Here is a 115,343-nt window from a genome sequence, read left to right as displayed (position 1 = left end):
GAGACCACTTCCCCTTCCAGCACTGGAAGGCGGCATAGCACTTCAAATTTAGCGATCCTATTGAGTTTTATATCAATAATTGGTTGAAAATAGACTTCAATATTCTCTTCAGCCAATACCTTTTTAACGTGAGATTCAATACGTTTCTTTCTCTCTAGCTGCAGATGCACTTCTCTATCGTAGAAAGCAATGCGACGACTTTCACCAGAGTGCAGCTCTAGAATCGCTTGGCATGCATGTGAGACGAGCCGATTTGAAGTTTTGGCATCCGCACCATATACCGACACCCCAAGTAACCCATTTTTTAACGCCTCATAGACAGCCTTATTTGAGTGTTTAAAACAGTGAAAAAACGTCGTCAGGGACTTGGCGATATCTCTAACTCGTTGACTAGGATGAGCCAAAGAAACAGGCAAGCACGCGAGAAAACGCCCGTTGTCCATATAACCTACAAACAAAGCACTGGTTTTGTCTTTCAAATACTTTGAAAACTCTTGTTTAAGCGCTTTGCTATCTTCACTGTCAAAGTTAGGCTGAATAGCGATGACAAGTAGAGTATTGGGTCCATCAATCAGATCGCATTTTCGACTTAGTTCTTCTAAGAATGCATCCGTGGTTGGAAGCTGGGTTAGTAGATCGACACCTCCAGATTCAATATCTTCAATTTGAGCAAGATCAGAAGAAAGATCTGTTCCAAAACCAATAAAATACTCTTGGCCATTGCCTGGCGCAATTTTGTGTATGGTTAAGTTTTGCGGGAAAACGCGGCCATTCGCGTGACGAGAAAGCAAGACGCCGCACCAGTGCCCATTTTGGTTAACTGAATCCCACAAATCATTGTAGTGACTATCATCATGGCTAGATGAATTGAATATATTGGTTTTTAATCCAACTAGTTCATTTCTCAAGTACCCAGTCATTTGTTCGAAATACTGGTTGCAAGCAAGAATGCGAGTTTCAAGATCTGTTACCACCACTCCGTGATGCTTATTTTCGAACACTGAATAGAAAATTTCAGCGGCTTCATGGGCGCTAGGAACAATTAAGCAGGGAGAGATAGTCCCTTTCAAATGGTGTTCATCAATGCGGCTTATTGATAGCTCTACATAAATAAACAAGCTATTCGGCGTTAACAGGCAACAATGAAGAAACTCATCCTCACCAGAAAGTAGCACCTTCTGAAATGCTTCTTTAACTTTCGTTCTTTGCTGAGCCGGCACTAAACGAAGGAGTTTAGTGACAGATAAACTTTGCAACACTTGGCCAAAAATGAACATCTGACCTTGTTCATCACAAGTAAAGGTCTGATTTTTAATGTCCATTTCCCAGTCATATACAACATACTTCGGAAGTTTCAGTGCTGCACTATTCTGAGTATTATCACCAACGGCATCCATAGCAATATTCAACCTGATTAATAAATCATATAGGCTGAATTTAACTTATTTATTAGGGATTAGACGTTACCTCGTTAACAAATCAAACAATTCGTAGCGACCAAAAATAAAGTTCGAAAAAGTCTCATTTACATTCCGACTAAATATGGGCCAATTACCCTAAAAATCTAGGGATATATTGGGCTAGATAGTCCAGCCTCAAGCCGCTATAATTCGCGCTCCCTGGATCCGAGAACAAAATATGTACAGCAATATCACTCCTATTCACGAGCATAAAAAATATTGGGCCGAGTGCTTTGGCACCGCTCGTTTTCTTCCGACTAACCGTAAGGAAATGGAAGCCCTTGGATGGGATAGCTGCGACATTATTATCGTGACAGGTGATGCCTATGTAGATCACCCAAGCTTTGGTATGGCGATTATCGGCCGTTTACTTGAAGCTCAAGGGTTTCGCGTTGGTATCATTGCTCAGCCAGAGTGGAGCAATAAAGACGCATTTATGGCACTTGGTAAGCCAAATCTATTTTTTGGTATTACTGCGGGTAACATGGATTCTATGATTAACCGCTACACTGCGGATCGTAAATTGCGCCATGATGATGCTTACACACCAAATAATGAAGGTGGAAAACGCCCTGATCGCGCGACGTTAGTTTATTCGCAACGATGCCGTGAAGCATACAAGGGTATTCCGATTGTATTGGGTGGTATTGAAGCGAGTCTTCGCCGTTTAGCGCACTATGACTACTGGTCTGATAAAGTTCGCCGCTCTGTACTGTTTGATGCAAAAGCGGATATTTTGCTTTTTGGTAACGCAGAACGTGCACTTGTCGAGGTAGCACACCGCTTAGCAGATGGTGAAGATATCTCAACGCTTACAGATATCCGTGGTACTGCTGTCAACTTACCAGCGGCACCTGAAGGCTATAACGTCATCGATTCATCACGTATTGAAAAGCCACGTAAAGAAGCCTTTGTTCCACCTAACCCATACGTGGTTGAAGAGCAGTGTGACACCAAGGCAAAAGAGCAAGAGACAGAAGCAAAACCAATTACAATTCGCCCTTCTCGTCATGATGCAGCGACAACGGCAGTGCGTATTCCACCGTTTGAAAAGCTTAACAATGACCGAATTCTGTACGCGCACGCAAGCCGTATCATGCACTTGGAAACCAACCCATATTCAGGCCGCGCTCTAATCCAGCGCCATGGTGACCGAGAGCTATGGGTTAACCAAGCGCCAATTCCACTTTCTACGGAAGAGATGGATTATGTGTTTGGTCTACCTTTTGCTCGCGTACCACACCCGATGTATGGTAAAGCAAAAATTCCGGCTTACGATATGATTAAGACTTCGGTTAACATCATGCGTGGCTGTTTTGGCGGCTGTTCATTCTGTTCGATCACGGAACACGAAGGTCGCATCATTCAAAACCGTTCTCAAGAATCAATCCTGAACGAGCTTGAAGAAATTCGAGATAAAGTACCAGGCTTTACCGGTACCATCTCAGATTTAGGTGGCCCAACAGCCAATATGTACCGACTGGGTTGTAGTGATCCAAAAGCAGAAGCAAACTGTCGACGCCCTTCATGTGTCTTCCCAGGGATCTGTAACAAGCTCAATACCGATCACAAACACACGATCGATCTTTATCGCGCTGCGCGTAAAGTAAAAGGTGTGAAGAAGGTAATGATCGCCTCTGGTGTTCGCTACGACTTGGCAATTGAGTCTCCAGAGTACGTTAAAGAGCTTGTAACGCACCATGTGGGTGGCTATCTAAAGATTGCACCAGAGCATACAGAGAAAGGCCCTCTTGATCTGATGATGAAACCAGGTATGGGGACGTATGATCGCTTTAAAGAAATGTTCGAGAAATACAGCGAAGAAGCGGGTAAAAAACAGTATCTGATCCCTTACTTCATTTCTGCTCACCCAGGAACAGAAGATGAAGATATGCTGAACCTCGCCCTATGGCTGAAAAAGAATAACTTTGAGTGTGATCAGGTACAGAACTTCTATCCATCACCAATGTGTAACGCAACCTCAATGTATTACTCAGAGACGAACCCTCTGAAACGCGTAAAATACAAAAAACGCGAAGATGTACCGGTTGCCAAAGGCGAGCGTCAACGTCGCCTTCACAAAGCACTACTGCGTTACCATGATCCAGCGAACTGGCCAATGATTCGTGAAGCACTGATCAACATGGGTAAAAAACATCTAATTGGTGATAAGAGTAACTGTCTAGTTCCAGCCGAAGATCTTGATGCCAAAACACCGGCTCAACGTCGTAAATCAGGTCGTCATGGCTCGCAACGCTTTGCTACCAAACACACTAAGAACCAGCCTGGATTTGAGAAGATGAATGGCGATCAACGTGGTGGACACAATAAAGGTGCAAACGGTAAATCGGGAAGCCGAAATGGCAAGCCAGGCGGAAACACACAAGGCAGTTCAAATGGTCGTAACCAAAATGGACAGAGCAATAAGCCGCATGGTAATAAGCCTCAAAACAATCGTGGTGGAAAACCGGCAGGACAAGGGCCTAAAGGTAATCATTCAGGTGGTAAGCCAACTACAAACCGTAAACCTAAACACCGTTAAGTGAATCATAACGATAATCGCAGTTTTTACTGCGATTATCGTTTATCGGACAACTTGTGTTGAGGCTTTATTCTCAATCTCTTTAATAACATTGCGTAGACATCCCTCCTCCCACTGACTCGATTCTGCTCGTTTAAGAGCCTTAACTGTCACACCGATACTATCTTCTAAATCTTTGTGCTGCTGCGCTAAAGTCTCACTCATCTCTATTAACTGCAGCATCTCTCGATGGGTATCTTTCATATCACGTAACGCCAGTTTCATCTCTTTGGGCGCATTGTCTGGAATTCTCTCCAGCACTTTTCTGCATGCATGTAAGCGCTGTAATTTAGCCAGTAGTTGCTTTATCGTTTGTTGAGCATATTGCTCGCTGGTACTCGCTTGCTGGCCTAGCGCAGGAAAAATCAAAGTAATCAACGAATGGCTCAATTTCTTAAAAACTTGGTTAGTTTCTTTTTCAATAGAGTGCAATGCCCACCAGACTAACGCACAAATCAACCCTGTGCTGACCACCATGGGAAGCGTAAAGCCCAGTAAAAGAATTTGAATTCCTAACACAGCAGCACAAATCGGCATTAGATTTCGAAGCAACATCTCAAAACCCACCCAAAAATATTAACAATAATATTATTAGCGTAGTCCACCAGCCACACTATAGTAACCATCGCTAATAAAAAAGGCTTAGCCCTTTCGAGCTAAGCCTTAATGTTCACTAAGCAGTAATTTAAGCGTTACTAGCTTCGAACTCTTTCATAAAGTTCACCAATGCTTGAACGCCCTGTAGAGACATCGCATTGTAAATAGAAGCACGCATTCCACCAACAGCTCGGTGACCTTTTAACGATACTAGACCTCGCGCTTTAGCTTGCTCTAAGAAGAGTTCATCAAGTTCCGGTTTCGCCAGTTGGAAAGGTACGTTCATTCTAGAACGATTTTCTGGGTGAACGTCATTCTTATAGAAATCAGAGTCATCGATCTGATTGTACAACAGTGCTGCTTTCTCTTTGTTCACTTTCTCCATTGCTGCGACACCGCCTTGCGCTTTCAACCATTTGAAAACAAGACCAGACAAGTACCAAGCGAAAGTTGGAGGAGTATTGAACATAGAGTCTTTCTCTACCAGCGTCTTATAGCTAATAAAGCTTGGCAATAACTCGTTTGCTAAATCCAGAAGATCATCGCGAACAATCGCAATGCAGATACCAGCTGGACCAATATTCTTCTGAGCACCCGCATAAATAACGCCGTATTTAGACACGTCAATCTCGCGCGACAGAATATTTGACGACATATCCGCGACAATTGGCTTATCAGTTACTGGAAGTTCAGAGATCTCTACACCATCAATGGTTTCATTTGGACAAAAATGGACGTAAGCAGACGCTTCATCCACCTTCCATTCACTAGCACTGACAACGGCAAGTTTGCCTTCTTTTTCAGTTTTGGCATTAAAAACATCCACTTCACAATATTTATTTGCTTCTTGGATAGCGCTTTCAGCCCAGTAGCCAGCATCGATATACGTCGCCTTTTTCGCAGTTCCTAGTAAATTGAGAGGGACTGCGGCAAATTGTGCACGAGCGCCGCCCTGACAGAATAGAACTTTGTAGTTATCAGGAATATTCAGCAGATCTCGTAGATCTTGCTCTGAATCTTCAGCAACCTTAATGAACTCTTTACTACGGTGGCTGATCTCCATCACCGAAGTACCTAGCTCATTCCAGTTGATAAACTCTGCTTGCGCCTGCTCCATCACCGCTTTAGGTAGGCCTGCTGGGCCAGCACTAAAGTTATATACATTATCCATTCTGACTTTCCTTGCTCATGCTTAATTTGAGAACTACAGGATTAATAACATTTTTTCTCTATTATAAAAAGCAAGAAAAGAGGTCTTAAGACCTCTTTTCTTGATAAACACTAAAAAAACGTAACTTATGGTTGCATTATTGCAGGTAGGAGCAGCGCCATTAACGGGATTTCTTGACCATTAGGAAACACCAAATTTCCATCTTTTAATTCAGCTTGAATCTCGTAGCCTTTATCAGTTTGCTCAACAAACTCCATCACAATCGCTTCGTCGACACCTTGTTTAATAAACGGATACTGTTCAACCAACTCGTTAGAGAAAAAGGTATCTAAGTTACCAGTTAACGCAGGAAGCACCATAGCTGGATTTTGGGTAATGTTATCCGTTCCTTCAGGAACTGTAATCTTCCACTGACTTTCAAACTCGCCTGCATCACCCAACGTTAAAGCCATTTTGTTCATCGACAAGTAAAAGCCTTTCGAGAACAATGTCTCCACGTATGGAATAGCAGTCTGAATATCTTCCGCAGTTAGCATCGGATTGTTTTGATACAAAGCTATCAAGTGTTCAAAAGAGCCGCTATCCAAATCACCTAACTCTAGGTCCAGAGATAATTTATCAACAGTACCTTCTGACGTAACGAGATCTTCAACGCCAACCACATGCTTGCTGTTCACTCGCTGAGATAGCTCTTCAATCGAAGAAGAAAATTGGTATTGCGCATTCTTCATGCCAAATAATGCGGATTGTGTAGAGTCCATCACTGACACGTCGCCCACACGCACTTCTTGATCTCCTAGCCAGAAGCCATTTTGCTTGCGTCCCTGCCCTGTACCTTTAACTCCAGAAACCAGTAATTTCTCACCAGAGTTAAAATCGACTTCAACCGAAGGTACATCGAGATCATAAGTCATCTCACCAAGAACGGTAACATGACCTTTTAAAACGGATGGCGTAATTGAGACCATAGCCCCATCAGCACCGTCAGTTGTTTGATTCCATGAATCTAACGAGAAGGTATAGTCCGTATTGCCATTTAATTGGGTCACGGTTTCCAATGTAATAGGAAATTCTTCCATATTCTCCAGCACAGAGGTCGCACTTAAGCTAACTAATCCGTGGGAAACCTCACTATTCACAACAAACTGATTTGGTAAACCGTCGAGCGCAAGTTGCTCTATTAATGCTGGATCTAATACAACATAGCGAGTCTGAATTTGAGACGACAAGTAACCACGATCGTAGCTAACAATTTCAGCCGTCATAGAGTCATTATTTATGTGAGCAATGGCGTCAGTTATAACGTTCTGCCCGATTTGTCCTACAGCCAGAGGCCAACATAACGCAAGAGAAATCGCGCCACCAATAGCGCCATATTTTTTTAACTGATGCATATCATCTTCTTCTTAGAATGTTTTATTCAGTGTACACCAAAAAACATTGAGATAAATCAGAGTATTGGCTTTCTTAAAAAATGAGCGAGGAATATAAAACCTAGCTCTCAATAACTTTCTAACAGGGCTGATAGAGTGAAACCACTGTATTCGATTTAAGCGACTGATAGTGAATCAATTTGCCGTACTCTGTTTAGACAATAACCCCATCAGCATAGAACAACTGCGCAAAGAGTTGTCACCATTTGCCGCGAGATTCGACATGCATACTGCCGATACGCTTGAAGATGCGAATGCCGCGCTCGACTATTGCTCTGATAACAAGCAAACAGTCGCCTTAGTCATTGCCAGTCATCATGAAGGATTTAACGGTGCCGATTTTCTTATTCAACTTGATAAGATGCCGCATACCCAGCAAGCACGTAAAGTCCTGATCAGTTGTGGCCAAGATATCCAAGCCATCTTATCTGCCGTCAATGATGGACGCTTAGATCACTGCTTAACCAAGCCTCTCCAAGATCATGTCCTTCGTAAAACGGCGCAAAAAGAACTCACGACCTTTATCATCAAAAATGACACCGAAAACTTGCTCGCCTATAGCCAAATACTCGACCATCAGCGGCTACTTAAAACGCATATCGACTATAAGATGCGTAGCTATCAGGAAGGCTTCATTAGCGAGCATCACCGTTTATCCGATCAAGACTTAACGGCTCAAGTGACCGATGCACTGCTTAACTTCTTTGCAGAAAAAGATGAAAGTAGAGCATGTCGTTGCTATTCGAGTGATCACCTCCTCACCAAAGAAGGAGAAGAAAACCGCTTTCTTTGGTTCATTACTCAAGGTGAGGTTGCACTATATAAGAAAGATGAAATCGGTATGCAACGAGAAGTGGTGCGCCACAAGCCTGGCAATATTGTTGGTGGCATGTCATTTGTAACTGGAGAGCCTTCCTTTTCTACTGCAATCACACTAAAACCAACCGAAGTAATCAAACTCGACAGAGACATCTTTGCGGAAGTAATGCATTCGAATACCGCATTATTGCCACTTTTTACCAATCTGCTTTTAAGACATTTCAACCGCCGTTTACAGCGCAGCATCACGACAAAACTCGAACTGCAAAAGACATTAGAATCTCTCGAGTCAGCGCAAAAGCAATTAGTAGAAAGAGAGAAAATGGCCATGCTTGGTCAACTTGTCGCTGGAGTGGCTCACGAGTTAAATAACCCTGTGGCTGCCATACTCCGCGGAACCGAAACCTTAACAAATAAAATACAGGCACTAATTGACGCGCCACAATCAAAAAACAATGGTTTAGGTATAGAAGTTTTGAACCAAGCACTGCTTTCTAAGCCAAAGTCCACCGCCAATGAACGAGAGATGGTCAAGGTAGTTGACCAACAAGTAAATAACCGAAGAGTGGCTAAGAAGCTCGTCAAACTCGGCCTGAACAATGAAAAAGCTTGGTTAGCAAGAGCAAGCAGCAAAGATACTCATTTACTCGAAGACCTTGAGCAACTTGAAAACTACCACTTGGCCGGTTCCACACTAAGGTCTATCAATGTCTGCGCACTACGTATTGCCGACATGGTAAAAAGTTTAAAAGGCTATGCGCGCTCCGACGACGAAAAGTTCCACGTCGCCGATTTGCACGAAGGAATTGAAGACACATTAGTCATTTTCGAAAACAAACTGAAAATGCACAAATTAGAAAAGCACTACGCAGAAATGCCGCCCACACGCTGCTTACCTATCGCCCTACAACAAGTGTGGACCAATTTAATCTCCAATGCGATCGATGCTTTCCCAACTAAAGGTTGCCTGACGATCAGAACGCAACTCAAAGAGCGCGATGGAAAACAATGGTGCGTGGTCAGTTTTGAAGACAATGGCAGTGGTATTCCCATCGAACTTCAACAACAAATTTTCGAGCTCAACTTTACCACTAAAAAAGAAGGTAATTTTGGCCTTGGTATTGGCTTATCGGTATGCCAACAGATTGTGCATCAGCACAACGGCTTCATACGTGTCGAATCTAAATGTGATCAATATACTCGCATGTCGGTATGGCTGCCTTATCGCCAGTATTAAATTTTGACGAGGAATCAACCATGAATAAATATCTTATCTTATGCGTCGATGACGAACGTGAAGTGCTTGATAGCGTTATCCAAGACCTAGATTGCTTTGAAGAACACTTCTTGCTGGAAGCCGCTGAATCTGTTGACGAAGCAAAACAGATTATCGAGGATGCAGAAAGAGAAGACGTAAAATTGGCGCTTATACTTTGTGATCATATTATGCCTGATCAGACCGGGATCAGCTTTCTTATTGAGTTAAATCAGCAAACGGCGACTCAAGTAACACGCAAAGTATTACTTACGGGACAAGCCGGACTTGAAGATACCGTTGAAGCCATTAATCACTCAAGCTTACATTTCTATATTGCGAAACCGTGGCGTGGCGACGAATTACGTGACATCATCACTCAGCAGCTGACTCAATATATGATTGAAAATGAGCCGCAGCTGATGCCCTGGGCGACAATTCTCGATCCAGAGCGCATTTTCGCAGCGATTGCCAAAAATCGCCTCGAGTTTGGTGAGTAAGTCATCGATTTTGGCATGTCGCTTGCAGGAATGGTTAAAACACGACAAAACAATGACATTTCTATAGTGGCTATTGCCCGGATGCATTATTATGTCCCATTATCGTCATGGCGAGTCGTCGCTAAAGACCAAGGAAATTAACAAGATATAGGTTTATCGTCCTTATGCGTAAAACAATCTTAGCTGCAGCATTAGTGCTAGCATCTGGTCAATCTTTTGCACAAGTTGATCCAAATAGCCCAACAGTAATGAGTAACTTTAGCTACGACTACGTTGAAGCTCGTATCGGTGCAAGCCCTGTTACTTTTGGTGCTGCAATGAGCAAAACCGTACACCCTAATGCTCACGTAATTGGTCGTATTGACTCTGAGTTTGAAGGTGATTTCGACGCAGGCGCGGGTTTTGGTTTTCATGCTCCAATCAACAACTGGGCTGACTTCACCGGCGAAATGCTATTCCGCCTAGTCGACAACTCAAAGTCAAGCGGTACAGATACTGGCTTAGAGCTAAACCTTGGTGTTCGCCAATGGTTAGGTCCGCAGCTAGAGGTTGGTGGTAAAGTAGGTTACACATCAATTGATAGCGAAGAAGATTGGATCGGTTCAGCGTATGCTCGTTTCCACTCAACAGAACTATTCTCTATCGGTGGTGAAGCTCGCATTAATGACACTTACGGTGATCAACTAATGTTCACGACTCGCTTTAAGTTCTAAAGCGCGTTCTTCGCCAGAAAAAACACAAAACCGAGGTGATTAATAATCACCTCGGCTTTTTAATTCTATTTCGTATAACTCAGCAATAGCGCTAGCACTCTAAACTTCAAAAGCTTAGTCGAAATTAAATTAGCAGCTTGCTAGTAACTGACGTTTACGTGGTTCTTGAATAAGCTTCCAGTGAATGCCATCAATCGCTCCAGCAAATTTCCAAAGCAGTTTCACATCGACATCACTACCATAGGCTTGCTTTACTCTTGCAAAAACAGCAGGTGCACCTAATTCAATAAAAGTATCGACATCATCGATACCAGCTTTCTTAACCATTCTCTCTAGCGTCAATTGCATATTCGGCAAGTCACGTAGACGACGATTTGCTGCAGAACGTTTAAATTGACGTTCTGATACGGAGTAATCAATTGATTTCTTTACAAGATCATCAAGTTGATCACCACCTTCAATAAACAACTCAGTAATATCGTAATAGTTTACTGTTGCCGTTGTTTGCTTTTTCACATGGCGGTACTTTTCGCAGCCTAAAGCAGTAAATTCTTTATCCAATTGGTCCCCACCACGGATAAAAATCTTACTCGCACTAAGTAAAGCGAACATGGCATCCTCCCTGAATAACCCTGTCCCACCGAACATAGAACGCTTTTGAAACATACCAAATTTGTTAACGTATTGAATAAATTGTTGCTCTGTCATATCCATTGATCCTTCTAATCATTAAACCCCGATTATTTATGATCACCAGATAGCAGCAGTTTTAAGCGAAAACCTGCGATTAAACTATGGTATTAATAGTTTTATTCGTTTAATCCCAGTAAGTGGATAAATGATAGTTAACGAAACGAAATAAGTCTGTGCATAGGTCACATCCATTAAACTTCGTTCATATTTTAATGAGAGATAAATCACGTAAACTCAGTTTTAATCTAATACTGACGTTCGAAGATTCCAATTATAAATCGTTACGAAAAATATCAATAATGGAGAGCAATTATTTGCTTATTGCCAGTAAGAAACGTTACACTGTAAAAAGTAAATTAACTGTTTGACACTATATGAATCACCTATCTTTTTACTGGCTTCCTGAGAATAAAGAGCACCTTATTAAAGGTATTGAGTCTGAGTTTTCCCAATTAATTGAACACTCAATCTCACATAAAAATATTACTCTACCGCCTATCCCTGATGTTGTTCTCAAAATTCAGCGACTATGCACGCAAGATACGACAACCGTCGCTGATGTGGCCGACAGTTTACTAGAGGATCCTGGTTTAGCGGCGATCGTGATTCGTGTTGCCAATTCGGTGATTTTCAATCGTCGTAACATCACTTGTACTGACTTAGTCACTGCAGTTTCTCGTCTTGGTATTTTACGTGTACGAGATATTGTTACCGCACAAGCTATCGAACAACTTAAGCATTCTGTAAACCTAAGTGCTTCATGTAATAAAGTACTCGTGCAGAGCGCTGCAAATTCCCGCGAACTTGCAGCTACCATGGTATTGGTTGCTCGCGGATTTAGAGAAAGTGGTTCAATTCAGTATAAAAACTTAGAATCGGATAAAGCACTGCTGACTGGTCTGCTTGCCGATATCGGCCTATTTTGTATCGTTAACGAATACCATCAATATCTCGAAGATGGTAACTACCTAAATGAAGATATCGCTTTCCAGATTTTTGACCGCCAATGTGCCAACGCCAGTAAGCTAGTACTTGAGAACTGGGGCTTTGATGACGACTTCTTAGAAGTTGCTTCAAATAACATCCTAACAACCGGCAATGCAGCCGTTAGTTACTTAGATGTTGCCCGAATCGCTAATCACATTCTTATGTTCAGACGTAAGGATGACGATATAGATGAACATCTTGTAGAATTTGACGTCACTGGTGCAGATATACTGTACAAACTCAGCAATTTAAGTGATATTGAATTCAATACACAGATCGATGAATTGATCAGCGCAAGCGGTTTGTAATTTACAGGAAGTAACATGTTCTCAGGGATGATCTTCATATTTGCCCCACTAGTTGTGGGGTATTTGATATCGATTTCAAATAATTCTCGCCTCGATACTATTAACGTCATTACCTCAAACCTTATTTACGTCATTTTAGCGTTAATGGGGTTGAGTTTAGCTGCGCTCGATAATTTGGGGCAAAACCTCCAAGTTATTTTGAAGTTTACCGCAGTCTTTTTTGTTTGTTTGAGTACAGCCAACCTTGCTGTCTTACCTTTTGTGGATAAATTTTTACCTATCAAGACAGACAACACGCAAAAAAAGTTACCCCTTTCTAGCATGGCGCTAGAATCTATGAAGCTTATTCTTGTCGTTGGCAGTGGTTTGGTTCTTGGCCTTGCCCTCCCCTTTGACCTACATTGGGTCGACACAGCCAGTGAATGGATCCTATTTTTACTTCTGTTTTTCATTGGTATTCAACTTAGAAATAGCGGCCTAACGTTACGCCAAATTCTTCTTAACAAACACGGTATGGTCATCGCGCTAGTTATTATTACCAGCTCTATGATCGGCGGAGCTCTTGCTGCCTATATATTAGATATCGATATTTATCGAGGCTTGGCCATGGCGTCTGGTTTTGGTTGGTACTCGCTAGCCGGAATACTAATGGGAGATGCATTTGGGCCAGTCTATGGCGGAGCGTCTTTCATGATAGAACTGCTTAGAGAACTCATTGCACTGGTGCTTATTCCATTGTTTATCCGTACCAAACCTTGTACTGCAATAGGCTATGCAGGCGCTACCGCTATGGACTTTACCTTACCCGTGATTCAAACCACCGGAGGGGTTCGCTGCGTCCCTATTGCCATCGTTAGTGGCTTTATTCTTAGCGTTCTTGTACCAGTAATGATGCTATTCTTTGTCTCTCTTGCAAGCTAGATCGCAGGATTTAAAATTCAAATTAACTATATTAACGTTCAGCCCAAGAGAGTACTTTAGAAAGTACTAATTTAAAGTCACATCCCTCGAGCAAACAGCATCTTGCGTTCCATGCTCAAGTTGGCTGCTTTTATCAAAGAGGGAAAATATAACTATTATTCAAAAGGAATCATTATGAAACGCCTGATCGTTGCACTGCTATTAGGTGCCACCTCTTCCGTGGCAATGGCTGCCAATAACGCTTGTTTGTCTAAAAAATACGATGCCTACATTGATGCTTCACTGCATTGGTATGAAGATTTATCTGCGCTCACTTCGGAACAGTACCCTGAACTTACTGAAGTAAGCGAGTGGTTTTTGCAAGGCCGCAAAAATCATTTCGAACTAAACCGTGCTGCGGTCCACTACTACATTGATAATGACAGTACCAAAGTAGCAACGAACCAACCGGTAGAAGCTTGGTTGCAACTTGAACAAAAAGACATTAAAACTCTCTCTTCACGCAGTGATGAGCTTGGTCAATTAGCGAAAACGACCTTTGACGACCGTCAGTCAAAACCGCATGAAAAAAATTACGAGTTACGCTCTGCATTTGCTGATCTTCTCAGCCACCCAACCAAGATTGACGCTGCACTTAAGCGCTATAACAAGTCAATCAGTGAGTTAGAGTCCATTTCCTGCAACTAAGTAGTTGTCGACATTTCGCTCAATTAACAAGCATATTGACGCAATTAAAACTAAGTTTGCCAAATTTAGACGGGACATTGCTCCCGTTTTCGTTTAGATTGTTGCGCTTGCAAGAAAAATGATTAGAGCAATGTAGCTGTATGGTATCTGAACACAAAACGGCTGATGTGAACTTCGAAAGTCTACTTCGAATTTTCACTGTTCCTGAAGGGCCAGACTCAACGCTAACCAAAATCGACGAAGAGCTTTCACGTAACCTTAATAAGTTTCTGAAAGAACACATTGTCGCTGAGGAAAAACCCCTAAGAGAGATTGAAAAAGATTTCTCTAACGCGTCGATCCCAGAGCAACCTGAATTCGTCTCAGACCATACGCAACATCTTTTAGATACATTGGTATCCCACTCAGTTCATACTTCAGCACCAAGCTTTATCGGTCATATGACATCAGCGCTGCCTTACTTTTTAATGCCGCTGTCCAAGATCATGATCGCACTTAACCAAAACCTAGTTAAGATCGAAACATCAAAAGCTTTCACTCCTCTTGAGCGCCAAGTGTTGGGCATGCTTCATCGCCTTATCTATCACCGTGATGATAAGTTCTATGGAAAGTGGATGCACAGTGCCAATCACTCTCTAGGCGCTTTTTGCTCTGGTGGTACAATTGCCAATATCACAGCGCTATGGGTAGCTCGTAACAACGCTTTAAGAGCAACAGGCTCGTTTAAAGGTGTCGAGAAAGAAGGCCTTTTCAAAGCAATGAAGCATTACGGCTACGAAGGATTAGCAGTATTAGTTTCTGAACGCGGCCACTATTCTTTAAAAAAAGCAGCAGACGTACTTGGTATTGGCCAAGAAGGGCTTGTCGCGATTAAAACCGACTCTAATAACCGCATTTGCCCAAAAGCACTTCAAGAAAAAATCACTGAACTCAAAGCGCAAAACATCAAACCATTTGCAGTCATTGGTGTTGCAGGTACAACAGAAACGGGCAGCATCGACCCATTGACTGAAATTGCTCAAGTCTGCCAGAAAGAGGATTGCCATTTCCATGTTGATGCAGCGTGGGGTGGTGCGACCTTGATGTCCAATAACTATCGTCATCTATTAGACGGTGTAGAACTTGCTGACTCAGTGACTATTGACGCTCACAAGCAACTCTATATCCCGATGGGTGCTGGCATGGTTCTGTTTAAAAACCCTGACGCGATGAAATCAATTGAGCATCACGCGCAATATATTTTACGTAAGGGTTCTAAAGATCTAGGTAGTCATACTTTAGAAGGTTCACGCTCAGGCATGGCAATGCTTGTTTATGCAGCAATGCATATTATCAGCCGCCCAGGTTATGAACTGCTGATTGACCAAAGTATTGAAAAAGCAAAGTACTTTGCTGAGCTCATTGAGCATCAAGAAGATTTCGAATTGGTGTCGCATCCAGAGCTTTGTTTACTCACTTATCGCTTTCTTCCAGCTCACGTTAGAGCATCTCTGTCCAAAGCAAGCGCTGAGCAAAAAGCAGAACTCAACGAATTACTCAATGAGCTGACCAAGTATATTCAAAAGCGCCAACGTGAAACCGGCAAATCCTTTGTTTCGCGTACTCGTTTAAACCCTGAGCACTGGGATCGACTCAATACTATTGTCTTCCGTGTGGTACTCGCAAACCCGCTTACAGGCAAAGATATTTTAACCACCGTACTAGAAGAGCAACGAGATATTGCTAAAACCGCTCCAAAGTTAATGGCTAAAATTGAAACTATCGTTCAAAAGATAAACGCAAGCTGAAAGTTTCTTTCTTTAAAATTGTAATTTCAGCAACAATATAGGCCAAAGACTCCAGAAAACTTCGCTGTTATATGTGATTTGTGTAGTTTTCATAAAATTTAGTTTGAGGCTTGTCATATTATAGCCAATTGAACCCTAGAATTGTTACATTAAACCTACAGCTTAGGTTTATACTGAACCCATGGCGCTGGATAGTCATTACCTATTAGGGAACAGTTTGTTTCCTCTCGATTTTTTCGGTTGGTATATCCAGTGAGTTGTTCTCTTACCCTCGTGAACACTTATGAACACACTAGAAAAAATTCAGAAAAATCTAGAGAACTTTAGCAAATCTGAACGCAAGGTTGCTGAAGTTATCATGGCCTCCCCTCAGACGGCTATTCACTCTAGTATTGCTACACTAGCAAAAATGGCTGATGTAAGTGAGCCAACTGTTAACCGCTTCTGTCGTCGCCTAGATACGAAAGGCTTCCCTGACTTCAAATTACACTTGGCACAAAGCCTTGCTAATGGCACGCCTTATGTAAACCGTAACGTTGAAGAAGATGACGGCCCTGACGCATACTCACATAAGATTTTCGAATCCACTATGGCTTGTCTAGACGTAGCAAAAAATAGCTTAGACTCTATGCAAGTCAATCGTGCGGTCGATTTGTTAACTCAAGCAAAACGAATTTCGTTTTTTGGTCTAGGTGCATCTTCAGCCGTGGCGAAAGATGCTCAAAACAAATTCATTCGTTTCAATATTCCAATTACGTGCTTTGAAGACATCGTGATGCAACGTATGAGCTGCATCAACTGTACCGACAATGATGTAGTCGTGCTGATCTCTCACACTGGCCGTACAAAAAGCCTTGTTGAAATCGCCAATCTTGCCCGTGAAAATGGTGCAACAGTTATCGCGATTACTGCAAAAGATTCTCCACTGGACAAAGCAAGTTCTCTTTCGATCTCGCTTGACGTACCTGAAGACACAGACGTTTACATGCCAATGGCAAGTCGTGTTGTGCAGATGACCGTTATTGACGTGTTAGCTACAGGCTTCACACTAAGACGAGGCTCTGGCTTCCGTGAAAATCTTAAGCGAGTAAAAGACGCACTAAAAGATTCGCGCTACGACAAGCTATCTCAGTTTTAAGTCGATAAAGTGATATAGAAAAGGAGCAGACAATGCTCCTTTTTTAGTTGTTTAACTTAGAAGTATTAGTCGTAACTCTAGGACGGCTACTATGAATCAACTGACTTTCAGCTAAGCCTACGGAAGCTGACGAAGTTTCGCACTCCCCTCGACAATCGCATACCTGCTTTAAGATAAACATCAAACGCTCTTTCGTAAGAGGGATGGGATTTCCTTTAATAGCGACAGACTTAAGAGCATCGTCGACCACTGTATCAAATGATGTTGCACACACACCAAAATCACGCAACTGCGGCAATTCAAGTCGGTTCAACACATTTTCAACCCAAGTGATCCCCACTTCTATTGCTGCTTTGGGATCATCGGATAAGATAGCAGCCATTTTTTGGTAGCGGCTCAATAAATCTTTTCGACCTTGAGATTCAGCAGCCACAACATTTTCTCTCATTACATGTGGGGCTAAGCGTGCGGTAATCACACTATGAGGCGCGTCCAATTTCCCACCTAGAGCTGAAGCTAAACCATGAGCAGCCCCCAACTTCGCATTGGTAATCGCCATTCCACCTAACATAGCGGCAAACGACAGATCTGAACGAGCTTTATAGTCATCTTCCAAGCAGGCAGCGAATAATGAACGATTCAACCGCCTTAGGCCTTCTTCGCAAACCATATCGGTTAGTGGGTTAGGGTCTCCACAGACATACGCTTCCATCAGGTGAGTAAAGGTATCCATCGCACCTCTACCTGAGGTGAGCCGATCAGTTCCATAGGTCAGTGTAGGATCCACAATTGCAACATCTGCAAGCATCTCTGGACTGCGTAAACTCACCTTCACTTGATCTTGCCCAGACCTTAACACTGCATTTTTTGTAACTTCCGCTCCCGAGCTGGCTGTCGTCGGTATAGCAATAAAGGGCAGAGGTTTGGTTTTGATTGGTACACTTCGGCCAACGACTTCAACATAGTCGTAAACATCACCTTGATTTGGGATAATCGCAGCAAGAGCTTTACCCATATCAAGCACGCTCCCTCCACCAATTGCGACAACCATATCTGGTTTAAATTTTCGCCCGACTAACGCCGTTTCTTCCACCATAGTGATATTGGGTTCACCTGCAATAGCAACATGTTGGTATCGCATATTTTGTGCTTTAAGGTATTCGATAACGGGCCGAGCCCTATCCATATTTTGGCCACTAACTAATAGAACACTATAGCCAAATTGGTTAAACACTGAGAGTGAGGATTGCAGTGCACCTTCACCGAAGATGATTCGCGTCGAGGTCATAAATTGAAACATAACCAAAACACTCCTTACTAATCTAAACTCAGTTTAGCATGCCTACCTATCCGCAGAATTAAATTGAACCAGTGCAACTTGTGAGAAATACCCACACAAAATATGTGCAAATCACGAGCAATTTCTCTTTATCGCCTGATGAAAAGGAGAATGGGATTAAAAAATCATCAATAGGTTTTCTCTATCGAAACAAGAGGTAATTGCTTCTTTATTTTCGACACTGATTCGGGCATAGTGCTGTTAACAATCTATAGGAGAAAGACATATGTTCGTAGTTATCTTTGGTCGCCCAGCTTGTCCATTCTGTGTTCGCGCAAAAGAGCACGCTGAAACACTGAAAGCAAAACGTGATGATTTCAACTACCGTTACGTTGACATTCATGCTGAAGGTATTTCAAAAGCAGATCTAGAGAAAACTGTTGGTAAACCTGTTGAGACAGTTCCACAGATCTTTATCGACCAAGACCACATCGGTGGTTGCGATGACTTCGAAGCGTACGCAAAAGAGCACCTAGGTCTTTTCGACGAGTAATTGAATTAGATGTTAAAAAGTCGCCTTGAGCGACTTTTTTTCTGTCTTTTATTCGGTTAATACTGCGCTTTCTCAAATATAAACTGACTAAGTAAAGTAATAGTAAAATATAAAAATTTTCACTATTTATTTTGCGCTATTCAGATACAATTCGCACACTTAACTTATCCCGGCACAGAATCAAGAACTGCCCGTGAACATAAACGTCGTACACTTGCTAGAGCAAAACCCTATCCTCCTTATTTTTGTGGTTCTCGCCATTGGTCTTGCGATTGGAAAAATTCGCTTTGGAAATCTGCAACTTGGTAACTCTATTGGAGTGCTAGTCACCGCTCTGATCATGGGGCACTTAGGTTTCACCTTCAATGCGGACGCTCTTACCATTGGCTTTATGCTGTTTATCTACTGTGTCGGCATAGAAGCAGGGCCTAACTTTTTCGGTATCTTCTTTCGAGACGGTAAACACTACTTCATATTGAGTATGGTTGTGCTCTCTACTGCTCTGTGCATCACCTACTTCGCTAGTCATTATCTTGGGTTAGATTTTGGTTTATCTGCCGGTATGATGGCTGGAGCGTTGACTTCTACCCCCGTCCTTGTAGGCGCACAAGACGCTTTGGGTTCCGGCTTGGCGACTGTTCCTCGCAACATGGATTTCTCCCTAGTACTTGAGAATCTATCCGTAGGTTATGCGATGGCTTACTTGATTGGTTTAATCAGCATGATTATGTTTGCCAAACTTCTGCCAAAACTACAAAAACAAAACCTCTCTGATTCGGCGCAACAAATTGCTCAAGAGCGTGGTTTAGGTAGTACAGGACAACGTAAAGTTTATCTTCCAATCATCCGAGCATACCGTGTAGGTCAAGAGCTAATTGATTGGATTGATGGTAAAAACCTGCGTGAACTGGGTATCTATCGCCAAACTGGCTGTTATATCGAGCGAATTCGCCGCAATGGTATCCTCGCCCACCCAGATGGTGATGCTATCTTGCAGCAAGGTGATGAAATAGCGCTCGTGGGCTTCCCAGATAGCCATGCTCGACTCGATCCTAGCTTCAGAAACGGTAAAGAAGTTTTCGACCGTAACTTACTTGATCTTCGCATCGTAGAAGAAGAGATCGTTGTAAAAAGTGACTCCATAGCCGGTAAACGTCTGTCCGACTTAAACCTGTCTGAGTACGGTTGTTTCCTTAACCGAGTAGTACGAGCGCAAATCGAAATGCCTATGGATTTAGACATCGTCCTAGCAAAAGGCGATGTTCTACAGGTTAGTGGTGAGAAAAGTCGCGTTCATGGTTTAGCGGAGAAAATTGGTTTCATCTCGATTCACAGCCAAATGGCCGATCTACTCGCATTCTGTAGCTTCTTCATTTTGGGCATTATGTTCGGCTTGATTACCATGACATTTGGCCAAGTTTCATTTGGTTTGGGTAACGCTGTTGGTCTTCTTTTATCAGGCATCACTCTTGGCTTTTTACGAGCTAACCACCCAACATTTGGCTATGTACCGCAAGGCGCATTAAATATGGTTAAAGACTTAGGCCTTATGATATTCATGGTCGGCATCGGTTTAAGTGCCGGTGGTAAGATGTTTGAACACTTGTCGCAAGTCGGTGTTCAAGTGATCGGTTTAGCTTTCGTTGTCAGCGTGGTTCCGGTCGTGTTTGCGTACTTAGTCGGTGCCTACATTCTTAAGATGAATCGCGCACTGCTATTTGGTGCCATCATCGGTGCCAGAACCTGTGCACCAGCAATGGACATCGTTAACGACTACGCTAAGTCGACGATTCCTGCTCTGGGCTATGCTGGTACTTATGCGATAGCGAATATTTTAATGACCTTAGCCGGTACCATACTCATCATATTAAGTTGATAAAGAACAACGAATAAAAAGGGAGGCTGCGAGCCTCCCTTTTTATTAATTCATCGGCCAAGCCGTTGTTCCATCGATAGGAATCGGTGAAGTAGCGAACTCATCGACGCAATATCCTGCCTCACTGGACGCAAAATAGGTCAATGGCATCGGAACAAAGCTTTTCGCGATCACCTCTGTTTTGGCCTTATCACTAAAACTAAATCCCCACATATCTAAATATTGGCGCATATCTCTGTCAGTGATGACACTAAATGCAATTAACAGCCAATCGTTGTTAGAGATCGAATTTGCTTCTTCTCGCGAATAGCTATCGAAACCGAGCTTCGAGCGGTTTGCTAACCACAATTCATCGGAAGATTTGAGTCGGTTGAATTCGCGTTCCAGTATATGTAATCGCCCTAATAGGTGCCAGCCATTGCTGATCACACCTTCATTCTGAGCTTGCATCATGATCTGAATAAAGACTCTTGCCCCCCAGCTCCAGTCGGTTTGGTTCTGCTCGGCCATATACGCATTGGGATCAGCTTGCTGCCTGCTTGTCTGTAGCATCTGATACTGGCCTTTAAAGTCTAAACTCTGGCAACTCGAAACCTTACCCGTATCTTGGTAGTAACGAGATTTACTGTAATAGGAATAATAGTTCGTCGTTGAGTGCCCATCCCAACCAGAAAAACGAAAACGACTTTTTTCGAGTCCATGGCCTAACTCATGCAGATCACCATGACCAAGTGGATGAAAAGCCCAGTAAGCATCATATGGATTACCTGAACATCCATAGCCACATGTCGCTTGGTCGGCATTCATATGTTTAACGATATCGATGGTTTCTATCTGCCAATCTTTGTTCGTAGAGTATAGATGTATATCATCAATACTGTCAATTCCAGGGCCTTGGAACCCTGCAAGCGCATGTGGGAGATTGTGCACGTATTGCTCGGTCGCCAGCGCCATATCAACTGGCTCAGCCCAATCATCGGCGCCAATCGACTCAATCATTTTTTTAGATTTAGAGTGAACTTCAAATCCAGGAGTAATCAGCTCAGCCCAATCAAACAAGTCTGCATTGAGCTTCTCAACAAAGCTGACGTTATCATCGCTGCCGCGCCATACAGGATGAAGCGCTACACCCTGAAAAGTTAAATCGACTTGTTCGTTATTGTTATCAAACTGAACTTGAACAGGGCCGCCATAAGGCGAAGTCAGTTGAATAGTTTCGCCAGGTTCAATGGAATACGCGTAAGAGGTAAGGTGCTTCGGTCTTGAATACCCATTATTTGAAAACTCATGGGTAGCACCACTGCGTAAGGTATTAATCACGATTTTAGTGGCGACTGGGGCATTGTCAGTGCGAGTTACGCTGAATGTTTCCCCTGGTAAGGCGTAAACTCCTGCGGCGCGAAAATGACGTTTTGATTCTAAGCTAACAGTTTGCGTAACACGCCCCACCTCTTCGCCAAAATCACTTCGACTGAAATTGCCCATATCCGCTTGACGCTGGTTGACCTTGCGACTGTTGTACTGAACATAATCCGCAAAATAAGAACGCAAAAAGTCGATGCGCTTAGTGCTCTCTTTGTCCATAGGGAATCGAACGTCTTGGCGATAGTGGTCAGCCAATAGAACTAAAGATTTTTCATACGCATAGTCAGCAGTATCAAATAGCTGAATGCCCTGCTCATCCAGATTGCGTAGTTGATCTCGAATACTCTGAGCTGCAGAGTAAAACTCTTGAGCCATGTTTGACTCTGTAGGACAAGATTTGTCGTCGCATAGCGTTAAATCTACGGTAAACGAATCATCATTCAAACGCTTTAACAGAGCTTGTTGCTGCTCTACATGTTCAGGGACCGAGTCAAGCAACTCATTGGCCTGCCAATCCACTACAGCTAACTTTCGCCAATAGTTATCACCAACATAATTTACATGAAATGTGTTAAAAAGTGATTGACCAAGTTCAGTCATTGATCCATCCCAATGCAGATACAAAATTGGGATAGTGAGCTGTTGGGCTCTTTCAATCGCTTGCGAAACGTTTTCCAACTCACTCGTATTTTGCAGGTGCTGGGAAACAATCAGCAGATCAGGCTTACTCTCTACACAACTGAGTAACGCAGTACCATCACATTGATTTGCCGTGTTGTACTGAACAGCGTTGTCAAAGCGATCATCTAGCCATTCACGCGTCGCAACCTCATCAGGGAAATAATATGACTGATCCATTTGCGCAATGACAATGTTGGTATTGCTACCCAATGCTTTACCGTTTAACCAGGCCAATAGATTTTCCATCCATTGATTCATCTCTTCGTTTACTGAATCGGGAAACCGTTTTGCCGTTCTAAACGGATTACTACCAAGCACTGCATAGCGACTAACTGAATTCGCATAGCCCGCCACACCAATAGTCAGATTTTGATCATCATACCCATCTTGGATTGCTTTGTTGGTGACTAAGATAGAATCATTAAAGCCATAGGTCGGTGACAGCATTGCAGCGTCATGAGTTGGATCCCAAATTAGCTGTTGGGTACTGCCGTTTATTGCACGTTTGATCTGATTGAATGTTTGCTTGTAAGTCGAAACAAGCACATCGCTATGTGCAATGAACTCGCTAGGATCTGACACTAGGGTCGCATCACCGGTTTGGATAGCTCTTTCAACATCACTTAACGGCTTAGGAGGTTCAACAGAGCTTCCTCCACTATCGCCACCGCATCCGAAAAGGCTTAAACAAAGAACCGCACACAATCCAATTCGCGAATGTAACTCACTCATATTTATACATCTTTTATATTGATTTTCGCGAGTGTAATTAATGAAAGTTTGAATGTAACTTTAGTATGATAAGTAGGTTAGAATTTTTGAAGCGCGTTAACAGAAAAGAAAACGACACCCTAAGGTGCCGTTATCAAACTAACTTAACGGTCGCAAATAAGCGAGGAATCGCTTCTCTGCCAATTTAAAGCACCAAAGAATAATAAAGGTCAGTGCCATGTAGAACAGACCGGCCGTCAAGAAGGATTCAAATGGCGCGTAATAGCGTGAGTTCACTAATCGAGCTGCACCAGTCAAATCAACGATAGTTACGATACCCGCTACCGCACTGCCATGAAGCATGAAGATGACTTCGTTACTGTAAGCAGGCAGTGCACGACGCAACGCACTTGGCAAAATAATACGGCGATAGGTCATGAAATTGCTCATGCCGTATGCTTTCGCAGCTTCAACCTCGCCTTTTGGCAAACCATTAATCGCACCACGGATGATCTCAGCGGTATAGGCTGAAGTATTCAATACAAAGGCTACCAATGCACAAAACCATGCGTTTTCCCACAAAGTGTCTTTAACTGGGAAAAACTGATCCATTCCGTAATAAATCAGATACAGCTGGACTAAAAGTGGCGTACCGCGGAAAAAGTAAATGAACGCCCAGCTAGGCCCCATAATAAAGTAGTTATGGCTATTTCTTGCAACACCAAGTGGTATCGAAACAAACAAGCCAATTACTAACGCTAAGCTCACCAACCATACAGTGGTCCACAAACCTTCAAGGTAGACTGGTAAACTTTCAATAATCAGAGAAAAATCCATATCCTACCTCGCATGAATACTGAATTTGCGCTCCACCAGCTTAAGTAAACCAGTCGAAACACTCGTGAATAGTAGGAATACCATGGCAACGGCCATGTAGAAGGTAAACGGCATTTTAGTTGAGCCCGCCGCTAGCGCACTGACTCGAACCATATCTTCCAGACCAATGATCGAAACCAGCGCTGTAGTTTTCAGCAATACCAACCAGTTGTTACCAAAACCAGGTAAGGCATGACGAATCATCTGTGGTAGTAAAATGCGACGAAATGACATAACAGAGCTCATACCATACGCTTTACCTGCTTCTAGCTCGCCCTTGTCGACAGCCATAATTGCACCACGGAATGTTTCGGCCATGTATGCGCCAAAGATAAATCCGATAGTTAAAACGCCCGCAACAAAAGGACTTACATCGATATAATCCGGTAGATAAGAGGTCCACTCATGGTTCGGATCGCTAGACGTAAACCATTCATTTAACCACTCATTGATCGAATAAAGACTGTTATTTAGTAAGATCTGTCCGCCGAAAAATATCAGCATCATTAAAACCAAATCGGGAATACCGCGAATGACGGTGGTATAGAGCGTAGCAATCGCTCTTGCCCAGCGATAAGGTGCCATTTTTGCAAGCGCACCAAGCATGCCTAATATCATTGCTAGCAGTAATGAGAGTAGTGCCACCTCAATGGTCACTATGGCCCCTTTAAATATAGAGGCTTCGTATCCTTGTAGATCTAGCATAGGTGAGTTCCTGATCCCTAGACTGAAATAGAACTAGGCCGCTGACTACTCCTAGGAACATAAATCAGCGGCTGTATCCGACGAATTACTGACCGTAAACGTCGTAGTTGAAGTATTTAGCTGCGATATCTTGGTAGACACCTTTCTCACGTAGAGAAAGAATTGCTGCATCTAGCTTCTTGGTTAGGTCTTTATCTTGCTTACGAACCGCAATACCAAAACCGTCACCGAACCATTTTGGATCAGTGAGTGAAGGACCTACGAATTCATAAGCTTCGCCACCCGCTTTATTTAGAACGCCCTCTTCTAGCGCCGATGCATCACCAAGAACCGCTGCAACACGACCGTTTGCTAGATCTAGGTAAGCTTCATCGAAAGAACCGTAACGAACGATATCGACTTTTTTACCGTAGTTATCTGTTAGGTATTTGTCGTGTGTCGTCGCACGCTGAACGGCGATCTTTTGACCTTCAAGGTTGTCGAAGTTAAGACCTGCACCTTTCTTCGCGATAAATTTATTTGGGATAAGCGCGTATTTGCCAGTGAAGTCCACTTTCTTCTTACGCTCTTCGGTAATAGACATTGCAGCGATGATTGCATCGTATTTACGAGCTAATAGAGAAGGAATAATGCCATCCCAATCTTGAGCAACGATCTTACATTTCACTTGCATCTCTTCACACAAAGCGTTAGCCATATCCACATCAAAGCCTTTTAGAGAGCCGTCAGCTTCAGTCCAGCTAAATGGAGGGTATGCACCTTCAATACCAAAGCGAACCGTTTTCCATTCTTTCGCTTGCGCTACGCCAGTTACTGCAGTTGCTGCCAGTGTTGCAGCTAATAACCACTTTTTCATTTCCATACTCCTGTGATTTTTCTTTTAAATTGGTGTGTTGTGTTTGCCGCTTCTAACCGCGACTAATAAATAGAAGATACGAATTGCTTGAGGCGCTCCGAATCTGGGTTGGTAAATAGTTTGTCTGGGTGACCTTGTTCTTCGACTAGACCTTGATGCAAGAACATAACGTGATTCGATACATCACGAGCAAATGCCATTTCATGAGTTACAACCAACATGGTTCGGCCTTCTTCCGCAAGATCTCGCATAACACCAAGTACCTCACCGACCAACTCAGGATCGAGGGCTGACGTCGGCTCATCAAACAACATAACTTCAGGGTCAACGGCCAATGCACGAGCGATCGCCGCACGCTGTTGCTGTCCACCTGATAAGTGACCTGGGTAATAATCTTTACGTTCATAAAGCCCTACTTTTTTAAGTAGCACTTCTGCATTTTCAATTGCCTGCGCTTTAGGTACTCCTAACACGTGAACAGGCGCCTCGATTACGTTTTCAAGAACAGTAAGATGAGACCAAAGGTTAAACCCTTGAAATACCATGGCTAAACGCGAACGGATGCGTTGGACTTGTTTTTCATTCGCTGGAACGGCTTCACCTTGGCGATTGTTTTTCATCTGGATCAGTTCACCGTTAACCCAGATTTCACCTTGAGTCGGTGTTTCAAGAAGATTAATACATCTAAGAAAGGTACTTTTACCGGAACCTGAAGATCCAATAATTGAAATGACGTCACCTTTGTGAGCTTCTAATGAGATACCTTTTAGTACTTCATTTTGACCAAAGGTTTTGTGTAATTCTTTTATATCTAGCGCTGGTACATCTTTCATGCGCCTAACTCCCTGTTATTATTTTTCCTCACCTCGAACGTATAGGTAAGGTTAACGTGACTCTCTGTCCACATTGCGATACAAACTAGCATTAGACCCAAAAACATGCAACAAATTATTAACCTAGGACATAGGGATATCTAGCCACAATATATGATTAAACATTCAGCTTTTAGTTAAATACACTTTATTTATCGCATAAATCAAACCAAGCAACACATTTGCCAACGCAACAAGATATTAACAAATTTATAAAAGTACGATCTATCTCAACTCCTTTATCGACGCTTATGAACTTAGATTCACCTTATAAAACTTGTCTTATAAACCTTACATTGTGAAATTTAATTTCAGAGATAATTAACGCCATATAAACTTCCCTGTATAACTGTGTAGTTTTCTTTCACATACTGTCATAAAGTGATCTAAATCAATCACTCTTAAGGGTTAGCACGTTAAACTCGCCACAAAGATAAAAGCCTCAATAAGCAAATTTTTGTCTTTTCTATCGTCTATGCTTAAGCACGCTAGTTTTGAGCTACAGAAGATAGAGGAAGAAACTAAATGCAGGAAGCTAAGCAAGTTTAACTAGATCGCCAAATGACAATAATTACTGGCGACTCTTCCAAGAATCATTAACTTTTTAAAATATGAGGAATCTATGTCAGACGCAGTCAATAAACCGCACTCTGATTCGGATATCGAAAACAAGAGCTATCAAGAGCTGCACCGTCCAGCTTCTGAATTTGAAAGCCGTAGCGATTATCTAGACCACGAATTGCAGATCATGAAGCCACGTCGCTTTGGTCTGAACCTTCCTGGTCGTGACTTCCGTTTCGAATTAGAAGATTTGGTACCAGCACTTGCAGGTACGATTGGTATTATCGCAATGTACTCTGCGGTAATGATGTCTTGGGCAGAAGGTTTAACCGCAGCATGGGACCACGTCAACTTAGGTAAAGATTTTGCTATCGAAGTCGCACGTGTAGAAATGTTAATCCCAGCATTACTCTTCTGTGTACTTGCTTCAGGCTTCATTAACCCGAAAGCAAACTTAGCCGGTAACCACGGCCCAATGATCCCCCTTATCGGCACTATCGCTTTAGCAGGTGCTCACCCTCTTGCATTGGCAATCCTAATTGGTGTATTTGGTCTTATTCTGAGTCTGCTAAAAGGTGGCTCTAAACTGGTTAACCTAACCTCTCAAGGTACTGCGGGTGGTTTGCTTATCTTCCTTGGCCTAACCGGTACAATGAGCCAAATCAACTCAATCCAATCTTGGGCTGTTGGTCTACAATCTGACACTGTAGCTGCTGGCAGTATGGGATACATTGGCCTAATTGTTCTTGCGGTAACCATTGGTCTTTATGCATTCCTTGCTAAAGTGAACAAGCGTTGGTTAGCCATCCCTGTATGTGCTTTCACAGGTCTCGCTATTGCTCTTGTACTTGGCGCTGGTTTTGATATCAAATTTGTGACTGAGACAGGTCTACCAAACCTAAACCCTGTTTACTGGTGGGGTAGTACTGAAGAAGGCTGGATGCTTGGTCTACCAAATGTGCAACATTTCATCGCATCTCTGCCATTCGCTATCTTAGCCGTTGCTATGTGGTCACCAGACTTCCTTGGTCACCGTATTTTCCAAGAGCTGAACTACCCTAAAAAGTCAGAAAAAGTCCTAATGGATGTCGATGACACCATGACTATGTGTTCAGTTCGTCAGATGGTAGGTACAGCAGTTGGTGGTGGTAACATCACATCATCTTGGGGTACTTACATGATCCCAGCAGCCATTGCTAAACGCCCTATTCCAGGTGGTGCGATTCTACTAGGTTCACTATGTATCATCGTTGCGATTCTTGGTTTCCCAATGGATATCGCTGTATGGCCACCAGTAATGCGTGTTGCTCTTCTTGTAGGTGTATCTCTACCACTACTTGAAGCAGGTATGCAGATGGTTAAAGACTCAAAAGATTCACAAGCTGCAGGTATCTGTATCTTTGGCTCTGCAGTCGTGAACCCTGTTCTGGCTTGGGCATTAACAATGCTACTAGATAACAACGGTTTAATTGGTGACAAAGAGCGTGCAGCTCGCCTGTCTTTCGTCGATAAAATTGTTATCCCAGTAGGCGTACTTGTTATCTGTCTAGTTGCAATGCTAGCAGTTGGTATGCTAGAAGGTCAGTACGGAATCCCTGCGTTCCTATAGAAAATGATGTTGAGAGCCTTTTTGGCTCTCAACTTTTTTTGAGTATCAAGGTTTAGTTTTAAATTTTTTTTAGTAACTCTGCGTTTTATTGATTTAGTTTAAGGTTTGCAATTTTTTTTTAGTCTATCCTTGAAAACAAGTTAGTAAGACACCATTTAAAAAGTAGTGACAATATTTATAGTTTTATGACCACTTTCGGTTCTTAGAATTAGAGACTATACATATTGTTATTCATAAGAGTGTACCGCCCCAGTGATGGGAGTCTAACTGGCTCAATAGTTAGATAGGTACGTGTTTTTTCTACTAAAAAGGTAGGTATGTCATGGCAGAGCAATTTGCTAAAGCTTGGGAAGGTTTTGCTGAAGGTGATTGGCAAAACGAAGTAAACGTTCGTGATTTCATTCAAAAGAACTATGCGCCGTATGAAGGCGACGAATCTTTCCTAGTTTCTGAAGGTACTGAAGCAACTAACGTTCTTTGGGCTAAGGTAATGGAAGGTATCAAACAGGAAAACGCGACTAAAGCACCTGTAGATTTCGATACTGACGTTATCTCTACCATCACTGCTCACGATGCAGGCTACATCGAAAAAGATCTAGAAACTATCGTTGGTCTTCAAACTGAGAAACCACTTAAGCGCGCTATCATCCCTAACGGTGGTATCCGTATGGTTGAAGGTTCATGCAAAGCGTACGATCGCGAACTTGATCCAGCAATCTCTAAAATCTACTCTGAGTACCGCAAAACACACAACGCTGGTGTTTTCGATATCTACACTCCTGATATCCTAAAATGTCGTAAGTCTGGTGTTCTAACTGGTCTTCCTGATGCATACGGTCGTGGTCGTATCATCGGTGACTACCGTCGCGTTGCTCTATACGGTATCGACTTCCTAATGAAGGACAAGCTAGCTCAATTCGCTTCTCTACAAGAGCGTTTTGAAAACGGTGAAGACCTTCAAATGACAATGCAGCTTCGTGAAGAGATCGCTGAGCAACACCGTGCTCTAGGTCAAATCAAAGTTATGGCTGCTAAATACGGTTACGACATCTCTGAGCCAGCTCAAACTGCTCAAGAAGCTATCCAGTGGACTTACTTCGCATACCTAGCGGCAGTTAAGTCTCAAAACGGTGCAGCTATGTCTCTAGGCCGTACTTCAACTTTCCTAGATATCTTCATCGAGCGCGATATCGCTGCTGGTAAGATCACAGAAGTTGAAGCACAAGAAATGATTGACCACTTCGTAATGAAGCTACGTATGGTTCGTTTCCTACGTACTCCAGAATACGATGAGCTATTCTCAGGCGACCCTATCTGGGCAACTGAGTCAATGGGTGGTATGGGTATCGACGGTCGTACACTAGTTACACGTACTAACTTCCGTTTCCTAAACAGCCTGTACACTATGGGTCCTTCTCCAGAGCCAAACATCACTGTTCTTTGGTCTGAGCAGCTACCTGTAGGCTTCAAGAAGTTCTGTGCGAAAGTATCTATCGATACTTCTTCTATCCAGTACGAAAACGACGACCTAATGCGTCCTGACCTAGCATCTGACGACTACGCAATCGCATGTTGTGTATCTCCAATGATTGTTGGTAAGCAAATGCAGTTCTTCGGTGCTCGTGCTAACCTTGCTAAGACTATGCTTTACGCAATCAACGGCGGTGTCGATGAGAAGCTGAAGATGCAAGTTGGTCCTGTTGGCGAGAAGATCACTGACGAAGTACTAAACTACGATGACGTTATGGCTCGCCTAGATACGTTCATGGATTGGCTAGCTAAGCAGTACGTAACTGCACTAAACAGCATCCACTTCATGCACGACAAGTACAGCTACGAAGCGTCTCTAATGGCTCTACACGACCGTGACGTTCGTCGTACTATGGCTTGTGGTATCGCTGGTCTTTCTGTTGCAGCTGACTCTCTGTCTGCAATCAAGTACGCAACAGTTAAACCTGTACGTGACGAAGACGGCATTGCAATCGACTTTAACGTTGAAGGCGACTACCCTAAATTTGGTAACAACGACGCTCGCGTTGATGACATCGCATGTGAACTTGTTTCTACGTTTATGGGCAAAATCCGTAAGCTTAAGATGTACCGTGATGCAATCCCAACTCAGTCTATCCTAACTATTACTTCAAACGTGGTATACGGTAAGAAGACTGGTAACACGCCTGACGGTCGTCAAGCTGGTGCTCCTTTCGCTCCTGGTGCTAACCCAATGCACGGTCGCGATGAGAAAGGTGCTGTAGCGTCACTTACTTCTGTAGGTAAACTACCGTTCGCTGATGCACAAGATGGTATCTCTTACACATTCTCTATCGTGCCAAATGCACTAGGTAAAGAAGAAGATAGCCAACGTGCTAACCTTGCAGGCCTAATGGATGGTTACTTCCACCACGAAGCTGGCATTGAAGGTGGTCAACACCTAAACGTGAACGTTCTTAACCGCGGTACTCTAGAAGACGCAGTTAAGCACCCTGAGAAATACCCTCAGCTAACAATTCGCGTATCTGGTTACGCTGTTCGCTTTAACTCTCTAACTGCAGAGCAACAAGCTGACGTAATCGCACGTACTTTCACTGAGTCTCTATAATTCTCAGCTGAATGAATGTTTGAAGCCCCGCTTAGTTTAAGCGGGGCTTTTTTTATCTAAAGTCACTCACTTACCTCCAACTCTCCGTCAAAATATCCACGGCATAAAAATTGCTTTAACTATCAATACACTTTAGTTTAGCTTCAGGTTAACCTTCTTCTCTCAACATGTCGTACTGGTAGAATGAATATTAAAAAAACATCGCTTATCTCTTTGCTACTCATTTCATTAGGCGCTCATGCTTCTGAGCGCTCAACCGTCACTTTTGCCTTAGATAACGATGGCTTGTTTGGCGTAGACCAAGACTACACGAACGGACTTTTCTTGACCTACACATCTCGTGCCATTAATCCTCATTGGTTGTTCACGCCACTCAGTCTTTCAATGTGGGGAGCCGCATCACTCGATAAAGTCGAGTTTTCAATCGGCCACAAAATGTACACACCAAGTAATATCTCTGCCGATTACCCTCTCCAAAACGAACGACCTTACGCCGGGTATTTACATACTGAATTCAATTACATCAGCCTTCACCCTCAGCAAGCACAACGATTTAACCTAACTATCGGTACAACCGGTGAAAGCTCGCTAGCAGACAGAGCACAAAGTATCGTGCATAGTTTGACAGGATCTAAAGAGCCGAATGGTTGGGAGTATCAAATCGAAGATGCGCGAGTCGGTAGTATTGGTTACTTATCGCACTTTAATATGATGCGCGCACGCTCAATCGCCAACACGGATTTTGAAATATCTAATGTAACGGAAGGCAATTTTGGTAACTTTCGTTCAGATATATCGACAGGTTTTATGTTCCGATGGGGGACAGATCTTGCCGGAAGCATGGGCGCGGCACATATAGACAATGAATACACCTTTAGACCAGGGATGCTTGGCGGTTCCAAATCTGGTTGGTTCATTTTTGCTGGTGTAGAGGGGCGTTATCGATTTAATGACTTTACAGTAGAAGGTTATCGCCCAGGTATTGAAGAAGACCCAAATATTACCAATCCAGATCTGTATGATGTAACTCTGGAGAATATCCAAGCTACAGCGGTTGCTGGTATTGCTTGGTATGGCAGTGGCTTTGGTGCCACACTCAGCTCAGCCGCTAAAACTCCCGATTACAAAGAAGCTTCCGATGCCTTATATGGTAACGGAAGCCTTTCTCTTTACGCTTTCTTCTAAATGTTAAATCTCTGGCAGTCTTGATTTAGACTGCCAGAGCGACTGAGAACCGCATTGCTAATACCACGCAACTGCTCGTTGTTTTGTTCTAACTCTTTCATCGCTCCGGAAATCTGAGTCATACTATCCGCCATAGATTGGCTAGTTGTTGCCAATTCTTTAATCGAGCTAAATATAACCTCAGTTTGATGAGAAGCTTCATCCGTCGTTTCTGTAATCGTTTTCAATGCTTCCATCGCTTCATGCCCACGCTCGCGACCTGTCGTCATTGATGATTCAGACTTACCGATATATTGAATTACCTCTGCACTCTCTTTCTTCATGGTATCAATCGTTTCAGATATTTCAGACACCGCATCGACAGTACGCACTGCTAGACTACGCACTTCATCGGCAACTACAGCAAAACCGCGACCTTGCTCCCCTGCTCGCGCTGCTTCAATCGCCGCATTTAGTGCTAACAAGTTTGTCTGCTCTGCGATCCCATTAATGATTTCCATTACCGAATCAACTTTAGACGATGCCTCTTCAAGCTGCTGGATATGCCCAGCCGCGGATGTAAGGATCGCCCCAACCTCTTCTAACGAACCAATCGCCGCACCGATAACTTTGGCTCCTTCTTCAGCAGAGTGAGTTGAAGAACGGCTGATATCAGCAACGAATTCAAGTGAATTAGACACCTCTTGCGTTGTCACACTCACTTCTTCCGTTGCCGATGCGAGTAGCTGAGTTTGACCTAATATCTCACTTTGGTGATGAGCAAGCATATCAAAACCTTGGTTTAACTCAGCTGCATTACCCGATAGCACTTGGCTACTTTCTTGAACATCGTGAACTAAGCCACCCAAGTTTTCACAACTTTCATTAATACTGCTCGCAAGTTGATTAAACTCATCATTAGGATTACGACTCATTGCCATCCGTTTTGATAAATCCCCCTGGGAAACACTGTTGAGTACTTCGCGCGTTTTCGTCAAAGAGCGCGACAACGATGTACTTTGCATAATAAAAATAGCGATAGTCAGTATCGCTAAAATTACACAGGCAACCAAAACCGACCACAAAGTTTGCTCTGAAACACTTTCCGCTGAAGTTTGATATTGGTTAGAGATATCACCTAACTCATTGGTTATCGAACCGATCAACTGAGTTAACGTGGATTTGGTTGAAAGAAGTTGTTGTTCAACGGAACCAAGTTCTTGAGATAACTCACTGACTCTGGTAAACGTCGCCTTATATTGTTCAATCTCTTTTTCATAAAGGTCCAACATTGCATAAACATTGGACATACTTTCAAAACCAGCCATTGCTCGATTAAACAACTTAAGGTTTTTTTCATTCGGTTGAAGTAGGTAGTTTTGCTGTGATTTAACCATTGCTTGGAAATCTGAGTTGAGCGTTACCATCCCTGTTTCTTCGATCTTTTTCTCGATGATGGTCGCGAGCTGCTTTAACTCACCCAGTTTACCTTCATCAATACTAAATCCGAGTTCTTGCTTTAAGTCCAGCCAAGGGTTAGCCGCGGACTCAAAGTTACTCACCGTACTCTTTAACGTATTCGATTGATTGGAAAGGTCAAGCTGCGCTAAGAACTCTGCATTCACTTTTACTGCGTCAACAATTGCAGTAATGTCTTGTTTCGCTTGCTGAACTTGCGAGCCATTGAGGTTATCTAATTCGCTACTCAGAGTAAGGATTTGACTCTGCGTTTGATAAATGGACATAGAGCCTACCGCAATATCACTACTCGCATGATATTGCTCGCTCATTTGCGTTAACCGAGATGCTGAGAACCACGCTAAAAGGACAAACCCAAGCGTCAGTATGACTAAGAACAACATCACTTTTTGTTTTTGTGATAGCGCAAGCATATTCATAAATATTCCTTAAACATCAATAGGATGTAAAAACACGCGCCTAGCCATAATGTTGTAATTTTTATTAATATCATTATCTTTTATAACATTTTTATAACATACATTTTAGCCCAAGTATGTTTTTTTTTCTTATTTAGCAAAATGTTGTCGATAACGTTCCCAAGCCCTATTTAAACCCCACTTTTTGTAATAAAATAACGCACAAATAACTTATTAGAGATGAGCTCATGTCAACAACCGGTCGTATTCATTCTTTCGAGTCTTGCGGAACTGTAGATGGACCTGGAATCCGTTTTATCGTGTTTATGCAAGGCTGCTTAATGCGCTGTATGTATTGTCACAATAGAGACACTTGGGACACACATGGCGGTAAAGAAGTGACGGTTGAAGAGATCATTAATGAGGCAAAAAGCTACCGCCACTTTATGAACGCCTCTGGCGGCGGCGTTACATGTTCTGGTGGTGAGGCAATGCTGCAACCAGAGTTTATTCGCGATTTCTTCCGCGCAGCTCAAGCGGAAGGTATACACACTTGTCTTGATACAAACGGTTATATCCGTAAACATACGGACGTGGTTGATGAAGTTCTTGAAGCCACTGACTTGGTGATGCTTGACCTCAAGCACATGAAAGATGAAATCCACCATGACTTCATCGGTGTATCAAATAAACGTACGCTCGACTTTGCACGCTACCTTCATAAGCTTGGCCAAAAAACTTGGATTCGTTATGTTGTTGTGCCTGGGTATACGGATGATGAAGAAGCGGCCCACATGCTAGGTGACTTTATCAAGGATATGGACAATATCGAGAAAATCGAGCTTCTGCCTTACCACAAGTTAGGCGCTCACAAATGGGAAGCTTTAGGCCATGATTACCCTCTAGATGGTGTTAACCCTCCATCAAAAGAGACAATGGATAAAATAGTATCAATTCTTGAGCAATATCACTCAAACGTAAAATACTAATACCATACTCCGCCCTTTTCATAAAAAATACCAACCTAATTAGGTTGGTATTTTTTTGAGGTCAATATGTTATTAAACGAGTTGTTTGCGTTAATCATCATACTGCTCTTTGTACCACTAGTCTGGCGAGATGTGACGAGTGTATTTTGGCCTAAATTCATCCATGAGCGTAATTTTCAGCATCTTACTTTTGCTGTTATTATCCTTTTTACACTACTTTGGTCCGCCCAAGCCGGAGTTAAAGCAGGACTTTCCATCCACTTTTTAGCACTGACCACTCTTACGTTAATGTACGGCTGGCGAGTCGCCATTGTATTGTCTGTCATCATTGGCTTTCTACTAACAACGACTACTGAGCTCTCACTATTCCAGCTTCCCGAATACATCTTGCTATCCTGCTTAATTCCGATTGCAACTAGCTACGCTGTTTTCCTATTCAGTTATCATTTTTTACCAAGAAACATTTTTGTCTTTATTTTTGTCGCGGGGTTTTTAAATGGAGCCCTAACGGGAACACTGCATCTTCTTTCGAGTGGCGCCTATTTATTCTTCCTTGACGCGTACGATTGGACAACCATTGTCGACAATTATCTAATATTCGTACCACTATTGGCTTTTCCTGAAGGCCTCATTAATGGGATGGCTCTGACCATGTTCTGTGTCTTTAAGCCTGAGTGGCTAAGAGTCTTTTCTGACCGCGATTACATCTATAATCATTACCATAAAAAATGACACACTTTTCTGACTGTTCTTTGTACTTTTCATATTAAATATGTGTTGAGATCATGTTTCATAATTCTTTGAACAGATAACCTAAGCACATTAAAAATGTATTAGATTATTATAGTGAGGCCAACATGGAAATGACCAACGCTCAACGCTTGATTCTTTCAAACCAATACTCTCTGATGTCACAGATGGACCCTGAAAATGCAGCAAAATATAAACGTCTGCAGACCATCGTGGAACGCGGATACGAGCTACAAATGAGTGAACTGAACAAAGACTTTGGACGCTTAAGTGAGGCTGAATGTCGTGAAGTCATTGACACGATGGAAATGTATCACGCGATGCAAGAATCAAACAAAATGCTAACTGAAGAAGAACGTAAAGATGTCGACCAGCGTCGTCTAATCTTCTTAGGCTTTGATGCCGCTTCTGAAGCTCAGTTAGTTAATTACGTACGTTTCCTGACGGACTCTGAAGGTTTGTACTCTCAGTTTGAAAAAGCTGAACACAACTTCAATTCTCAAATGCCAATGCAAGAGAAATACCGCCGTATGCTAACTACTTGGCGTAATTGCCCACGCCAATACCATTTATGTGCCAACGAACTTAAGCAAATCTTCAATGCTTAACTAGTTAGCTAGTGTATGGCACATATAAAGCCATTCAAAAAAGGGACCTTTCGGTCCCTTTTTAACACCCCTAAGATAACTTGAAGGTAGCTACTTTTGCACTTAACTCTTGCGCCTGGTTCTTAACTTGTATCGATTCTTCTGAGCTGTCATTCACCCCTATCACTAGTTGATCTGCAACATCTTTAATCGATGTAATATTCTGCGTAATCTCACTAGTCACATGTGTTTGCTCTTCTGCTGCTGTCGCAATTTGTGTTGCCATATCACTGATCAACGCTACCGCTGCATTGATTTCTTCCAAAGCACCAGCAGCGCGATCGGCATCAACCACTGAGTTACCTGCTAAATCAGCACTACTCTCCATAATCGATACAGCTTTTGCTGTCGTTGTTTGCAAAATATCAATCGTCGCTTTTATCTCTTCCGTCGAGGAATGTGTTCTTTGTGACAACACTCGAACTTCATCCGCAACTACCGCAAAGCCACGACCTTGCTCTCCAGCGCGCGCCGCCTCAATAGCAGCATTAAGGGCTAACAAATTAGTTTGCTCAGCAATGCCTTGGATAGTCGCTAGCACTGTAGATATCTCTTGAGCGTGACGATCCAGTGCGCTAACTACATCACTTGCGCTTTCCAATTCAGTTGCCAGTTTGTTGATTGAGCCTTTCGTATTAATAACCAACTCATGCCCATTATCCGTGCTCACCGTTGAATTTTGTGCAGCTTGAGCGGTTTGTTCTGCATGAGACGCAATTTCTTGAGTCGCACTTGCCAGCTCTGTAACCGCAGTTGCAACCATGGTGATCTCTTGCTGCTGATGATGAATTTCATTCACTGAAGCTTGTGCTCGAACTGTCGTACGCTCAGATTGCTCAGTAAGTTGGTAAGACTGTTCGCGAATATGTCCAATTAGCTGCTGCAAACTCGCTACGAATGTATTGAAGTTCATCGCAAGCTTTCCAACTTCATCTTGCGCTTCAATCTCGATTCGTTGAGTTAAATCACCGCTACCATTGGCAATTTGTTCCAGTGCGTTGGAAACGTGATTCAAAGGTCGGAAAAGTATGTTACACAGAATATTGAACAAAAGAGTGCAGATCACCACAATCACACCCGTCACCAACATTTGGCCCCAAACAGCATCAAATAGAGGCGAAATAAGTGAATCATGATCAATCACAACCACAGTAACAAGATCTGTATTCGGGATACTTTTCGCATGGACAACCGACTCTTTTCCATAGACTTCCGTAAAAACATCTCGTCCAGACTGAACCGCTTGCAAAACAACGTCTAAATCGACACCAAGTTTGTTTAAGGGTTGATTAAGTAAGCTTGTGTCTTGATGGGTAAAAATATTTCCCTCCGGATTCATGATAAACATAAACCCTTCACCAGGAAGAATCACTTTACCCATGCTGTTGAGAATGTCGGTAATTTCAACATCAGCCCCCAAGACAACTTGCTGGCTATGCAGATTAATCGCTTTACCTAACGAAACGACATTGGCTCCTGTAGCAGCCGCTACAGTTGGGTTATCCATAAAGACTTTTGATGGGTTGTTAACAGCACTCTTGTACCACCCCCACTCTCTTGGGTCATCATTACCAGGTGGAAGAACTACACCATTGGCATTGTCTTGAGTACCGTCTGGGTAGGCCAAGAACACATTATCAAAGCCCGCTGAATCTTTAACTTGCTTCAAGTGAGTGACAATCGCACTTTTTTCAACATCATTCGCCAATGACATCATCGGTCGTTCTTTAGAATAGATCCAATCCGACACATATTGGCTATAAGACGATATCGTGCTCTCAAGCCTCTGTTCGATATCGTTATCTAACCTTTCCAAGGAAGCTCTAAAAGAAAGAGCTTCCACACATAGTCCCCCGACTATAATTGCAGCGCTCGCTGAAATAGCGAGTTTGTTTTTAAGCGATAATTTTTTAAGCATTAGTTTGTCACTTTTATGATATTTATAAGATATTGGTATAAATCAGTGACCATTATAATTTCGAGCTCAAAAATAAATCATGACTTAGCTCTGAAAGTGTGAAAAATGCTAGAAGTAAGTGCTATTTTTGTCACTATTACGTGTGCATGGCTTAGCTTTGGTTTAAAACACGTATGCAACTCCTACATTCGCGCTCGTATAAACACCATTTTCAACTAACGGACTGTATTGAACCTCCCCTTCAAGGTTGGTGTAACGAATACCACCTGTCACACGGATATGGGGTGTCAAATGCATATATCCAGAAAGACCAATAAAATATTGACCATCCCAACTGGCTTCGAACTCTTCGATATTGTGCCCAGCTGCCTGAGCTTTATTAGCCTCACTACTGCTAACTCCATATAAATGGTCATTCAATCGTGAGCTGTTATAAGCATAACCAATTGCAGGGGTTACAGCCCAACCACGACGACGAATCGGTAATCGCCATGCGGCCTCTGCGTAAAGTCCGTTGTGAACAAACCTCAAATCACTACCTGCTGTAATTTCAAACATACCAGCCAAAGTAATCATTTGATAACTCACACCGCCCAGAATAGAGGCCTTTCGTTCATCCATTAGCTGGATCGCTGGATCATCTGAATCTTCTGGCTTTAATGTTCTAGGATCGTACACCACTCGAAAAACTATATTTTGCGGAGAGCCAACCGGCAGCATTCGATAACCAGCGCTAAATCCTCGAAGGAAAAAGTGGCTACCTTCATAACCGATCATTGGTATTACCGTTTTATTCGATGGCGTATCTTTGTATACAGCTGGCGAATAGGAAGCCGCACCTCCAATTGACCATTGGGAGATGTTTGCATAAACAGTAGAAGTCGTAAAAACCGCTGAAAAAACGAACCACTTAAACCAATTTTTCATCGCTAGAGTTGCCTTTGGTGAACAATACCGCGCGATTATATAGAATGAAATACCATTAATCAAATCACCACATCTCTTAACCTCCCTTTTAGGCGGCAAAAATGAGCTGTTTTTAATAATCACATTGATTTAGTGAATAAGTTTTTTGGGGATCTGTTTCAAACACAAGCCAAAATTTCAAGCCTTCAAATCACTAGAACTCCTCTAGATAACCAAATTCTAATTTTCATCACACTTTGCAATTAAACACATATTTTTTAAGCAAAATTCCAAAAAGCAACTAGGCTTAAATTAGAAAGGATTTTGCTTTTCTATGCGGGTTTATTGTCAGTTTGACAGGTTCAGAGGGGAATTCATTATGAGTATTTTCGACCATTTTCAAGCACGCTACGAAGCCTCCAAGGATGAGGAACTGTCGTTACAGGACTTTCTTGGTCTTTGTAAAGATGACAAGAGCGCTTACGCCAATGCCGCTGAGCGACTTCTTATGGCAATCGGGGAACCAGAGATCATCGATACAGCCCAAGATCCCCATCTAAGTCGTATTTTTTCAAACCGTGTCATTTCGCGCTACGAAACCTTCAAAGATTTCTATGGTATGGAAGATGCAATTGAACAAATTGTCTCCTACCTAAAACATGCTGCCCAAGGCCTTGAAGAACGCAAACAGATTCTTTATTTACTCGGCCCCGTGGGTGGCGGTAAATCATCATTGGCTGAAAAACTCAAAGCCTTAATGCAACAAGTACCCGTTTATGTACTATCTGCAAATGGTGAACGCAGTCCAGTTAATGACCATCCATTCTGTCTATTTGATGTGACTGAGGATGGCGAGTTGCTGAAACAAGAATACGGCATCGAAAAACGTTATTTACGCTCTATCATGTCACCTTGGGCTGCAAAACGTCTGCATGAGTTTGGCGGCGACATTTCCAAATTTAAAGTAGTGAAAGTCCGTCCATCGATTCTTGATCAACTTGCGATTGCGAAAACTGAACCAGGCGATGAAAACAACCAAGACATTTCATCTTTAGTGGGTAAAGTCGACATTCGCCAATTGGAGCACTTCTCTCAAGACGACCCAGATGCTTACAGCTACTCAGGTGCCCTTTGTCGAGCGAACCAAGGTCTAATGGAATTTGTAGAGATGTTTAAAGCACCGATCAAAGTGCTTCACCCTTTACTTACTGCGACTCAAGAAGGTAACTACAACGGTACTGAAGGCCTATCGGCACTGCCTTTCGATGGTATGATTCTCGCTCACTCGAACGAATCAGAGTGGCAAACTTTCCGTAACAACAAGAACAACGAAGCTTTCCTAGACCGTGTCTACATTGTGAAAGTACCGTACTGTCTGCGTGTTTCTGAAGAAGTGAAGATTTACCAAAAGCTACTGGATCATTCAGAGTTGTCTAAGGCACCATGCTCGCCTAGTACGCTAGAGCTTCTTTCCCAGTTCAGTATTCTCTCTCGACTTAAAGATCCTGAAAACTCGTCTATCTTCTCCAAGATGCGTGTTTACGATGGCGAGACACTAAAAGATACCGACCCGAAAGCGAAAAGTTACCAAGAGTACCGTGACTTCGCAGGGGTTGATGAAGGTATGTCAGGTCTATCGACACGTTTCGCGTTTAAGATTCTTTCACGCGTTTTCAACTTTGATCAAACCGAAGTTGCAGCGAACCCAGTTCACCTCTTCTACGTCATTGAACAACAAATCGAACGCGAGCAGTTCCCTCAAGAAACGGCAGAGAAATACCTAGAGTTCCTTAAAGGCTATTTAGTACCGCGTTACGTTGAGTTCATTGGTAAAGAAATTCAAACCGCCTACTTAGAATCTTACTCTGAATATGGCCAAAACATTTTTGACCGCTACGTCACCTACGCTGACTTCTGGATTCAAGATCAAGAGTACCGCGATCCAGAAACGGGTCAGTTGTTTGACCGCTCTGCATTAAACAATGAACTAGAGAAAATCGAAAAAACAGCGGGCATTAGTAACCCGAAAGATTTCCGAAATGAGATCGTCAACTTTGTACTTCGTGCCCGCGCAAACAATAACGGCCAAAACCCAGTTTGGACCAGCTATGAGAAGCTTCGTACTGTGATTGAGAAGAAAATGTTCTCGAACACAGAAGAACTTCTCCCTGTTATTTCTTTCAACACGAAAACCTCTTCTGAAGACCAGAAGAAACACGACGACTTTGTCGCTCGTATGATGGAGAAAGGTTATACCGAGAAACAAGTGCGTTTGCTTTCTGAGTGGTACTTACGCGTGCGTAAGTCTTCTTAATAGCAAAGCTGAATTCCTTTTCACTTAGAGAAGGAAGCCCATGGAGTACCTGCCAGAGCCAAACTCTGGCAGGAGATTGGATGCGAGATCGATACGTGAAGATCTCAGGTTTTCACGGTGCAAATAAGGGGTGACTCATGGCGCAGTTTATTGACCGACGACTCAATGGCAAAAATAAAAGTGCTGTAAACCGCCAGCGCTTTTTACGCCGCCACAAAGAGCAGATCAAAGAGTCTGTCGCTGACGCGGTAAATCGCCGTTCAATCACCAATACTGAAACCGGTGAAGATGTCGCGATTCCTCATAAGGACATTAAAGAACCTGTCTTTCATCAAGGTAAAGGTGGGCTAAAAGAACGTGTCCATCCAGGCAACGACCAATTCATTACGGGTGATAAAATCGAGCGACCGAAAGGTGGGGGCCAAGGTGGCGGATCCGGTGAAGGAGATGCTAGCGCCGATGGTGAGGGACAAGACGAGTTTGTATTCCAGATATCCAAAGATGAATACTTAGACATTCTATTTGAAGATCTGGAGTTACCAAATTTAGAAAAAAACCAAATCAATAAAATCACGGAATGGAAAACCACTCGTGCTGGTTACCAAACGGCAGGCGTGCCAGCAAACATTGCTATTGTTAAATCACTGCAACAATCTCTAGCGCGACGCACCGCTATGACAGCGGGTAAAAAACGCATGCTGCGTGAACTTGAAGAACAACTAGACCAAGTAAAACTTAGTGAACCCGCTCAAATGCTGGAAGAGCAGCGTTTACTTGAGGAGATAAAGTCACTTCGTCATAAAATCGATACGGTTCCATTTATCGATACTTTCGACTTACGTTTTAAAAACTACGAACGTCGCCCTATTCCTTCTAGCCAAGCTGTGATGTTCTGCTTAATGGACGTTTCAGGCTCAATGGACCAAGCAACCAAAGATATCGCCAAACGCTTTTACGTACTGCTTTATCTGTTCTTGACTCGTACGTATGAAAACGTCGAAGTCGTCTTTATTCGCCATCACACCCAAGCGAAAGAAGTCGACGAACATGAATTCTTCTACTCGCAAGAGACGGGGGGAACCATTGTTTCAAGTGCACTAAAACTCATGAATGAAATAGTGGCCGACCGCTACCCTGTTGGAGAGTGGAATATCTATGCGGCACAAGCTTCCGATGGCGATAACTGGGCAGATGATTCACCGCGTTGTAAGGAATTGCTCACTAAACACCTTCTTCCTAACTGCCAGTATTACTCGTATATCGAAATTACTCGCCGTTCACACCAAACCTTGTGGCATGAATATGAAAAGCTAGAAAGTGCCTTCCCGAACTTCGCGATGAAAAACATCCGAAGCGTTGAAGATATCTTTCCTGTATTCCGCGAACTTTTCAAAAAAGAGACCGCTTAGGGAGGCCAATATGACAACAAAAACCAAAAAGCCAACTAAGAACAAGGCGTTGCCTGATGGCCCTGATTGGACATTTGAATTGCTTGATCGTTACCACACTGAAATCAAGCGTGTCGCTGACCACTACAAACTGGATGCGTACCCAAATCAAATTGAAGTCATTACTTCTGAACAGATGATGGATGCATACTCAAGTATCGGCATGCCCATTAACTACAATCACTGGTCATTTGGTAAAAAATTCATTCAGACAGAACAAGGCTACAAACATGGTCAAATGGGTCTCGCTTACGAAATTGTGATCAACTCAGATCCTTGTATTGCCTATTTAATGGAAGAAAACACCGTTACCATGCAGGCACTGGTTATGGCGCACGCTTGTTATGGACACAACTCTTTCTTCAAAGGGAACTATCTATTTCAAACGTGGACTGACGCCAGTTCCATCATTGATTATCTTCTGTTTGCTAAAAAATACATCTCTGAGTGTGAGCAGAAATATGGTGAGAAAGAAGTAGAGGAGCTGCTTGATTCATGCCATGCATTGATGAACTTTGGCGTCGACCGCTATAAGCGTCCGGAAAAAATCTCAATTGCAGAGGAAACTTCACGTCAGCAAGAGCGTGAAGCCTACTTGCAATCTCAGGTAAACGATCTTTGGCGCACGGTACCTAAATCAGCCGTGGAACAGGAAGATCAAAAGGTTCGCTTCCCAACAGAGCCTCAAGAGAACATTCTTTACTTTATAGAGAAACACGCACCCCTGCTGGAATCTTGGCAGCGTGAGATTGTGCGTATCGTGCGTAAAATCAGCCAATATTTCTACCCACAGAAACAAACTCAAGTCATGAACGAAGGCTGGGCAACCTACTGGCACTATACGATTCTCAATCACCTCTATGATGAAGGTCTGGTCACCGATCGCTTTATTTTAGAGTTCTTACATAGCCATACAGGTGTTGTCGCGCAGCCCGCCTACAATAGTCCTTACTTTAGTGGTATCAACCCCTACGCACTGGGTTTTGCGATGTTCCGCGATATACGTAGAATCTGTGAAGAGCCAACAGACGAAGACAAAGAATGGTTCCCAAACTTGGCTGGGACAGATTGGTTAGAAGCTGTTCACTTTGCAATGCAGAATTTCAAGGATGAAAGTTTTATCAGCCAATATCTTTCTCCAAAACTGATGCGTGACTTTAAACTATTCGCTATCGTTGACGATGATAGAAAGAACTACATTGAAGTAAGTGCAATTCACGATGAAACAGGCTACCGAGCGATTAGAGAAAAGTTAGCAGCACAATACAATTTGAGTAACTTGGAACCTAATCTTCAAGTATTCAATGTTGATGTACGTGGCGATCGCTCCTTAACCCTGCAATATATTCCTCATGACCGTATCCCACTTGATGAAAGCTATGACGAAGTATTAAAGCACCTATATCGCTTATGGGGCTTCGATATTATCTTAGAAGAGGTTAAAGACACAGGGAGACGAGAAATTCTCAGCACCTGTCCGAAACGTAATGACTATGATGCGAAAATCTAATCATTATTCAGATACTAAAAAGGCCCAAACGGGCCTTTTCTTTTATCGGTTTGCAATAATATTTCGCACGATTTCGAGATCCTCAGGTGTATCGACACCTGCTGCGGGCGCTTCTTTAGCAACCTCAACATGAATCTTTTCACCATACCAAAGCACGCGCAACTGCTCTAAACACTCGATCTTCTCAAGAGCCGTTGGCTCCCAGTTAATGTAAGTATTAATAAAACCTGCACGGTATGCGTAAATACCAATATGACGCATCAATGGCTGATTAATTGTTTTACCGCCGTTAGCGAAGCTGTCACGATCCCAAGGAATCGTTGCTCGACTAAAATACATCGCATAGCCGTCTTTATCCGTTAAAACTTTAACAGCATTTGGATTGAACACTTCCGCTTCATCCGTAATATCGACCGCTAAAGTTGCCATTGGCGCTTGGCTACTTGCAAGATTTTGTGCAACTTGAGCAATGATCGATGGTGGAATCAATGGCTCATCACCTTGAACATTCACAATGATATGATCATCAGGAATGTTCATAACGCTAACAACTTCAGCCAGGCGTTCAGTGCCTGATTCGTGATTTGGTGAAGTCATACAGACATCACCACCAAACGCTTTAACCGCGTTTTCGACACGCTCATCGTCGGTTGCTATAATTACTTTCTCAGCACCAGCTTGAATAGCTTGCTCATACACCCACTGGATCATTGGCTTACCAGCAATATCAGCCAGCGGCTTACCTGGTAAACGCGTCGATTGATAACGGGCAGGAATTACAACCGTAAAAGACATTAGCGCCCCTCATCCATGCTCATCTGACGAGCTTCAGGCTCAAGAAGTACTGGGATACCTTCTTTGATAGGGTAAGCAAGGCGGTCTAATTTACAGATCAGCTCTTGTTTATCTTTATCAAAAGTAAGCTTACCTTTACAAGCCGGACATGCGACGATTTCAAGCAGACGGTGATCCATATTTTTCCTTAACCTCTATTATCTTGTTTAATATGCGTTGTTTGTCTTGCACTTCAAACTGGGCAGTCACAGGTAAGTACCACCAGTTATCTTTCGCGTAGTCAGCGCATTTAACGGCATCTTTTTCTGTCATAATTAGATTCTCACCTTTTTGGGCCAAAGCTTCTAATTCTGACGGTTCAAAATCTTTATGATCGGCAAACCCTTGGGTTTCAACCAGATTTGCTTGCAACTGCTCTAGCGTAGCAAAAAATCTTGGTGGGTGACCTATACCAGCCATAGCCACTAATTGTTCCAATTGAGCTGTTGCAAGCTGCTGTTTAGTGTTTAAGTTAATCGCATCACCCGGAATCAGCTTCATTGACGCTTCACCTTTATGAGCAGTCCCGCCATTAGTAATGATAATATCAACTTCATCTAAACGGTCGGTAGTTTCGCGTAACGGACCTAGGGGAATAAGTGACTCGTTACCAAAGCGTCTATTGCCATCAACCACCACGATTTCAACATCTCGCTGTAACGCGTAGTGCTGTAAGCCATCGTCAGTAATAATGATATCGACACCGAATGGCAACAAGGCTTTTACTGCTTCACTGCGTACAGGGGATACCGCAACAGGAGCTCCAGTACGCTTGAAGATAAGTTTTGGCTCATCACCGCAATGCTTCGTAGACGTGTTCTCTTCAACCAGCAAGGGATAATTTGGCGCTTTTGCACCATAGCCGCGTGAGACGACACCCGGCTTGAAGCCCAGCTTTTGCAACTCTTCCACCAACCAAATAACAACGGGCGTTTTTCCATTACCACCAGCTGTAATATTCCCAACCACAACCACAGGTACAGGTGCACGATAGCTCACCCTTTCACCCGATTGGTATTGCTTACGGCGCTTTTGACTAACGGAGCCAAATAGCTTGCTTAGTGGCCACAATAGCGGCCACAGCAAGTATTTCATTGGATGATTTTCAAACCAAATCTTTTCAATCACGAATTACTGACCAAATTGGATTCTGTGCAGTTGCGAGTAGGCTCCACCTTTCGCAAGTAACGTTGGGTGATCACCTCGTTCAACGATCTCACCTTCATCAACCACAAGGATTTCATCTGCATTTTCAATCGTAGAGAGTCGATGGGCAATAACTAGTACCGTTTTGTTCTTCTGCAACTCATCGAGAGCGGACTGGATTGCACGTTCAGATTCAGTATCTAATGCTGACGTCGCCTCATCCAAAATCAGAACAGGGGCATCTCTTAGTAATGCGCGAGCGATAGCAAGACGCTGGCGTTGACCACCAGACAAACTCGCACCGTTTTCACCTACCACGGTATCTAAACCATCTTCAAGTTTATCAATAAAGACCATCGCATGCGCTAATCTCGCCGCTTCTTCGATTTGCTCTCGGCTAAACTCACCTTCCGCTGCATAAGCAATATTATTCGCGATGGTGTCGTTGAACAGATGAACATTTTGAGAAACGAGAGCAAAATGACTACGTAAATTCCTTAACTTATAGTCACGAATATCGTGCCCATCAAGAGCAATGCTGCCCTCATCAATATCATAAAAACGTGTAAAGAGGTTTGCGATCGTACTCTTACCAGAACCTGAGCGCCCCACTAAGGCAACCGTCTTTCCTTCAGGAATATCAAAACTAACCTTGCTTAATGCGGGCTTTTCTTTACCCTGGTAGGTAAAGGTGACGTCTGTAACCTTAATCTCACCCTTTACTTGCTTAGGTTCAAGCTTTCCATTGTCTACTTCTGTATCCAAATCCATCAGTGCGAAAAGAGTTTGGCTCGCTGCCATACCACGTTGGAATTGAGAAACTACGTTGGTGATTGCCTTAAGTGGGCGCATTAAACCAAACATAGCGGAGAAAATAACGGTAAACGTACCAGGTGTAAGCTGAGATCGAATTTCTTCAAAACTTGCCAAAAATAGAACTGTCACCAAAGCCAATGAAGCGATCATCTGCGTGACTGGGTTAGCAATTGCATGAGCTGTTATAAACTTCATGGATTGCTGACGCATCTGATTACTCACCTTATTAAAGCGTTCACGCTCAATATCGTGACCACCATAACTGAGGACAACTTTATGGCCTTTGAGCATCTGTTCTGCTGAAGAGGACACCTTACCCATCGCCGTCTGCATGTTTTTACTGATTCGACGATAGCGCTTCGAAATAATACCTATAACCCAAGCGACCACTGGCGCAACAACCAGTAACACCAAAGATAGTTGCCAACTGTTCCAGAACATCAGAACGAGCAAACCAATAATACTTGCACCTTCGCGAACAATGCTCACCAATGCTTTACTGGTCGCAGCTGATACCTGCTCTGAGTCGTAGGTAATTCGAGATAGAAGAGCACCTGGAGATTCTTTGTCAAAGAAACTGACAGGCATGTGCATAAAATGGCCGAAAATCTTACGACGCATTTCCATCACAACGTTGCCTGAAACCCAACTTAAACAGTAGGTAGAGATAAAGCTCGTCACGCCTCTCGCGAACATTACGCCAAGAATGATGAGGGGCAAAATTTTTAAGAAGTTAGATTCAGCATTGCCAAACCCTTCGTCCAGCAATGGTTTAAGCAATGAAACCATATAGGTATCTGCTACAGCGTTGAGGACCAATGCAATAACGGCGACGACAAGCCCTTTCTTATATAAACGAATATAAGTCCATAAACGTTTAAAGGTGTGCCAGGTTGTTTCATCTTTATCGATTGACATAGAACTGCTTATTTTTCTTACAATAATCTTCCTATTCTACTCCCTTACGCATCATCTGCCTATACCAAGCTTGGCGTTTACCTTGGCGAAGTTGCTCCACCTGATAGCCATCTGTATAGAAGTTAATCGATGTTTGACCCGATGTGCCAGTGTCTAACCACACAGCCCCTTGTCGAAGATACCTTTTAACCACATCGGAGCTAGGTAGATTCCAACGACCTTTATATGCAGTAGATGCAATCGCAAGCTCCAAGTTTGTCGCTTTTACGAACGCTGGTAATGAGGACGTTTTACTTCCATGATGGGGGACAATCACAACCGTCGAGTTCAGTTTTTCCGGCTCTCTAACTAGCATCCATTCGGCGACGGCTTCTACATCCCCAGGAATTAAAACAGACTGATTTGTTAATTTGTGAGTTACCTTGATAACACAAGAGTGAGGATTGTAAGCACGAGTTACTATCCGCTGCGGCCAAAGCGCCTCTAACGTTAAATCATGCCACTGCCAAATTTTACCTTTGACACAAACATCGTCGGAATGACCAAACTGACTAGTAATAAAATGCTGAGGCTTCCACCTGTCAATGATGCTCTTCCAACCTCCTGCATGATCATTGTCGAAATGACTCACTATGAAATAATCAACAACGGAGACACCCGTTCTAACCAAATAAGGAGTAATCACCTGTTCGGCATAGCTAGATTTCTCCCAAGCTGTTCCCGTGTCATAAACCAGTGCTTTTGAATCTTGAATAATCACTAGGGCTAAGCCATGACCTACATCTAACACCACGAGTTTCCATTCTGTTGTGGGTTTCCAATTGATAGTCAAAGCACTAGCGACGATGACCAGCACAATTCGTCCAAAGTTACTCAGCACAAAATATAAGCCACTCGCTCCGATGGCGAGATAAAGGAATTTAACTTGCAGAGAGGACAAGTCTACCCAAGCATGACTAGCAAACTGCATCGCGTAAATGACGACCGAGAGAGAAAGATCCGTCCAATGCCAAAGTAGTTCACTATCGACAGGAAGCACCGTCATCAATAGAGATAAAAATGTCAAAGGGATCACAACGAAGCTAAACCAAGGCACAAAAACAAGGTTATAGATCAAAGATCCAAGACTAAACCCATCGAATAGAAGCCCAATGACAGGTGACATAAGAAGCGAAATAAATAACTGTAGCCCTATCACTGTTTTCCAATAAGACGTTCTATTTCGATTTAGAGACAAAAAGAGCAAAATAATCGCTACGGCAGCCATAGACATCCATAAACTCATGTCTACCGCGGAACGAGGCCAAATACTTAACAAGATAGATAACACCAACAGCCACTTAAACAGCAATGATGTTTTTATTTGCATCGACTGAAACAAGCATAGGAATAAACACATCATCAGTGCTCTACTAGTCGGTATCGAGAAACCTGCTAACCAAGCGTATAAACTTGCTGTCACTAAACCCGTAATAACAGGCGCGAGTGTAAAATGAAAAGAGAGTCTAAGCAGTAGTGTGCCAACTAACCAACCCACGCCAAACATGATCCCGATATGCAATCCAGAAATCGCAACGAGATGGCTCAAACCACTATCACGCAACTGTGTGGAGACCTCGTCTGGAATACCTTGGCGAACGCCAAAAACTAACGCCTTAATCAATCCTCCATTCGATAATGTATCAACTTGATCTGAGACCGCTTGATAAATCGCGTAACGTAATGACCAATGGTTTTCGACAAAAAAACTCGCTTTCTTATCAACCACAACTCGTCCAGCTATCGATTGTGAATAAGCGTACTTTTCTGCATCAAAACCAACCTCATTCATCTGACCTATAATTGGTTTTATATCAACTTTTGCAGTAATCGTTTGACCAATATTCAAACTAACTGGCGCCTTGAGCCAAACCGTTGGCCGTTCATAAATGTTCAATGTTTGGCCATTGATTGATCTAACCACGGCTCTACCTTGAAAGCCGTGACTTATTTGTTTAAAAAAGCTGTCAACCTCAGCATTTATGGTAAGATTCGAACCTGCTTGAAAAAGCGTATCTGTTTGGTGTCGAAGCAGATTGCTATGCGTTAAAACGACAACGCACGCTGCAAGAGAGCCGAGAAATACCCGAAGCTTATTCACTTTCAGTGATAGGGCCACGATAGCCAAACAAGGAATTATCCATGGCCATTCGGGCATATAGAACCAAACAGACGAAGAAATAATAACCGCCGAAAACGACGCTAGCGTCCAGTAATATAAGTAGAGAGTCATAGTCCCCTATGCCAAGAAAGTTCATTAAGCGCTTTATGCCTGACCACGAAGTTATTAAGCGTCAAAAAGCGCTAAAGATTTTTGGCAATGTGCTTTATAACCCTAACCTTTGGTGTCTAAACCGTCGCTCAGCGGCAGGTGCTTTTGCAGTGGGTCTTTTCATGGCTTTCGTTCCGCTCCCAAGCCAAATGATCATGTCTGCAGGTCTCGCCATTGTATGTGGTGTCAATTTGCCTTTGTCTGTCGCATTAGTGTGGGTCAGTAACCCGATTACCATGCCTGTATTGTTCTATTTCGCCTATAAAGTTGGCGCTTGGGTCATGCACGTACCGCCGCAACCTTTTCACTTTGAGCTGTCGTGGGAATTTATCCTGCACCAAATGAATACTATTGGACCTCCATTCCTATTGGGATGTCTGATTTGCGGTGTCTTATCTGCCATTATTGGATTTTTCGGAATTAAGGCGCTTTGGCGCTATTCGGTCGTTAGAAGTTGGCAAAAGCGTAAAATCAGATTAGGCGGGCTGCTTAAAAAGTAAATAGCAGCCAAACTGCTTTAGGGCGGCAATCTCGCTCATATGTAATCGCAGTGAAACCAACGCATTAAAAAAGGACCCGAATGGGTCCTTTTTACATTTTAGATTTACACTACTTGGAACTGAGAACCGTAGCTGGGTTCAACTTACTCGCTCTCGAAGCCGGGTACCAAGTTGCAAGTAGACTAAGAATAATCGCCGTTGTAGAGACTAAGGCAACGTCAGTGAAGTTCACTTGAGAGGGTAAGAAGTCGACAAAATAGATATCGCCCGACAAAAACTTATGGCCAATGAGACCTTCAAGTCCTTTGATCAAATCCGTGAGATTTAGTGCCACCAAAACACCAAACACGCTACCCGCGATACTACCTAGCACCCCAGAGAATACGCCTTGCCAAACAAAGATACGTTTTACCAGGCCATCCGTCGCGCCCATGGTCCGAAGAATCGCAATCTCAGAGGCGCGATCTTTTACCGCCATCATCAGTGTAGAAACAATATTAAAGCTCGCAACACCAATCACCAGTACCATGACTAAATACATAATGGTTCGAACCAGCTGAATATCTCGATATAAGAACCCATATTTCTGTTGCCAGCTACGAAGATAGACGTAAACATCGAGTGTATTACCCGCTTCACGAACAATTTGAGTCGCGTCAAGTACATCGGTAACTTTTAATGCAACGCCAGAAACGGCACTTCCTAACTTAGCGTACTGCTGGGCATCAGCCAGTGGGACTAAGGCAAGATTATGATCAATCTGACCATTTAGAGTCAGTAAACCCGCGACTTGAACTCGAACACGTTTCGGCGCTTGCACCTTGGTTGTAACACCAGATGAAGGAATCATTAGAGTTAGGAAGTCACCCACATCAACCTTCAAAAGGTCCGCGACACCTTGACCTAAGATCACTTGCTTACTGCCAGGTTTAAATTGCTGCCATACCGACGGATCAATGTAATGATTCAGGTTTGAAACTTTCGACTCTTGGCTTGGGTCAATACCTCTCACCTCAATCGCTTTGAGTTGTTGGCCTTTTTCAGCAAGCGCCGTTAACTTCACGAAAGGGGCAGCCGCTTCAACTTTAGGATGCTTTTCCGCTTGAGTGATCACCGACTGCCACTCTTCAATCGGCCCGCGAACACCTTCAAACTCACCGTGTGAGATGACAGACAAAACGCGGTCTTTCAGTTCACGCTCAAAACCATTCATCGCTGACAAGCCAATAATGATCACCGCGACGCCTACAGTAATACCAATCGTCGAGGAGAGTGAAATAAACGACACCATTTTGTTGCGCTGTTTGGCTCGACTAAAACGACCACCGATAAGTAAAGATAGTGAAGAGAACAAATTAGGACTCCCCAACATTCAGCAATAAGCCATCTTGCATGTGCAACTGGCGATCCATTTTACTTGCAAGTTCGCCATCATGGGTTACGACTAGAAATGCGGTACCCGACTCTTGGTTCAGCTCACGCATTAGGTCGTAAATAGATAGTGCCGTCTTGTGATCTAGGTTACCCGTTGGCTCATCAGCAAGCACCAAATCCGGACTATTCACCAGTGCTCGCGCAATCGCCACGCGCTGCCTTTCACCACCAGACAATTCTGATGGTCGATGCTCAATACGGTGAGTCAAACCCACTTTATCAAGCAGTGCTTTCGCTTTCGCCTTGGCTCCGTTCGTCGACATACCACCAATCAAAAGTGGCATGGCGACGTTTTCCAATGCACTGAAATCAGCGAGTAGGTGGTGGAATTGATAGACGAAACCTAAATGTTGATTACGCAACTTAGCTTGTTTATTTGAACTTAGCTCCGCTAGATTTTGCCCCAAGAAGGTAACGTGCCCTTCGGTCGTATCGTCTAACGCGCCCAAAATATGCAGCAAGGTACTTTTACCTGAACCAGACGAGCCAATGATCGAAGCCAATTCCCCTTTTTTAAGCTCAAAACTTACCCCTTTTAATACTTGGGTATCTAAAGAACCTTCACGATACGTTTTACAAATATTATGACACTCTAGAAGGTTACTCATATCTCAAAGCCTCGGCCGGTTTAACTGAAGATGCACGATAAGACGGGAACAAAGTAGCAAGTAGGCTAAGTGCAATTGCCAATACTACGACCACTGCAATTTGCAATGGATTAATTAAAATCGGTAGCTCTCCACCGACAGAAAACAGTGCAATACCAGCACTTTCTAAAAGCGAGTTCAAATTAGTCGCTAACACAACACCAAGAAGGCCACCGATCAAAGAACCTAACACGCCACTGCTCGCGCCTTGCACCATGAAAATGGCTAAAATCTGCTGATCTGTCATTCCTTGAGTCTTTAAAATAGCCACTTCCGATTGCTTCTCCATAACCACCATAATGAGCGCAGAAATAATGTTGAAAGCCGCAACACCAACGATCAGTCCGAGCATCAAGCCCATCATGTTTTTTTCCATTCGAACAGCTTGGAATAGCTCACCGCGCTGATCACGCCAGTCTTGCCACTGCCATCCATCTGGCATTGGTTGTTGACTCAAATCAGCCACAATAAATGGGTCTTCAAAGAAGAGTCGCCATCCTGTCATGGTGTCACTTTTCATCCGGTTTAAACGCGCAGCGTCATCAATGTGGGTTAGCATTAACTGGCCATCAACGTCCGAACCCGTGTTGTAGATCCCTGCCACAGTGAAAATGCGCTGACTTGGGATTCGGCCAAGCGGCGTGAATTGACTCGCACTGGTTACCATCAAGCGAACCTTGTCTCCCATCGAAACATCCATCGAACGTGCCAAAGTATGACCGATAAACAATTGATACTTTCCAGCTTCCATCGCCGATAAACGACCCGCGATTAAGTGGTCTTCAATGGGATCATGATCGCTCGGTTTAATACCAATCAATAAACCTGCGCTAAGCTGAGAGGCACTTTGAATGACCGCTTCGCTTTGCACGATCGGTTCAGGGTGCGCAGCAGTCGAAAGAGCTTGAACGAAAAGAGGCGCTTGCTCTTCACGTGGTGTCTTGCCATCCACTTCCGATACGATTGCCTGAGGTAACACACCAAGAATCCGCCCTTTAAGCTGAGCTTCAAAGCCATTCATAACGGAGAGAACAGTCACAAGCGACATCACACCAATCGTGATCCCCGCTGTAGACATATAAGATACAAAGCGGCTAAATCGATCACCGGAACGTCCTCGTAAGTAACGTAAACCGATAAAAGCCGAGACCGGATGAAACATAAAATAAACCAATAACGTCTGATAGTGGTTAATGTACCGATTTATCCTTGTCGGGTGTAGCCCTTAATTGCTAATTAGAGGTCAAAATATGTGATAAACAATGACATACCTTGATTAGTTGCTACGTATGACGATAATCAGTGTGTTAGTAAAAGGAAATTCAGAATGCCTGAACAAGAATATTTTACCGTTCACCACAAAATGACTGTCAATGTAGAGCCACTTGAATCAAGTGTTGTTCTGCCCTCTTTCGATCGATTTGAAAATGAAATTCCTGCTCCTTTCCTAGTAGCCAGTGAATTTAGCCATCTCGATTTGCTCAACGACAGTGCGCGTTCTGAGCTCAAAAATAATGACTTTAAACACGTCATCGAACTCTTAGATACTCAAAATGCTAAATTGAACCTGCTGCTAACGTTTATGCTTTCTCAGCAAGACAACGAAGCCTACCGACATCAAACCCTCTCGTTCGGTGCCAGCTTATTTAGCTATCTAGCTGATGAGGCTTTAGGTGTAGGAACCAAGGTACGCATCAAGCTATTCCTTGACCACCCGGCTGCCGCTATCTACAGCTACGGACACGTGATTGAATCTGAACAACACGAAGAACAACACAAAATCACCGTTAAATATGACCTACTACGCGATTTAGATGAAGACCTGTTAATCAAAGCCGCTCTCTATCAACAACAAAAAATGCTGCGTCAACGCTCACTAAATCGAGACAAATAGAACCATTGTTATGCCAAATACCACTCTATTCCAACTAGCGAATCCAACTGGCGCTGGTGATAAAAAACAAGTCGGAAACCTACAAGGTGCCAGTTTAGCGATTGCAATCGCAGAACTGGCGAATCAACACCCGAGCCACACCCTACTTGCCGTTCCAGATCCGCAAACAGCGCTCAAACTATTGCAAGAGATCGAGCAGTTCACGCAAGAGGATGTCGTACTATTCCCTGATTGGGAAACACTGCCTTACGATAACTTCTCGCCTCATCAAGAGATCATTTCAGATCGTATCGCTCGTTTGTATCAACTCCCGACTCAAACGAGTGGTATTACGATTGTACCAGTCAGCACACTGTTACAACGTCAGTCTCCACGTGACTACCTGATGCAGCACACTCTAATGGTGAAGGTAGGCGATCTTTATTCGCTCGATAAATTGCGTCTACAACTTGAAAAGTCGGGTTACCGTCATGTCGATCAGGTATTCGGCCCAGGCGAGTACGCGAGCCGTGGTTCAATTTTAGATCTGTATCCGATGGGCTCAAACGACCCATTCCGAATTGACTTTTTTGATGACGAAATCGACACGATTCGAACCTTTGATCCAGAAAATCAACGCTCTATCAATGATGTAAAAGAAATCTGCCTACTCCCGGCACACGAATTCCCGACAACAGAAGCAGCGATTGAAGATTTTCGTATTCGTTGGCGACAACGTTTTGAAGCACGTCGCGAACCTGAATCTGTTTACATGCAAGTGTCGAAAGGTACTTGGCCTGCAGGCATCGAATATTGGCAACCACTCTTTTTTGAACAGACAGAAACTCTGTTCGACTATATTACAGACGACAGTCAACTCATCACTGTCGGTGACATCGAAAGTGCAATCGATACTTTCCTGACAGACGTTGATTACCGCTATGACCAGAGAAAAGTTGATCCTTTGCGGCCGTTGCTTCCGCCAGAAGAACTATGGCTGAAGAAAGATGAGCTATTCGGCCGCTTTAAGTCTCTGCCTCAAGTACAGCTTTCTATTGATGCCATCGTAGAGAAGCAAGGGCGCACAAACCCAGCAGTCGAACCTTTACCGACTCTTGCGGTACAACATCAAAACAAAGAGCCAATGGCAGCCCTGCGTCAGTTCAGTGAAAACTACAAAGGTAAAATTGTTTTCTCGGTTGAATCAGAAGGCCGCCGTGAAGCGCTGCTAGAGCTCTTACAACGGATTAAATTGCGCCCTGTCGAACAGCCAAGCTTTTGCCAAGCGATTGCCAGTTCTGAAAAGTTCACTCTTGTATTAGGAGCCGCAGAACATGGCTTCCTATTTGGTGACGAAGAGTTAGCCTTAATCTGTGAAAGCGACTTACTCGGAGACCGCGTCATTCAGCGCCGACGTAAAGATCGCAAAACAACAAATAGCGATGCCGTTATCCGTAACTTGGCAGAGCTTAAGCCAGGTCAACCTGTGGTGCATATTGATCATGGTATTGGCCGCTACATTGGCTTGCAAACCCTCGAAGCCGGTGGCATGACGACCGAGTACGTTACGCTTGAATATCAAAATGATGCTAAACTCTATGTCCCAGTTGCGTCACTTAATCTAATTAGTCGCTATTCTGGTGGCGCAGAAGAGAGTGCGCCGCTGCATAAATTGGGTGGTGAAGCTTGGGCTAAAGCACGTCGAAAAGCGGCTGAAAAAGTCAGAGATGTGGCCGCAGAACTGCTGGATGTTTATGCCAAACGTGAGCTTAAACCAGGCTACAAATTTGCACTCGACCGTGGTCAATACGCAACATTCAAGGCAGGCTTCCCATTTGAGGAAACCGATGACCAAACCATGGCCATCAATGCGGTAATGTCTGACATGTGCCAAGCAAAAGCGATGGATCGTCTAGTCTGCGGTGATGTTGGTTTTGGTAAAACAGAAGTGGCAATGCGCGCGGCTTTCCTCGCAACCGACAACAGCAAACAGGTCGCAGTACTCGTCCCTACCACATTGCTTGCACAGCAGCATTTTGAAAACTTCCGCGACCGATTTGCCAACTTACCGATTCGAGTCGAAGTACTTTCTCGATTCAAATCCGCCAAAGAGCAAAAACAGGTTCTACAAGATCTAGAAGAAGGCAAAGTCGATCTTGTTGTTGGTACCCATAAGCTGCTATCGAACGATATTAAATTTAAAGACTTAGGCTTGTTGATCGTCGATGAAGAACACCGCTTTGGGGTACGTCAAAAAGAAAAAATGAAAGCGATGCGTGCTGATGTAGATATTCTGACGCTCACCGCAACGCCAATCCCTCGAACGTTGAATATGGCGATGAGCGGCATGCGTGATTTATCCATTATCGCAACACCTCCTGCACGTCGACTAGCGATCAAAACCTTTGTTCGCGAAAGTGATGACGCTGTGGTCCGTGAGGCAGTATTGCGCGAAATCATGCGTGGCGGACAGGTTTACTTCCTTCACAACCAAGTCGAAACCATCGAGAAAGTCGCAGCCGATCTAGAAAAGCTGATCCCAGAAGCGCGCGTTACAGTTGCTCATGGCCAAATGCGCGAACGTGAGCTTGAACGGATCATGAATGATTTCTACCACCAGCGTTTCAATTTGCTTGTGTGTACCACCATCATAGAAACGGGCATCGACGTACCAACAGCCAATACTATTATTATGGATCGCGCCGACAACCTTGGTTTAGCGCAGCTTCACCAGTTGCGCGGTCGCGTTGGTCGTTCACACCACCAAGCATATGCCTACTTGTTAACGCCTCACCCGAAAGCGATGACCAAAGACGCTATTAAGCGTTTAGATGCCATCGCTTCCTTAGAAGATCTTGGCGCGGGCTTTACACTCGCGACTCACGATTTAGAAATCCGTGGCGCTGGCGAACTGCTCGGTGATGAACAGAGTGGTCAGATCCAATCCATCGGCTTCACACTCTATATGGAAATGCTTGAGCAGGCCGTAGAAGCGCTTAAAGAAGGCAAAGAACCATCATTAGATGATCTTCTAAGAGAGCAAACCGAAGTCGAAATGCGCTTACCTGCTCTACTGCCTGATGACTATATCCCTGACATCAACACTCGACTTTCTATGTACAAACAAATTGCCAGCGTGGGTGACAAACAAGAGTTAGGCGATCTCAAAGTCGAGCTGATCGACCGATTTGGTTTACTGCCCGACGCAACCAAAAACTTACTTTCAGTCGCTGAGCTTAAACTTCAAGCTGCCGAGCTCAAAGTGAAGAAAATTGAAGCGCACGAAAAAGGTGGTTACATAGAGTTCTATCCCGACGCTGACATTAACCCAATGTATTTGGTTAAACTATTGCAATCTCAGCCACAAAAATTTGCAATGGAAGGACCAACTAAGTTCAAGTTTACGGTACCATTGGTCGATAGACGTCAAAGAATTCAATTTGTTGGTGATATGTTGGGTGAATTCCAACAGAACCTTTTGCCTAAAGCCTGAACAAATCAGGTAGAATAATTTTCCGCGGTGACACCACCGGATTATGGAGTTGTAATGAAAAAGCTGATCCCACTGTTACTCTTTTTTGTTGCTTTGCCTTCTTGGGCTCAGCGACAATTTGATATCGAAGTGGTTGTGTTTAAACGAGCAGTCAATCCTGAGCAAACCGCTGAATCTTGGCCAAACAGCCAACCAGAGATCAGCTTAGACGGAACAGGCTCATTCTCTGATACGAGCTTCCGCTCACGTAAAGGCGTACAAATGTTGCCTTACTCATCGTACAAACTAAACGGTGAAGTGGCTAAGTTGAAGAAACACGCTGGATTCGAAGTGCTAATGCATAAAGCATGGCGTCAAGGCGATCGTGGCCGTTTGTCTGCTCCAACCTTCCATATCCAAGCGGGCAAAGACTTTTCAAACAACTTTAATCGTGATGGCTCTATGAAAGGTGCCAGTCAAGGAACACAAGTTATCGATGGCGTTGTAGAAACTTCGATCCCGAAAGCCTTGTATGAACTGGATGGTAAGCTACAAATTTATGTAGAGCACTACTTGTATGCTGATGTGGAAATGGACTTAAAATCACCAAGTGTTCGAGAAGTTGTCCTTCAAGATCCATTAACGATGGATCTCACCACTGAGGAAGCGGAAGGAAACACATCAATTGCAGAAACCAACGATGTGGTTGAAGCAGGTTTGATGGAACAAGTTAGCCCGACGATAGAAAAGCAAGAGTTCTTAAAGAGCTATCGCTTCGATCAAAAGCGTCGCATGCGCAGCACAGAAACACACTATCTAGATCACCCTCTAATGGGCGTGATTATTCAAGTGCGCCGAGTTAACTAACTATCTCGCAACCATTCTACTTTTAAGCAGTCCACTTGGGCTGCTTTTCTATACCCAAGATAACTAGTTGCAGCGCGGCAACAAGCCAATTTAGCCCTATGAGCATAGGTGTTCTATGTGATTAGGAAGTATGACGGGTATATATTGATACGAGGAAAAGTCATCATGTCGCCTGACTATCTCATTATCACACCTCGGCTCGAACTGCGCCTTATTCCAAATGAAGATGCTGCTCAGTTTCAGACCTTGATTTCCGACTCTCCCACTCTGCACCAGTGGATTGATTGGTGTGAAGAAGACTTTAACCAAGAGCAAGCTGAGCGTTTTCTTTTGGCCACTCGCCTCAATTGGGTTAAGTCACAAGCCTATGGGTTTGGTTTATATCGACGCAGTGACCAGCAGTTACTTGGCATGGTTGCAATCAATGAGCTTTATCATACCTTTAACATGGCGAGTTTGGGCTATTGGATTGCGGACAAATACCAAAGACAAGGCTACGGCAAAGAAGCACTAGAAGGGTTAATAAATTTCAGCTTTGAGCAGCTCAAGATGACACGACTAGAAATAGTCTGTGACCCACTTAACCTTCAGAGCCAACAGCTTGCCGAGCAGTGCGGCGCACTATTTGAATCCCGAGCTCGAAATCGATTTATTTTCAACGGCAAGCCGAAAGAAGGGCTCGTATACTCCTTAATCCCAGAATAAAAAAATGGCGCTCAATGAGCGCCATTCTCTATTCAAATCTACAACCGAATATTAGTGTAACTTGAGGTTTGGACGTAATACGCGGTTAATTCTGCCCATCAAAATAATCAGAGCAGTTTTGAACATACCGTGTAAAGCCATTTGGTGTAAACGATATAGCGAGATATACACAACGCGCGCGATACGACCTTCAACCATCATTGAGCCTTTAGTCAGGTTACCCATCAAGCTACCGACCGTTGAGAAACGACTCAGTGAAACTAGAGAGCCTTTATCTTTGTAGACATATGCTTTCAAATCACGGCCGTTCAACTTAGCCACAATGTTGGAAAACGCACAGCTCGACATCTGGTGCGCAGCTTGTGCTCTTGGTGGAACAAAAGAACCATCCGCTTGAGTGCACTGAGCCAAATCACCAATAACAAAGATATCGTCATCGAGCGTTGTTTGCAGAGTATCTTTCACAACAAGTTGGTTGATTCGGTTTGTTTCTAGACCAGCGATGTCTTTAATGAAATCAGGCGCTTTAATACCAGCCGCCCAAACCATGATCTGAGCATCAATCTTATCGCCATCTTTAGTAACTAGACCGTCTTTCTCAGCTTTCGTTACCATAGTCGCCGTGCGAACATTCACACCAAGCTTAGTTAACTCTTGGTGTGCTGCACTTGAGATACGAGGAGGAAGAGCTGGAAGAATACGCTCGCCCGCTTCAACAAGGTTTACGTTTAGTTTACTTGAATCTAAATCACCAAAACCGTAAGTACGCAGCTCTTTAACTGCGTTATGAAGTTCAGCAGAAAGCTCAACACCCGTTGCGCCCGCACCTACGATCGCGATATCAACTTTACCGTTACCATTTTTAGCATGAAGCTTAAGGAACTCGTTGTTCATTTCTGTGCGGAAACGATGAGCTTGCTCTGGGCTATCGAGGAAAATACAATTTTCGCGAACGCCAGGAGTATTAAAATCGTTGGATGTTGAACCAATAGCCATAACAAGGATGTCATACTCTAGTTCACGGCTTGGCATAAGTAGCTCGCCATTGTCATCTTTTAGTTCACGCAGTTTAATCACTTTACGCTCACGGTCGATGTCTTCTAGGCTACCCATTTGGAAATCGAAATGATGGTTTTTGGCATGTGCACGATAGCTCAATGCATCGACACCTTCATCCAAAGAACCCGTCGCAACTTCATGCAAAAGTGGCTTCCATAAGTGGCTACCTTTGCGATCCACTAGCGTCACTTTAGCACGACCTTTACGGCCTAACGTACGACCAAGTTTAGTAACAAGCTCAAGACCGCCTGCACCGCCGCCTACTACGATAATTCGAGTCACAGCAACATTCCTCTAAAAAGTTAAATAATATGTGTCGGCATGATTGCTCATACCGATGAAATTCTATTTTTCTTGTGGTCAACCGCTCAGCTAGCTGAGTCTTACGTCTTTTGACCTGTAGAGGCTTCGTTTGTATACGACACGCTTGTTGGATAAAGGAGCCTGATGACTCACACTGCAACGTAACAATTCGAGCAGTGAATTGGGCAAGTTTTTCACTCGCTCTCAATTTTTTTTGATATTTATCAAAAAATTTGTAGTTCAGTCATTATATAGGGCAAAAAAGGCCGTGCAAGCCAAGATTGCGCTTATCGATTGAAAATATGTAACGATTTGAACTGATTGAACAAGAAAAAAGCGACTCAGTTCCCTAAGCCGCTTTGTTATTGATTTGCGCTAATGTTGAAATTACTTCGCTTCTTTAAACGTCTTCATCGTTTGCAGGTGTTGGGACAGTTTCTTAAACTTATGCGTCTGCGTCTCATCCCAGATAATGTCATAGTAGTCTTCAAGTTCAGCTGCGGACTTAGTGTTGTCATGAATTTCATCTTCTTTCGACAAAATCACTAAACAACGACCTTTATTTTTCATTCGGAATTTTTCAACGCACTTGGTTGCAATATCTTCATACTCTTCCGGTCGATCAATTCTTCCCTGCATATTCACTTCTGGATGTAAATTCGGGTTAAAGATCACCTGCTTGATACCGCAAAGAAATCCGATACGTTCAGACCAATAACCGCCAAGTCCCACACCACATATAATCGGATCCGAGTCATTAGATTGCTCAATTACTTTATGCACTTCTTTTAAGAGATGCTGCATATCGTGTTTTGGATGTAGTGTACTGTAGTTTATAAAGCGAACGTCTTCATCGATGAACTGCAACTGCAATACTTTTTCGTGGTTGCCAGGGCTTGTTGAGTCAAAGCCATGTAAATAAATAATCATTATAATTCCCTCGCTCCTTGTCGCTTAAATCTACCATGAAAACTAGGGTTTAATAGTCAACAAATTGAGATTACTCAATTGGAACAATCAAACAGTGATCTTAGCTACAAAAAGTACTGCGTATTTTTTGCGCTTGGGTTAAATATTGTTCATCACCCCAAAGCTGATAAGCAAGCAAGTACCAAAGCATAGCCATCATGGTTGCTCTCGGCTTCCAAGCCATCACACCTTCGACCCAATCATCTACCCCCTCAATTTCACGCAACTGACAATATCGGTAAACTGTTTCAAGCGGTTTCTCGTCCATAACATCGATGCTTAAGGTCAAATCAAGCCTAGGATCAGCTATGGCTGCATACTCCCAATCAATCACTTTGTTGCCCTGCTCTGTCTTCACCATGTTATAGCCCGCTAAATCAAAGTGGCACAAGGTTAACCCAACATCCGCAAGGCTCGGCGCATGTCGCCAGCGGTGATAGATCTCTTCATATAACTCAGTTTTAAACTCTTCACGCAATAACATCCAATAATGGTCAACCCGAGCAGTGAAGTTAAATGGCGCAACGGGAATACGACCAGTATCGAGAGTATGAATACGAACCATGGTTTTAAGAAGAGATTCAATGCTAAGCGCATCAGTCAGCGACTCTCCTTCAACCCACTCAACTAATAGACCTTGATCGTTAATGTGCGTGGCGGGAGGCGATAGATGTGACTCTTCGATCGCGTTGAGTATTTGATACTCTTGGAAACGAGAGATAGAGAAAGCTTTAGTGATTGAGGTATTTGGTCGCCAGACATATGCTTCACCATTGTGAGCAACCACTTTCCAGCAACGATTTGTAAGCCCTCCGGTCAGCGTTTGCGCGTAGTCCGGAGGGACTGAAAAGAAGTGATCTAAGCTAGTTAGAGAAGAATCTAACTGACAGGCTTCTTGCCATGACATCCTTGCCATAAATCACCTCTTATCAAATTAAAAGCCTAGTAAGCTTTTAGACTCTTGTTTACGAATCTCAGTTTCATCTGCCCATTCGATTAGGCCTGTTTCTAGATCCATTAAACGCATCGTCATTTTGTAGTATACGTCTTTATCGCTGCCTGCGTTTTTCGCAATGCTCGATAGGTTACCGTAAAGCATGTATTGCGCACCGACCATTTTACCAAACTGAATCGCTGTGCTTTGGTTAACTAGCTCATCGTTGTTTTGGAAATTAAGCTGTTCGCGAACAGATTCTACACGATCCATATCAACAAAACGGAACTTACCGGAGTTGAGCATTTTGGTGCTCATGGTGTCTGTAATCGACTCAGTATCGATATGCTCACTTGTTTTGTTCTTGATACGCTCAACAAAAACAATTGGGCGCGAGTCGCGGGTGATAGCGGCAACAGAGCCAGACATCATCATGCTATCAACCATTTCGCCCGCAATTTTTTGTAGATCTGTTGAACCAAAATCAATGGTTGTAGTTTCCACAGCTTGAGCATCACCGTAGCTCACTTTGTTAGAACAACCGCCCAGGATGACAGCTAAGCCAAGTAATGCGATAACGCTTTTTTTCATTCTTGGTTCCTCAAATTTTCTTGAAGTTTATAGTTTAAGACTAAAGACAAATGGCTTTAGTTCGATTTAGTTATTATTTTCACGAATTTGAACACGGAATTGTGTTCCATTCGGGTTTAGCGTGACTTCTGAAATCGCAACGGATTCCATACCGCGAACAATTGTCTGACGCCAAGGCCCTAGCTTAGTATTCACTTCTAGCCCTTCATCGTCGTACCAGTAAAAGCGGTATTGAACGGCTTGGTCACCTTGGTATTGACTCGTTAAACGAACCACACCACGCGCACGGCCATCGACTTGAGTAGTAGAAATATCATCAATTTTTAGGCGACCCGCTAAGACATTATCTCCAAACAACACAGTCTGAGATGCACCATCTATTCGCAAACCAGCCGTATTATTGGCACAGCCAGCCAATACGAGCGCCGCTATTGCAGCCATAAACCATTTTTTCATCGTATTTTTCCTAATTGTCTATGCCAAATAGTAGCACCGCTACCTTGGCGAGAGATCCAAACCAGAACTGTATGACCTTTATCGACACTGAACTGGTGTGTTTTTCCATTAACTGTAATGACTTGCTCACCCGGCGTAACCACCGCACTACTTGTGCGAACTTCACTAGGCAGTGTTTGCCAACTACGCGTATCAGGTTGCTCGGTCAAGGCATTCCATACATTGAACAACAGATTGCCGACATCATCTTCTTTTTTCGCAGCTTCACGGCGTAATTGATCTTTCGCCCAAACACGTAGTGCCTGACGAATAACAATTTCAGGCATACGCTCAGAAAGGTCGCGCTGAGCCATTAAGTTAACATCCGCTAGAAGCGTGCTGTCTAATGCTTGCTGATTTAACTTTAGTGGCGAATAGCTTGCATTAGAAATTGGTGGATAGTACGGCAATGCCACACTATACCAAGCGCCATTTCCTCTACTGTCATAAAGTGGCAGAGATTGCTTCCATTCGCGCATTGCCTCAACAACACCTTGCTCTTCAATCACAATAACTCGCGCATCTTTGCTATTCAGAAGCTTAGCCTTACCGTAGCGTTTCTCCAATTTGGCTAAATCTGAACGCATGCCGAGTCGCTTAGCGACACGCTTAGTACCATCAATCACTTCTGCATTGTCAGGCATCACTGCAAGAGCACGACGATAATCGACATAAGCGCTATTTAGGTCTTTATCTGTCTCATACAGCAACGCTGATAAATAAAACAAATACCCATTTTGAACCGCTTGGAGAGTCTTTCCTGCGTCAGGGTAGTTAGCTAACACGCTGCCCAAGTTTGGAGTTAAGCCCTGCGATTCCATATCGCTCTGTGCGGACTCAAGTGCTTTTTCTCGCTCTTTACGGGCTTGTTCTTGTACTTGGTTAGCACGTCGCATCTCAACCAGCGCCCCTTCAAGGCTATTTTCTTGAAGGTAATTCATCCCCAAATAGAGATGAAGAAAACCCAGTTCATAATCTGCTGGTTGGTAAAGATTTAAATTATCATTTACTGCTAATGAACTGATGCTCGTCGCAGTGTCAGAAACAGAAATCGTCGCCTTATCTTGCTGAACTCGTACCGCTCCATCACTTAGTTCAAGCGCACTCTTACTTTGCTCGAATTGCTCATTAAGCAAATACACTCGTCCCTTCTCGAAATTATCAAGAATGTCACCAGCAATAGATTCGGGGAGAGCTTCTTCAGCTTCTTGATATTGCCCAGCTTTGACTGCTTGGTATACCTGCTGATTTTGAGCACTATAGTGACTAAAAAGGTTTCCGGCAGAAAGATTAGCGCATGCAGAAAGAAATGTTGAACTAACTACAATGAATGCGAGTTGAACGTATCGACGCACCTCGTACTCCAGTAATTTTATTGATTATTAAATAATGGCTATCAGACGATAGGGAAAAGAAAAAGTTCCTGCTCCCTATCGTTAAATATTGGAAGCGATTAGCTCATCAACATCGGACCTAATGGACGACCACCCACTAAGTGCATATGAATGTGATAAACCTCTTGGCCGCCATGTGAGTTACAGTTCACGATTAGACGGTACCCGTCTTCGTCAATGCCTTCAGCTTTCGCCAATTTACGCGCAACAATGAACATACGACCCATTAGTGCTTCATCTTCATCCTCAATCTCGTTCACGGTTGGGATCAGCTTATTAGGGATGATCAAAATGTGACTTGGCGCACGAGGGTTGATATCGCGAAATGCCGTCACTAAGTCATCTTGGTAGACAACATCAGCCGGAATTTCCTTACGGATAATTTTACTAAAAATGGTTTCTTCAGCCATGAAGCACTCCATCATCTGTATTTGAGAATAATTATAATGTCGAGTATGCGCCAAGCCGCATGAAATCACAATAAAAAACATTGTTCATTAAATATAAACAGCATACGGTCACTAGCCTTCCGCTAAATATGTATTGTGCGTCATAAAATGTGCGTCTCACTATCAATACTATAGAGCTCTTTTTGTTAGATTTTTAAGACAACTATAAATTCAGGGAGAGGTCCATGAAGGGCTCAGTCATTAGACGTATGTATGCGGGCTTTGCATTGATCATAATTACATTCGTCATTACCACTGTGATGACAATGCGGGGAATGCAACAAATTCACGACAATTTCGAAAGTGTCTCTAACACGTCACTTCCGTTAGTGTCTCAATCCAACAACACCAGCGTATCCTTATTATCCGCTGATAAATTGTTTAAGGACTTTTTAACCACACAAAGCTTCGAGCGTATGGATGAGATTTCTGCTCAATTTGAACAAGCAAAAGCTCACTATGCGGACGCCCTTTTAAACCTTGAGCAAGCAAGCGGGAGCAACTCTGAGCTTATCGATAGTATTGCTCAGTTAAAAGAGATGGAAACCCGTTACTTCACTGAAGCAGGTGAAGCTATGTCAAACTATCGCGACATGTTCGCCGCGCAAACACTAGTTCAGAAGTCGACGCGTCAGTTTCAGCGCTTACACTCTGAGTTAAGCGTCGGTATGAAAGAATACGTCGACGAGCAAAGTAGCATCTCAGTAAAAGTGATGGCGAAGAGCTATTTCATCAAATTAAAAGACGCTGAAGTGATCACCTCTGATGCGCTTGCGAGTAGTGATACAGCAGTTGTCACCAAAGCAGTAACCAAAAACAAAAAAGCCGTTACCCACCTTAATTACGCTTATCGCGGCTTAACCACTCAAATGCCAGAAATCAAAAAAGTGTTCGATGAATCCGTTCAACAATTCACTATTGATGTTGGCAAAAAAGGTGGTGTTTTGGACCAACACGCCTCTTACCTTACTGCAAAAGATGCGTTATATGACAATATTGCCAATCTAACCAAAGAAGTTGATGCGACCATGGCCGTATTAGCATCCTTTACTCAAGTAGCAAAAGATGGACTAAATAGTTCTTTGCAAGAAGCAGGTCAAGTATACGAGCAAGGTGTTGTACGCTCGATAGTTGTAGGCGCAGTGGTTATCTTACTGGCGCTAGGTGTGGGTTATCACATCGCTCACAGTGTGCGCGAACCTTTAACGCGTATTCTTCGCACTCTAGAGCACCTTACCGATGGCGACATGACTCAGCGTATCGATATCCGATACAACAACGAGTTCAGTCGAGTCAGTGGACACATCAATACACTCGCAGACAGCCTGCACAATATATTGGTTAAGCTTAACGATGCCTCAGATAACTTAACTGAGACAGCCAACACTAACCAAACCACGTCAACCAAAGCTCAAGGGCAACTTAGCCAGCAGCGTGAGCAAACCGCCAATGTCGCTACCGCTATGACTCAAATGTCTCATTCGGTACAAGAAGTCGCACAAAGTGCACAAAGCTCTCAACAGATGGTTGAACGTGTGGAGATCGCATCAGAGTCTGGTCGTAAGATCATGAGCGACAATATTTCTACTATTAACCAATTAGAAGGCAGACTTCATAAATCGGTCGATGCCGTGAAAGATCTTCAATCTATGAGCAGCCAAATTGGATCAATTCTCGATGTAATTCGCAATATTGCTGAGCAAACCAATTTACTCGCACTAAACGCTGCAATCGAAGCGGCTCGCGCTGGCGAACAAGGTCGAGGCTTTGCAGTCGTGGCTGATGAGGTTCGAGTGTTAGCGCAACGAACTACAGAATCGACCTCTGAAATCGAAAGTATGATCAGTAATCTGCAATCTAGCTCATCATCTGCTAGCAAGGTGATTCAAAGCTGTATGGATGATATGGATCAATCGGTATCTCAGGCGTCTAACGCAAACAGTGCCATGGAAGAGATCCAAGCATTGATCTTAGAAATCAGTCAAATGAGTGGACAAATCTCTCAAGCAGCGGCTGAGCAAAGTGAAACCTCGACCGATATTGCACAAAATATCGAAGAGATAAATTTGATTGCCGAAGAAAACTATCAGGCAATGGCTCAGATAGCTCGAACCAGTACCGATCTAACGCAACTTGCCAGCCAGCAAGGTCATTTGGTGCATCAATTCAAGTTATAGAGTAATAAACTTTATCCTTAGGGCGACTAATTTTTTAGTCGCCCTTGTTTTTTATACCCCGTGTCATCATATGGTTAATAAGGCTTGCCACTTTTTTCGACTCATTTTTGCAAGCCAACCATGAGGAATTACTATGGCAGTCCATGTTGGCATCATTGATCAAGACCCTATTCGTCTTGTTACTCCGCTGCTCGATAACCGCACCATTAGCAACCACATCGTATTTATCGGTGTTAAAGCTCAAGAAGAAATGTATTTACGCTTACACAGCGTGCTTGCAAAACGTCAAATCACTTCGGAATTTTTTGAGATTCCAAATGTTGCCAATACCTCAGAAATCAAACAGGCCATTACGATACTCGCTGAAGATTTAAAAGCGCGTTCAGAAGAAGTAAAACTCAATGCGAGCTGTGGTTTACGACACCGCCTCCTTTCTGTATATGAGATTTTCCGAACTTATCATTGGCCAATTTTCGTGGTTGAACCAAACAGCGACCGCCTATGCTGGCTCTACCCAGACGGCAAAGAAGATACCCAAGTACAAGACCGTATCACGATTGATGATTACCTCACTATTTTTGGTGCCCGTGGTGAGTTCAATGAGCATGAACTCCCTCCGCAATTAGACCAAAAACTTTACGAACTTGGTGAGCGTTGGGCCAGCAACGCATTAGAGCTTGGCCCTGGTCTCGCAACGCTGAACTACTTAGCCACGACGTGTCGGAAAGAGCAAAAACTCAATGTTGAGTTATCTGAGAAGCAACAAGGCTATCGTGAGCTCAATATGCTGTTGAGTGATTTGGTGGAAGCTGAAATCGCCACCTACGATCAAGGAGTTCTGACTTTTGCAAATGAAGATGCACGTCGGTTCTCCAATGGAGAATGGCTTGAAACCTTAGTCCACAGCACAGTACGCCAAATCCAGCAGGATATGCCAACTATTCAAGACCACTCGCTCAATGTTCAAGTTTACCGTCAACTAGGTGAACGTGAAGTGCGTAATGAGCTTGATGTCGCGTCCGTCGTAAACAACAAACTACATATCATAGAATGTAAAACGAAAGGCATGCGTGATGACGGCGATGATACCTTGTATAAGCTCGAATCCCTGCGAGATTTACTCGGAGGACTTCAGGCTCGTGCGATGTTAGTAAGCTTCCGACCTTTACGCCACAATGACATCACCCGTGCAGAGGACTTAGGCTTAGCCCTTATCGGCCCTGATGAATTAAAAGATCTTAAAGCGCACTTAACTAGTTGGTTCCGTGAAGCCGGTGGTAATGAAGAAGAGTGTGCAGATTGCTAACCGATTGATTCGCCCCCATTCGACACACATAAAAAAACCGCCAATGGCGGTTTTTTTAATTCTTTAAAGTGTTAGCTGTCATCTTCAGTAAAGTTCGTCGGCAAAGTTAACTTCATCTGATTCCAGATTTGCGCACTCTCCAAACCGTAATTACGAACCGCAATCAAAATACGGTCACGATCACCAGACTCACAAACATCTAACAATTCACGATAAAAAGCTAATGCAAGAGAGCGTGCTTGCTGACTTGAGAAATAGTAACTACCCACTCGATCGTACAGCTTTTTCAAACCGTTAAATATCAATCCATAAATCTGGTTGCCAGAATGGAAGGCTAAGCGTTGGAATAGCATATAATCGTAAAAGTTAAACGTTTTAGCGATCAAGATTGCTTGGCGTTTAGCTTCGTCTTTCTCACCATCATCTTTCACATGCTGCTTGATTTTTTCAGCGTATGGAGAAGACTCCATAAACACATCCCATGACTCAGCGGCAAGCAGCGATTCACAAGATTCAATCACAGTAGAAATGGTTTTCTCAGCATTTTCTTTGTTCGCTTTGAACGCGTAACGCATGAAGATAGGACTAATATTAGTACGTGCTGCAAGCAAATCTTCGACGATTGATGTGGCATTATCAGCGTCTAACGTCATCAATGTATCGAGAATATGTAAACCCGACGTTTCCATAAACTGGTTTACTCTTGTTGGCTTGCCATGTTGAATGGTTAACCAGCCATCACGAGCCAATCGTTGCAGTACTTCACGCAAAGTGGTTCGTGTTACACCAATGAGTTCAGATAGCTCTCGTTCTGCAGGTAAAATTGAGCCAGGAGGAAAACGACCTTTCCAAATACTTTCAATAATGTACTTTTCTGCGAATCCTGCTGGGCTCTTTGCCTTTATGACCATCTATGTCTAATCCAGTTTATATTTTTATGCGTCTATTGGGCACTCATCATACCACTAGTTTTTACATATCGGAAACCAGATACAAGTAAACTTAGGGTTAGAACTCAATAGAGCAAAAGCTCTAAGCAATCACTGGTTAATTTGCATAATCTCCAGCTACCTAAATAGGGTTATTATAAAGTTTAATAAATTTGTAACATTGCGGAGCGCCCGTCACTATTGAACTTAGAATCAAAAACTTAGTTTTTAAATATGCACAAATAAAGCTTCATTTTCATTCAATATAATCACATATTCTTTCTTATTCACGTATTTGAGCGCTCCACTGCCACTAAGGATTGTTTTTAACAACTCTTATGGTATGTTTACGCCACTTTGATCGCGTTTTTAAAGAAAAGTCTACCGATACATTTATCAACTTAGAGTTAAACGTTGACTAAATTAAATCGAAGAGTAGAGTGGCGACCGAAGTAAGGAGTGCTTGTCTTTCTCAGGGAGTGACTTGGCAAGATCACATCGTAAAATGATTGATGTTGTTTTTCTAAGTCACTGTTGGATCGGGATTGTTTCCCCAAATATCAATAAAAGCCATCCTAAGCGAGGAATTTGGCTCAAATTGGATTTGCTCCGATTTATGGATACAAGCACGCGCAGTGTCTATTCATAACAACATTTAAGAGTATTACGATCATGCCGATGTCACTCGGAAATGCGTTTATTAAGAACTTTCTTGGTAAAGCCCCAGATTGGTACAAAGTTGCCATCATATCTTTTCTAATTATTAACCCTATTGTTTTCTTCTTTGTAGACCCATTTGTGGCCGGTTGGTTATTGGTTGCGGAGTTTATCTTTACTCTTGCCATGGCACTCAAGTGCTACCCTCTTCAGCCAGGCGGTCTACTCGCGATTCAAGCCATTGCCATCGGAATGACCAGTGCTGAACAAGTAAAACATGAACTTGTGGCTAATATTGAAGTTCTGCTACTTTTGGTTTTCATGGTCGCAGGCATCTATTTTATGAAGCAGCTGCTGCTGTTTATCTTTACTAAGATACTGCTGGGCATTCAATCGAAGTCAATGCTATCGGTAGCTTTCTGTTTCGCTGCAGCATTCCTTTCCGCTTTCCTTGATGCTCTGACTGTTATCGCTGTTGTTATCAGTGTCGCTGTAGGCTTCTATGCGATTTACCACAAGGTTGCATCCGGTCAAGGCACAAGCTCTAGCCACGACCATACTCAAGATGACCACCTTTCTGAATTAACTCGCGACGACTTAGAAAACTACCGCGCTTTCCTTCGTTCATTACTAATGCACGCAGGTGTGGGTACGGCGCTGGGTGGCGTAATGACTATGGTAGGTGAGCCACAAAACTTGATCATCGCTGACCAAGCTGGTTGGAACTTCGGTGAATTTATCATTCGAATGCTGCCTGTAACTGCACCTGTATTTGTCTGTGGCCTGATTACGTGTGTGTTAGTCGAAAAGCTAAAAATTTGTGGCTACGGCGCTCGCTTGCCTGATAACGTTCGTCAGATCCTTGTCGATTTCGACCGCGAAGAACGTAAAACACGTACCAACCAAGATGTAGCCAAGCTTTGGATTCAAGGTGCGATTGCAGTTTGGCTTATCGTTGGCCTAGCACTTCACCTAGCAGCCGTCGGTTTGATTGGTCTTTCAGTGATCATCCTTGCAACAGCGTTTACGGGCGTTATTGAAGAACACTCAATGGGTAAAGCGTTTGAAGAAGCTCTGCCTTTCACCGCTCTTCTTGCGGTATTCTTCGCGATTGTTGCGGTTATCATTGACCAAGAGCTATTTAAGCCAGTGATTGACGCAGTACTTCACGTCGAAGATAAAGGCACCCAATTGGCACTGTTCTATGTGGCAAACGGCTTGCTCTCTATGGTTTCTGACAACGTATTCGTAGGTACGGTTTACATCAACGAAGTTAAAACAGCATTAGTTGAAGGCGTTATCACTCGCGATCAGTTCGATCTACTGGCTGTTGCTATCAATACAGGTACGAACTTACCTTCAGTTGCTACACCTAATGGACAAGCTGCATTCTTATTCCTACTAACGTCTGCACTCGCTCCACTTATCCGCTTGTCTTACGGTCGCATGGTTGTCATGGCGCTGCCATACACCATCGTTCTTGCTCTTGTCGGCCTTGCGGGTATCGTGTTCTTCGTTGAACCGATGACAGCTTGGTTCTATGATGCGGGTTGGATTGTTCGCCACACAGGTGAAGCGGTTCAAGCCATCTCTGGTGGACATTAATTGTATTTATTAAAAAGTTTTTGTTGATACTGAAACTTTTCCAAGATAAAAAGCTCTGATTAGTCAGAGCTTTTTTATTATTTCAGGACATCTCTGTGAACATTCTTTCTGCAATTAAAACATTTTCTCAAGGTCGCCTGTCTTGGCTGCTCCTTCTACTGTTTGTCATTTTCTTTGAAGCATGTGCCCTCTTTTTCCAACACGTTATGATGCTTTCACCGTGTGTGATGTGTATCTATGAGCGTGTTGCAATGCTAGGAGTCGGTTGTGCTGCCCTATTAGGTTTAATTGCTCCAAACAATCCAATCATTCGTTGGCTTGGTCTTGCAGCATGGGGAGCAAGCGCATACAAAGGTTTAGCTCTATCTCTGCAGCACGTTGACTACCAATTCAACCCATCGCCATTTGCAACCTGTGATCTATTCGTGACATTCCCTGATTGGGCGCCATTGAATCAATGGGTTCCGTGGATGTTTGAAGCATACGGCGATTGCAGCAAAGTGGTATGGCAGTTCTTGACGCTTTCCATGCCGCAATGGCTAGTGGTTATTTTTGCGGGCAACTTGATAGCACTTGCTGTAATTGTGCTGGCACAATTTGCCAAGAACAAATAATCAGATAACTAGTAAACTACGAAGGGTTGATGTGAATGCATCAACCCTTTTTTGATACTTCTATTGGTAAGTTCTAGTTCATCTCGCGACCAGGGGCTGGTGCGAGGACCTCACGGTTACCATTATGACCAGGTGCACTCACAATGCCATGAGCTTCAAGCTGTTCAACAATTCTAGCAGCGCGATTATAGCCTATCTTGAAGCGGCGCTGCACACCAGAGACAGAACCACGACGAGACTGAACAACGTGTTCGACAACTTGGTCAAACAGTGGGTCCATATCCTCTTCACCTTCTGGCTTCTCACCTGGGAGTAATCCTTCTGGGCCTTGATCGCCGTTAGTGATCTCTTCAATGTAGTTCGGCTTGCCACGCGCTTTCCAGTTATTAACGACGGCATGAACATCATCATCAGAGGCAAACGCACCATGAACACGTACTGTGTGACTCGAACCCGGTGGTAAGTAAAGCATATCACCCATACCAAGTAACGATTCTGCACCACCTTGGTCTAGGATAGTGCGCGAGTCGGTCTTCGTTGAAACGGTGAACGCAACACGAGTTGGAATGTTCGCTTTGATAAGGCCAGTAATTACATCAACCGATGGACGCTGAGTAGCAAGAATTAAGTGAACACCCGCAGCACGCGCTTTCTGCGCCAAGCGTGCGATAAGCTCTTCTACTTTCTTACCCACTACCATCATCAAATCAGCGAATTCATCGACAATGACGACAATATACGGCAGTTTTTCGAGTAACGGCGCTTGTTCATCCATACTGTCACCAGGTTGCCATAGTGGATCATGGATTGGGTGACCGGCTTCTGCTGCCATCTTAAGCTTATCGTTGAAGCCTTTAATATTACGCACACCTAGCGCAGACATGAGCTTGTATCGACGTTCCATTTCACCCACACACCAACGTAGCGCATTTGATGCATCTTTCATGTCTGTAACGACTTCCGACAGTAGGTGTGGAATACCTTCATACACCGAAAGCTCAAGCATTTTCGGGTCGATCATGATAAAGCGAACTTCTTCCGGTGTAGCCTTGTACAGCATACTCAGAATCATTACGTTGACACCAACTGACTTACCTGAGCCCGTTGTACCCGCCACAAGCACGTGAGGCATTTTTGATAAATCAGCCACAACCGCTTCACCCGCAATATCTTGGCCTAGTACAACCGTGGTTGGTGACTTAGCTTCAATAAACTGCTGACTGCCAACAACATCAGAGAAGAATACCGTCTGGCGACTCATGTTAGGAAGCTCAAGTCCAACATAAGGTTTACCTGGGATTACCTCAACCACACGTACCGCCATTGCCGATAGTGAACGAGCCAAGTCCATAGAGAGCCCGGAAATACGGCTGACTTTAACACCAGGTGCAAGGTCGAGCTCAAAACGAGTAATCACGGGACCTGGGAAAATATCAACAACCGTCGCTTGAATTTTATAGTCCGCTAATTTGGACTCAACCAGTCTAGCAATTTCTTCTAGCGCATCACGATCGATAAAATTTTCACGTTTTTCTGGATGATACAGAAGCTCTAACGTCGGCATAGGCTCTGTCGGCTTAGGCAGATTCGTTTCTTGTTGAACCAAGAATGGATTTTGCTGCGCAACGGCTTTAGCTTGAGCATCAGCTACGATATTTTGGAAGGCTGCCACATCGGCATCATCATGAGTGACTTCTTCAAACTCATTTCCCAATGGCGCCTCTAAAGTGTGCAACAATTCTGATGGTGAAGTCGCTATTTCTTCATCTGCGACATCAAAACTTGAAATAACTGGCTCTTGGTAAACAGGTTCCGGCTCAACGTGATGGCTAATTTGCTCTAACTCAATAGGATCAATCACTGGCTGAGTGATTTCTCGATCTTCAACCACCTGTTCAACAACATTCCACGGTAAACTCTGATCATCCGTGCGACTTGCACTCTCTTCCTCATGCAGAGCTATCGGCTGCTCTTCAACCATCTGCTCAGCAGAGGTTTCAGGTTGAATCATTTGCGGGGCGAAATCATCATCCATTTGAGCCGCGGCTTCTAACTCTTCAATCGTAGAGCCCAATTGACGCGTTCGCTCTACCTGAGGCTGCTGATTGCTCTGCTGGACGTTTGGTTTAGGTTCACGGTAAATAGGCGCTTCGAGCTCTGGCTTCGGTTCTATCACCGGTGAAGCGTACATTGGCTGAGGCGTAGGTTCCTCAGCAGGCTCGACATTCGGCTCTGAGAAGACTGGCTCTTGGCGAGTTTCAGGCATGTGAATATTAAAGCGGCGCTGCTCTGTAGCTTCACTTGCAGATTCGACAAGCAGATCATCGGCTTCAACGAAAGGCTCGCGTTTAACTTCCTCAGTTTGGGGGATAGTGAGCTGAGGCTCTAAAACTTCTTCTCTTTCACCTCGAAGACGATTAACCAATCGAGTCACACCTGAAATGGCAGACTCACCTAACCAATCAACGATAGTCAACCAAGAGATCCCTGTTAATAGTGTTAAGCCCGCGCCCCAAAGAAAAAGCAACACCAGCGTTGTTCCAAGCACGTTGAGAGTTGGCAATGCTAAACTCGAAAGCACATCTCCAATCACACCGCCCGACGAGAAATACCAAATGTCATCAAAGTTGATATCAGCCAAACCACAACTGGTTAATATAAGGATGGTTAAGCCCAATAAACGCGTTCCCCACAACATTAAGTCGATAGGATCATCTTCATCGCGTTTACGCAGCATTACCCATGCTGTCACTGTAACGATAAAGGGTATTGAGTAAGCAAGAGAACCAAAAGTAAAAAAGAGTGTGTCAGCTAACCAAGCGCCAACAAGACCACCAGCATTGTTCACCCCACCACCCCAAGCTGTTTGAGACCATGAAGGATCGGCTGGACTAAATGTCATAAGTGCGACAGACAACAAAATGGATAGCAGTACAATCACAATAAGACTGCACTCTTTAAGACGTTGTGGACCTGTCAAGCGAGAAGGTTGAGGCTCTTCCCCTGTTTTGATTACAGTTTCAACTTTATTTTTGTTCTCTTTGAACATAACCAACTTTTCTATAGAAATTCTGACCAGATCAGTTCTGACCAGTAAGGAAAAAAATAGTCCGAGCAGCTATGCCACTCGGACTATCGATTTAACCATATCAGGGCTTAAAACCCAATTACCTAAAGTCAGAATATCGAAAGGTATTTCACTAACTGTATCAATTAGCGAGTTTTGATAACCAACTGGTTTGTCTGCTTAACTTCTTCCATAACAACATACGTACGTGTGTCGTTAACACCAGGAAGACGCAACAACGTATCACCTAGAAGTTTACGATAAGCACTCATGTCTGATACACGGGTTTTCAACAAGTAGTCAAAATCACCCGATACCAAATGACATTCTTGAATATCATCTAACTTCTGTACCGCAGTATTGAACTGCTCAAACACGTCTGGAGCACCACGATTTAACGTAATTTCAACAAATACCAATAAAGACGCATCCAAGTATTGCGGGTTCAGCAACGCTGTATAACCCGTAATATACCCTTGACGCTCTAAGCGACGTACACGCTCCAAACACGGCGTAGGAGAAAGGCCCACGCGCTTTGAAAGCTCTACATTCGAAATACGACCGTCTTTCTGCAACTCATTAAGAATGTTGCGGTCAATGCGGTCTAGATCCTTGGACGGCTTTTTATTGTTGTCTGCCATTTTTTATTCCACCTTATTACTTCCTTGCAAAAAAATATACTACAACTTTTTAATATTCAGTATCAAATTTTATTCAATCGTATCTATACTAGATATTAATTCGACAGAATTACCCTACACACAGTTGATACAACTACTATAGATAACACAACCAAAATAAAATGAGGAGTCAGGATGATCATTGGCGTACCTAAGGAAATCAAAAACCACGAATACCGTGTTGGCATGATCCCAGCGAGCGTTCGCGAGCTAGTGTCTCAAGGTCACCAAGTTTTTGTTGAAACCAATGCCGGTTCGGGCATCGGTTTTTCAGACGATGATTACATCGCTGTAGGCGCATCCATTCTTCCTACCGCTGCTGACGTTTTCGCGAAAGCAGAAATGATTGTAAAGGTTAAAGAACCTCAAGCTGTCGAGCGCGCAATGCTTCGAGAAGGGCAAATTTTATTTACTTATTTGCACCTAGCACCAGATTTTCCACAAACTGATGAGCTAATCAAGAGCAAAGCTGTCTGTATAGCATATGAGACTGTAACAGATAATATGGGTCGCTTGCCACTACTTGCGCCAATGTCTGAGGTCGCAGGCCGCATGTCTATTCAAGCAGGTGCACAAACTTTAGAGAAATCTCACGGTGGTCGCGGCCTTCTATTAGGTGGTGTACCGGGCGTTGAGCCAGCAAAAGTTGTTGTTGTTGGTGGCGGTGTTGTGGGTGCTAACGCAGCTCGCATGGCTGTTGGCTTACGTGCTGATGTGACTATCCTTGATCGCAATGTTGATACTCTTCGCCGTCTAGACGAAGAATTCCAAGGCCGTGCAAAAGTGGTTTATTCTACTGAAGACGCGATTGAGAAGCATGTTCTAGAAGCTGACCTAGTGATTGGTGCTGTACTTATCCCTGGTGCTGCAGCTCCTAAACTAGTCACAAAAGAGCACATCGCTAAGATGAAGCCAGGCGCAGCAGTGGTTGACGTTGCAATCGACCAAGGTGGCTGTTTTGAAACATCACACGCGACAACACACGCTGACCCAACTTACATCGTTGATGATGTCGTTCACTACTGTGTTGCAAACATGCCTGGTGCAGTTGCTCGCACATCAACATTCGCACTAAACAATGCAACGCTTCCTTACATTGTGAAGCTAGCGAATAAAGGTTACCGCGAAGCCCTACTTGCAGATGATGGCTTCCTTGAAGGTCTAAATGTTATCCACGGTAAAGTGACATGCAAAGAAGTTGCAGAGAGCTTTGACCTAGAATACGTTGCACCAGCTGATGCTATCGCGATGTTCAACTAATCGGTTATAACTTATTCGTTAATAGTTGAATAAAAAGGCTCTAAAGATATCTTTAGAGCCTTTTTTCTATTTAATGACACCACACACGATTCTTGCACCACCGCCGCCTAGCTTAGCCGGATGATCCGAATGATTATCTCCTCCAGCGTGAACCATTAGTGCACGGCCTTTGACATCAGAGAGTTTTACACGTGGAGCCAAGACAGGTTGATTAGCTGTTCCATTCTCTTCAACATAAAGAGCTGGTAAATCACCTAAATGGTTATCATCACTCCAAGGATGACCATGCTTACCCGTTTGTTTCGGATCATAGTGACCACCAGCAGCCCCTCCTAGTACCGCTTTACCGTTTTTTTCAATAGCGTCACAAGACCCATTAGCGTGAAGGTGAAAACCATGAACGCCCATTGGTAATCCTTGCAGCGTTGGGGCAAATACGGTGCCATATTCACTTGAAGTGATGACCACCTCACCTGCTTTTTCTCCCGAGCCAAGGTCAATCATTTCAACCTTTAACGTTTCAGCGAAGACGCTTGCTGTGCTTAAAGCTATAGAAATAAATAGCAGTGTTTTTTTCATTAGATTGAACTCCTTTTAGGTTGTTTACCATTTCCAAAATTATCGATTTTTGAGTGAGTTAAGCACTGAAGATTGACCGTACAACTCTGCAAACTGCTCCAAACTTAACCCTGCTTTGTTTGTGATTTCCGGTGAGCATTCGGCTTGATAGAGCATCTTTGCAATGGAAATTTCACGTTTGAGCAATGCTCCCATAATCGCAGTATTGCCGCGCTTATCTTGCAGACACGGGTCAGCACCAGAATCCAAGAGCAAACGAACGGCTTTTTTTTCACCTTGATAAGTCGCGACCATTAGTGGTGTATAACTTTGCAAGTTGCGCTGATTGACGGGAAACCCAGCATCAATGAACTGCTCTACGATTTCAGTATTGCCGATCCTTACCGCATCAAAGAACAAACTGACTAAAACTTGATATTCTCGATCGTTTTCAGAAACATCAGTTGCAGAAAGTCCCTGATATGAGAAGCAGAGCGAAAGTAGCAACATGGCTGTTTTTATAATGAGTTTCATCTTTTCCCCTCACTATATATCAATAAAATGGCCCGCAGAGGTCCTGATTTTCCGGGCAGAAAAGAGCAAGATTAAATCCTCTGCGAGCCTAATCATCACGCCTTACATGGACGCTTTATTCTTTACTTTTGCTAGGTCTAGGTTGGTCGCCTTGGCTAATCTCTCACCGTAATTCTTATCTGCTTTATAGAAGTAACTTACCATGGTGATTTTCACGTCTTTGTCGGACACTTTGTTCAAGTCTCCAGCGAGGTTTGCAATCAGATCGCCTTTATCTTGCTCAGAAAGAGAACGGTAGAGTACTCCGGCTTGATAGAAGTCACGTGGATTGCTTATCGCTTTTTGTTGAACAGTGCCGACCAACTTAGTTTCAACCGCCTTGTATTGGTCATCTTGAGACAATTCAAGTTGACGACTTGGTTCATAGTTCACGTCTTGGCTTGTTTGAGCATTATTGCTAGCACCCTCTTGATTGTGATTCGCTATCGCAATCTGCGGGCGGTTAATCGGCAACTGGAACAGATTTGCACCTACGCGATATAGCTGAGTGTCGGCATAGGCAAATACGCGACCTTGCAACAAGCGATCTTCTGACGGTTCGATACCAGGGATAAGGTTTGACGGAGCAAATGCTGACTGCTCAGTTTCCAAAAAGAAGTTATCTGGAACACGATTTAACGTCATCGTACCCACTTTCTTTTCTGCCACGTCTAACCAAACCTTAGTAGCGTCTAAACCGTTGTAGTCAAGCTTGCTCAATGCTTTCGGTGACAACACTTTCACGTAAAGATCCCACTTGGGATAGTTACCTTTACCAATTTCGCTATAAAGATCATTAGTTAAATGATTGAAATCTTTACCTTGCATTTGAGTAACTTGGTTCGGACGTAGGCTTTCAATACCCTGCTGGCTCTTCCATTGAAACTTCACGTAGTTCACATCACCTTGCGGATTAATCCACTTATAGGCATGAACACCAAAACCATCCATTTTTCGATAGCTCGCGGGAGTCCCTAGGTTGGTATACACCCACGTCAGCATATTCGTCGCACTTGGCTCATGACTAAAAAAATCGAAAAAACGGTTAGGATCTTGGACATTCGTGACCGGTGATGGTTTTAGAGAGTGAACCATATCGGGAAACTTAATGGCGTCGCGAATAAAGAACACAGGTAGGTTATTACCAACCAAGTCCCAATTGCCTTGTTCAGTATAGAATTTGGTCGCAAAACCTCGCGGGTCACGAAGTGTTTCTGGAGAACCTTTTGAGTGAATAACAGTCGAGAAACGAACAAAAACAGGCGTTACTTTGCCTTTTTCTGCAAAAGGAGTGGAAACTGTTAAATCACTAAAATCACCAGATGCGACAAATTCACCATGAGCTCCCGTGCCACGAGCATGCACTACTCGCTCAGGAATACGTTCTCTGGCAAAACGCTGAAGTTTCTGGATCAAGTGAACATCTTGGAGTAGCACACTCCCATTTTCACCTGCAGTGATTGAGTTCTGATTGTCACCTACTGGCGCACCATTATCTTTAGTGAGTGTCTGTGCCTGTAGAGATGTGCTGACTACGCCAACTGTAATTAATAATAAGCTTTTTGACATTTGCATGGTTGCTCTCCAATGCGTCTATACCACCTAGCCACTTACATGTGCGATGGTTTTATCAAAAGCTCTTTTCTGCCCACCAAGAATATACGCTTAGCAGCCAATTTTGTTTAATGGGTATTAACGATAGATTTAATAGGGATAATCTATTAATTCATTTGCTACTCATTGATTAGACGAGATTTCTCAAGAAGAGAAGCGATAAGGAGTGGCCTAAAACTAGAAACAAAAATGCCAACCTTTCTCGGTTGGCACTTAATTCAACTCTTCTTTATTACTTAAAACCAGCGTTCAAGTGCAGATTTGTCAAGTTGATGGAACGCTCGATTCAGGATTTTAGCCAACTCTTTATAACGAGGGCGAGATTTCATTGGCTCTAACGCAAAACCACTTTCAACAATTTTTTGGTGTATTTCTCGGTACCAACCAGCCAGAGTAGGCGGAAGCTGAGTGTTGGCACGATTACCTAACCACCACATGCCTTGAATTGGCATACTGATAGCAAACAAAGCGATAATGACAGCTTGCGGCATCGATTGATAATTATTAAAGGCCATTTGAGTCAATACACTGATCGCAGCAATCGCAGGCATGACTTTTACACCAAAACGCGTCGCTTTGATAATACGCTGCTCTGGAAACAGTAAATTGAGCTCTTTACGCATTGGCCACACGTCCATGTACTTTTGTCCATCACGTAGGCTATGAACTAAACCCGCTTTATTATTCATACGACTCTCTCACTTCATTACCAGGGCCAAAAACTAAAATTTAGTTGAAGGATTCAACTATTAGCGCAAAAAATTGATGAAAGTTAATATTCTTTCAAATTTTTTTTGTTATCATTGGTCATTATCGTTATCCTTTGCGGACCCACAATCTCATTGTTGCTGTTATTTACAATTTAAGCAACTCTTGAGACCTTTCTGCAGCGGATGCAAGGGTGGTGATTTGGATCACCACTGTCTTTATATACGGAATTCGAAGTTTTTTTGACCAAGATTAGTACGCAGCTTCTTCTGCTTCGTCTATTCTTGAGATTAATTTTCACCCTTACTGATTTCGATCAGAAAAATTAACAGGTAGTCATTAATGTCTAAGCTAGTTTTAGTTTTAAACTGCGGTAGTTCTTCTCTTAAATTCGCTGTAGTTGATGCAGAAACAGGTGCAGAGCACCTAACTGGTCTTGCTGAGTGTCTAGGTCTTCCAGAAGCTCGTATGAAGTGGAAACTTGACGGCAAGCACGAAGCACAACTAGGCGCGGGCGCAGCTCACGTAGAAGCACTATCTTTCATGGTAGAAACTATTCTTGCTTCTAAGCCTGAGCTTAAAGCTAACCTTGGCGCTATCGGTCACCGTATCGTTCACGGTGGCGAGCAGTTCACTCAATCTGCACTAATTACAGATGAAGTACTTAAGGGTATTCAAGACGCTGCGACTTTCGCACCTCTACACAACCCAGCTCACCTAATCGGTATCGAAGCGGCTAAAGTAAACTTCCCAGGTCTACAGAACGTTGCTGTATTTGACACTGCGTTCCACCAAACAATGCCTTCTGAGTCTTACCTATACGCTCTACCGTACAACCTGTACAAAGAGCACGGCATCCGTCGTTACGGCATGCACGGTACTTCTCACCTATTCATCACTCGTGAAGTTGCTAACCTACTAGACAAGCCAGTTGAAGAAGTAAACATCATCAACTGTCACCTAGGTAACGGTGCTTCTGTATGTGCAATCAAGAACGGTCAATCTGTAGATACTTCTATGGGTCTTACTCCTCTTGAAGGTCTTGTAATGGGTACTCGTTGTGGTGACCTAGATCCTGCAATCATTTTCCACCTACATGACGCTCTAGGCTACTCTGTTGAAGAAATCAACAACATGCTAACTAAAGAGTCTGGTCTTGCTGGTCTAACTGAAGTAACTTCTGACTGTCGTTTCGTTGAAGACAACTACGGTGAGAAAGAAGAAGCAACTCGTGCAATGGACGTGTTCTGTCACCGTCTAGCTAAGTACGTAGCAGGTTACACAGCGACTCTTGAAGGTCGTCTAGACGCAATCACTTTCACTGGCGGTATCGGCGAGAACTCTGGTCCTATCCGTGAAATGGTTCTTAACCGTCTAGGTATCTTCGGTATCGAAGTTGATGGTGAAGCTAACCTTAAAGCACGTTTCGGCGGCGAAGGTACAATCACTACAGCAAACAGCCGTATCCCAGCAATGGTTATCTCTACTAACGAAGAGCTAGTTATCGCTGAAGACACTGCACGTCTAGCAGGTCTTTAATTGACTTAACCGGCTGACTCAATGTCAGCCGGTTTTCTTAATAAGGGGCTTAACTCCTATTCCAACTGTTAAGGAATACGCAGTTAAGCTTTTATCCAATAGCTATAGGTACTCTACGAATGTCTCGTACTATTATGCTTATCCCTGCAAGTGCTGGTGTTGGTCTTACTAGCGTAAGCATGGGTGTTCTTCGCGCAATGGAGCGCAAAGGCGTTAAAGTTTCTTTCTACAAGCCAATCTGTCAGCCTCGCTCTGGCGGTGATCAACCTGATCTAACTTCAACTATCGTTGGTACTAACAGCGATGTGAAGATCGGCCAACCTCTTGCGATGTCTGTTGCTGAAAGCCTTATCGGTAACGACAACATGGATGAGCTGCTAGAAACAGTGGTTGAGCGTTACAACCAAATCAACAAAGATGCAGACGTAACGCTAATCGAAGGTCTTGTGCCAACTCGTAAGCACCCATTCGCAAACCAAGTGAACGCTGAAATTGCAGCAACACTAGGTGCGGAAATCGTTCTTGTTGCGACACCGGGTACAGACAACCCAGCGCAACTTAAAGAGCGTATTGAAGTTGCATGTTCTAACTTCGGTGGTACTAAGAATAAAAATATCTCTGGCGTAATCATCAACAAGCTAAATGCACCTGTTGACGAAGCTGGCCGTACTCGCCCTGACCTATCTGAAATCTTTGACGATGCAGATAGCGCGAAGCAAAACGAAATGAAAGTGATGGAAATCTTCAACACTTCTCCAATTCGTGTATTAGGTTGTGTGCCATGGAGCATCGACCTAATCGCTACACGTGCAATCGACATGGCTGAGCACCTAAGCGCTGATATCATCAACGCCGGCGACATCGCGACTCGTCGCATTAAGAGCATCACATTCTGTGCTCGTTCTCTGCCAAACATGATTGAGCACTTCAAACCAGGCTCTCTACTTGTAACTTCAGCTGACCGTCCAGATGTTATCGTTGCTGCGGCACTAGCTGCAATGAACGGTGTAGAAATCGGTGCAGTACTTCTAACTGGCGGTTACGACATTCCAGAAGAAATCGCAGGTCTATGTAAGCCAGCATTTGATTCAGGTCTACCGATCTTTAAAGCACAAGGTAACACTTGGCAGACGTCTCTAAACCTACAGAGCTTCTCTATCGAAGTTCCTGCAGACGATAAAGAGCGTATCGAGTTCATCAACGAACACGTTGCTGGCAACATCGATGGTAACTGGATCGAGTCTATGACTGAGGGTACTCAGAAGTCTCGTCGCCTAAGCCCACCAGCATTCCGTTACCAGCTAACTGAGTTCGCTCGTAAAGCAGGCAAGCGTATCGTTCTTCCTGAAGGTGACGAACCTCGTACAGTTAAAGCTGCAGCTATCTGTGCTGAGCGTGGTATCGCTGAATGTGTGCTTCTAGGTAACCCTGAAGAGATCAAACGTGTCGCTGCGCAGCAAGGTGTTGAGCTAGGTGCTGGCGTAACTATCATCAACTCTGATGAAGTGCGTGAAAACTACGTTGCTCGCCTAGTTGAACTACGTGGCGCGAAAGGTATGACTGAAGTTGTTGCTCGTGAGAAGCTACAAGATTCAGTATTCCTAGGCACAATGATGCTTGAGAACGACGAAGTTGACGGCCTAGTTTCTGGTGCTGTTCACACAACGGCGAACACTATCGTTCCTCCGTTCCAGATCATCAAGACTGCACCTGATGCGTCTATCGTATCTTCTGTATTCTTCATGCTACTACCTGACCAAGTATTGGTTTACGGTGACTGTGCGATCAACCCTGATCCAACAGCTGAACAGCTAGCTGAAATCGCTATCCAATCTGCAGATTCTGCTGCTGCATTCGGTATCGAGCCACGCGTTGCTATGATCTCATACTCTACTGGTGAATCTGGTAAGGGTGCAGACGTAGATAAAGTACGTGAAGCAACGAAACTTGCTCAAGAGAAACGTCCTGATCTAGTAATCGACGGCCCTCTACAGTACGACGCGGCTATCATGGAAAACGTTGCTGCTTCTAAAGCACCAAACTCTCCAGTAGCAGGTAAAGCGACTGTATTCGTATTCCCAGATCTAAACACTGGTAACACGACTTACAAAGCAGTACAACGTTCAGCTGACCTAGTATCTATCGGTCCAATGCTTCAAGGTATGCGTAAGCCTGTAAACGACCTGTCTCGCGGCGCTCTAGTCGACGACATCGTATACACAGTTGCTCTAACAGCTATCCAAGCAGACCAAGCAGCACAAGCTGAAGAGAAAACAGTTAACTAATCGCTTCACTTGAGTTAAATGATGAAACCCTCGCTAATGCGAGGGTTTTTTATATCCAATTTAGGAGATGACTAGGAACAACCCTGCACCAACAAAAACACAACCGATCATCACAGGGGCAACTCTACGCCATAGAGCTCTATCTCCTATCGCCACTACCATAGACATTTTGACTAATGTATTCACTGACGCAGCAATAATAATCCCTAGCGCTGCAGTGTTAGCACTCAATAGCTGTGTACTTTGTCTTCCCAAGGCCAGGGAAATAGCATCCACATCAGTTATCCCCGACAGCGCAGATAAAATCAAGATGCCCGCACTTCCAAACCAATCTGACAATGCATGAGACAACAACATAATAACGGCTAATACCACACCAAAAAACAGTGCTGATTGCAGCGCTAAAGGATTGCTTTGCTTATTGGGTTTGTCGATTTTCTCACCTTCACTCTGTCGCCAAATCCACCACGCTGGGAGATAAAGCGCGACCATCATAGCGAGAACAATCGGCCACAGCAGCGCGACCAAGTGAGGATTAACGACAGATAGAATGATCAGCAATCGCGGAAACATGGTTCCACAACTCAGTAGAATACCGCTAGCCAACAGAGAGCTCATCATTGGTTGCTCACGTGATAAATGTGAGAACTGCAATGTCAGCGCCGTTGAAGAACTCAGCCCTGCAAACACGGAGGTAAATAAAATCCCTCGTTTTGCTCCACCAATCTTAATAGCAAAATAGCCTACAAAAGAAATACTTGCGATCAGTACGACCATCCACCAAATCTCATAAGGATTTAGTGCTTTCCAAGGGCCATATGTTTGATTTGGAAGCAAAGGCAACAAAACGATAGAGATAAGTAACAGACGAAGCGCTGCATCTAACTCATATTCCTGGAGCTTAGTTAATGCTTGATGCAACTCTTTTTTATTGTCTAAAACGACCGCCGTAATAACCGCAGCAGACGCCGCAAGCACCACCTCTCCTGACACCGCTAAACAACCTAAAATGAACGTGACCAGTAAGCTAACCACACCCGTAATACTGACGTCTTGACTCTTCTTTTGTTGAACAACGAACGCAATGCAAGCTAGTACGACTAAAGCAATCAATGCAAAACCAATCAAAACTGGAGTATAGATTTTTGCGAGAATGGCTATCAAAGCTCCAAAGAGAGCCACTAAAGAGTAAGTTCGAATACCCGCAACACGACTCCCCTCTTCACTATTGCGCATGACCCAACCACGCTGAGTACCTACAATAGCGCCAAGCAATAAGGCAATAAATAGATTCCAAGCAAGATGCTCACCATTAAATAACCCATTGATATCCATCCCCACTCTCCAAAAAGATTGGCTGTCTCATCAGTAAGTTTATGTGAGTTACAAGATTAATCTGTGACTAGGCGAAAATACCTATAAAAAACGCCACATTAAGTGGCGTTAGTTCTTCAACGATTACGTTGCATAGCTTCGAGTATTAATACATTTTCCAACTAGATACCATATTGCCACTGTCAATGGCAAGCTTACCAAACCATCAACTGCATAGTGCCACCCGAGACTAAACGAACCTACAAAAATAATACCTGAAAAGCTCCATAGTAGGGCACCTAACCAACGATTTATCTTCCACCCACCAAGCGCCATTAAAACAGCCATAGATACATGCATACTTGGCATCGCTGATATACCGCTCCCTAACATATCTTTGCCTGATTTGTATGAGTTCCAAAGCTCATCTTGAGTATTAAGAGCCCAAAGGCCAAACCAATCATTTTTGACTAACCAAGTATGGTGAGTTTGAAGTAACGACATTAATTCCGAGTATACATCATTGCTCGGGTCAAGACGTTGAACAAACGCAGGGCCTACAGATGAGAACAACGTCGCTAAAACAATACCTAGTAAAAACCAACATAACACCCAACTAATTAGGTATTGCTTCCTAAAAGGGTTTTTGTAGGAACATAAATAATAGCTAAGGGTAATCCAAAGCAAAATAAACCACACATTATAGAAAATATTCAATATCAATATTGAGAGGGGGGACTGCAGTATCGAATGAGTCCATCTCCAAGGTTCTACTCCAAAAAAAAGCAATACATCTAATCTATGGAACAGATCATCAAACTGAAAAGGAACAATAATAGGAATCATACCTTTCATCGTTGAAAAGCTAGAAATAAATGCGCTCAATACACTAAGTAAAGCAAAACCTGCAATAAAATAGGCTCTCGCTTGCCATATCGCCTTTATCTTAAGCCAAAAACACAATAAAGGTCGCTTTTCAAAGCGTACAATGAGAAACACTAAATAGCTCAAAGAACTTAATGCTAAAGAACATAGTATTGCTATAGGCAGAATGCTTGCATAGGAGAAAAAATCAATTTCATTTTTATAGCCACTAAACGAAGTAAAGGCAGAGATCAACGATACCAAAGCGATAATTAAAGCGTAAACACTTCTATCACGAACCATTAGAGCCCAAACACTAGAAACCTCTCTCGCTAATTGATATCTAACCAAATAGGCATTCTTCTCAGCGACTAGGAGCGCGTCTTTCATATTCAAATTACGTTGAGAAATCAAATGTTGATTATACGCATTGAAAACATATTACCTCAATAGAAGATCACTGAGCTCTCACTATGAATCACGACCATGCGGAGAATCTAAGTCCAATTCCGGTCCTTTGGGCACAACTTGAGTTGGATTAATCCCAATATGGCTAAAGTAATAATGGCGCTTAATATGATAGAAGTCTGTTGTTTCCTTTATGCCAGGAACTTGGTACAACTCCTTCATATAGCCGTTTAAATTAGGATAATCCGCAATTCGTTTTTTGTTGCACTTGAAGTGCCCCACATAAACGGCATCAAACCGAACTAGGGTTGTAAACAAACGCCAATCGGCTTCTGTTATCTTGGATCCAGCCAAATACCGGCTTCTCGATAGATGCGAATCTAATTTATCCAACGAATCAAACAGATTATTGTAGGCTTCTTCATAAGCGGATTGAGTCGTTGCAAAGCCGCAACGATACACGCCATTATTAACATTCGGATAAACAAAAGCATTCCATTCATCAATACTGTCACGCTCCGACTGTGGATAGTAATCGATGTTATTGCCCGTCAGCTCATTAAACTCTGAGTTAAACATACGGATGATCTCTGACGATTCATTACTAACGATGGTACTGTGTTTTTTGTCCCATAAAACTGGAACGGTTACACGCCCTGTATAATCAGGCTTGGCTTGAGTATAGATCTGATGCATTCGAGTATGACCAAATAATGGCTCTGGTAAACCCATCTGCCAACCTTCGCTCATCATATCTGGGCAAACCACTGTCACATCAATATGCCCTTCTAATCCTTTGAGTTTTCGGAAAATCAATGTTCTATGCGCCCAAGGGCAAGCCAAAGAAACATACAAATGATAGCGTCCTGATTCGGGCTGAAATTTAGCGCCAGGTTCGTTTCTTATCCAGTCGCGAAACCCTGCGTCTTCACGTACAAACTTTCCACCGTTTGACTTAGTTTCGTACCAGACATCTTGCCAAACGCCTTCAACCAGCTTACCCATACCCTATGCCTCTTTGATCCAATGGTGATGCTACAAGTATAAAAAAAGCCAACTCTCTAAAAACTAGACGAAGTTGGCTTAGTTGTTCAAATTTTTTGAGGTATTAGCCTAATGACCAAAACAAAAAAAGCGCGACTCCCGAAAGATGCCGCGCTTGAGCCCGTCACAGGCTGAATTTAATTAGACACTCACGTGTAAACAAGATACCGCGTGAACATCATTGCCTTGAATAGAAGGCTTAGTTTGCGCACAAGCGTCTGTTGCTTGAGGGCAACGAGTACGAAATACACAACCAGATGGAGGGCTAATTGGCGACGGTAAATCACCTTCTAGCATCTCAATCTTTTTCGCTCGTTCAAGCTTAGGATCTGGGATTGGAACCGCAGACATCAGCGCGCGAGTATATGGGTGTTTAGGATCAGAGAACAGAGCTTCAGCTTCGCCAAGCTCCACTGCGTTACCTAAGTACATTACCAATACACGGTCAGAAATATGTTTTACCACTGACAGATCGTGCGCGATGAATACAAGCGAAAGACCTAGCTCTTTTTGTAGTTCTTTCAGCAGGTTAACTACCTGAGCTTGAATAGACACGTCAAGAGCTGATACAGGTTCATCACAAATGATCATTTTAGGCTTCAAGATAAGCGCACGCGCGATACCGATACGCTGACACTGACCGCCAGAAAACTCGTGTGGGTAACGGTTGATAACGTTTGGTAGTAGGCCTACTTTTGCCATCATCTCTTTAACACGATCTTTCACATCTTCTTTAGAGATTTCTGGGTAGAATGTCTCTAATGGTTCCGCGATGATGTCGCCCACTGTCATACGTGGGTTTAGTGAGGCCAGAGGATCCTGAAATATCATCTGGATCTCTTTGCGCGTTTCACGGCGCTGAACTTCTTTCATCTTCGTTAGGTCTTGGCCCAACCACATCACATCGCCATCTGTTGCCTCGACAAGACCGATGATTGCACGAGCAAACGTCGATTTACCACAACCAGACTCACCTACTACGCCAAGTGTTTCACCTTCGTAAAGGCGAACATCAACACCATCAACCGCTTTCAGGTTAGAAGGCTTCGACCAAGGCCAAGCAGATTTAGCTGCAATGCTGAAATGAACTTTTAGATCTTTAACATCTAGAATTAGGCTTTTATCTACACTCATTTTGTCCAACCCTCCCACTCAGAGAAACATGCACGCTGACGACCTTCACCAAATGGCGTTAGGATAGGTGCTTCTTTTTTACAATGATCCATCACACGGTGACAACGCTCTTGATAAGGGCAGCCAGGTGGTAGGCGAAGTAAGTTTGGCGGGTTACCTGGAATGGTCGGTAAGATTTCGCCTTCAGTATCCAAACGAGGAATCGCTTTTAATAGGCCTTCCGCGTATGGGTGAGTTGGGTGATAGAAGATTTCGTCCACAGTACCGTATTCCATGGTACGGCCTGCGTACATAACAAGCACTTTGTCACATGAACCAGCAACAACACCGAGGTCGTGCGTGATCATGATAATTGCCGTGTTGAACTCATCTTTCAATTCGTTAAGAAGATCCATGATCTGCGCTTGAACTGTTACATCCAATGCTGTCGTTGGCTCATCGGCAATCAACAGTTTAGGACGACATAGCAGAGCCATTGCAATCATTACACGCTGACGCATACCGCCTGAGAATTCGTGCGGGTACATGGTAATACGCTTACGAGCTTCAGGAATTTTCACCGCTTCTAGCATGCGTACAGATTCTTCAAATGCTTCTGCTTTGCCCATGCCTTTGTGCAGCATCAACACTTCCATCAACTGATCACTAACCTTCATATAAGGGTTAAGTGACGTCATTGGGTCTTGGAAGATCATTGCGATCTGTTCAGCACGCACTTTGTTTAGTGCGCTTTCTGGAAGGTTGAGAATCTCATTACCTTCAAACTTTGCACTACCTGAGATAATACCGTTTTTCGCCAGTAAACCCATGATAGCAAATACTGTTTGAGACTTACCTGAACCTGATTCACCTACGATACCTAATGTTTCGCCTTGGTTCAGAGAGAAGTTCAAATCGTTTACTGCGGTTACGATACCATCTTGCGTGGTAAATTCGACGCGCAGATCTTTGACATCTAATAAACTCATCATTGCTTCCTTAATCTTTCTATTTTAATTATCTGTCTTTTGGATCCAGCGCGTCGCGCAGGCCGTCACCAACATAGTTGAAGCAGAATAGAGTCACAACCATGAACGCTGCTGGGAATGCCAGCTGCCAGATTGCTACTTCCATTGTCTGAGAGCCTTCCTGAAGAAGTGCGCCCCAACTAGTCATTGGTTCCTGTACACCAAGACCAAGGAATGAAAGGAATGATTCAGTCAGAATCATGCTTGGAATTAGAAGCGTAGAATATACCGCAACAATGCCAAGTACGTTTGGAACGATGTGGCGAGTAATGATTTTCCAGTTACTTACACCACAAACGTGTGCAGCTTCGATGAACTCTTTACTACGTAAGCTAAGCGTTTGACCACGTACAATACGCGCCATGTCTAGCCAAGCAATCGCACCGATAGCAACAAAGATCAAAACGATGTTACGACCAAAGAATGTCACAAGTACGATAACTAGGAACATGAATGGTACAGCGTAAAGGATCTCAAGAATACGCATCATCACACGGTCAACTTTACCGCCGATAAAGCCTGACGCTGCACCGTAAAGCGTACCGATAAGTACTGCTACGAATGCACCCATCACGCCAACCATCAGTGAGATTCGACCACCAACAAGAGTACGTACATACAAATCACGACCTAAGCTATCAGTACCAAACCAGTGCTCTGCATTTGGACCAACGTGCATGGCATACCAGTCAGTATCATCAAAGGTATAAGGTGCGATCATTGGCAGGAAGATGACTGCCATTGTCATAATGAATAGGATACAAAGACTCACCATAGCCGCTTTGTTACGCATAAAGCGGATACGGGCGTCTTGCCACAAACTACGACCTTCAATTTCCAGATTCTCTGCAAATTTCTCGACCGCTTCTAAATTCTCTTTTTTCGTTAACATAACCAAACTTCCCTGTTAGTAGCGAATTTTCGGGTCAATCATTGCTAGTAAGATATCAACGATCGCGTTGAATAGAATGAAGAGTAAACCAATCAAGATGGTTACACCCATTACTAGCGAGTAATCTCGGTTGAAGGCAGCATTAACAAACAGTTTACCAATGCCAGGAAGACCAAAGATTGTTTCGATAACAACCGAACCTGTGATGATACCTACGAATGCAGGGCCCATGTAAGAAACAACAGGTAGAAGTGCTGGTTTAAGAGCGTGTTTGATGATGATGTAACGGTAACTTAGACCCTTCGCACGAGCGGTACGGATAAAGTTACTGTTCAATGTTTCAATCATCGAACCACGTGTAATACGGGCAAACGTTGCCACGTATAAGAGGGACATACCGATGACCGGCAGTACTAAATACTTAAAGCCTCCATCGTGCCAACCACCTGCGGGGAAAAGATTCCAGTGCAGCGAGAACAGGTAGATAAGTGCAGGAGCCAGTACGAATGACGGCATTACCACACCAATCATTGCCGTCGACATGATGGTGTAGTCCACCCAGGTGTTATGTTTCAAGGCGGCTATGGTACCGACCGTGACACCCATGATGACTGTAAAGATAAAGGCGATGAAACCCACTTTTGCAGATACAGGCAGTGCAACCGAGATAAGCTCGTTTACTGAATAATCTAGGTACTTAAATGAAGGACCAAAATCACCCTGTACTACGTTGAATAGGTACGTCGTGTATTGTTCAAAAACAGGCTTATCTAGGCCGTATTTAGCTTCGATGTTAGCCATAACTTCAGGAGGTAACGGTTTCTCACTAGAAAATGGGTTACCTGGCGCAAAACGCATGAGAAAGAAAGATACCGTGATCAAAACCAACATAGTTGGGATCGCTTCAAATATCCTTTTTGCGATGAATTTAAGCATAAACTCACTCTTTCAGTCTGTGACATTAAAATTAAACAAGTTCAATCAAGTAAATTTTGATTGAAGATAGGCGCTACATGTGATTTCTCACATGCAGAGCCTCTTTTTTATAGTTCTATCTGCTCAGGATTATTGAGCGGTGATGTAAAGATCTTTTGAGTAGATCTTTTCTTCCGCGTTAGCTGATGGGAAACCACCAACGTGCGGGTTAAGTAGACGAGAACGTACGTACTGGTAGATAGGTGCTATTGGCATATCTTTCGCCATTAGCTTCTCTGCTTCTAGGTAAAGAGCTGTACGCTCTTCTTCTGAAGTAGAGTTAAGAGCCTTGTCGATAAGCGCATCGTAATCTTTGTTACCCCAATGTTGACCACCAGTTGTGTTCTTGCTCACCATTAGCGTCAGGAATGAAGACGCTTCGTTGTAGTCACCACACCAACCAGCGCGAGATACTTCGAAGTCACCCTGATCTTTAGTAGATAGGTAAGTTTTCCACTCTTGGTTTTCTAGAGTAACGTCTAGACCAAGTGTCTTCTTCCACATAGAACCAAGTGCTACAGCAATTTTCTTGTGGTTCTCGTTTGTGTTGTAAAGAAGGTTAAACTTAAGCGGGTTGTCTTTACCGTAACCAGCTTCAGCTAGAAGACGAGCAGCTTCAGCATTACGCTCTTTCTGAGACATAGTGCCGTACTGAGGTAGCTCTGGGTTGAAGTTAGCTGTAATTTCTGGAGTTAGGAAGTAAGCTGGCTTCTGACCTTGAGCAAGGATCGCATCTGTTACGATGTTACGGTCGATAGCGTAAGAAATCGCTTTACGAACGCGAACGTCGTTAAATGGTTCTTTCTTAGTGTTGAATGAGTAGTAGTAAGTACATAAGCTACCTTCAACAGAAACTGATTCTGGGTACTCTTTCTTCAGGCGCTTAAAGTGCTCAGTTGGAAGAGTTGAAGTGAAGTCGATTTCACCAGATAGGAAACGATTCATTTCCGCTACCGCATTTTCAATAGGTAGGAAAGTTACTTTGTTCAGAACTGTATCAGCGTTATCCCAGTACTGTTCATTACGTTTAAGCTCTAGACGCTCGTTCACTACCCAGTTGTTAACAACGAATGCACCGTTACCAACAAAGTTTTCTGGTTTAGTCCACTGATCACCGAACTTCTCTACTGTCGCTTTATGAACCGGCTTCATCGTAGTGTGACCAGTCATCATTACGAAGTAAGGAACTGCTGTGTCTAGTTCAACAACCAATGTGTGATCATCAACTGCTTTAACACCAAGTTCAGACTTGTCTTTCTTACCTGCAACGATGTCTTTAGCATTCTTCATCTTGGTGTATTCCATGTACCAAGAGTATGGAGAAGCTGTTGCTGGTTCTACAGCGCGTTGGAAAGAATATACGAAATCGCCTGCTGTTACAGGGTCGCCGTTAGACCATTTAGCATCTTTGCGTAGGTGGAAAGTAAATGTTTTGTTGTCTGTTGTTTCCCAAGACTCTGCAACACCAGGGATAGTGTTACCGTCAGCATCTTGGTTCACCAAGCCTTCAAGGATATCACGAATAACGTGAGACTCTGGTACACCTTGAGATTTGTGAGGGTCGATAGTCGCAACTTCAGTACCGTTACCACGTACTAGTTCTTGCTTATCAGCGAGTTTAACGCCAGCTGGAACATCAGCTGCAAGAGTTGCGGTAGAGGTAGCAGCCACTGCTAGACCAGCACCTAGAAGAAGGGCTTGAGTGATTTTGTTCTTATACATGCTTAAAACTCCAAATTTTTCATTTGCATCCATGACTTCTTTGCAAGTTCACCAGAACGGGCAGTGATTTAGATTTATTTAGCACAAAAAATGAGCAGAAAAATCTAAAACCTTACAAAGATTGCGGCACACATTATCAATCATTGAAGTAATTTGCCATAAAAATGTAGCAAAAAATCGCATAACTGCCCGATTACTTCAACAATTCAGCAAAAAACACCACCAAAAATAAAAAAACTAGCATATTAGTGCGAGATATTTATTGCGGTTAGATTGACATGCCATTTTATCTATAAAGACACTAGCATTTAGCATCTTATGCTAGATATTGTGCAAAAAAATTAACATTAAGTATGCAAAGCAGATAACAATTAGCTACATTGCTCTCGTCCGATCAGACAATTTGTGATGTGAGTCACTCAAGCGTGACTTAGTTTCGGCAAGCTACTATTATCGGCTTAAATAATAAGAAACTTAAATTATTTCAAATGGTTACATTCAAGTAATGAATACGTATGGTTAGCATAGAAAAATATCTATCGGATGAAGGAATAAAGTTCAAATAGGGGATTTCTGGAGGCCAGATGGGCGGAGACCCCAGCCACATCCCGGCACACACGTCGCCTGCTGCGGCTGCTCCCTTCCGGGCCTGACCGAGTTCACAAGTTAGTGTTGCGGGAGGACCAGGGCCTCCATAGATTTTGTTTCCTTAGCATGGCTAAGGAGTGAGAGGATTATCAGCCATTCATTCTTCTATTACAAGTGTATTCGGGAATAAAAATGGGGTTTTCGTTTCAACTGCTTAGTGTGTAACCACTATTGCTTAATATTCACAACTCTATGGTCAGATTCTTCTTGAAAAACTTTGGCTCTTAATGCGTTTTTATGCTCGTACATTGAAATGTCGGCTTCATGCATGACTTCTTGTAAACTCATAAAGTTACGTCCGGGTTCAGAAACGCCGAAAGCTATAGATACAGTAAATGAAATACTCTTATCACTAGATACAAATGGAATGGCAGTGAGCCTATCTTTTATTGAATCAAGTTGAGATTCACTGACCTTGCCGACGAGTACAAACTCATCACCACCTATACGATAACTGCCGCCATGCCAGCAACGCTCAATATGCGCACTTACATTTTGCAGGACTTGGTCGCCGATTTCATGTCCGTAAGTGTCATTGATTTGCTTAAACTTATTCACATCTAAATAGATCAATGTGTCATCACCATTAATGCCACTTCCGTATTTCTGTTTAAGTGCTCGTCTATTTTTTAATCTAGTAAGGTTGTCGCTATTGGATTGACTATGCAAGTACATCGCCACAACAATAAGGAAACCAAGCACCAACAAGAATAAGACTTGGCTTTTACGCGAAAATGCTTGTTCAGCATGTAGTGTCGCTTTCCAATTGGGCTGATAGTCATAGACCGAAATAATTCGCTCCACATCAATCATTTTAATTGCACGGCTAAACAACGGAGCTAACGAACTGCCTAGGTCATTTTTCGCAAAACCGATGGCGATAGGAGATTGATAATAACTACCGATTAATGTTTCCTCGACGAAAGGAAGAAGGTCATTTGAATCACGGAGTCTCTTATTAAAGTTGGCACGACTTACTGCTAAATAATCAATCTCGCCTTCCGACAACGCCTCAAACAGAGCATCATCACTTTGGTAGGCTAAAAGTGTTTTATTTGGCAGTCGCTGAGAAAGAAGCTCTTGATAGAAATCATCTTTCACTACTCCGATTCTTTCTGCAATAAGTTCCGAAACATTACTGTAAACGTTATCTTTATACCCTTCCCTTTTCACTAGAATGGCTTCAGGGAAATAATACGGTACTGAAAAGTAAGCGATGTTTTTCCGAATTTCGGAGATTGCAATCGGTGACAACACATCGATTTTTTTATCAATCAGATCATGGTACATGCTTTCCCAAGATTCATCTTCAGTACTCACAACATCACAAGTCAGCATTAATATATCGCAAGCTTGAAGCATGACATCAGCTGTAATACCCGAAATAACGCCATCTGGGTGATAGCTAGCAAATTGGCCTATATTCTCAATTTTCACTCGTAGCGGCTTACGGTAATTAACATTGCTATCAATTACCGATTGTCGTAGAGCTTGTTTTCTGAGGTCAAATTGATATTTCTTCACCGACTCACGTAACAGCTTCTGAACTTGCGCACTATGAACGTAACTTTCAATCAAACTAAGAAGTTCGAGGTGTTTGGTTTTAGGGGTAATAATAGAGACAGGCTTTATCGTAAGCTGATGATTTAGAAGTTGCGCGTCAAAGCCTGCGAGTAACATTGGCTTTAATTGGTTTATTGCATCGACAACCCCATCAACTTGATGTGATTCTACGAGCAATTTAGCTTGTTCATGACCGCGATACTCAACCAGCTTTATGGATGGATAATTCGCGGCAATCAGTTCTCCATAAATAGTACCGGCGGGAACCCCAACTGCATCGACTTGATTCAAGTCTGCGTTGATCAAGCTATATAAATAGGTGTACTCAATATTGGTGGGACTTGAAAACTCAAACAGCGTCGATCTTTCTTCTGTGAAAGTAACATTCGCAGCAAAGTCCGCTTCTGATGTTTCAACGGCGCGGAGGATCGCGTTAAAACTTGGATAGTAAACATATTCGATATCAAGGTTAAAGCGCTCAGAGACGGCATCAAACAAAATGCGCGAAACCACATCGTCAGCTTCCATTGCCACCTTATATTTTGTACTCGCAATAGATGATTGAGCAAATAGCATAAAGCACAAAAAGCACCATACGCGCCAGAAGTAAGCCATCCTAGCCAATTCCTACATGAATAATTATGAACTCCATATGATCCGATCTTGCAGCTAAGTAAGCAAATCTCATAAATCTATTACTTTTCCATTTCTCGAGAGTTAACCCAGAATTAGTAACTTGCCTTGCTCAATAACACTGAAACGGCCAAGCCGAACAAATATTGCGCAATTTTGACACACATAAACGCCTATGCCAACCGCATATAAAAAACTTTAAATTGTGACTATTTATATATCCGACTCTTCTTCGGCACTGCGTAAAATATAATCTGTCATCCATGCTGTACCGAGCAAGCACAACCAAACAACAAAAACGGGGTTAGGTACTTCAATATTGGGAGAAATGACCAGAGCAGCAAAGCCAACCGTTGGTAACGTCCAGCACAATAACTTAGTCCACTTGAAGGTCTTAAGCTTCGCCAAACTTTCCATTGAGGCAATGATACCTGTGATAGACAATGCCACTAACGCAGCGTACGACAAATCCGCGATCCACAATGGAAGAATCAATCCTAGTGCCCACCAGCTATGTTTATTTGATGAACTCCAGTGAGTTGCCGACCACCAGATAACAATAACAGCAAGAGTTTGTACCGCTGTGATAATTGCATCACCACCCAGTTTTCCACCGGATTGCGTCACCATAATCCCAACTTGTAAAGTGGTGACAATTAATGCAGAGGTTAAAACAACCGTTAAACTACTGCGCTTAGAAAACACAACCATTAATAGCGGGAACAAAACCCAAACACTTACAGATAAGGCGATGGGTTGATATGGTAACGTTAAACCATAAGTCGTCATTGCCGCCATTAAAATGAGGCCAACAACGCCACCTTGAGGTAATATCCAAAGCGCAGGGATAAGTAGAGCCAATACGGGAATATCGCCTTCACTTAAGCTGATCGCTCTCGCGCAGACAACCGCTAATAGGGTTGTAATTATGAATTGAAAAGTAGAAAACACCATGCCCCCTCTCCTTATCCATTCCTTGGAAAACTGAACTAGGACAGATTCATTATGGACCAGTTTTTAATGCAAATCTTTGCTGTAATTCACCAAATTCCACCCGGAAAAGTAACAACTTACGGAGAGATCGCAAAAATGGCAGGTTATCCTGGTTATGCACGCCACGTTGGCAAAGCACTAGGAAATTTACCAAAAGGAAGCAAATTACCTTGGCACCGGGTAATCAATAGTCAGGGGAAAATATCGCTCAAAGGCGAAGATTTAGTAAGGCAAAGAACTTTATTAATTGAAGAAGATGTCGAAGTGACAATGGATGGGAAAGTGCGGCTTAAAAAACACAAATGGCAACCTTAAGGCTGCCATCTAATAAAAAGGTTTTGCGTTGTTAGTTACGCACACCGATTAAACGTAAATCTACGTTATCTGTACTTGCTTGATCGGTAATCACTGGGTAAGAAGTATCTGTGATGAAAAGTAGCTGGCCATCGACTTCAATACGAGCGCTTACACTGTAGCGGTGGCGAGCTTCAATTTTCGCCGTATCGTACGCTAGATCAAATTCAAAAGGTACTTGTGCACCATTTGTTTCAAAGCGATGTTTCGCGATCACTTTTGCTGGAGCGTCAGCTAATGACACATCCTGAAGCGTAATTGTCACCAATGCATTATCCGGTAGTGCAATACGCTCACGGTAAGCCACCGTACCTGTCACAGATTCCACTTTCGCTTTCTCTACTTCTTTTTCCGATGATTGACAGCCAACCAAGACAATACCAAGTACCACTGACGTAATTATTGCTAGTGCTTTTTTCACAAAGCCTCTCCTAATTCGTTAAATTCACAGAGATTATAGGTAGGGATTATGTGATTGTCATTGCAGTTGTAGCGGTATTAACAGATTCTTGACGGTAAACAGATTTCGATGACATTTTACTCAAACAACTGTTTAAAATATTACTTAACGCTTAAAATAGACGAAATAACAGAAATCATATAAGGGTCTTTGGATGAGCAAACCGCTTAACGAACTGCTGGATCTCCTGCAATTGGAAAAACTAGAAGAAGGTCTATTTCGAGGCCAAAGTGAAAACTTAGGCTTACCACAAGTGTATGGTGGACAAGTCATCGGCCAAGCATTGTCTGCTTCTCGCTACACCGTTGACCCAGATCGAACCGTTCACTCGTTCCATAGCTACTTCCTTTATCCTGGTGATCCAGAAAAGCCTATCATCTACGATGTAGAAAACCTTCGTGACGGTCGCAGCTTTAGTACCCGGCGTGTAAAAGCGATTCAAAACGGTCGCCCTATCTTCTACTTAACGGCGTCTTACCACGGAGATGCTCCTGGATTCGAACACCAAAACATCATGCCAGAGATCCCAGGGCCGGAAAACTTTGCTTCGGAATCCGAGCTTGCCTCTCGAATTGCGGACTTTTTACCAGAAAAGCTTAAGAAAGCATTCTGTGGAGAGAAACCAATCGAAATGCGACCAGTGACTGTCGTAAATCCTTTAAAACCACAAAAAGCGGAACCTAAGCAATACTTGTGGATTAAAGCAAATGGCGAGATGCCGGACAATCAACTCATCCATCAATACCTATTGGCTTATGCGTCTGATTGGGGCTTCCTCGTCACTGCATTACATCCACATGAAGTATCATTGATGACACCTAAGTTCCAAGTGGCCACCATTGACCACTCTATTTGGTTCCATCGCCCATTCAAAATGGATGACTGGTTGCTGTACGCCATTGAAAGCCCAACAGCAAGCAACACTCGCGGTTTAGTTCGAGGTGAGATCTACAACCGTGAAGGCCACCTCGTCGCAACTGCCGTTCAAGAAGGCGTAATGCGCTTTACTCAATAAATTAAGTTCAAGTGGGGAGGATTCACTCTCCACCTATCGGCAATGCAGTCGTGTATTTAAGCGGTTCCATTGCAAAAGTCGATGTCACATTCGAAATCCCCGCCACAGAGTTAACCAACTTCTTATAAAAATGGTCGAAGCACTGCATATCCTTGACTTGCACTTTCATCATGTAGTCATACTCCCCCGCCATTCGATAGAACTCCATTACTTCAGGAAACTCTGAAGCCGTAGAGACAAAACGGCTATACCACTCATGAGAATGATCACTGGTTTTTACCAATACGAAAGCTGTGAATGAAAGATCCAGTTTTTCAGGATTGAGCAATGCGACCCGTTTTTGTATTACACCCGACTCTTCCAGTTTCTTCAGCCGCTTCCAACAAGGTGTCGTCGTTAAATTAACCGCTTCCGCAAGTTCGTTAAGCGAGAGCGTCCCATCATTTTGCAGCAATGAGAGTATTTTTCGATCGATTTTATCTAATCCAGTTTCCATACTTAGCCAATAATAGAATTATTTTCTCCAAATAAAGCAAACTAGAGCAAATAAAGCAAAGTTTTTCTCCTAGCTAATCGTTAAATTAATAGCATAACGATTCTAAGGAGAAACCCTATGTGTACTGACCATAATTGGATTAACAATGCCGTCCGTAAAATTGAAGCTGACTATCAACGCAGTGCTGATACTCACTTAATCAAGCTTGAGCTACCAAGTATTGATGGCATCGATATCTATCTTAAAGATGAAAGTACGCATCCAACAGGTTCTCTGAAGCACCGTTTAGCTCGTTCACTGTTTTTGTACGCTATCTGTAATGGTTGGGTTGGCCCAGAAACGACAATCATCGAATCTTCATCTGGTAGCACCGCTGTCTCAGAAGCATATTTTGCTCGTCTACTTGGATTACCTTTTATTGCTGTCATGCCAAAATGCACTGCACGCAAAAAAATTGAACAAATTGAATTTTACGGTGGTCAGGCTCACCTTGTAGACCGCTCAGACCAAATCTATGCAGAATCACGTCGCCTCGCTGAAGAGCTTAACGGTCATTATATGGATCAGTTTACCTACGCCGAACGTGCAACAGACTGGCGCGGGAACAATAATATCGCCAATTCCATCTTTAGCCAGATGGAAATGGAAGATCACCCTGTTCCAGCATGGGTTGTAATGAGCCCGGGCACCGGTGGTACTTCAGCGACGATTGGCCGTTTTATCCGCTACCAGAAACACGATACAAAGCTGTGTGTGGTTGATCCTGAAAACTCGGTATTTCATGAGTACTTTAAAACTGGGAATAAAGAGCTAAAGGGTGATTGTGGAAGTAAAATTGAAGGTATCGGCCGCCCTCGCGTAGAGCCGAGCTTTATTCCTGGCGTAGTCGATGAAATGCGCACTATCCCAGACGCAGCATCGGTTGCAACAGCACACTGGTTAGAGAAGATGCTAGGACGTAAAGTGGGCGCTTCAACAGGTACAAACCTTTATGGTGTACTTCAACTTGCTTGCGAAATGAAACAACGTGGCGAGAAAGGATCAATCGTAACATTATTGTGTGACAGTGGTGAGCGCTACCTAGACACCTACTACAACCCAGAATGGGTCAAAGAGAACATTGGTGACTTGCAGCCATATTTGGCGAAATTAGAAACGTTTGAGGCAACTGGATTGTTGGATCAATAAAGTAGCAAAAGCTAGATGCAAAAACCGCCATTCATTGAATGGCGGTTTTTTTGTTTTTACTTGTTATTTTGGCGTGCTTCAAACGCAGCCATTTGCTCCGGCGTGGCCTTAGGTTGATGGTTTTGCTTCCACTCGTCGTAAGTCATCCCATAAACACGCTCACGGGCATCATCAATAGAAAGATCCAGACCTTTCTCATCAGCTTCTGCTTTGTACCACTTACTAAAGCAGTTGCGGCAGAAACCCGCTAAGATCATCAGATCAATATTTTGGACGTCTTTATTCTCATCTAAGTGAGCAAGTAAACGACGAAACGCCGCTGCATCTAGTTTGTCCTGCTCTTCCTGAGAAAGATTTTTGTATTTAAATTCAGCCACTTTACTTTCCTTTATGATTATTTTTTCAAACACTATCTTATCAAGCAAGATTAGTGTTGCTCAAATACAAAAACGCCCAAGCTTTAGCTTAGGCGTTTTAAGTGTTGTTTGTGAAAGACTAATCAGATTAGCCTTGAATACCAACAATCAACCACGGTGCATTTGGTGCAGTCAAATCACGCTCTAAGTGCCAAATATCAGTGATATCGTCTTCGATACCTTCAACAGCATCGCGGTAACGACCACTAAATTGCAGACTCAGTTGCGCTTTACTTGCATCGTAATCTGCACGAACAATTTCAGCATCAACATACATCACATCAGTGTGCTGCTCACCATCAAGCTTCGCACGCTCAGCTTTTAGATCTTCATACAAGCTAGCAGAAACATACTCTTCAATCGTATTCAGCTGATTGTGATTCCAAGCACCTTGCAATACACGGTAGTGCTCACGAGAACCATTGATGAAAGCTGCTTGGTCAAAACCCGGTGGGTAGTTATGAGGGACATCAGACTGAGTACCAAAACCAAAACCGCCACCTTGAGGTGCATTTTGTGGTTGCTCAAAATTATGCACATTAGGCTGTTCAAACTTAGGCGCAGAGCCACCGAAAGCAGGTTGCTGACGGTTCTGATTCATACTGCCCTGCTTCGCTCCGAGCATGCCACGCATCAACTTGAAGATAACAAACGCAATTAAACCGATGATTAAAATATCCATAAACTGGATACCTTCAAACGCACCACCAAAAAATGCAGCAAGCAGGCCACCAGCAAGTAGACCACCTAACAGGCCACCCATTAAACCTTTTTTGCTTGAGCTCTTCGCCGTTTGCGTTTTTTGATCTTTACCAATTGTATTGGTGTTTTGCTGCTGTTGTTTCGGCGCTGGCGCAGTCTTAAAGCTTTTGCCAAAAGATTTACCGCCACCAAACTTCTTAGCTTCAGCGATTGGCGTAATTGCCACTGAAACCATTAACAAAGCAACAAGAGAAAACAATCGTTTCATATTTATCCTTGAGGGTTCTTACAAGATAAGAAATTGTAGTTATCTTGTTATAATAAGGTCTGTTAGACAAGAAGCAAACTAAATACTCTCGATTACATGTATCAGAATATTGCAAATCTTAATTCTGCTAGTTGACGGTGTAGCCTTTCGCTCATTAGAATAATGAACATTGTTCATTTTAAATTACTCACCATGGCACGACGAAACGATCATACACGCGAACAGCTTATCTCCCTCACGCTAAATACAGTGAAGGATTTTCTCGATGAAAATTCTTATCATGAGTTGAGCTTGCGCAAAATTGCCAACATGATCGGTTACGTTCCTAGCACCTTGGTCAATGTTTTTGGCAACTATAATCTTTTGCTGCTCCATGTCGTTGCTCAAACTCTCGACGAGCTTTCAAAAGAAGCAACGCAAGTTGTTAGCAATAGCCAAGACAATAAAACAGCATTGTACGAGTTAGCCTACTGTTATCACGACTTTGCTCAAAAGCACCCATACCGATGGCAGCTGATTTTTGAGCACAACATGAACGGCGATACACTTCCTGAATGGCAATCTCAACGTATTGATAGTATGACTGGCATGCTTGAGCATTTGTTAAAAGCGCTCGCACCTGAACGTAGCGAAGCCGAAGTTATTAAGGCGAGTCGAGTATTGTGGTCTGGCGTACACGGTATTACGTTACTTAGCGTCGACGATAAGTTTTTTGCCGCAGATCCTATCGACGGTAAAGACCTCATCGACAATCTACTCACCAATTATTTAGTCAATTGGTAATCGAGTCCAATAGGAATCAAGATAACCATGTCGAACATTCAATCATCTCTATTAGGGCAGAAACGATTTCTGCCCTATTTTGTCACTCAGTTTTTTGGGGCGTTCAACGACAACATCTTCAAAAATGTCTTACTGCTGTTCGTCGCGTTTGCTGGCGCTGGTGTTCTACCTGTTTCCAGTCACTTGTTCATAAACCTCGCTGCTGGATTGTTCATTCTACCATTTTTCCTTTTCTCAGCATCCGCAGGCGTCCTTGCAGACAAGTATGAAAAATCTTGGTTCATCCGCAAAGTAAAACTCGCTGAAATTGGCATCATGTGCTTAGGTGCTATTGGCTTTATTACTGAAAGCTACGCCATTTTGCTAATTCTACTATTTCTGATGGGAACACAATCCGCTTTTTTCGGACCAGTAAAATACGCCTTACTACCCCAACAATTAAAAGCTAATGAATTAGTCCCAGGAAACGCGCTCGTTGAAACTGGTACCTTTTTGGCTATCTTGCTTGGGACATTAGGTGCAGGAATGATCGCCTCGGCAGAGAATGCCAAGTACATAGCAGCTGGTGCTGTCGTGTTGTTTGCTTTATTTGGTTATATCGCCAGTCGTTCGATACCTGAAGCACCAGCCAGCGCACCTGAGCTCAAGTTTCGTTGGCAACCAATCAAACAAACGAAGCAAACTATCGCTATTGCTAAAGCTGATCGCACGGTCTTTTTAGCGCTAATGGCAATCAGTTGGTTTTGGTTTTTAGGCGCAGCATACTTAACTCAATTTCCAAACTTCACTAAGATTTACTTAAATGGTAATGAGAGTGCGGTTTCTTTTCTTTTGGCGCTTTTTTCTATTGGTATAGCAATAGGATCTTTGGCTTGTGACAAATTGTCCAATCACCGTATAGAAGTTGGTATTGTGCCTATCGGCAGTTTTGGCATTACGTTGTTTGGTTGGTTGATGGCGAGCTCAATTCCGGAAACCTTGCCAGAATTGGGGTCATTTGCTGAATTTATTGGCTATCAGCCTCTTTGGTCTGTTTTTGCATATCTGTTATTACTCGGTGCATCCGGTGGTGTCTTTATTGTTCCACTCTACGCCCTCATGCAGCAACGCGCTAAAGTCAATCAACGAGCACAAGTTATCGCGGCCCTCAATATCTATAACTCTCTGTTTATGGTAGGAAGTGCTGTACTGGGTATTGTCTGCCTAACTGTGATTGAAATGTCGATTCCACAGTTATTCGTTTTATTGGCAGTAATGAACCTTATCGTCGCCGTTTATCTATTCCTTCAAGTGCCTATTTTTGTTGTTCGTTTTGTCGTGTGGGTTTTGACTCACACCATGTACCGAGTGAAACACAAAAACTTACATCACCTACCAGAGAAAGGCGGCGCCCTAATCGTATGCAACCACGTTAGTTATATGGATGCCTTGCTACTCAGTGCTGTTTGCCCACGTTTAATTCGTTTTGTAATGGAAGAAGAGTACGCAAGTTTGCCGCCATTAAGACGATTCTTAAAACGAGCTGGTGTGATCCCTATTTCTGCAACCAATCGTTCTTCTATTCGCCGCGCGTTTAATGAGGTTGAACAAGCTCTCTCTGAAGGTCATATCGTCTGTATTTTCCCTGAAGGTCGACTTACTTCCGATGGTGAAATCAGTGAATTCATGCGGGGAATGGACATCATTTTACGTCGTAGCCCTGTTCCGGTTATCCCAATGGCATTAAAAGGCCTCTGGGGAAGTTACTTTAGTCGTTACAAAGGACAAGCTTTTAAAGGATTACCGACACGATTCTGGTCTAGGTTGGAAATTGAAGCGGGAGAGCCCGTTAACTCAGATTCAGCGAATACCGCTATAATGCGAAGTAAAGTCGCCGAATTAAGAGGCGACTGGAAGTAATTTTACTAACAAGAGCGACAAGCGTTCAATTTTAATGAACGCTTGTTCAGTTCATTCAACTCTCTTTATCGCCCTCAGTGCGCTAAAATGTAGACTTGATTACATTACTGTTCCAACAATGAATAATATAAAGAAACAACTGCCTTTTTGGCTCACTTTTACGCTCTGCTTATCACCTTTGATTTCTTCTCCTAGTGCTCTCGTCATTGGCTTTTTACTTGCATCACTTGGGCTTGTACCGACTGAATTTAACCTAGCAAAAGTAACAAAGAAGCTGTTGGCGTATTCGATTGTGGGCTTGGGCTTCGGCATTCAATTTGAACAAGCTCTGGCGGTAACCTCTGATGGCATCGGAATTATCATTGCGACAATTTTCGGCACCCTCACTATAGGCTGGTTTCTTGCCAAATTAATCGGCTTAAACAAAGAAACGGGATACTTGATCTCCTCAGGAACAGCCATTTGCGGAGGAAGCGCTATCGCTGCAGTTTCTCCGGCCATCAAAGCGAATGATGAACAAATTGGGCTTTCATTGGCGACAGTGTTTGTATTGAACTCTATCGCACTGTTCATCTTTCCTGTCATTGGCCATGCTTTGAACCTCGATCAACACACATTTGGTACATGGGCAGCGATTGCAATCCATGATACATCTTCGGTTGTTGGCGCTGCGTCAGCATACGGGGAAGAAGCACTCACCACAGCGACAACATTGAAGCTCGCGAGAGCATTATGGATCATTCCAGTGGCTCTATTTAGTGCTTTCTTATTCAGAAATGATTCAAAGAAAATTACCGTGCCTTATTTCATTTTCTTCTATTGCGCAGCTATAGCATTTAGTGATTTGCTGCCCCAGTTTGAAGCTATTTACCAAGGCATTTTTGATGTAGCGAAACGAGCACTAGTGATCTGTTTGTTTTTGATTGGCTGTGGAATTTCGGTTGAGAAGTTAAGAGCGGCAGGACCTAAACCACTAATGTTTGGCGTGACATTATGGGTCCTTATTTCGACGATCTCTTTAGCATGGTTGACCTTAACTTAAAGGTCTTCAGACTCTAATTCTAACTTTCTGCGTTTTTGCTGCTTATAGCTAAATACAATAGCAAGTACCAACAAGAATGCAGAAAGCTCCGCCAGTGCGCGAATCAATCCTTCACTCTGTATTGCAACAATAATCTGTAGTATCACTGCAATCACTAATACTGATTTCATAGCTCTTATACCCACATCCATACTTTATTTTAACTATTATGAATTAACGTTATAAGATTGATAAATTCACATTTGGACTATGAAATTGCTAAATTAACTAAGTTGGCTTTCCAACCATTTAATAAACGTGTGGATTTTGGGCCTTTTCTCAGCTCCGAGTGGGCACAATATCTCATAGCTCATTTCCGTTTCCATACTCGGGTATGGCGTGACAAGCTCTCCAGTTTCAATGTATTGCTTAACAAAGTGATACCGCCCCATTGCAACTCCTACGTTATGAAGCGCACTCTGGACGCCCATATCTCGGTGACTGACACAATAGAACTGTTTGAACAAATTGATCTCTAAACCATGATGTTTAACCCATCGTTGCCAAACATCTGATTCCAAAGCATGGATAAAGTTAACACGGTGCAAAGATTCAACACCATCATCAAAGATATTGAACTGCTTTGCGTAACTAGGTGTGCAGACAGGAATGTACTTTTCACCAAACAATCGCTGCCGGTACATGTCTTTTAGCTCTTTATCACCATAATAAATAGCCAAATCGAGATGATTTTTATGAAAGTCCTGCTCTTCTTGAGAAAAGATATTCAGGTTAAACCTAGGGTAACGCTGCTTAAAGTCAGCAATTCTCGGCAGCAGCCAGCCATTGGCAAATGCTGGACTAGTACCGATATTAATTTTCCCATGAAGCTCCGTACAGTTAATGTCCTCAATTTCACCAAAGATGGAGCTCAATGATTTCGATAACGTGCGCTGAAATCGCTCTCCCTCTGCCGTCAGCTCTAATTTACGAGTTCCTCTGACAAATAGATTAAACCCCAATTCACTTTCTAAAACCTTAATGCGATGGCTGACCGCACCTTGGGTCAAATGCAGCTCCTTGGCCGCTAAAGTAAAACTCATCCTTTTCGCCGCCACGTTAAAAGTATGTAGGTTGCGTAATAGTAATTGTTGGTTTGCCATCTTAATCCATACATTAAAATTTTTAATCCATACTACTACTCTATTCGTTTGTTCGCATCAACAAATAAGTTTCTAATGGTCTCAGTTACTTAATTTGTTGCCGAGTTCGATTACTGACTAACAATCGCCTCGCAAAGCAAATTAAAAAAATTAATAAATAAACTTAGGGGCATACATGAATATACTTGGATATATGCAAAAAGTAGGTAAGGCGCTGATGGTTCCAGTCGCTACATTGCCTGCTGCTGCAATTCTTATGGGCGTTGGTTACTGGCTTGATCCAGTCGGCTGGGGTTCGGAAAACATTCTCGCAGCTTTTCTGATTAAGTCAGGAAGCGCCATCATTGACAACATGGCCGTTCTCTTTGCTGTCGGTGTTGCATTTGGCCTAAGCCGCGATAAAAACGGTTCAGCAGCACTTTCCGGCTTTGTCATGTTCTTAGTCGTGACAACCTTATTGGCTCCAGGATCAGTCGCTCAACTTATGGGCGTCGAAGCCGGCGAAGTACCTGCTGCTTTTGGTAAAATCAGTAATCAGTTTATTGGCATTATCATCGGTATTATTTCAGCCGAAATCTACAATCGCTACTCAACCGTTGAGCTGCCTCAAGCTCTCGCATTCTTCAGTGGTAAACGCTTAGTACCTATTCTTACTTCCATCGCTGGTATGGCGCTGTCATTTGCCCTACTTTACATCTGGCCAGCGATCTACGATGCATTGATCCAATTCGGTATCAAACTAGAAAGCATGGGTGCGGTAGGTGCTGGTCTGTTTGGTTTCTTTAACCGTTTATTCTTATCTGTTGGTATGCACCACGCTCTTTACCCAGTGTTCTGGTTTGATGTTGTGGGGATCAATGATATTCCTAACTTCTTAGGCGGCGCACAGTCTATTGCAAATGGCACGGGTATTCCTGGAAAAACAGGGATGTACCAAGCAGGTTTCTTCCCAATCATGATGTTTGGTCTACCTGCTGCAGCGTTGGCGATGTACCACTGCTCAGACGCAAAAAATAAGAACCAAGTGTTTGCGATTATGCTCGCCGCTGCAATGGCTTCTTTCTTTACAGGTATCACAGAGCCACTTGAGTTTAGCTTCATGTTCTTAGCACCTGTATTGTTCTTACTTCATGCAGTTCTGACTGGTCTTTCACTCTACATTGCTGCAAGCATGGAATGGATGGCAGGTTTTGGTTTCTCAGCAGGCTTCGTTGACATGGTGCTTTCAAGCCAGAACCCACTTGCTACTAAGTGGTACATGTTACTAGTACAAGGTGTATTCTTCTTCGCTCTTTACTACGCGGTATTTCGTTTTGCGATTATTAAGTTCAATCTTAAAACACCGGGGCGTGGAGAAGAGATGGAAAGTGAGCAAGAAGCTAGCACGCCAGAAGGTTTGACAACACTGGCAAACAACTACATCGAAGCTGTAGGTGGTGCGGACAACATTTTAGAGGTAGATAACTGCATCACTCGTTTACGTCTAACTGTGAAGGACTCAGGAGCCGCCAACAATGAAAAACTCAAACAGCTTGGAGCGGCAGGTGTCGTACCTGTAGGTAAGGGCGGCTTACAAGTAATTATTGGTCTTGGCAAGGTGGACAAGGTCGCAGAACAAATGAAGAAAGTGCTCGCTTAATCAAACTTTAACGAGTTAGTGGTGACTCACCATCACCACGCCCCCCTGAAGTGCAGATTCGCTTAGTCACCGAACTGCACTTCACTTTTACTTCTTATCAAGCTGTTTCAATAGCCACTCTTTGATCTTGCTCCGAGACACTTTAATGCCCTCCTCTAACAACGATTGAGGCATTAAATAGTAACCAATAGGCCACTTGAATTTTGTGAGTTTAGATAGCAAGTGCTGTTCAATAACGCTTCGCACAGGCATTCTGTTCGCCTGCAATACCGCAACAGGTCTATGGCCAAACTCGGCATCTTCAATAGGCACAACAATCGCTTGAACCACATCATTCAACTGGTTCAAAACAGATTCAATTTCTTCACAGTGTATGTTTTCACCGCCAGATATGAATAGATTGTCTGCACGACCAATGATTTTCAGCTCGTCACCAATCCATTCACCTAGATCTTTGCTATCAAACCAGCCATCTTCAACGATAGGTGTGATTCCACCTTGCTGGTAATAACCTGATGCCAATGTTACACCGCCGATGAAGACTCGTTGGCCTCGTAATTGCACTTTACGATTTGGTAAAATTCGCCCAGCGCTATAGCTCTCGTCAATCTTTTTTGCGGTCACTGTAGAAGCAGCTTCTGTCATACCATAACCTAGCCAAGTTTCTATTCCTTTCGTTGCTGCCTGTTGGCTTAAGCTCAAAGGTACATGGCTGCCACCTAATAATACATGTGTGAGTGACAGCGGTGTCTTATTGTCTAATAAACGTCTTAATTGCGTGGCCACCAATGAAGCGTGAGTCACACCTTGAATATCGTGCGATAAATCTCCAGCTCCTACTTTTAATGTCGCTCCGCTATGTAGCCAACGATATACAATTGCTAACCCGGAAACATGATACATCGGCAAACTCAATAACCATGTATCGCCTTGGTTAAACTTGAATTTTTCCAGTAAGCCGGATGCTGAAGCCAAGTGTTGCGAGGATGTATGTGCGACCGCTTTAGGTTGACCAGTAGAGCCTGAGGTAAACACGATAGATGCCAAATTGTCATCATGAAAACACTCTAATTCACGCTGATTTTGAGCCTCAGCATAAACAATGTTTTGCAACAAAGGGGTCACGCTTGGAGCTTGGGTAAACCAAAGTTTTACATCCGATTGATTGGCATAGAGTGTGGAGAGTTTTTGACGCAGTTCATTCTCTGTCTGCGGCATGGTGAAAGCACAAGTCACTCCTAATTCTAAGCTAGCAAGATACATAAACAGCAATTCGACACTGTTTTTACCTTCACAGGTAAGCACCTGACCAGGCACAAGTCCCTGCTCTTCTAGAGAGGCTGCAACAAGGTACACTTTGTCCGCCAATTGTGCCCAAGTGTACTCTTGCTCAGGGGTTTGTAGCGCTAATAAAGATGGGCTCGATTGAGCCCATTTTGTAAGAGGTGAAGAAGAGGTTCGCATTACGATTGCCAAATCAACGTTTGGTCTGATAATCCAACCAAAGGCAGTTCACACCCCGGCCATGAAATTTCGAGCTGCTGAGCAAACAACCCAACAGTATCTAGGCCTGGAACTTCGTCAGGAAGCTGCCAATGAGCAAATCTAGCCAATTGAGTAAGGCCTAAACTTGACTCAATACTTGAACTGATGACGGCTTTGATACCTAATGATTTCGCGCGGTCAATTAGCTCAATACAACGTTCTACTGAACCAATCAATGTAGGCTTGATGACAATCGCTTTTGCACCATTCAGATCTTCCAGTTTGAAATCATCTTTACGAATCGCATGCTGCAAGGTCTCATCCCACGCAATAGCAATACCAGTGTCTATCGCAAATGAGAAACTGTCACCAGGTACTTGGCATGGCTCTTCAATAAAAGCGATACGACCACGCATAGAGGGCGCAATTTTCTTGGCAAACTGCTGCGCTTTCTCAGCGGTCCAAGCTCGATTTGCATCTAGGCGCAAAGTTAGATCAGGTATCGATTCTAAAAACAGGCTAACAAGCATGCCATCGCGAATCGGTTCATAAAGACCCACTTTGATCTTTGCTACTTTTTGTCCTGTCATCGCGTTGAGCTTTGGAAGAAGCTCATCAGGATCGCCGGAGCATAGCGGCGCCGCTTGATAACTACCATACTCAGGCAATGTTTTGTTGAGCTCGCATTGTGCCATTGAAAGGCCGAATGCTACAGATGGGTGCATGTGATCAAAGTCGAGCGTTTTACCGTACTGCCAAAGCGCTAGCTGCTCTACCAGTTGAGAGTAAACCTCGTCCATTGATTCAGAGCTGAATCCCGGTAGCGGCGCAATTTCACCTCGACCGATTTCCCCGTCGAGCATCAGCTCAACAACAAAACCTTCACGCTCTTTCAATCGTTGTTCACGTAGTATCACGCCACTGTCCATTGGCAATACATAGCGGTACAGTTTGGCTGATCTCATTACAATATCCCTTTTCGTTTTTAAAATAATAGACAAGTTGTAGTTAGCTTTCTCATTCAAAGCGCTTAGGGAAACAAAACACTCTAAGCACTTCGAATGGTAGAACTAAAACGACTTAGGGATTGCGAGGGAATTTATCAAAATCAGGACGACGCTTTTCATTAAAGGCATTACGACCTTCTTGGCCTTCTTCCGTCATATAGAACATCATGGTTGCGTTACCTGCAAGTTCTTGTAGGCCAGCTTGACCATCACAGTCAGCGTTTAATGCAGCTTTCAAGCAGCGTAATGCCATTGGGCTATGTTGCAGAGTTTCACGGCACCAACGTACTGTTTCTTTCTCTAACTCTTCAACAGGAACGACCGTATTCACTAGGCCCATATCTAACGCTTCTTGCGCATTGTAGAAACGGCACAGGAACCAAATCTCACGAGCTTTCTTCTGGCCTACGATACGAGCCATGTAAGATGCGCCCCAACCACCATCGAATGAACCGACTTTAGGACCAGTTTGACCAAATTGTGCGTTTTCAGCCGCAATCGTTAAGTCACACATCATATGAAGAACATGACCGCCACCCACAGCCCAGCCTGCAACAGAGGCAATTACTGGTTTTGGACAGGTGCGGATCTGACGTTGGAAATCTAAAACATTAAGATGATGCGTACCAGAATCATCTTGGTAACCGCCGTAGTCGCCACGGATCTTCTGATCGCCACCAGAACAAAACGCTTTCTCGCCAAGGCCAGTTAAAATGATCACCCCAACTTTTTCATCGTAACGAGCGTCTGCTAATGCGTTGATCATCTCTTTTACAGTTTGAGGGCGGAATGCATTGTGAACTTGAGGGCGCGCGATCGTGATCTTTGCAATGCCATCGGTCGATTTATGGTACTGAATATCTTCATATTCACCGCTGCAGTCATTCCAGTTTACTGGAGCATATAGTTCTTCTTCTGAGATACCGACTGTTTTTGCCATGGTGATTCCTGTTTGTTTACCTATTCACTCACGCAGCTAGTTAAAGTGCGTTTGTATTTGAGTTGTCACGACTTCAGCAAAGGAGCGAGGTTGCTCGTTGTGAACATTATGACCCGCCTTTGCCACTTGGCTAAAAGACAAACCGCTTCGTTCGGCCAACTGACTAAACTTATTGTCTTTCTCGCCACAAATATAATGTGTTGCGACTCCAGAACGTTTTAACGCTTCGAGGAGATAATCTTGTTTTGCAAGCGATGTTGCCATGAGCATATTCGCCACCGCTTGACCTAGGTTAGCACTGCGCTTCGCGATCAGTTTTTGTCTTTGCTCATGATTTAGTGAACTAAACACGGCTTGCTGATACCAATCGCTTAACACCTGCTCAATTGGCTCACTGCTAAATCGGGTTGCCCACTGTTGGTCATTGTCTAATCGTGCTTGCTTCTCAGCTTCACTGACTAAACCAAAATTCCCGCCCTCAACGATCAATTGTTGAATATTGAGCGATGGAAAATAGTTCAATGCAACACCAGTCATAGCAATGCGCCCACCCAATGAGTAACCAACCAGTACTATAGGCTGATGAGGCGCTATTTGGGTAAGAAGCGTGTCAGATATTTGATCGCAGCACTCTCTAAAGTTGTTACAAGAGTTCAATGCACTCATTCCATGCCCCGGAAGGTCAATTCGAATCGATTGATAATCTTGCAGGTGAGTCTGTGTTTGTTGCCAATCCTCACTCGATCCTAGCAGTCCATGTAAAAACACCAGCACGGGCTCTTTGCTAGGAACCCGTGGATTGCTTAAAGAAAGAGTAGATTGACTATAAAGCATGAAGTTGTTGGATAAACTCTCGAAGTTGAGCGGAGGCTTGTTCTGGCGGAGTTTGTATCTCTATAAGCATC

96 protein-coding genes and 1 other RNA gene (2 of these 97 running past the window's edge) are annotated in these 115,343 nt (G+C 43.4%); 39 read left to right on the top strand and 58 right to left on the bottom strand.

The window, feature by feature from the left end:
• Positions 1-1,397: the 5' portion of an EAL domain-containing protein gene (locus GVO60_RS06320; RefSeq protein ID WP_159651997.1), read on the bottom strand. The gene continues 1,060 nt to the left of window position 1, outside the view; 1,397 of the gene's 2,457 nt are visible here — the first part of the coding sequence; its start codon is at positions 1,395-1,397; its stop codon lies off the left edge, out of view.
• Between the two features lie 241 nt (positions 1,398-1,638).
• Here GVO60_RS06320 and GVO60_RS06315 point away from each other — a divergent pair, with 241 nt between their 5' ends.
• Complete coding sequence (locus GVO60_RS06315; RefSeq protein ID WP_159651995.1) at positions 1,639-4,002, top strand: YgiQ family radical SAM protein; 2,364 nt, start codon at positions 1,639-1,641, stop codon at positions 4,000-4,002.
• Positions 4,003-4,044: 42 nt separating this feature from the next.
• Here GVO60_RS06315 and GVO60_RS06310 read toward each other — a convergent pair whose 3' ends face one another.
• The 3 genes from GVO60_RS06310 to GVO60_RS06300 all read right to left on the bottom strand — a co-directional run bounded on the left by GVO60_RS06310 (position 4,045) and on the right by GVO60_RS06300 (position 7,203).
• Entirely contained in the window at positions 4,045-4,596 is a 552-nt protein-coding gene (locus tag GVO60_RS06310; RefSeq protein ID WP_159651993.1) for a hypothetical protein, read from the bottom strand.
• Between the two features lie 130 nt (positions 4,597-4,726).
• Positions 4,727-5,809, bottom strand: coding sequence for a 3-phosphoserine/phosphohydroxythreonine transaminase (gene serC, locus GVO60_RS06305; protein WP_159651991.1), 1,083 nt, complete (start codon positions 5,807-5,809; stop codon positions 4,727-4,729).
• 125 nt (positions 5,810-5,934) lie between these two features.
• On the bottom strand, positions 5,935-7,203 hold the full coding sequence (locus tag GVO60_RS06300) for a DUF945 family protein (RefSeq protein WP_159651989.1): 1,269 nt from the start codon (positions 7,201-7,203) through the stop codon (positions 5,935-5,937).
• A gap of 169 nt (positions 7,204-7,372) precedes the next feature.
• Between GVO60_RS06300 and GVO60_RS06295 the strand changes: the two genes are divergently transcribed.
• From GVO60_RS06295 to GVO60_RS06285, 3 genes are all read left to right on the top strand, one after another.
• The gene (locus tag GVO60_RS06295; protein ID WP_159651987.1) at positions 7,373-9,298 is read left to right on the top strand and encodes an ATP-binding protein; all 1,926 of its coding nucleotides are present in this window, start codon (positions 7,373-7,375) and stop codon (positions 9,296-9,298) included.
• A 20-nt stretch (positions 9,299-9,318) separates the two neighbouring features.
• Complete coding sequence (locus GVO60_RS06290; RefSeq protein ID WP_159651985.1) at positions 9,319-9,816, top strand: response regulator; 498 nt, start codon at positions 9,319-9,321, stop codon at positions 9,814-9,816.
• Positions 9,817-9,980: 164 nt separating this feature from the next.
• On the top strand, positions 9,981-10,529 hold the full coding sequence (locus GVO60_RS06285; protein ID WP_159651983.1) for a hypothetical protein: 549 nt from the start codon (positions 9,981-9,983) through the stop codon (positions 10,527-10,529).
• 129 nt (positions 10,530-10,658) lie between these two features.
• Here the strand turns inward: GVO60_RS06285 and GVO60_RS06280 are convergent, their stop codons facing one another.
• Positions 10,659-11,243, bottom strand: coding sequence for a TfoX/Sxy family DNA transformation protein (locus GVO60_RS06280; RefSeq protein ID WP_159651981.1), 585 nt, complete (start codon positions 11,241-11,243; stop codon positions 10,659-10,661).
• Between the two features lie 353 nt (positions 11,244-11,596).
• Between GVO60_RS06280 and GVO60_RS06275 the strand changes: the two genes are divergently transcribed.
• The 5 genes from GVO60_RS06275 to GVO60_RS06255 all read left to right on the top strand — a co-directional run bounded on the left by GVO60_RS06275 (position 11,597) and on the right by GVO60_RS06255 (position 17,050).
• The gene (locus GVO60_RS06275; protein ID WP_159651979.1) at positions 11,597-12,517 is read left to right on the top strand and encodes an HDOD domain-containing protein; all 921 of its coding nucleotides are present in this window, start codon (positions 11,597-11,599) and stop codon (positions 12,515-12,517) included.
• A gap of 15 nt (positions 12,518-12,532) precedes the next feature.
• The gene (locus GVO60_RS06270) at positions 12,533-13,438 is read left to right on the top strand and encodes a LysO family transporter (protein WP_159651977.1); all 906 of its coding nucleotides are present in this window, start codon (positions 12,533-12,535) and stop codon (positions 13,436-13,438) included.
• Between the two features lie 174 nt (positions 13,439-13,612).
• Positions 13,613-14,125 carry a hypothetical protein gene (locus tag GVO60_RS06265; protein ID WP_159651975.1) on the top strand — a complete coding sequence of 171 codons (513 nt, stop codon included), beginning with the start codon at positions 13,613-13,615 and terminating at the stop codon, positions 14,123-14,125.
• A 140-nt stretch (positions 14,126-14,265) separates the two neighbouring features.
• Positions 14,266-15,912: a pyridoxal-dependent aspartate 1-decarboxylase PanP gene (panP, locus tag GVO60_RS06260; protein ID WP_159651973.1), complete on the top strand. Its 1,647-nt coding sequence runs from the start codon at positions 14,266-14,268 to the stop codon at positions 15,910-15,912.
• Between the two features lie 283 nt (positions 15,913-16,195).
• On the top strand, positions 16,196-17,050 hold the full coding sequence (locus GVO60_RS06255; RefSeq protein WP_159651971.1) for a MurR/RpiR family transcriptional regulator: 855 nt from the start codon (positions 16,196-16,198) through the stop codon (positions 17,048-17,050).
• A gap of 43 nt (positions 17,051-17,093) precedes the next feature.
• Here GVO60_RS06255 and GVO60_RS06250 read toward each other — a convergent pair whose 3' ends face one another.
• On the bottom strand, positions 17,094-18,350 hold the full coding sequence (locus GVO60_RS06250) for an iron-containing alcohol dehydrogenase (RefSeq protein ID WP_159651969.1): 1,257 nt from the start codon (positions 18,348-18,350) through the stop codon (positions 17,094-17,096).
• A gap of 265 nt (positions 18,351-18,615) precedes the next feature.
• Between GVO60_RS06250 and GVO60_RS06245 the strand changes: the two genes are divergently transcribed.
• Together GVO60_RS06245 and GVO60_RS06240 are read left to right on the top strand one after the other, a co-directional pair.
• Positions 18,616-18,882, top strand: a complete 267-nt coding sequence (locus tag GVO60_RS06245; RefSeq protein ID WP_008077635.1) for a GrxA family glutaredoxin — start codon at positions 18,616-18,618, stop codon at positions 18,880-18,882.
• A 193-nt stretch (positions 18,883-19,075) separates the two neighbouring features.
• The gene (locus GVO60_RS06240; RefSeq protein WP_159651967.1) at positions 19,076-20,758 is read left to right on the top strand and encodes an aspartate:alanine antiporter; all 1,683 of its coding nucleotides are present in this window, start codon (positions 19,076-19,078) and stop codon (positions 20,756-20,758) included.
• 45 nt (positions 20,759-20,803) lie between these two features.
• Here GVO60_RS06240 and GVO60_RS06235 read toward each other — a convergent pair whose 3' ends face one another.
• The 5 genes from GVO60_RS06235 to GVO60_RS06215 form a co-directional block, all read right to left on the bottom strand.
• Positions 20,804-23,536, bottom strand: coding sequence for an ImpA family metalloprotease (locus GVO60_RS06235; RefSeq protein WP_159651965.1), 2,733 nt, complete (start codon positions 23,534-23,536; stop codon positions 20,804-20,806).
• Between the two features lie 138 nt (positions 23,537-23,674).
• Positions 23,675-24,352, bottom strand: a complete 678-nt coding sequence (locus GVO60_RS06230) for an ABC transporter permease (protein WP_159651963.1) — start codon at positions 24,350-24,352, stop codon at positions 23,675-23,677.
• Between the two features lie 3 nt (positions 24,353-24,355).
• The gene (locus GVO60_RS06225; RefSeq protein WP_159651961.1) at positions 24,356-25,096 is read right to left on the bottom strand and encodes an ABC transporter permease; all 741 of its coding nucleotides are present in this window, start codon (positions 25,094-25,096) and stop codon (positions 24,356-24,358) included.
• A gap of 85 nt (positions 25,097-25,181) precedes the next feature.
• Positions 25,182-25,952, bottom strand: coding sequence for an L-arginine-binding protein AotJ (aotJ, locus tag GVO60_RS06220; RefSeq protein WP_162596537.1), 771 nt, complete (start codon positions 25,950-25,952; stop codon positions 25,182-25,184).
• A 62-nt stretch (positions 25,953-26,014) separates the two neighbouring features.
• Positions 26,015-26,785: an ABC transporter ATP-binding protein gene (locus tag GVO60_RS06215; RefSeq protein ID WP_159651957.1), complete on the bottom strand. Its 771-nt coding sequence runs from the start codon at positions 26,783-26,785 to the stop codon at positions 26,015-26,017.
• Between the two features lie 661 nt (positions 26,786-27,446).
• On the opposite strand from GVO60_RS06215, the gene GVO60_RS06210 reads away from it, so the two are divergent.
• The 3 genes from GVO60_RS06210 to GVO60_RS06200 all read left to right on the top strand — a co-directional run bounded on the left by GVO60_RS06210 (position 27,447) and on the right by GVO60_RS06200 (position 32,778).
• Complete coding sequence (locus tag GVO60_RS06210) at positions 27,447-28,994, top strand: DUF3360 family protein (protein WP_159651955.1); 1,548 nt, start codon at positions 27,447-27,449, stop codon at positions 28,992-28,994.
• A 322-nt stretch (positions 28,995-29,316) separates the two neighbouring features.
• A complete protein-coding gene (pflB, locus tag GVO60_RS06205; RefSeq protein ID WP_159651953.1) occupies positions 29,317-31,593 on the top strand; it encodes a formate C-acetyltransferase in 2,277 nt (758 codons plus the stop codon).
• A 189-nt stretch (positions 31,594-31,782) separates the two neighbouring features.
• A complete protein-coding gene (locus GVO60_RS06200; RefSeq protein ID WP_371862437.1) occupies positions 31,783-32,778 on the top strand; it encodes a lipid A deacylase LpxR family protein in 996 nt (331 codons plus the stop codon).
• On the opposite strand, the gene GVO60_RS06195 is transcribed toward GVO60_RS06200, so the two are convergent.
• Entirely contained in the window at positions 32,775-34,655 is a 1,881-nt protein-coding gene (locus GVO60_RS06195) for a methyl-accepting chemotaxis protein (RefSeq protein WP_159651949.1), read from the bottom strand. The genes GVO60_RS06200 and GVO60_RS06195 overlap by 4 nt on opposite strands.
• A 227-nt stretch (positions 34,656-34,882) precedes the next feature.
• On the opposite strand from GVO60_RS06195, the gene pflA reads away from it, so the two are divergent.
• The 3 genes from pflA (at position 34,883) to GVO60_RS06180 (ending at position 36,981) form a co-directional block, all read left to right on the top strand.
• Positions 34,883-35,623, top strand: coding sequence for a pyruvate formate lyase 1-activating protein (gene pflA / locus GVO60_RS06190; RefSeq protein ID WP_159651947.1), 741 nt, complete (start codon positions 34,883-34,885; stop codon positions 35,621-35,623).
• A gap of 66 nt (positions 35,624-35,689) precedes the next feature.
• Positions 35,690-36,355 (top strand): hypothetical protein, encoded by a 666-nt coding sequence (locus GVO60_RS06185; RefSeq protein ID WP_159651945.1) that lies wholly within the window; start codon positions 35,690-35,692, stop codon positions 36,353-36,355.
• Between the two features lie 125 nt (positions 36,356-36,480).
• Positions 36,481-36,981 carry a YfbU family protein gene (locus GVO60_RS06180; protein ID WP_159651943.1) on the top strand — a complete coding sequence of 167 codons (501 nt, stop codon included), beginning with the start codon at positions 36,481-36,483 and terminating at the stop codon, positions 36,979-36,981.
• 70 nt (positions 36,982-37,051) lie between these two features.
• Here GVO60_RS06180 and GVO60_RS06175 read toward each other — a convergent pair whose 3' ends face one another.
• Both GVO60_RS06175 and GVO60_RS06170 read right to left on the bottom strand, forming a co-directional pair.
• Positions 37,052-38,938 (bottom strand): methyl-accepting chemotaxis protein, encoded by a 1,887-nt coding sequence (locus GVO60_RS06175; RefSeq protein WP_159651941.1) that lies wholly within the window; start codon positions 38,936-38,938, stop codon positions 37,052-37,054.
• Between the two features lie 162 nt (positions 38,939-39,100).
• Positions 39,101-39,865 carry a MipA/OmpV family protein gene (locus GVO60_RS06170; RefSeq protein WP_159651939.1) on the bottom strand — a complete coding sequence of 255 codons (765 nt, stop codon included), beginning with the start codon at positions 39,863-39,865 and terminating at the stop codon, positions 39,101-39,103.
• A gap of 358 nt (positions 39,866-40,223) precedes the next feature.
• On the opposite strand from GVO60_RS06170, the gene GVO60_RS06165 reads away from it, so the two are divergent.
• The 3 genes from GVO60_RS06165 to GVO60_RS06155 all read left to right on the top strand — a co-directional run bounded on the left by GVO60_RS06165 (position 40,224) and on the right by GVO60_RS06155 (position 45,116).
• Complete coding sequence (locus GVO60_RS06165; RefSeq protein WP_159651937.1) at positions 40,224-42,158, top strand: PrkA family serine protein kinase; 1,935 nt, start codon at positions 40,224-40,226, stop codon at positions 42,156-42,158.
• A gap of 137 nt (positions 42,159-42,295) precedes the next feature.
• Positions 42,296-43,567 carry a YeaH/YhbH family protein gene (locus GVO60_RS06160; RefSeq protein ID WP_159651935.1) on the top strand — a complete coding sequence of 424 codons (1,272 nt, stop codon included), beginning with the start codon at positions 42,296-42,298 and terminating at the stop codon, positions 43,565-43,567.
• Positions 43,568-43,577: 10 nt separating this feature from the next.
• Positions 43,578-45,116 (top strand): SpoVR family protein, encoded by a 1,539-nt coding sequence (locus GVO60_RS06155; protein ID WP_159651933.1) that lies wholly within the window; start codon positions 43,578-43,580, stop codon positions 45,114-45,116.
• Positions 45,117-45,158: 42 nt separating this feature from the next.
• Here the strand turns inward: GVO60_RS06155 and kdsB are convergent, their stop codons facing one another.
• Genes kdsB through GVO60_RS06130 form a run of 5 tightly spaced genes read right to left on the bottom strand, consistent with a single transcriptional unit; the run spans position 45,159 to position 51,027 of the window.
• Positions 45,159-45,911: a 3-deoxy-manno-octulosonate cytidylyltransferase gene (gene kdsB / locus GVO60_RS06150; RefSeq protein ID WP_159651931.1), complete on the bottom strand. Its 753-nt coding sequence runs from the start codon at positions 45,909-45,911 to the stop codon at positions 45,159-45,161.
• Entirely contained in the window at positions 45,911-46,090 is a 180-nt protein-coding gene (locus GVO60_RS06145; protein WP_159651929.1) for a Trm112 family protein, read from the bottom strand. The genes kdsB and GVO60_RS06145 overlap by 1 nt, the downstream gene beginning before the upstream one ends.
• Positions 46,071-47,078 (bottom strand): tetraacyldisaccharide 4'-kinase, encoded by a 1,008-nt coding sequence (gene lpxK / locus GVO60_RS06140; protein WP_159651927.1) that lies wholly within the window; start codon positions 47,076-47,078, stop codon positions 46,071-46,073. The genes GVO60_RS06145 and lpxK overlap by 20 nt, the downstream gene beginning before the upstream one ends.
• A 3-nt stretch (positions 47,079-47,081) precedes the next feature.
• Positions 47,082-48,830 carry a lipid A ABC transporter ATP-binding protein/permease MsbA gene (gene msbA / locus GVO60_RS06135; RefSeq protein ID WP_159651925.1) on the bottom strand — a complete coding sequence of 583 codons (1,749 nt, stop codon included), beginning with the start codon at positions 48,828-48,830 and terminating at the stop codon, positions 47,082-47,084.
• A 31-nt stretch (positions 48,831-48,861) separates the two neighbouring features.
• Positions 48,862-51,027 (bottom strand): DNA internalization-related competence protein ComEC/Rec2, encoded by a 2,166-nt coding sequence (locus tag GVO60_RS06130; RefSeq protein WP_371862436.1) that lies wholly within the window; start codon positions 51,025-51,027, stop codon positions 48,862-48,864.
• A gap of 83 nt (positions 51,028-51,110) precedes the next feature.
• Between GVO60_RS06130 and GVO60_RS06125 the strand changes: the two genes are divergently transcribed.
• Entirely contained in the window at positions 51,111-51,641 is a 531-nt protein-coding gene (locus GVO60_RS06125; RefSeq protein ID WP_159651921.1) for a DUF2062 domain-containing protein, read from the top strand.
• Positions 51,642-51,750: 109 nt separating this feature from the next.
• Here the strand turns inward: GVO60_RS06125 and lolE are convergent, their stop codons facing one another.
• The 3 genes from lolE to lolC are packed head-to-tail and all read right to left on the bottom strand — an operon-like array spanning position 51,751 to position 54,884.
• Entirely contained in the window at positions 51,751-52,995 is a 1,245-nt protein-coding gene (gene lolE / locus GVO60_RS06120; RefSeq protein WP_159651919.1) for a lipoprotein-releasing ABC transporter permease subunit LolE, read from the bottom strand.
• Position 52,996: 1 nt separating this feature from the next.
• The gene (gene lolD / locus GVO60_RS06115) at positions 52,997-53,683 is read right to left on the bottom strand and encodes a lipoprotein-releasing ABC transporter ATP-binding protein LolD (RefSeq protein ID WP_159651917.1); all 687 of its coding nucleotides are present in this window, start codon (positions 53,681-53,683) and stop codon (positions 52,997-52,999) included.
• A complete protein-coding gene (gene lolC / locus GVO60_RS06110; protein WP_162596536.1) occupies positions 53,676-54,884 on the bottom strand; it encodes a lipoprotein-releasing ABC transporter permease subunit LolC in 1,209 nt (402 codons plus the stop codon). Before lolC ends, lolD begins: the two co-directional genes overlap by 8 nt.
• A 165-nt stretch (positions 54,885-55,049) precedes the next feature.
• On the opposite strand from lolC, the gene GVO60_RS06105 reads away from it, so the two are divergent.
• From GVO60_RS06105 to GVO60_RS06090, 4 genes are all read left to right on the top strand, one after another.
• Positions 55,050-55,616, top strand: a complete 567-nt coding sequence (locus tag GVO60_RS06105) for a PilZ domain-containing protein (protein WP_159651913.1) — start codon at positions 55,050-55,052, stop codon at positions 55,614-55,616.
• A 10-nt stretch (positions 55,617-55,626) separates the two neighbouring features.
• A complete protein-coding gene (gene mfd, locus GVO60_RS06100; protein WP_159651911.1) occupies positions 55,627-59,088 on the top strand; it encodes a transcription-repair coupling factor in 3,462 nt (1,153 codons plus the stop codon).
• Positions 59,089-59,142: 54 nt separating this feature from the next.
• The gene (locus GVO60_RS06095; protein WP_159651909.1) at positions 59,143-59,934 is read left to right on the top strand and encodes a peptidoglycan binding protein CsiV; all 792 of its coding nucleotides are present in this window, start codon (positions 59,143-59,145) and stop codon (positions 59,932-59,934) included.
• A 165-nt stretch (positions 59,935-60,099) separates the two neighbouring features.
• A complete protein-coding gene (locus GVO60_RS06090) occupies positions 60,100-60,639 on the top strand; it encodes a GNAT family N-acetyltransferase (RefSeq protein ID WP_159651907.1) in 540 nt (179 codons plus the stop codon).
• Positions 60,640-60,690: 51 nt separating this feature from the next.
• Here the strand turns inward: GVO60_RS06090 and GVO60_RS06085 are convergent, their stop codons facing one another.
• The 7 genes from GVO60_RS06085 to hinT form a co-directional block, all read right to left on the bottom strand.
• Positions 60,691-61,980: an NAD(P)/FAD-dependent oxidoreductase gene (locus GVO60_RS06085; RefSeq protein ID WP_159651905.1), complete on the bottom strand. Its 1,290-nt coding sequence runs from the start codon at positions 61,978-61,980 to the stop codon at positions 60,691-60,693.
• A 408-nt stretch (positions 61,981-62,388) separates the two neighbouring features.
• Positions 62,389-62,931 carry an alpha/beta hydrolase YcfP gene (ycfP, locus tag GVO60_RS06080; RefSeq protein WP_159651903.1) on the bottom strand — a complete coding sequence of 181 codons (543 nt, stop codon included), beginning with the start codon at positions 62,929-62,931 and terminating at the stop codon, positions 62,389-62,391.
• Between the two features lie 100 nt (positions 62,932-63,031).
• On the bottom strand, positions 63,032-63,886 hold the full coding sequence (locus tag GVO60_RS06075) for a phosphotransferase (RefSeq protein ID WP_159651901.1): 855 nt from the start codon (positions 63,884-63,886) through the stop codon (positions 63,032-63,034).
• Positions 63,887-63,904: 18 nt separating this feature from the next.
• Positions 63,905-64,495, bottom strand: coding sequence for a penicillin-binding protein activator LpoB (gene lpoB / locus GVO60_RS06070; protein WP_159651899.1), 591 nt, complete (start codon positions 64,493-64,495; stop codon positions 63,905-63,907).
• Positions 64,496-64,561: 66 nt separating this feature from the next.
• Positions 64,562-64,951, bottom strand: a complete 390-nt coding sequence (locus GVO60_RS06065) for a YcfL family putative periplasmic lipoprotein (protein WP_159651897.1) — start codon at positions 64,949-64,951, stop codon at positions 64,562-64,564.
• A complete protein-coding gene (locus tag GVO60_RS06060) occupies positions 64,948-66,345 on the bottom strand; it encodes a COG3014 family protein (protein ID WP_159651895.1) in 1,398 nt (465 codons plus the stop codon). The genes GVO60_RS06065 and GVO60_RS06060 overlap by 4 nt, the downstream gene beginning before the upstream one ends.
• Before the next feature lie 98 nt (positions 66,346-66,443).
• Positions 66,444-66,794, bottom strand: a complete 351-nt coding sequence (hinT, locus tag GVO60_RS06055) for a purine nucleoside phosphoramidase (protein WP_159651893.1) — start codon at positions 66,792-66,794, stop codon at positions 66,444-66,446.
• Between the two features lie 224 nt (positions 66,795-67,018).
• Between hinT and GVO60_RS06050 the strand changes: the two genes are divergently transcribed.
• The gene (locus GVO60_RS06050; RefSeq protein WP_159651891.1) at positions 67,019-69,010 is read left to right on the top strand and encodes a methyl-accepting chemotaxis protein; all 1,992 of its coding nucleotides are present in this window, start codon (positions 67,019-67,021) and stop codon (positions 69,008-69,010) included.
• Positions 69,011-69,143: 133 nt separating this feature from the next.
• Positions 69,144-70,316, top strand: a complete 1,173-nt coding sequence (locus GVO60_RS06045) for a DUF1887 family protein (protein ID WP_159651889.1) — start codon at positions 69,144-69,146, stop codon at positions 70,314-70,316.
• 71 nt (positions 70,317-70,387) lie between these two features.
• On the opposite strand, the gene fadR is transcribed toward GVO60_RS06045, so the two are convergent.
• A complete protein-coding gene (gene fadR, locus GVO60_RS06040; RefSeq protein WP_159651887.1) occupies positions 70,388-71,227 on the bottom strand; it encodes a fatty acid metabolism transcriptional regulator FadR in 840 nt (279 codons plus the stop codon).
• Positions 71,228-71,917: 690 nt separating this feature from the next.
• Between fadR and nhaB the strand changes: the two genes are divergently transcribed.
• Positions 71,918-73,507 carry a Na(+)/H(+) antiporter NhaB gene (gene nhaB, locus GVO60_RS06035; RefSeq protein ID WP_159651885.1) on the top strand — a complete coding sequence of 530 codons (1,590 nt, stop codon included), beginning with the start codon at positions 71,918-71,920 and terminating at the stop codon, positions 73,505-73,507.
• A 95-nt stretch (positions 73,508-73,602) separates the two neighbouring features.
• The gene (gene dsbB, locus GVO60_RS06030; protein ID WP_159651883.1) at positions 73,603-74,121 is read left to right on the top strand and encodes a disulfide bond formation protein DsbB; all 519 of its coding nucleotides are present in this window, start codon (positions 73,603-73,605) and stop codon (positions 74,119-74,121) included.
• A gap of 73 nt (positions 74,122-74,194) precedes the next feature.
• Here dsbB and GVO60_RS06025 read toward each other — a convergent pair whose 3' ends face one another.
• Positions 74,195-77,170, bottom strand: a complete 2,976-nt coding sequence (locus tag GVO60_RS06025) for a DNA translocase FtsK 4TM domain-containing protein (RefSeq protein ID WP_159651881.1) — start codon at positions 77,168-77,170, stop codon at positions 74,195-74,197.
• A gap of 164 nt (positions 77,171-77,334) precedes the next feature.
• Positions 77,335-77,829: a leucine-responsive transcriptional regulator Lrp gene (lrp, locus tag GVO60_RS06020; RefSeq protein WP_004414493.1), complete on the bottom strand. Its 495-nt coding sequence runs from the start codon at positions 77,827-77,829 to the stop codon at positions 77,335-77,337.
• A 174-nt stretch (positions 77,830-78,003) separates the two neighbouring features.
• Between lrp and ald the strand changes: the two genes are divergently transcribed.
• Complete coding sequence (ald, locus tag GVO60_RS06015; protein ID WP_126573351.1) at positions 78,004-79,128, top strand: alanine dehydrogenase; 1,125 nt, start codon at positions 78,004-78,006, stop codon at positions 79,126-79,128.
• A 66-nt stretch (positions 79,129-79,194) separates the two neighbouring features.
• On the opposite strand, the gene sodC is transcribed toward ald, so the two are convergent.
• The 4 genes from sodC to yfbV all read right to left on the bottom strand — a co-directional run bounded on the left by sodC (position 79,195) and on the right by yfbV (position 82,562).
• Entirely contained in the window at positions 79,195-79,707 is a 513-nt protein-coding gene (gene sodC, locus GVO60_RS06010; protein WP_159651879.1) for a superoxide dismutase family protein, read from the bottom strand.
• A 39-nt stretch (positions 79,708-79,746) separates the two neighbouring features.
• The gene (locus tag GVO60_RS06005) at positions 79,747-80,220 is read right to left on the bottom strand and encodes an ankyrin repeat domain-containing protein (protein WP_159651877.1); all 474 of its coding nucleotides are present in this window, start codon (positions 80,218-80,220) and stop codon (positions 79,747-79,749) included.
• Between the two features lie 102 nt (positions 80,221-80,322).
• The gene (katE1, locus tag GVO60_RS06000; RefSeq protein WP_159651875.1) at positions 80,323-81,834 is read right to left on the bottom strand and encodes a catalase KatE1; all 1,512 of its coding nucleotides are present in this window, start codon (positions 81,832-81,834) and stop codon (positions 80,323-80,325) included.
• A gap of 275 nt (positions 81,835-82,109) precedes the next feature.
• On the bottom strand, positions 82,110-82,562 hold the full coding sequence (gene yfbV / locus GVO60_RS05995; RefSeq protein WP_159651873.1) for a terminus macrodomain insulation protein YfbV: 453 nt from the start codon (positions 82,560-82,562) through the stop codon (positions 82,110-82,112).
• 361 nt (positions 82,563-82,923) lie between these two features.
• Between yfbV and GVO60_RS05990 the strand changes: the two genes are divergently transcribed.
• Together GVO60_RS05990 and pta are read left to right on the top strand one after the other, a co-directional pair.
• Positions 82,924-84,120: an acetate kinase gene (locus GVO60_RS05990; protein WP_053438216.1), complete on the top strand. Its 1,197-nt coding sequence runs from the start codon at positions 82,924-82,926 to the stop codon at positions 84,118-84,120.
• 119 nt (positions 84,121-84,239) lie between these two features.
• Positions 84,240-86,405, top strand: coding sequence for a phosphate acetyltransferase (gene pta, locus GVO60_RS05985; protein ID WP_159651871.1), 2,166 nt, complete (start codon positions 84,240-84,242; stop codon positions 86,403-86,405).
• Positions 86,406-86,465: 60 nt separating this feature from the next.
• On the opposite strand, the gene GVO60_RS05980 is transcribed toward pta, so the two are convergent.
• From GVO60_RS05980 to GVO60_RS05930, 11 genes are all read right to left on the bottom strand, one after another.
• Entirely contained in the window at positions 86,466-87,740 is a 1,275-nt protein-coding gene (locus GVO60_RS05980; protein ID WP_159651869.1) for an MgtC/SapB family protein, read from the bottom strand.
• A 123-nt stretch (positions 87,741-87,863) separates the two neighbouring features.
• Positions 87,864-88,973 (bottom strand): phosphatase PAP2 family protein, encoded by a 1,110-nt coding sequence (locus GVO60_RS05975; protein ID WP_225874899.1) that lies wholly within the window; start codon positions 88,971-88,973, stop codon positions 87,864-87,866.
• An 81-nt stretch (positions 88,974-89,054) separates the two neighbouring features.
• Positions 89,055-89,996: a glutathione S-transferase family protein gene (locus GVO60_RS05970; RefSeq protein ID WP_159651867.1), complete on the bottom strand. Its 942-nt coding sequence runs from the start codon at positions 89,994-89,996 to the stop codon at positions 89,055-89,057.
• 180 nt (positions 89,997-90,176) lie between these two features.
• Positions 90,177-91,169, bottom strand: coding sequence for a murein tripeptide/oligopeptide ABC transporter ATP binding protein OppF (oppF, locus tag GVO60_RS05965; protein WP_162596535.1), 993 nt, complete (start codon positions 91,167-91,169; stop codon positions 90,177-90,179).
• On the bottom strand, positions 91,166-92,137 hold the full coding sequence (locus tag GVO60_RS05960; RefSeq protein WP_162596534.1) for an ABC transporter ATP-binding protein: 972 nt from the start codon (positions 92,135-92,137) through the stop codon (positions 91,166-91,168). Before GVO60_RS05960 ends, oppF begins: the two co-directional genes overlap by 4 nt.
• A gap of 28 nt (positions 92,138-92,165) precedes the next feature.
• Positions 92,166-93,068: an oligopeptide ABC transporter permease OppC gene (gene oppC / locus GVO60_RS05955; RefSeq protein ID WP_159651861.1), complete on the bottom strand. Its 903-nt coding sequence runs from the start codon at positions 93,066-93,068 to the stop codon at positions 92,166-92,168.
• A 15-nt stretch (positions 93,069-93,083) separates the two neighbouring features.
• Positions 93,084-94,004 (bottom strand): oligopeptide ABC transporter permease OppB, encoded by a 921-nt coding sequence (gene oppB / locus GVO60_RS05950; protein ID WP_159651860.1) that lies wholly within the window; start codon positions 94,002-94,004, stop codon positions 93,084-93,086.
• 129 nt (positions 94,005-94,133) lie between these two features.
• Positions 94,134-95,765: an ABC transporter substrate-binding protein gene (locus GVO60_RS05945; RefSeq protein WP_159651858.1), complete on the bottom strand. Its 1,632-nt coding sequence runs from the start codon at positions 95,763-95,765 to the stop codon at positions 94,134-94,136.
• A gap of 592 nt (positions 95,766-96,357) precedes the next feature.
• Positions 96,358-96,454: signal recognition particle sRNA small type (gene ffs, locus GVO60_RS05940), an RNA gene on the bottom strand.
• A gap of 127 nt (positions 96,455-96,581) precedes the next feature.
• Positions 96,582-98,591: a GGDEF domain-containing protein gene (locus tag GVO60_RS05935; RefSeq protein ID WP_159651856.1), complete on the bottom strand. Its 2,010-nt coding sequence runs from the start codon at positions 98,589-98,591 to the stop codon at positions 96,582-96,584.
• 231 nt (positions 98,592-98,822) lie between these two features.
• Positions 98,823-99,563, bottom strand: a complete 741-nt coding sequence (locus GVO60_RS05930; RefSeq protein ID WP_159651854.1) for a VP0952 family biofilm-associated protein — start codon at positions 99,561-99,563, stop codon at positions 98,823-98,825.
• 51 nt (positions 99,564-99,614) lie between these two features.
• Between GVO60_RS05930 and GVO60_RS05925 the strand changes: the two genes are divergently transcribed.
• Positions 99,615-99,917, top strand: coding sequence for an MGMT family protein (locus GVO60_RS05925; protein ID WP_159651852.1), 303 nt, complete (start codon positions 99,615-99,617; stop codon positions 99,915-99,917).
• Between the two features lie 31 nt (positions 99,918-99,948).
• Here GVO60_RS05925 and GVO60_RS05920 read toward each other — a convergent pair whose 3' ends face one another.
• Complete coding sequence (locus tag GVO60_RS05920) at positions 99,949-100,377, bottom strand: YbaY family lipoprotein (protein ID WP_159651850.1); 429 nt, start codon at positions 100,375-100,377, stop codon at positions 99,949-99,951.
• Between the two features lie 193 nt (positions 100,378-100,570).
• On the opposite strand from GVO60_RS05920, the gene tesB reads away from it, so the two are divergent.
• Entirely contained in the window at positions 100,571-101,431 is an 861-nt protein-coding gene (gene tesB / locus GVO60_RS05915) for an acyl-CoA thioesterase II (RefSeq protein WP_159651848.1), read from the top strand.
• A gap of 22 nt (positions 101,432-101,453) precedes the next feature.
• Here tesB and GVO60_RS05910 read toward each other — a convergent pair whose 3' ends face one another.
• On the bottom strand, positions 101,454-101,927 hold the full coding sequence (locus tag GVO60_RS05910; RefSeq protein ID WP_159651846.1) for an Lrp/AsnC family transcriptional regulator: 474 nt from the start codon (positions 101,925-101,927) through the stop codon (positions 101,454-101,456).
• 117 nt (positions 101,928-102,044) lie between these two features.
• Here GVO60_RS05910 and GVO60_RS05905 point away from each other — a divergent pair, with 117 nt between their 5' ends.
• Positions 102,045-103,115, top strand: a complete 1,071-nt coding sequence (locus tag GVO60_RS05905) for a PLP-dependent cysteine synthase family protein (protein ID WP_159651844.1) — start codon at positions 102,045-102,047, stop codon at positions 103,113-103,115.
• A 56-nt stretch (positions 103,116-103,171) separates the two neighbouring features.
• Here the strand turns inward: GVO60_RS05905 and GVO60_RS05900 are convergent, their stop codons facing one another.
• Together GVO60_RS05900 and GVO60_RS05895 are read right to left on the bottom strand one after the other, a co-directional pair.
• Entirely contained in the window at positions 103,172-103,492 is a 321-nt protein-coding gene (locus tag GVO60_RS05900) for a DUF1244 domain-containing protein (protein WP_159651842.1), read from the bottom strand.
• Between the two features lie 127 nt (positions 103,493-103,619).
• Positions 103,620-104,501, bottom strand: a complete 882-nt coding sequence (locus tag GVO60_RS05895) for a Tim44 domain-containing protein (protein WP_159651840.1) — start codon at positions 104,499-104,501, stop codon at positions 103,620-103,622.
• A 192-nt stretch (positions 104,502-104,693) separates the two neighbouring features.
• Here GVO60_RS05895 and GVO60_RS05890 point away from each other — a divergent pair, with 192 nt between their 5' ends.
• The 3 genes from GVO60_RS05890 to GVO60_RS05880 all read left to right on the top strand — a co-directional run bounded on the left by GVO60_RS05890 (position 104,694) and on the right by GVO60_RS05880 (position 108,225).
• Positions 104,694-105,284: a TetR/AcrR family transcriptional regulator gene (locus GVO60_RS05890; protein WP_159651838.1), complete on the top strand. Its 591-nt coding sequence runs from the start codon at positions 104,694-104,696 to the stop codon at positions 105,282-105,284.
• Positions 105,285-105,311: 27 nt separating this feature from the next.
• Positions 105,312-107,183 carry an MFS transporter gene (locus GVO60_RS05885; RefSeq protein WP_159651836.1) on the top strand — a complete coding sequence of 624 codons (1,872 nt, stop codon included), beginning with the start codon at positions 105,312-105,314 and terminating at the stop codon, positions 107,181-107,183.
• A 118-nt stretch (positions 107,184-107,301) separates the two neighbouring features.
• Positions 107,302-108,225: a YeiH family protein gene (locus GVO60_RS05880; protein ID WP_159651834.1), complete on the top strand. Its 924-nt coding sequence runs from the start codon at positions 107,302-107,304 to the stop codon at positions 108,223-108,225.
• Here GVO60_RS05880 and GVO60_RS22415 read toward each other — a convergent pair.
• Positions 108,222-108,395, bottom strand: a complete 174-nt coding sequence (locus tag GVO60_RS22415; protein WP_167522330.1) for a hypothetical protein — start codon at positions 108,393-108,395, stop codon at positions 108,222-108,224. The genes GVO60_RS05880 and GVO60_RS22415 overlap by 4 nt on opposite strands.
• 93 nt (positions 108,396-108,488) lie before the next feature.
• On the bottom strand, positions 108,489-109,367 hold the full coding sequence (locus GVO60_RS05875) for a LysR substrate-binding domain-containing protein (RefSeq protein WP_159651832.1): 879 nt from the start codon (positions 109,365-109,367) through the stop codon (positions 108,489-108,491).
• Between the two features lie 193 nt (positions 109,368-109,560).
• Between GVO60_RS05875 and nagE the strand changes: the two genes are divergently transcribed.
• Positions 109,561-111,006, top strand: coding sequence for an N-acetylglucosamine-specific PTS transporter subunit IIBC (gene nagE / locus GVO60_RS05870; RefSeq protein WP_174855874.1), 1,446 nt, complete (start codon positions 109,561-109,563; stop codon positions 111,004-111,006).
• A gap of 87 nt (positions 111,007-111,093) precedes the next feature.
• Here nagE and menE read toward each other — a convergent pair whose 3' ends face one another.
• The 5 genes from menE to menD form a co-directional block, all read right to left on the bottom strand.
• Entirely contained in the window at positions 111,094-112,470 is a 1,377-nt protein-coding gene (gene menE, locus GVO60_RS05865; protein ID WP_159651828.1) for an o-succinylbenzoate--CoA ligase, read from the bottom strand.
• Complete coding sequence (gene menC / locus GVO60_RS05860) at positions 112,470-113,456, bottom strand: o-succinylbenzoate synthase (protein ID WP_159651826.1); 987 nt, start codon at positions 113,454-113,456, stop codon at positions 112,470-112,472. Before menC ends, menE begins: the two co-directional genes overlap by 1 nt.
• 115 nt (positions 113,457-113,571) lie before the next feature.
• Positions 113,572-114,438, bottom strand: a complete 867-nt coding sequence (gene menB / locus GVO60_RS05855) for a 1,4-dihydroxy-2-naphthoyl-CoA synthase (protein ID WP_159651824.1) — start codon at positions 114,436-114,438, stop codon at positions 113,572-113,574.
• A 36-nt stretch (positions 114,439-114,474) separates the two neighbouring features.
• Positions 114,475-115,272 (bottom strand): 2-succinyl-6-hydroxy-2,4-cyclohexadiene-1-carboxylate synthase, encoded by a 798-nt coding sequence (menH, locus tag GVO60_RS05850; protein ID WP_159651822.1) that lies wholly within the window; start codon positions 115,270-115,272, stop codon positions 114,475-114,477.
• On the bottom strand, positions 115,262-115,343 hold the 3' portion of the coding sequence (menD, locus tag GVO60_RS05845; RefSeq protein WP_159651820.1) for a 2-succinyl-5-enolpyruvyl-6-hydroxy-3-cyclohexene-1-carboxylic-acid synthase. It continues 1,649 nt past the right edge of the window; the window shows 82 of its 1,731 coding nt (coding positions 1,650-1,731); its start codon lies off the right edge, out of view; its stop codon occupies positions 115,262-115,264. The genes menH and menD overlap by 11 nt, the downstream gene beginning before the upstream one ends.

Origin of the sequence: Vibrio atypicus (assembly GCF_009811315.1) — a bacterium.
Taxonomy (GTDB): Bacteria; Pseudomonadota; Gammaproteobacteria; order Enterobacterales; family Vibrionaceae; genus Vibrio; species Vibrio atypicus.
The sequence above is the reverse complement of the archived record's forward strand: the minus strand, read 5'-3'. Positions and strand labels throughout refer to the sequence as shown.

Bases quoted from the DNA above. Each gene is read 5' to 3' on its own strand.
- GVO60_RS06315 (WP_159651995.1), top strand. From the start codon at position 1,639: ATGTACAGCAATATCACTCCTATTCACGAGCATAAAAAATATTGGGCC.
- GVO60_RS06310 (WP_159651993.1), bottom strand. From the start codon at position 4,596: ATGTTGCTTCGAAATCTAATGCCGATTTGTGCTGCTGTGTTAGGAATT.
- serC (WP_159651991.1), bottom strand. From the start codon at position 5,809: ATGGATAATGTATATAACTTTAGTGCTGGCCCAGCAGGCCTACCTAAA.
- GVO60_RS06300 (WP_159651989.1), bottom strand. From the start codon at position 7,203: ATGCATCAGTTAAAAAAATATGGCGCTATTGGTGGCGCGATTTCTCTT.
- GVO60_RS06290 (WP_159651985.1), top strand. From the start codon at position 9,319: ATGAATAAATATCTTATCTTATGCGTCGATGACGAACGTGAAGTGCTT.
- GVO60_RS06285 (WP_159651983.1), top strand. From the start codon at position 9,981: ATGCGTAAAACAATCTTAGCTGCAGCATTAGTGCTAGCATCTGGTCAA.
- GVO60_RS06280 (WP_159651981.1), bottom strand. From the start codon at position 11,243: ATGGATATGACAGAGCAACAATTTATTCAATACGTTAACAAATTTGGT.
- GVO60_RS06275 (WP_159651979.1), top strand. From the start codon at position 11,597: ATGAATCACCTATCTTTTTACTGGCTTCCTGAGAATAAAGAGCACCTT.
- GVO60_RS06270 (WP_159651977.1), top strand. From the start codon at position 12,533: ATGTTCTCAGGGATGATCTTCATATTTGCCCCACTAGTTGTGGGGTAT.
- GVO60_RS06265 (WP_159651975.1), top strand. From the start codon at position 13,613: ATGAAACGCCTGATCGTTGCACTGCTATTAGGTGCCACCTCTTCCGTG.
- panP (WP_159651973.1), top strand. From the start codon at position 14,266: ATGGTATCTGAACACAAAACGGCTGATGTGAACTTCGAAAGTCTACTT.
- GVO60_RS06255 (WP_159651971.1), top strand. From the start codon at position 16,196: ATGAACACACTAGAAAAAATTCAGAAAAATCTAGAGAACTTTAGCAAA.
- GVO60_RS06250 (WP_159651969.1), bottom strand. From the start codon at position 18,350: ATGTTTCAATTTATGACCTCGACGCGAATCATCTTCGGTGAAGGTGCA.
- GVO60_RS06245 (WP_008077635.1), top strand. From the start codon at position 18,616: ATGTTCGTAGTTATCTTTGGTCGCCCAGCTTGTCCATTCTGTGTTCGC.
- GVO60_RS06235 (WP_159651965.1), bottom strand. From the start codon at position 23,536: ATGAGTGAGTTACATTCGCGAATTGGATTGTGTGCGGTTCTTTGTTTA.
- GVO60_RS06230 (WP_159651963.1), bottom strand. From the start codon at position 24,352: ATGGATTTTTCTCTGATTATTGAAAGTTTACCAGTCTACCTTGAAGGT.
- GVO60_RS06225 (WP_159651961.1), bottom strand. From the start codon at position 25,096: ATGCTAGATCTACAAGGATACGAAGCCTCTATATTTAAAGGGGCCATA.
- aotJ (WP_162596537.1), bottom strand. From the start codon at position 25,952: ATGAAAAAGTGGTTATTAGCTGCAACACTGGCAGCAACTGCAGTAACT.
- GVO60_RS06215 (WP_159651957.1), bottom strand. From the start codon at position 26,785: ATGAAAGATGTACCAGCGCTAGATATAAAAGAATTACACAAAACCTTT.
- GVO60_RS06210 (WP_159651955.1), top strand. From the start codon at position 27,447: ATGTCAGACGCAGTCAATAAACCGCACTCTGATTCGGATATCGAAAAC.
- pflB (WP_159651953.1), top strand. From the start codon at position 29,317: ATGGCAGAGCAATTTGCTAAAGCTTGGGAAGGTTTTGCTGAAGGTGAT.
- GVO60_RS06195 (WP_159651949.1), bottom strand. From the start codon at position 34,655: ATGAATATGCTTGCGCTATCACAAAAACAAAAAGTGATGTTGTTCTTA.
- pflA (WP_159651947.1), top strand. From the start codon at position 34,883: ATGTCAACAACCGGTCGTATTCATTCTTTCGAGTCTTGCGGAACTGTA.
- GVO60_RS06185 (WP_159651945.1), top strand. From the start codon at position 35,690: ATGTTATTAAACGAGTTGTTTGCGTTAATCATCATACTGCTCTTTGTA.
- GVO60_RS06180 (WP_159651943.1), top strand. From the start codon at position 36,481: ATGGAAATGACCAACGCTCAACGCTTGATTCTTTCAAACCAATACTCT.
- GVO60_RS06175 (WP_159651941.1), bottom strand. From the start codon at position 38,938: ATGCTTAAAAAATTATCGCTTAAAAACAAACTCGCTATTTCAGCGAGC.
- GVO60_RS06170 (WP_159651939.1), bottom strand. From the start codon at position 39,865: ATGAAAAATTGGTTTAAGTGGTTCGTTTTTTCAGCGGTTTTTACGACT.
- GVO60_RS06165 (WP_159651937.1), top strand. From the start codon at position 40,224: ATGAGTATTTTCGACCATTTTCAAGCACGCTACGAAGCCTCCAAGGAT.
- GVO60_RS06160 (WP_159651935.1), top strand. From the start codon at position 42,296: ATGGCGCAGTTTATTGACCGACGACTCAATGGCAAAAATAAAAGTGCT.
- GVO60_RS06155 (WP_159651933.1), top strand. From the start codon at position 43,578: ATGACAACAAAAACCAAAAAGCCAACTAAGAACAAGGCGTTGCCTGAT.
- kdsB (WP_159651931.1), bottom strand. From the start codon at position 45,911: ATGTCTTTTACGGTTGTAATTCCTGCCCGTTATCAATCGACGCGTTTA.
- GVO60_RS06145 (WP_159651929.1), bottom strand. From the start codon at position 46,090: ATGGATCACCGTCTGCTTGAAATCGTCGCATGTCCGGCTTGTAAAGGT.
- msbA (WP_159651925.1), bottom strand. From the start codon at position 48,830: ATGTCAATCGATAAAGATGAAACAACCTGGCACACCTTTAAACGTTTA.
- GVO60_RS06130 (WP_371862436.1), bottom strand. From the start codon at position 51,027: ATGCCCGAATGGCCATGGATAATTCCTTGTTTGGCTATCGTGGCCCTA.
- GVO60_RS06125 (WP_159651921.1), top strand. From the start codon at position 51,111: ATGCCAAGAAAGTTCATTAAGCGCTTTATGCCTGACCACGAAGTTATT.
- lolD (WP_159651917.1), bottom strand. From the start codon at position 53,683: ATGAGTAACCTTCTAGAGTGTCATAATATTTGTAAAACGTATCGTGAA.
- lolC (WP_162596536.1), bottom strand. From the start codon at position 54,884: ATGTTTCATCCGGTCTCGGCTTTTATCGGTTTACGTTACTTACGAGGA.
- GVO60_RS06105 (WP_159651913.1), top strand. From the start codon at position 55,050: ATGCCTGAACAAGAATATTTTACCGTTCACCACAAAATGACTGTCAAT.
- mfd (WP_159651911.1), top strand. From the start codon at position 55,627: ATGCCAAATACCACTCTATTCCAACTAGCGAATCCAACTGGCGCTGGT.
- GVO60_RS06095 (WP_159651909.1), top strand. From the start codon at position 59,143: ATGAAAAAGCTGATCCCACTGTTACTCTTTTTTGTTGCTTTGCCTTCT.
- GVO60_RS06090 (WP_159651907.1), top strand. From the start codon at position 60,100: ATGTCGCCTGACTATCTCATTATCACACCTCGGCTCGAACTGCGCCTT.
- ycfP (WP_159651903.1), bottom strand. From the start codon at position 62,931: ATGATTATTTATTTACATGGCTTTGACTCAACAAGCCCTGGCAACCAC.
- GVO60_RS06075 (WP_159651901.1), bottom strand. From the start codon at position 63,886: ATGGCAAGGATGTCATGGCAAGAAGCCTGTCAGTTAGATTCTTCTCTA.
- lpoB (WP_159651899.1), bottom strand. From the start codon at position 64,495: ATGAAAAAAAGCGTTATCGCATTACTTGGCTTAGCTGTCATCCTGGGC.
- GVO60_RS06065 (WP_159651897.1), bottom strand. From the start codon at position 64,951: ATGAAAAAATGGTTTATGGCTGCAATAGCGGCGCTCGTATTGGCTGGC.
- hinT (WP_159651893.1), bottom strand. From the start codon at position 66,794: ATGGCTGAAGAAACCATTTTTAGTAAAATTATCCGTAAGGAAATTCCG.
- GVO60_RS06050 (WP_159651891.1), top strand. From the start codon at position 67,019: ATGAAGGGCTCAGTCATTAGACGTATGTATGCGGGCTTTGCATTGATC.
- GVO60_RS06045 (WP_159651889.1), top strand. From the start codon at position 69,144: ATGGCAGTCCATGTTGGCATCATTGATCAAGACCCTATTCGTCTTGTT.
- fadR (WP_159651887.1), bottom strand. From the start codon at position 71,227: ATGGTCATAAAGGCAAAGAGCCCAGCAGGATTCGCAGAAAAGTACATT.
- nhaB (WP_159651885.1), top strand. From the start codon at position 71,918: ATGCCGATGTCACTCGGAAATGCGTTTATTAAGAACTTTCTTGGTAAA.
- GVO60_RS06025 (WP_159651881.1), bottom strand. From the start codon at position 77,170: ATGTTCAAAGAGAACAAAAATAAAGTTGAAACTGTAATCAAAACAGGG.
- lrp (WP_004414493.1), bottom strand. From the start codon at position 77,829: ATGGCAGACAACAATAAAAAGCCGTCCAAGGATCTAGACCGCATTGAC.
- ald (WP_126573351.1), top strand. From the start codon at position 78,004: ATGATCATTGGCGTACCTAAGGAAATCAAAAACCACGAATACCGTGTT.
- sodC (WP_159651879.1), bottom strand. From the start codon at position 79,707: ATGAAAAAAACACTGCTATTTATTTCTATAGCTTTAAGCACAGCAAGC.
- GVO60_RS06005 (WP_159651877.1), bottom strand. From the start codon at position 80,220: ATGAAACTCATTATAAAAACAGCCATGTTGCTACTTTCGCTCTGCTTC.
- katE1 (WP_159651875.1), bottom strand. From the start codon at position 81,834: ATGCAAATGTCAAAAAGCTTATTATTAATTACAGTTGGCGTAGTCAGC.
- yfbV (WP_159651873.1), bottom strand. From the start codon at position 82,562: ATGAATAATAAAGCGGGTTTAGTTCATAGCCTACGTGATGGACAAAAG.
- GVO60_RS05990 (WP_053438216.1), top strand. From the start codon at position 82,924: ATGTCTAAGCTAGTTTTAGTTTTAAACTGCGGTAGTTCTTCTCTTAAA.
- pta (WP_159651871.1), top strand. From the start codon at position 84,240: ATGTCTCGTACTATTATGCTTATCCCTGCAAGTGCTGGTGTTGGTCTT.
- GVO60_RS05980 (WP_159651869.1), bottom strand. From the start codon at position 87,740: ATGGATATCAATGGGTTATTTAATGGTGAGCATCTTGCTTGGAATCTA.
- GVO60_RS05975 (WP_225874899.1), bottom strand. From the start codon at position 88,973: ATGAAAGACGCGCTCCTAGTCGCTGAGAAGAATGCCTATTTGGTTAGA.
- GVO60_RS05970 (WP_159651867.1), bottom strand. From the start codon at position 89,996: ATGGGTAAGCTGGTTGAAGGCGTTTGGCAAGATGTCTGGTACGAAACT.
- oppF (WP_162596535.1), bottom strand. From the start codon at position 91,169: ATGAGTGTAGATAAAAGCCTAATTCTAGATGTTAAAGATCTAAAAGTT.
- GVO60_RS05960 (WP_162596534.1), bottom strand. From the start codon at position 92,137: ATGAGTTTATTAGATGTCAAAGATCTGCGCGTCGAATTTACCACGCAA.
- oppC (WP_159651861.1), bottom strand. From the start codon at position 93,068: ATGTTAACGAAAAAAGAGAATTTAGAAGCGGTCGAGAAATTTGCAGAG.
- oppB (WP_159651860.1), bottom strand. From the start codon at position 94,004: ATGCTTAAATTCATCGCAAAAAGGATATTTGAAGCGATCCCAACTATG.
- GVO60_RS05945 (WP_159651858.1), bottom strand. From the start codon at position 95,765: ATGTATAAGAACAAAATCACTCAAGCCCTTCTTCTAGGTGCTGGTCTA.
- GVO60_RS05935 (WP_159651856.1), bottom strand. From the start codon at position 98,591: ATGGCTTACTTCTGGCGCGTATGGTGCTTTTTGTGCTTTATGCTATTT.
- GVO60_RS05930 (WP_159651854.1), bottom strand. From the start codon at position 99,563: ATGGTGTTTTCTACTTTTCAATTCATAATTACAACCCTATTAGCGGTT.
- GVO60_RS05925 (WP_159651852.1), top strand. From the start codon at position 99,615: ATGGACCAGTTTTTAATGCAAATCTTTGCTGTAATTCACCAAATTCCA.
- tesB (WP_159651848.1), top strand. From the start codon at position 100,571: ATGAGCAAACCGCTTAACGAACTGCTGGATCTCCTGCAATTGGAAAAA.
- GVO60_RS05910 (WP_159651846.1), bottom strand. From the start codon at position 101,927: ATGGAAACTGGATTAGATAAAATCGATCGAAAAATACTCTCATTGCTG.
- GVO60_RS05905 (WP_159651844.1), top strand. From the start codon at position 102,045: ATGTGTACTGACCATAATTGGATTAACAATGCCGTCCGTAAAATTGAA.
- GVO60_RS05895 (WP_159651840.1), bottom strand. From the start codon at position 104,501: ATGAAACGATTGTTTTCTCTTGTTGCTTTGTTAATGGTTTCAGTGGCA.
- GVO60_RS05890 (WP_159651838.1), top strand. From the start codon at position 104,694: ATGGCACGACGAAACGATCATACACGCGAACAGCTTATCTCCCTCACG.
- GVO60_RS05885 (WP_159651836.1), top strand. From the start codon at position 105,312: ATGTCGAACATTCAATCATCTCTATTAGGGCAGAAACGATTTCTGCCC.
- GVO60_RS05880 (WP_159651834.1), top strand. From the start codon at position 107,302: ATGAATAATATAAAGAAACAACTGCCTTTTTGGCTCACTTTTACGCTC.
- GVO60_RS22415 (WP_167522330.1), bottom strand. From the start codon at position 108,395: ATGAAATCAGTATTAGTGATTGCAGTGATACTACAGATTATTGTTGCA.
- GVO60_RS05875 (WP_159651832.1), bottom strand. From the start codon at position 109,367: ATGGCAAACCAACAATTACTATTACGCAACCTACATACTTTTAACGTG.
- nagE (WP_174855874.1), top strand. From the start codon at position 109,561: ATGCAAAAAGTAGGTAAGGCGCTGATGGTTCCAGTCGCTACATTGCCT.
- menE (WP_159651828.1), bottom strand. From the start codon at position 112,470: ATGCGAACCTCTTCTTCACCTCTTACAAAATGGGCTCAATCGAGCCCA.
- menC (WP_159651826.1), bottom strand. From the start codon at position 113,456: ATGAGATCAGCCAAACTGTACCGCTATGTATTGCCAATGGACAGTGGC.
- menB (WP_159651824.1), bottom strand. From the start codon at position 114,438: ATGGCAAAAACAGTCGGTATCTCAGAAGAAGAACTATATGCTCCAGTA.
- menH (WP_159651822.1), bottom strand. From the start codon at position 115,272: ATGCTTTATAGTCAATCTACTCTTTCTTTAAGCAATCCACGGGTTCCT.